106 protein-coding genes, 2 tRNA genes and 1 pseudogene (2 of these 109 running past the window's edge) are annotated in these 113,780 nt (G+C 64.5%); 62 read left to right on the top strand and 47 right to left on the bottom strand.

The features are described from left to right. A protein-coding gene (locus BLP76_RS12115; protein WP_092813273.1) for a bifunctional metallophosphatase/5'-nucleotidase crosses the window boundary here: on the bottom strand, nt 1–98 show its start. Its footprint begins 1,438 nt before the window's first position; the window shows 98 of its 1,536 coding nt (coding positions 1–98); its start codon is at nt 96–98; the stop codon falls past the left edge of the window. 250 nt (nt 99–348) lie between these two features. Here BLP76_RS12115 and hemH point away from each other — a divergent pair, with 250 nt between their 5' ends. The 7 genes from hemH to BLP76_RS12080 all read left to right on the top strand — a co-directional run bounded on the left by hemH (nt 349) and on the right by BLP76_RS12080 (nt 6,289). Then, entirely contained in the window at nt 349–1,368 is a 1,020-nt protein-coding gene (hemH, locus tag BLP76_RS12110) for a ferrochelatase (RefSeq protein ID WP_244514567.1), read from the top strand. Between the two features lie 96 nt (nt 1,369–1,464). Further along, the gene (locus BLP76_RS12105) at nt 1,465–1,737 is read left to right on the top strand and encodes a CopG family ribbon-helix-helix protein (protein WP_092813270.1); all 273 of its coding nucleotides are present in this window, start codon (nt 1,465–1,467) and stop codon (nt 1,735–1,737) included. Next, entirely contained in the window at nt 1,734–2,042 is a 309-nt protein-coding gene (locus BLP76_RS12100) for a type II toxin-antitoxin system RelE/ParE family toxin (protein WP_092813266.1), read from the top strand. The genes BLP76_RS12105 and BLP76_RS12100 overlap by 4 nt, the downstream gene beginning before the upstream one ends. 193 nt (nt 2,043–2,235) lie before the next feature. Continuing rightward, complete coding sequence (locus tag BLP76_RS12095) at nt 2,236–3,264, top strand: SPFH domain-containing protein (protein WP_092813263.1); 1,029 nt, start codon at nt 2,236–2,238, stop codon at nt 3,262–3,264. Continuing rightward, nucleotides 3,261–3,725, top strand: a complete 465-nt coding sequence (locus BLP76_RS12090; protein WP_092813260.1) for an NfeD family protein — start codon at nt 3,261–3,263, stop codon at nt 3,723–3,725. Before BLP76_RS12095 ends, BLP76_RS12090 begins: the two co-directional genes overlap by 4 nt. A gap of 104 nt (nt 3,726–3,829) precedes the next feature. After that, a complete protein-coding gene (locus BLP76_RS12085; protein WP_092813256.1) occupies nt 3,830–5,401 on the top strand; it encodes an outer membrane beta-barrel protein in 1,572 nt (523 codons plus the stop codon). A gap of 372 nt (nt 5,402–5,773) precedes the next feature. Then, the gene (locus tag BLP76_RS12080) at nt 5,774–6,289 is read left to right on the top strand and encodes a phenolic acid decarboxylase (RefSeq protein ID WP_092813755.1); all 516 of its coding nucleotides are present in this window, start codon (nt 5,774–5,776) and stop codon (nt 6,287–6,289) included. Here BLP76_RS12080 and BLP76_RS12075 read toward each other — a convergent pair. Both BLP76_RS12075 and galU read right to left on the bottom strand, forming a co-directional pair. Next, the gene (locus BLP76_RS12075) at nt 6,271–7,167 is read right to left on the bottom strand and encodes a LysR family transcriptional regulator (RefSeq protein WP_092813252.1); all 897 of its coding nucleotides are present in this window, start codon (nt 7,165–7,167) and stop codon (nt 6,271–6,273) included. The genes BLP76_RS12080 and BLP76_RS12075 overlap by 19 nt on opposite strands. Before the next feature lie 211 nt (nt 7,168–7,378). Continuing rightward, nucleotides 7,379–8,275, bottom strand: a complete 897-nt coding sequence (galU, locus tag BLP76_RS12070) for a UTP--glucose-1-phosphate uridylyltransferase GalU (RefSeq protein ID WP_092813249.1) — start codon at nt 8,273–8,275, stop codon at nt 7,379–7,381. Between the two features lie 148 nt (nt 8,276–8,423). Here galU and galE point away from each other — a divergent pair, with 148 nt between their 5' ends. Then, nucleotides 8,424–9,410 (top strand): UDP-glucose 4-epimerase GalE, encoded by a 987-nt coding sequence (gene galE, locus BLP76_RS12065; protein WP_092813246.1) that lies wholly within the window; start codon nt 8,424–8,426, stop codon nt 9,408–9,410. 230 nt (nt 9,411–9,640) lie between these two features. Then, nucleotides 9,641–11,098, top strand: a complete 1,458-nt coding sequence (locus tag BLP76_RS12060) for an SGNH/GDSL hydrolase family protein (RefSeq protein WP_092813243.1) — start codon at nt 9,641–9,643, stop codon at nt 11,096–11,098. A gap of 87 nt (nt 11,099–11,185) precedes the next feature. Here the strand turns inward: BLP76_RS12060 and BLP76_RS12055 are convergent, their stop codons facing one another. Continuing rightward, on the bottom strand, nt 11,186–12,625 hold the full coding sequence (locus BLP76_RS12055; RefSeq protein ID WP_092813240.1) for a glutamate synthase subunit beta: 1,440 nt from the start codon (nt 12,623–12,625) through the stop codon (nt 11,186–11,188). Nucleotides 12,626–12,877: 252 nt separating this feature from the next. After that, nucleotides 12,878–17,605 (bottom strand): glutamate synthase large subunit, encoded by a 4,728-nt coding sequence (gene gltB / locus BLP76_RS12050; RefSeq protein WP_092813237.1) that lies wholly within the window; start codon nt 17,603–17,605, stop codon nt 12,878–12,880. Nucleotides 17,606–18,425: 820 nt separating this feature from the next. Here gltB and BLP76_RS12045 point away from each other — a divergent pair. Further along, nucleotides 18,426–19,484: a threonine aldolase family protein gene (locus tag BLP76_RS12045; RefSeq protein ID WP_092813234.1), complete on the top strand. Its 1,059-nt coding sequence runs from the start codon at nt 18,426–18,428 to the stop codon at nt 19,482–19,484. A gap of 121 nt (nt 19,485–19,605) precedes the next feature. Here the strand turns inward: BLP76_RS12045 and BLP76_RS12040 are convergent, their stop codons facing one another. After that, complete coding sequence (locus BLP76_RS12040) at nt 19,606–20,232, bottom strand: GNAT family N-acetyltransferase (RefSeq protein WP_171904399.1); 627 nt, start codon at nt 20,230–20,232, stop codon at nt 19,606–19,608. 126 nt (nt 20,233–20,358) lie between these two features. Continuing rightward, entirely contained in the window at nt 20,359–20,841 is a 483-nt protein-coding gene (locus BLP76_RS12035) for an Hsp20 family protein (protein ID WP_092813751.1), read from the bottom strand. A 283-nt stretch (nt 20,842–21,124) separates the two neighbouring features. Between BLP76_RS12035 and BLP76_RS12030 the strand changes: the two genes are divergently transcribed. Together BLP76_RS12030 and BLP76_RS12025 are read left to right on the top strand one after the other, a co-directional pair. Then, a complete protein-coding gene (locus tag BLP76_RS12030; RefSeq protein ID WP_092813227.1) occupies nt 21,125–21,544 on the top strand; it encodes a hypothetical protein in 420 nt (139 codons plus the stop codon). A 224-nt stretch (nt 21,545–21,768) separates the two neighbouring features. Further along, a complete protein-coding gene (locus tag BLP76_RS12025) occupies nt 21,769–22,761 on the top strand; it encodes an alpha/beta fold hydrolase (RefSeq protein WP_244514566.1) in 993 nt (330 codons plus the stop codon). On the opposite strand, the gene hisN is transcribed toward BLP76_RS12025, so the two are convergent. After that, on the bottom strand, nt 22,727–23,503 hold the full coding sequence (gene hisN / locus BLP76_RS12020) for a histidinol-phosphatase (RefSeq protein WP_171904398.1): 777 nt from the start codon (nt 23,501–23,503) through the stop codon (nt 22,727–22,729). The two genes, BLP76_RS12025 and hisN, sit on opposite strands and share 35 nt — an antisense overlap. 339 nt (nt 23,504–23,842) lie before the next feature. Beyond that, nucleotides 23,843–24,739, bottom strand: coding sequence for an N-formylglutamate amidohydrolase (locus BLP76_RS12015; RefSeq protein WP_420867619.1), 897 nt, complete (start codon nt 24,737–24,739; stop codon nt 23,843–23,845). 152 nt (nt 24,740–24,891) lie between these two features. Here BLP76_RS12015 and cpdR point away from each other — a divergent pair, with 152 nt between their 5' ends. Together cpdR and BLP76_RS12005 are read left to right on the top strand one after the other, a co-directional pair. Then, the gene (gene cpdR / locus BLP76_RS12010; protein ID WP_092813218.1) at nt 24,892–25,254 is read left to right on the top strand and encodes a cell cycle two-component system response regulator CpdR; all 363 of its coding nucleotides are present in this window, start codon (nt 24,892–24,894) and stop codon (nt 25,252–25,254) included. A gap of 135 nt (nt 25,255–25,389) precedes the next feature. Beyond that, nucleotides 25,390–25,464, top strand: a tRNA-Val gene (locus tag BLP76_RS12005). Between the two features lie 57 nt (nt 25,465–25,521). Here the strand turns inward: BLP76_RS12005 and BLP76_RS12000 are convergent. Continuing rightward, complete coding sequence (locus BLP76_RS12000; protein WP_092813215.1) at nt 25,522–26,820, bottom strand: glycosyltransferase family 87 protein; 1,299 nt, start codon at nt 26,818–26,820, stop codon at nt 25,522–25,524. A 435-nt stretch (nt 26,821–27,255) separates the two neighbouring features. Between BLP76_RS12000 and BLP76_RS11995 the strand changes: the two genes are divergently transcribed. Further along, a complete protein-coding gene (locus BLP76_RS11995) occupies nt 27,256–27,483 on the top strand; it encodes a hypothetical protein (protein WP_092813212.1) in 228 nt (75 codons plus the stop codon). Between the two features lie 101 nt (nt 27,484–27,584). Here BLP76_RS11995 and BLP76_RS11990 read toward each other — a convergent pair whose 3' ends face one another. The 5 genes from BLP76_RS11990 to BLP76_RS11970 all read right to left on the bottom strand — a co-directional run bounded on the left by BLP76_RS11990 (nt 27,585) and on the right by BLP76_RS11970 (nt 33,669). Then, nucleotides 27,585–29,120 carry a putative bifunctional diguanylate cyclase/phosphodiesterase gene (locus BLP76_RS11990; protein WP_170130478.1) on the bottom strand — a complete coding sequence of 512 codons (1,536 nt, stop codon included), beginning with the start codon at nt 29,118–29,120 and terminating at the stop codon, nt 27,585–27,587. Between the two features lie 280 nt (nt 29,121–29,400). Then, on the bottom strand, nt 29,401–30,177 hold the full coding sequence (locus BLP76_RS11985; protein ID WP_092813206.1) for an SDR family NAD(P)-dependent oxidoreductase: 777 nt from the start codon (nt 30,175–30,177) through the stop codon (nt 29,401–29,403). A 27-nt stretch (nt 30,178–30,204) separates the two neighbouring features. Continuing rightward, a complete protein-coding gene (locus BLP76_RS11980) occupies nt 30,205–31,821 on the bottom strand; it encodes a TRAP transporter large permease (protein ID WP_092813203.1) in 1,617 nt (538 codons plus the stop codon). Nucleotides 31,822–31,872: 51 nt separating this feature from the next. Then, complete coding sequence (locus BLP76_RS11975) at nt 31,873–32,415, bottom strand: TRAP transporter small permease subunit (RefSeq protein ID WP_244514565.1); 543 nt, start codon at nt 32,413–32,415, stop codon at nt 31,873–31,875. A gap of 162 nt (nt 32,416–32,577) precedes the next feature. Then, entirely contained in the window at nt 32,578–33,669 is a 1,092-nt protein-coding gene (locus BLP76_RS11970) for a TRAP transporter substrate-binding protein (protein ID WP_092813200.1), read from the bottom strand. A gap of 169 nt (nt 33,670–33,838) precedes the next feature. Here BLP76_RS11970 and BLP76_RS11965 point away from each other — a divergent pair, with 169 nt between their 5' ends. Next, nucleotides 33,839–34,618: a gamma-glutamyl-gamma-aminobutyrate hydrolase family protein gene (locus tag BLP76_RS11965; RefSeq protein ID WP_244514564.1), complete on the top strand. Its 780-nt coding sequence runs from the start codon at nt 33,839–33,841 to the stop codon at nt 34,616–34,618. A gap of 18 nt (nt 34,619–34,636) precedes the next feature. Here BLP76_RS11965 and BLP76_RS11960 read toward each other — a convergent pair whose 3' ends face one another. Both BLP76_RS11960 and BLP76_RS11955 read right to left on the bottom strand, forming a co-directional pair. Next, nucleotides 34,637–35,758, bottom strand: a complete 1,122-nt coding sequence (locus BLP76_RS11960; protein ID WP_092813193.1) for a nickel/cobalt transporter — start codon at nt 35,756–35,758, stop codon at nt 34,637–34,639. Further along, nucleotides 35,749–36,399, bottom strand: a complete 651-nt coding sequence (locus tag BLP76_RS11955) for a DUF1007 family protein (protein ID WP_170130479.1) — start codon at nt 36,397–36,399, stop codon at nt 35,749–35,751. The genes BLP76_RS11960 and BLP76_RS11955 overlap by 10 nt, the downstream gene beginning before the upstream one ends. Nucleotides 36,400–36,630: 231 nt before the next feature. Between BLP76_RS11955 and BLP76_RS11950 the strand changes: the two genes are divergently transcribed. Then, a complete protein-coding gene (locus BLP76_RS11950) occupies nt 36,631–37,710 on the top strand; it encodes a Glu/Leu/Phe/Val family dehydrogenase (RefSeq protein WP_092813191.1) in 1,080 nt (359 codons plus the stop codon). Between the two features lie 46 nt (nt 37,711–37,756). Here BLP76_RS11950 and BLP76_RS11945 read toward each other — a convergent pair whose 3' ends face one another. Both BLP76_RS11945 and BLP76_RS11940 read right to left on the bottom strand, forming a co-directional pair. Further along, the gene (locus BLP76_RS11945; RefSeq protein WP_111328828.1) at nt 37,757–38,710 is read right to left on the bottom strand and encodes an NAD(P)/FAD-dependent oxidoreductase; all 954 of its coding nucleotides are present in this window, start codon (nt 38,708–38,710) and stop codon (nt 37,757–37,759) included. Between the two features lie 117 nt (nt 38,711–38,827). Next, complete coding sequence (locus tag BLP76_RS11940; protein WP_092813186.1) at nt 38,828–39,622, bottom strand: creatininase family protein; 795 nt, start codon at nt 39,620–39,622, stop codon at nt 38,828–38,830. A gap of 170 nt (nt 39,623–39,792) precedes the next feature. Between BLP76_RS11940 and BLP76_RS11935 the strand changes: the two genes are divergently transcribed. After that, nucleotides 39,793–40,713, top strand: coding sequence for a DMT family transporter (locus BLP76_RS11935; protein ID WP_092813183.1), 921 nt, complete (start codon nt 39,793–39,795; stop codon nt 40,711–40,713). Then, entirely contained in the window at nt 40,697–41,605 is a 909-nt protein-coding gene (gluQRS, locus tag BLP76_RS11930; RefSeq protein ID WP_092813180.1) for a tRNA glutamyl-Q(34) synthetase GluQRS, read from the top strand. Before BLP76_RS11935 ends, gluQRS begins: the two co-directional genes overlap by 17 nt. A 34-nt stretch (nt 41,606–41,639) precedes the next feature. Here the strand turns inward: gluQRS and BLP76_RS11925 are convergent, their stop codons facing one another. After that, entirely contained in the window at nt 41,640–42,596 is a 957-nt protein-coding gene (locus BLP76_RS11925; RefSeq protein WP_092813177.1) for an AEC family transporter, read from the bottom strand. Between the two features lie 190 nt (nt 42,597–42,786). On the opposite strand from BLP76_RS11925, the gene BLP76_RS11920 reads away from it, so the two are divergent. The 6 genes from BLP76_RS11920 (at nt 42,787) to BLP76_RS11895 (ending at nt 46,728) form a co-directional block, all read left to right on the top strand. After that, a complete protein-coding gene (locus tag BLP76_RS11920; RefSeq protein ID WP_092813174.1) occupies nt 42,787–43,626 on the top strand; it encodes an SDR family NAD(P)-dependent oxidoreductase in 840 nt (279 codons plus the stop codon). 97 nt (nt 43,627–43,723) lie between these two features. Then, on the top strand, nt 43,724–43,903 hold the full coding sequence (locus BLP76_RS11915) for a twin transmembrane helix small protein (RefSeq protein ID WP_092813172.1): 180 nt from the start codon (nt 43,724–43,726) through the stop codon (nt 43,901–43,903). Between the two features lie 146 nt (nt 43,904–44,049). Further along, the gene (locus BLP76_RS11910) at nt 44,050–44,658 is read left to right on the top strand and encodes an acyloxyacyl hydrolase (protein WP_092813169.1); all 609 of its coding nucleotides are present in this window, start codon (nt 44,050–44,052) and stop codon (nt 44,656–44,658) included. Nucleotides 44,659–44,856: 198 nt separating this feature from the next. Further along, complete coding sequence (locus tag BLP76_RS11905) at nt 44,857–45,450, top strand: cob(I)yrinic acid a,c-diamide adenosyltransferase (protein ID WP_092813166.1); 594 nt, start codon at nt 44,857–44,859, stop codon at nt 45,448–45,450. 35 nt (nt 45,451–45,485) lie between these two features. Further along, nucleotides 45,486–46,184 (top strand): rhomboid family intramembrane serine protease, encoded by a 699-nt coding sequence (locus tag BLP76_RS11900; protein ID WP_092813163.1) that lies wholly within the window; start codon nt 45,486–45,488, stop codon nt 46,182–46,184. 127 nt (nt 46,185–46,311) lie between these two features. Further along, nucleotides 46,312–46,728, top strand: coding sequence for a type II toxin-antitoxin system PemK/MazF family toxin (locus BLP76_RS11895; protein ID WP_092813160.1), 417 nt, complete (start codon nt 46,312–46,314; stop codon nt 46,726–46,728). Nucleotides 46,729–46,870: 142 nt separating this feature from the next. Here BLP76_RS11895 and BLP76_RS11890 read toward each other — a convergent pair whose 3' ends face one another. After that, nucleotides 46,871–47,083, bottom strand: a complete 213-nt coding sequence (locus tag BLP76_RS11890; RefSeq protein WP_092813157.1) for an antitoxin VbhA family protein — start codon at nt 47,081–47,083, stop codon at nt 46,871–46,873. Nucleotides 47,084–47,335: 252 nt separating this feature from the next. Between BLP76_RS11890 and BLP76_RS11885 the strand changes: the two genes are divergently transcribed. Then, a complete protein-coding gene (locus BLP76_RS11885; protein ID WP_244514563.1) occupies nt 47,336–47,662 on the top strand; it encodes a YnfA family protein in 327 nt (108 codons plus the stop codon). A 31-nt stretch (nt 47,663–47,693) separates the two neighbouring features. Here the strand turns inward: BLP76_RS11885 and msrA are convergent, their stop codons facing one another. Then, nucleotides 47,694–48,377: a peptide-methionine (S)-S-oxide reductase MsrA gene (gene msrA, locus BLP76_RS11880; RefSeq protein ID WP_244514562.1), complete on the bottom strand. Its 684-nt coding sequence runs from the start codon at nt 48,375–48,377 to the stop codon at nt 47,694–47,696. A 177-nt stretch (nt 48,378–48,554) separates the two neighbouring features. Between msrA and BLP76_RS11870 the strand changes: the two genes are divergently transcribed. From BLP76_RS11870 to BLP76_RS11825, 10 genes are all read left to right on the top strand, one after another. Next, complete coding sequence (locus tag BLP76_RS11870) at nt 48,555–49,304, top strand: electron transfer flavoprotein subunit beta/FixA family protein (RefSeq protein ID WP_092813148.1); 750 nt, start codon at nt 48,555–48,557, stop codon at nt 49,302–49,304. A gap of 11 nt (nt 49,305–49,315) precedes the next feature. Continuing rightward, complete coding sequence (locus BLP76_RS11865) at nt 49,316–50,260, top strand: electron transfer flavoprotein subunit alpha/FixB family protein (protein ID WP_092813145.1); 945 nt, start codon at nt 49,316–49,318, stop codon at nt 50,258–50,260. 152 nt (nt 50,261–50,412) lie between these two features. Then, on the top strand, nt 50,413–51,294 hold the full coding sequence (locus BLP76_RS11860; protein WP_092813142.1) for a 3-hydroxybutyryl-CoA dehydrogenase: 882 nt from the start codon (nt 50,413–50,415) through the stop codon (nt 51,292–51,294). Between the two features lie 99 nt (nt 51,295–51,393). Next, the gene (locus BLP76_RS11855; RefSeq protein ID WP_092813138.1) at nt 51,394–52,263 is read left to right on the top strand and encodes an HpcH/HpaI aldolase/citrate lyase family protein; all 870 of its coding nucleotides are present in this window, start codon (nt 51,394–51,396) and stop codon (nt 52,261–52,263) included. Next, nucleotides 52,260–52,478 carry a DUF1737 domain-containing protein gene (locus BLP76_RS11850; protein ID WP_092813135.1) on the top strand — a complete coding sequence of 73 codons (219 nt, stop codon included), beginning with the start codon at nt 52,260–52,262 and terminating at the stop codon, nt 52,476–52,478. The genes BLP76_RS11855 and BLP76_RS11850 overlap by 4 nt, the downstream gene beginning before the upstream one ends. Before the next feature lie 163 nt (nt 52,479–52,641). Beyond that, nucleotides 52,642–53,037: a succinate dehydrogenase, cytochrome b556 subunit gene (gene sdhC / locus BLP76_RS11845; protein WP_092813132.1), complete on the top strand. Its 396-nt coding sequence runs from the start codon at nt 52,642–52,644 to the stop codon at nt 53,035–53,037. A gap of 12 nt (nt 53,038–53,049) precedes the next feature. Then, nucleotides 53,050–53,424 carry a succinate dehydrogenase, hydrophobic membrane anchor protein gene (gene sdhD, locus BLP76_RS11840; protein WP_092813129.1) on the top strand — a complete coding sequence of 125 codons (375 nt, stop codon included), beginning with the start codon at nt 53,050–53,052 and terminating at the stop codon, nt 53,422–53,424. A 1-nt stretch (nt 53,425) separates the two neighbouring features. Further along, entirely contained in the window at nt 53,426–55,273 is a 1,848-nt protein-coding gene (gene sdhA, locus BLP76_RS11835) for a succinate dehydrogenase flavoprotein subunit (protein ID WP_092813126.1), read from the top strand. Nucleotides 55,274–55,606: 333 nt separating this feature from the next. Then, nucleotides 55,607–55,861: a hypothetical protein gene (locus BLP76_RS11830; protein WP_128290583.1), complete on the top strand. Its 255-nt coding sequence runs from the start codon at nt 55,607–55,609 to the stop codon at nt 55,859–55,861. Beyond that, nucleotides 55,848–56,315 (top strand): hypothetical protein, encoded by a 468-nt coding sequence (locus BLP76_RS11825; protein ID WP_092813120.1) that lies wholly within the window; start codon nt 55,848–55,850, stop codon nt 56,313–56,315. The genes BLP76_RS11830 and BLP76_RS11825 overlap by 14 nt, the downstream gene beginning before the upstream one ends. A gap of 81 nt (nt 56,316–56,396) precedes the next feature. Here the strand turns inward: BLP76_RS11825 and BLP76_RS11820 are convergent, their stop codons facing one another. Next, nucleotides 56,397–57,182: an SDR family NAD(P)-dependent oxidoreductase gene (locus tag BLP76_RS11820; protein WP_092813117.1), complete on the bottom strand. Its 786-nt coding sequence runs from the start codon at nt 57,180–57,182 to the stop codon at nt 56,397–56,399. 127 nt (nt 57,183–57,309) lie between these two features. On the opposite strand from BLP76_RS11820, the gene BLP76_RS11815 reads away from it, so the two are divergent. From BLP76_RS11815 to BLP76_RS11785, 7 genes and pseudogenes are all read left to right on the top strand, one after another. After that, nucleotides 57,310–57,687 (top strand): YkvA family protein, encoded by a 378-nt coding sequence (locus BLP76_RS11815; protein WP_092813115.1) that lies wholly within the window; start codon nt 57,310–57,312, stop codon nt 57,685–57,687. 212 nt (nt 57,688–57,899) lie between these two features. After that, a complete protein-coding gene (locus tag BLP76_RS11810) occupies nt 57,900–58,397 on the top strand; it encodes an invasion associated locus B family protein (protein ID WP_092813112.1) in 498 nt (165 codons plus the stop codon). Between the two features lie 103 nt (nt 58,398–58,500). Continuing rightward, a complete protein-coding gene (gene rlmN / locus BLP76_RS11805; protein ID WP_092813735.1) occupies nt 58,501–59,748 on the top strand; it encodes a dual-specificity RNA methyltransferase RlmN in 1,248 nt (415 codons plus the stop codon). An 11-nt stretch (nt 59,749–59,759) separates the two neighbouring features. Further along, nucleotides 59,760–60,167: a hypothetical protein gene (locus tag BLP76_RS11800; RefSeq protein ID WP_092813109.1), complete on the top strand. Its 408-nt coding sequence runs from the start codon at nt 59,760–59,762 to the stop codon at nt 60,165–60,167. A gap of 110 nt (nt 60,168–60,277) precedes the next feature. Further along, nucleotides 60,278–60,865 (top strand): annotated as a pseudogene (locus BLP76_RS11795) (LemA family protein); the annotation flags it as partial. A gap of 126 nt (nt 60,866–60,991) precedes the next feature. After that, nucleotides 60,992–61,735: a TPM domain-containing protein gene (locus BLP76_RS11790; RefSeq protein WP_092813103.1), complete on the top strand. Its 744-nt coding sequence runs from the start codon at nt 60,992–60,994 to the stop codon at nt 61,733–61,735. Between the two features lie 9 nt (nt 61,736–61,744). Beyond that, entirely contained in the window at nt 61,745–62,437 is a 693-nt protein-coding gene (locus tag BLP76_RS11785; protein WP_092813100.1) for a TPM domain-containing protein, read from the top strand. Between the two features lie 107 nt (nt 62,438–62,544). Here the strand turns inward: BLP76_RS11785 and BLP76_RS11780 are convergent, their stop codons facing one another. Beyond that, nucleotides 62,545–63,003, bottom strand: coding sequence for a thermonuclease family protein (locus BLP76_RS11780; protein ID WP_092813097.1), 459 nt, complete (start codon nt 63,001–63,003; stop codon nt 62,545–62,547). 156 nt (nt 63,004–63,159) lie between these two features. On the opposite strand from BLP76_RS11780, the gene BLP76_RS11775 reads away from it, so the two are divergent. Both BLP76_RS11775 and BLP76_RS11770 read left to right on the top strand, forming a co-directional pair. Beyond that, nucleotides 63,160–63,393, top strand: coding sequence for a DUF4160 domain-containing protein (locus BLP76_RS11775; RefSeq protein WP_170130541.1), 234 nt, complete (start codon nt 63,160–63,162; stop codon nt 63,391–63,393). A gap of 37 nt (nt 63,394–63,430) precedes the next feature. After that, nucleotides 63,431–63,880, top strand: coding sequence for a hypothetical protein (locus BLP76_RS11770; RefSeq protein WP_092813091.1), 450 nt, complete (start codon nt 63,431–63,433; stop codon nt 63,878–63,880). Nucleotides 63,881–63,901: 21 nt separating this feature from the next. Here the strand turns inward: BLP76_RS11770 and BLP76_RS11765 are convergent, their stop codons facing one another. Further along, on the bottom strand, nt 63,902–64,144 hold the full coding sequence (locus BLP76_RS11765; RefSeq protein ID WP_092813088.1) for a DUF1674 domain-containing protein: 243 nt from the start codon (nt 64,142–64,144) through the stop codon (nt 63,902–63,904). Nucleotides 64,145–64,262: 118 nt separating this feature from the next. Then, nucleotides 64,263–66,326 (bottom strand): methyl-accepting chemotaxis protein, encoded by a 2,064-nt coding sequence (locus tag BLP76_RS11760; protein WP_092813085.1) that lies wholly within the window; start codon nt 66,324–66,326, stop codon nt 64,263–64,265. A 423-nt stretch (nt 66,327–66,749) separates the two neighbouring features. Between BLP76_RS11760 and htpX the strand changes: the two genes are divergently transcribed. The 4 genes from htpX (at nt 66,750) to purH (ending at nt 73,073) form a co-directional block, all read left to right on the top strand. Then, entirely contained in the window at nt 66,750–67,844 is a 1,095-nt protein-coding gene (htpX, locus tag BLP76_RS11755; RefSeq protein ID WP_092813082.1) for a zinc metalloprotease HtpX, read from the top strand. Between the two features lie 452 nt (nt 67,845–68,296). Beyond that, nucleotides 68,297–69,661, top strand: coding sequence for an RsmB/NOP family class I SAM-dependent RNA methyltransferase (locus tag BLP76_RS11750; RefSeq protein ID WP_244514561.1), 1,365 nt, complete (start codon nt 68,297–68,299; stop codon nt 69,659–69,661). Nucleotides 69,662–69,799: 138 nt separating this feature from the next. Further along, complete coding sequence (locus BLP76_RS11745; protein ID WP_170130540.1) at nt 69,800–71,416, top strand: heparinase II/III family protein; 1,617 nt, start codon at nt 69,800–69,802, stop codon at nt 71,414–71,416. Nucleotides 71,417–71,468: 52 nt separating this feature from the next. Then, the gene (purH, locus tag BLP76_RS11740) at nt 71,469–73,073 is read left to right on the top strand and encodes a bifunctional phosphoribosylaminoimidazolecarboxamide formyltransferase/IMP cyclohydrolase (RefSeq protein WP_092813073.1); all 1,605 of its coding nucleotides are present in this window, start codon (nt 71,469–71,471) and stop codon (nt 73,071–73,073) included. On the opposite strand, the gene BLP76_RS11735 is transcribed toward purH, so the two are convergent. From BLP76_RS11735 to tsaD, 8 genes are all read right to left on the bottom strand, one after another. Then, nucleotides 73,045–77,955 carry an NAD-glutamate dehydrogenase gene (locus BLP76_RS11735; protein ID WP_092813070.1) on the bottom strand — a complete coding sequence of 1,637 codons (4,911 nt, stop codon included), beginning with the start codon at nt 77,953–77,955 and terminating at the stop codon, nt 73,045–73,047. The two genes, purH and BLP76_RS11735, sit on opposite strands and share 29 nt — an antisense overlap. A gap of 201 nt (nt 77,956–78,156) precedes the next feature. After that, nucleotides 78,157–78,663, bottom strand: coding sequence for a L,D-transpeptidase (locus tag BLP76_RS11730; protein WP_092813067.1), 507 nt, complete (start codon nt 78,661–78,663; stop codon nt 78,157–78,159). Between the two features lie 159 nt (nt 78,664–78,822). Then, the gene (gene acs, locus BLP76_RS11725; protein WP_092813063.1) at nt 78,823–80,781 is read right to left on the bottom strand and encodes an acetate--CoA ligase; all 1,959 of its coding nucleotides are present in this window, start codon (nt 80,779–80,781) and stop codon (nt 78,823–78,825) included. 147 nt (nt 80,782–80,928) lie between these two features. Next, entirely contained in the window at nt 80,929–81,342 is a 414-nt protein-coding gene (locus BLP76_RS11720) for a DUF1761 domain-containing protein (protein ID WP_092813060.1), read from the bottom strand. 36 nt (nt 81,343–81,378) lie between these two features. After that, nucleotides 81,379–81,795 carry a DUF1761 domain-containing protein gene (locus BLP76_RS11715; RefSeq protein ID WP_092813057.1) on the bottom strand — a complete coding sequence of 139 codons (417 nt, stop codon included), beginning with the start codon at nt 81,793–81,795 and terminating at the stop codon, nt 81,379–81,381. 66 nt (nt 81,796–81,861) lie between these two features. Beyond that, a complete protein-coding gene (locus BLP76_RS11710; protein ID WP_092813054.1) occupies nt 81,862–82,299 on the bottom strand; it encodes an EVE domain-containing protein in 438 nt (145 codons plus the stop codon). 42 nt (nt 82,300–82,341) lie between these two features. Continuing rightward, nucleotides 82,342–83,346 carry an NAD(P)H-dependent glycerol-3-phosphate dehydrogenase gene (locus BLP76_RS11705; protein WP_092813051.1) on the bottom strand — a complete coding sequence of 335 codons (1,005 nt, stop codon included), beginning with the start codon at nt 83,344–83,346 and terminating at the stop codon, nt 82,342–82,344. Further along, on the bottom strand, nt 83,346–84,440 hold the full coding sequence (tsaD, locus tag BLP76_RS11700) for a tRNA (adenosine(37)-N6)-threonylcarbamoyltransferase complex transferase subunit TsaD (RefSeq protein WP_092813048.1): 1,095 nt from the start codon (nt 84,438–84,440) through the stop codon (nt 83,346–83,348). Before tsaD ends, BLP76_RS11705 begins: the two co-directional genes overlap by 1 nt. Before the next feature lie 63 nt (nt 84,441–84,503). Between tsaD and hemC the strand changes: the two genes are divergently transcribed. Beyond that, the gene (hemC, locus tag BLP76_RS11695) at nt 84,504–85,430 is read left to right on the top strand and encodes a hydroxymethylbilane synthase (RefSeq protein WP_092813045.1); all 927 of its coding nucleotides are present in this window, start codon (nt 84,504–84,506) and stop codon (nt 85,428–85,430) included. Then, complete coding sequence (locus BLP76_RS11690) at nt 85,430–86,164, top strand: uroporphyrinogen-III synthase (RefSeq protein ID WP_092813042.1); 735 nt, start codon at nt 85,430–85,432, stop codon at nt 86,162–86,164. The genes hemC and BLP76_RS11690 overlap by 1 nt, the downstream gene beginning before the upstream one ends. An 81-nt stretch (nt 86,165–86,245) precedes the next feature. On the opposite strand, the gene BLP76_RS18615 is transcribed toward BLP76_RS11690, so the two are convergent. After that, nucleotides 86,246–86,959, bottom strand: a complete 714-nt coding sequence (locus BLP76_RS18615) for a hypothetical protein (protein WP_139163740.1) — start codon at nt 86,957–86,959, stop codon at nt 86,246–86,248. A 34-nt stretch (nt 86,960–86,993) separates the two neighbouring features. Here BLP76_RS18615 and BLP76_RS18610 point away from each other — a divergent pair, with 34 nt between their 5' ends. From BLP76_RS18610 to BLP76_RS11670, 4 genes are all read left to right on the top strand, one after another. Then, a complete protein-coding gene (locus BLP76_RS18610) occupies nt 86,994–88,271 on the top strand; it encodes a COG4223 family protein (protein WP_139163739.1) in 1,278 nt (425 codons plus the stop codon). 9 nt (nt 88,272–88,280) lie between these two features. After that, nucleotides 88,281–90,548, top strand: coding sequence for a heme biosynthesis HemY N-terminal domain-containing protein (locus tag BLP76_RS11680; protein ID WP_092813036.1), 2,268 nt, complete (start codon nt 88,281–88,283; stop codon nt 90,546–90,548). 156 nt (nt 90,549–90,704) lie between these two features. Further along, nucleotides 90,705–90,780: transfer RNA gene (locus BLP76_RS11675), tRNA-Thr, on the top strand. A 100-nt stretch (nt 90,781–90,880) separates the two neighbouring features. Next, nucleotides 90,881–91,885 (top strand): PGN_0703 family putative restriction endonuclease, encoded by a 1,005-nt coding sequence (locus BLP76_RS11670; RefSeq protein ID WP_139163738.1) that lies wholly within the window; start codon nt 90,881–90,883, stop codon nt 91,883–91,885. An 18-nt stretch (nt 91,886–91,903) separates the two neighbouring features. Here the strand turns inward: BLP76_RS11670 and BLP76_RS11665 are convergent, their stop codons facing one another. Further along, nucleotides 91,904–92,464 carry a DUF3320 domain-containing protein gene (locus BLP76_RS11665; RefSeq protein WP_092813030.1) on the bottom strand — a complete coding sequence of 187 codons (561 nt, stop codon included), beginning with the start codon at nt 92,462–92,464 and terminating at the stop codon, nt 91,904–91,906. Nucleotides 92,465–92,659: 195 nt separating this feature from the next. Here BLP76_RS11665 and BLP76_RS11660 point away from each other — a divergent pair, with 195 nt between their 5' ends. From BLP76_RS11660 to BLP76_RS11645, 4 genes are all read left to right on the top strand, one after another. Continuing rightward, nucleotides 92,660–93,919, top strand: a complete 1,260-nt coding sequence (locus BLP76_RS11660; protein WP_092813027.1) for a metallophosphoesterase family protein — start codon at nt 92,660–92,662, stop codon at nt 93,917–93,919. Next, nucleotides 93,909–97,379 carry an ATP-binding protein gene (locus BLP76_RS11655; RefSeq protein ID WP_170130539.1) on the top strand — a complete coding sequence of 1,157 codons (3,471 nt, stop codon included), beginning with the start codon at nt 93,909–93,911 and terminating at the stop codon, nt 97,377–97,379. The genes BLP76_RS11660 and BLP76_RS11655 overlap by 11 nt, the downstream gene beginning before the upstream one ends. Before the next feature lie 95 nt (nt 97,380–97,474). Next, nucleotides 97,475–97,954 (top strand): tellurite resistance TerB family protein, encoded by a 480-nt coding sequence (locus BLP76_RS11650; RefSeq protein ID WP_092813020.1) that lies wholly within the window; start codon nt 97,475–97,477, stop codon nt 97,952–97,954. Further along, nucleotides 97,947–98,777 carry a glutamine amidotransferase gene (locus tag BLP76_RS11645; protein ID WP_092813017.1) on the top strand — a complete coding sequence of 277 codons (831 nt, stop codon included), beginning with the start codon at nt 97,947–97,949 and terminating at the stop codon, nt 98,775–98,777. The genes BLP76_RS11650 and BLP76_RS11645 overlap by 8 nt, the downstream gene beginning before the upstream one ends. Here BLP76_RS11645 and BLP76_RS11640 read toward each other — a convergent pair. Further along, complete coding sequence (locus BLP76_RS11640) at nt 98,702–99,469, bottom strand: cobalt-precorrin-6A reductase (RefSeq protein WP_170130538.1); 768 nt, start codon at nt 99,467–99,469, stop codon at nt 98,702–98,704. The two genes, BLP76_RS11645 and BLP76_RS11640, sit on opposite strands and share 76 nt — an antisense overlap. A gap of 141 nt (nt 99,470–99,610) precedes the next feature. On the opposite strand from BLP76_RS11640, the gene cobA reads away from it, so the two are divergent. After that, nucleotides 99,611–100,483 (top strand): uroporphyrinogen-III C-methyltransferase, encoded by an 873-nt coding sequence (gene cobA / locus BLP76_RS11635; RefSeq protein ID WP_092813011.1) that lies wholly within the window; start codon nt 99,611–99,613, stop codon nt 100,481–100,483. After that, the gene (locus BLP76_RS11630) at nt 100,480–101,784 is read left to right on the top strand and encodes a cobyrinic acid a,c-diamide synthase CobB (protein WP_092813008.1); all 1,305 of its coding nucleotides are present in this window, start codon (nt 100,480–100,482) and stop codon (nt 101,782–101,784) included. Before cobA ends, BLP76_RS11630 begins: the two co-directional genes overlap by 4 nt. Before the next feature lie 13 nt (nt 101,785–101,797). Here the strand turns inward: BLP76_RS11630 and cobM are convergent, their stop codons facing one another. The 6 genes from cobM to BLP76_RS11600 are packed head-to-tail and all read right to left on the bottom strand — an operon-like array spanning nt 101,798 to nt 108,093. Next, nucleotides 101,798–102,592, bottom strand: coding sequence for a precorrin-4 C(11)-methyltransferase (cobM, locus tag BLP76_RS11625; protein WP_244514560.1), 795 nt, complete (start codon nt 102,590–102,592; stop codon nt 101,798–101,800). Continuing rightward, nucleotides 102,589–104,412 (bottom strand): precorrin-3B C(17)-methyltransferase, encoded by a 1,824-nt coding sequence (cobJ, locus tag BLP76_RS11620; RefSeq protein ID WP_092813005.1) that lies wholly within the window; start codon nt 104,410–104,412, stop codon nt 102,589–102,591. Before cobJ ends, cobM begins: the two co-directional genes overlap by 4 nt. After that, entirely contained in the window at nt 104,409–105,101 is a 693-nt protein-coding gene (gene cobI, locus BLP76_RS11615; protein WP_092813003.1) for a precorrin-2 C(20)-methyltransferase, read from the bottom strand. Before cobI ends, cobJ begins: the two co-directional genes overlap by 4 nt. Next, nucleotides 105,098–106,342, bottom strand: coding sequence for a precorrin-6y C5,15-methyltransferase (decarboxylating) subunit CbiE (gene cbiE / locus BLP76_RS11610; RefSeq protein ID WP_092813001.1), 1,245 nt, complete (start codon nt 106,340–106,342; stop codon nt 105,098–105,100). The genes cobI and cbiE overlap by 4 nt, the downstream gene beginning before the upstream one ends. After that, complete coding sequence (locus BLP76_RS11605) at nt 106,339–106,968, bottom strand: precorrin-8X methylmutase (RefSeq protein ID WP_092812999.1); 630 nt, start codon at nt 106,966–106,968, stop codon at nt 106,339–106,341. The genes cbiE and BLP76_RS11605 overlap by 4 nt, the downstream gene beginning before the upstream one ends. Nucleotides 106,969–106,974: 6 nt before the next feature. After that, the gene (locus tag BLP76_RS11600) at nt 106,975–108,093 is read right to left on the bottom strand and encodes a sirohydrochlorin chelatase (protein ID WP_092812997.1); all 1,119 of its coding nucleotides are present in this window, start codon (nt 108,091–108,093) and stop codon (nt 106,975–106,977) included. A gap of 349 nt (nt 108,094–108,442) precedes the next feature. Here BLP76_RS11600 and BLP76_RS11595 point away from each other — a divergent pair, with 349 nt between their 5' ends. Beyond that, a complete protein-coding gene (locus tag BLP76_RS11595) occupies nt 108,443–109,225 on the top strand; it encodes a hydroxypyruvate isomerase family protein (protein ID WP_092812994.1) in 783 nt (260 codons plus the stop codon). On the opposite strand, the gene pgi is transcribed toward BLP76_RS11595, so the two are convergent. The 4 genes from pgi to pgl all read right to left on the bottom strand — a co-directional run. Further along, nucleotides 109,204–110,841, bottom strand: coding sequence for a glucose-6-phosphate isomerase (gene pgi, locus BLP76_RS11590; RefSeq protein WP_092812991.1), 1,638 nt, complete (start codon nt 110,839–110,841; stop codon nt 109,204–109,206). The two genes, BLP76_RS11595 and pgi, sit on opposite strands and share 22 nt — an antisense overlap. A 55-nt stretch (nt 110,842–110,896) precedes the next feature. Next, the gene (gene eda / locus BLP76_RS11585; RefSeq protein WP_092812988.1) at nt 110,897–111,538 is read right to left on the bottom strand and encodes a bifunctional 4-hydroxy-2-oxoglutarate aldolase/2-dehydro-3-deoxy-phosphogluconate aldolase; all 642 of its coding nucleotides are present in this window, start codon (nt 111,536–111,538) and stop codon (nt 110,897–110,899) included. 125 nt (nt 111,539–111,663) lie between these two features. Next, nucleotides 111,664–113,505 carry a phosphogluconate dehydratase gene (gene edd, locus BLP76_RS11580; protein ID WP_092812985.1) on the bottom strand — a complete coding sequence of 614 codons (1,842 nt, stop codon included), beginning with the start codon at nt 113,503–113,505 and terminating at the stop codon, nt 111,664–111,666. 15 nt (nt 113,506–113,520) lie between these two features. After that, nucleotides 113,521–113,780, bottom strand: the end of a protein-coding gene (gene pgl / locus BLP76_RS11575; protein WP_092812982.1) for a 6-phosphogluconolactonase. 439 nt of this gene lie beyond the right edge of the window; the window shows 260 of its 699 coding nt (coding positions 440–699); its start codon lies beyond the right edge, outside the window — the gene reads right to left on this strand; its stop codon occupies nt 113,521–113,523.

Below are 113,780 nucleotides of genomic sequence, written 5' to 3'. Positions count from 1 at the left end.
AGAAGAAAGGTGACGGAGACGTCCTTGGCCGCCGCAAAGGACGGTTGAAGCGAGAACGCGATGACGAACGCGGCAAACCACCGCAGCGTTGAAGCCATGGCTTCATTCCCCTGTTCGGACAATCATTATACAGAATTTCAGGATTATGCGTTTTTCGACCCAATGCTCCATTGGCTCCGCCCGTGCCAGGACCTATCTTGCACAATTCGGTGACGCCATGCGCAGACAGGTGGAAGGTGCGCCGTAGAATCTTATCTTGGCCCTGATGCCAGAACGAGGGAAGCCGTAGTGCTGGACCGGCCCGTTTTTTCCAGTTTTTCCGATTCCAGACGCAATGACATGAAGGAAATGGTCCTTCCGTCGGATCACCCGCCCGTGCGGGCCGGGCGCATCGGTGTCCTGCTCGTCAATCTCGGCACGCCCGACGGCACGGATTACTGGCCGATGCGCCGTTATCTGAAGGAATTTTTGTCCGACCGTCGCGTCATCGAAACGCCGCGTCTTTTGTGGTGGCCGATCCTCAACGGCATGGTCCTGTCGACGCGCCCGCAAAAGAGCGGCGAGGCCTATGCCACGATCTGGAACAAGGAGAGGAATGAATCGCCTCTTCGCACCTTCACCCGCAGCCAGGGCGAAAAACTCGCCGCCGATTTCGCCGCCGAAGACCGCATCGAGGTCGATTGGGCGATGCGCTACGGCAATCCGTCGATCGCCGAAAAGCTGACCGGGCTGCAGGAAAAGGGCTGCGAGAAGGTCCTCATCGTTCCCCTCTACCCGCAATACAGCGCCACCACGACCGCGACGGTGAACGACAAGACCTTCGATGCCTTGAAGGAAATGCGCTGGCAGCCGGCGATCCGCACGGCGCCGCCCTGGCACGACGAGCCGGCCTATATCGACGCCCTCGCCCAATCGGTCGAAGAGCACATCGCCGGGCTCGACTTCACGCCGGAGGTCGTCATCACCTCCTATCACGGCCTGCCGAAATCCTATTTCGAGAAGGGCGATCCCTATCACTGCCATTGCCACAAGACGACGCGCCTCCTAGCGGAGCGTCTCGGCTGGCCGAAAGACCGCCTTCTGACCACCTTCCAGTCGCGCTTCGGCCCGGAGGAATGGCTGCAGCCCTACACCGACGAGACGACGGCCAGGCTTGCGAGCGAAGGCGTGAAATCGCTCGCCATCATGAATCCGGGCTTCGTCTCCGACTGCCTGGAGACGCTCGAAGAGATCGCCATCGGCGTCGGCGAGACGTTCGAGGAACATGGCGGCGAAAACTTCAGCCACATCCCCTGCCTCAACGATTCCAAGCACGGCATGCACGTCATCAAGACGGTCGTGATGCGCGAATTGCAGGGCTGGCTTTAGGGAGTTCTCGTCCGACTTGCGCGTCGGCGTCAAAGGCGATGGCGGCGGCCACGGGTGTGTATTAGAGTGTACACATCCTAGCACATAGGCGCATCCATGACCGCCAGCACCACCATGACGATTCGGGTTCGCCCCGATGTGAAAGAAAAGCTCACGCGCATTGCGACCGAGACACAGCGGAGCAGGTCCTTCCTCGCCGGCGAAGCGGTCGCCGCCTATGTCGAGCGTGAGCTTGAAATCATCGACGGCATCAAGCGCGGCCAGGCCGACGCCGCGGCCGGTCGCGTGATCCCCCATGATGAGGCAATGGCGGAAATCCACGCCGTCATCGCGGAGGCCAAAGCCGAAAAGCAAACGGGCAAAGCTTGAAGCGGCCGGTCACATGGTCCCGCGCAGCGCTGGACAACGTCAAGGAGCAGGTCAGGCACATCGCCAAAGACCGCCCGGCAGCCGCGAGGCTGGTTGCCGATCGGATCGAAGAGGCGGGCAAGGTCCTTGGGGAGATGGCGACGGGGCGACCCGGTCGCGTGACAGGAACCTATGAAAAGCCGGTTCCGCGTCTGCCCTTGATCATCGCCTACGAGCTCCGGGAGGCGGCGGGCCTCGAAACCGTCGTGATCTTGCGCATCATCCACAAATCGCGGGACTGGCCGGCGGAGGAGTGGCCCGACTAGCCCGACCAAGTGGAAACACAGCACCCCGCCCGGCCGCATCTCGGCGATGTGATCGTCCCCGTCGTGTTCGATTAACGGAAATCTGCTACCGCCCTTAGCCGGCAAGATTGCCCGCAAAGATTGGCGCTTCAGGCCCGCCATTCCCATGTAGAGGAAGACGGCCTCGCAGCGGCCCCAAGGAGAAGTAACACCCATGCTCGGTGGTTTTGATATCGTCGTCATCGTCCTTGTCGTCTTGATCGCGCTCGTTCTTTTCGCGAGCGTCAAGACCGTGCCGCAAGGCCACAATTACACGATCGAGCGCTTCGGCCGTTACACCAGGACATTGTCGCCCGGCCTCAACGTCATCGTGCCTTTCATCGACCGCGTCGGCGCCAAGATGAACATGATGGAGACGGTGCTCGACGTGCCGAGCCAGGAGGTCATCACCCGCGACAACGCCACGGTGACGGTGAACGGCATCACCTTCTTCCAGGTCATGGATGCGCCGCGCGCCGCCTACGAGGTGAACTTCCTGGAAAACGCCATCGTCAATCTGACGATGACCAACATCCGCTCCGTCATGGGCTCGATGGATCTCGATCAGCTCCTCTCCATGCGCGACGAGATCAACGACAAGCTTCTGAAAGTGGTCGATGCGGCCGCCGGCCCCTGGGGCGTGAAGATCACCCGCATCGAGATCAAGGACATCGATCCGCCGCGCAATCTCATCGATTCCATGAACCGCCAGATGATGGCGGAGCGTGAAAAGCGCGCCTCGATCCTGACGGCACAGGGCCTGCGCGAGGCCGCCATTCTGAAGGCGGAGGGCGAAAAGCAGTCGCTCATTCTCCAGGCCGAGGGCCGGCGCGAGGCCGCCTTCCGCGATTCCGAAGCGCGCGAGCGCGAGGCCGAAGCCGAGGCGAAAGCGACCGCCTATGTCTCGGAAGCCATCTCCAAGGGCGACGTGCAGGCGATCAATTATTTCGTCGCGCAGGAATATGTCGGCGCACTCAAGGCCTTCGCCACCTCGCCCAACCAGAAGACGTTCTTGATGCCGATGGAAGCCTCCGCCGTCATCGGGGCGCTCGGCGGCATCACCGAAATCGCCCGCGAAGCTTTTGCCGACAAGGACGAGCATCCCGTGCGGGGCGGCCGCGCCAGCAGCCCCAGCAGCAGCAGTGGCAGTGGCAGCGTGCCCTTCACCGGCCAGCGGCCCGAAACGTCCGGTGACATCTCATGATCCAAGCCGCGATCGAAAGCCTCGGCGGCTGGAGCTGGTGGATCCTCGGTCTCGTCCTTCTCGGCGTAGAGGTTCTCGCCCCCGGCTTCTTCTTCCTGTGGTTCGGCGTCGCCGCGCTCATCATCGGGGTGAGCGCCGTCACCATCTCCTGGCCGTGGCAGCTGCAGATCCTGGGCTTTGCCGTTCTGTCGGTGGTCGCCGCTCTCGCCGGCCGCCGTTTCTTCGGCTATCGCGACGCGCCGTCGAGCGATCCGCACCTCAACCTGCGCACCGCCCGTCTCCACGGCCGCACCTTCACGCTGACGGAGCCGATTGCGGAAGGCTCCGGCCGCATCCGCATCGACGACAGCGTCTGGCGGGTGAGCGGGCCCGACACGCCGGCAGGTGGACGCATCCGCATCGTCGGTGCCGACGGGGCGCTTTTGCTGGTGGAGCCGGAAGCCCCGCTCAGCCACGATTAACCCCCCGCCGACGAACCGGAAACTCACCGCGCAAAACCTTGCGTTAACTATAAGCGTTTACCGCTTGGCAGGCATGTCCCGCGCGTCGCGGGACGGGAAAGCCTATGCGCGTGCGCCTGCCGGCCATCATTGCTTCCGCCGCATTGATCGGCGTCCTGGGTCCCGCACTTCTCCTCGTGCAGGCGGGTCCCGTTCGCGCGCAGGAAACCTCAGCCCCCACCGACTTCACCTTGCGCGGCAGCGATGCGGCCGACGAGGACACGCTGTTTCAGGATAGCGGCGAAGCGAACAGCGGCGACGCGGGCGACGCGACCGGGCGGGAAGCGAGATCCGCGCCCCCTCCGCCGCCGGGCCAGCCCTATCCCACGCCCGACGCGCCCATCGGCCCGCCGCCCTTCGGACCGAGGCCGGATGAACCGATCGGCCCCCCGCTTGCCGGGCCCCCGCCGCCGCCTCAGCCGGAACCGCGCCAGCGCCGTGCCACGCCCGTGCCGCAGCTCGACGGCCGCCGTCTCATCCGCCGCGTCGTGGAGGAGGAAGAGGCGGAAGATCCCTATGCGCAGGTCGGCGTGCGCCTCAGCACCTTCGTCCTCCGCCCGACGCTCGATCTCGGCGTCATCGCCTCCGACAATCCAGACGGCGACGAACAGCAATCCTGGGAGGCGGGCGGCCTCGTCGCCCCCACCCTCAACCTGCAATCCGATTGGGACCGTCACGCCGTCGAACTCGATCTCCGCGGCACGGCGAGCTTCTACGATGACCACGCCAACGACGACCGCGAGGCGGAGGCGAAATTCACCGGCCGTTACGACATCAGCTCCGACACGGAATTGAATGTCGAGGCGGGCTATCTCTACACGCTGGAATCCTTCACCGATCCCGACACGCCTTCCGCCGCCGTCGAACGGCCGGCCGAACAGAATTACAACGCCGCTCTCGGTGTCACCCAGCGTTTCAACCGTCTCGGCATGTCGTTGCGCGGCTCCTTCGAGCGCGAAACCTATGAGGACGTGACCACGGCCTCCGGCGCCACGATCAGCCAGGAAGACCGCAACAACAACGATTACGCCCTGACCGGGCGCGCGAGCTATCTCATCTCGCCGGCGCTCGAGCCTTTCGTAGAGACGCGTCTCGGCACCACCCGCTACGACGAGAGCACGGATGCCGCCGGCTATCGCCGCGACAGCCGCTGGGGCGAATTGACCGGCGGCGTCATCGTCAATCTCTCGCCGAAACTCGCCGGCGAGATCGGCGTCGGCTATCGCCACGAAAACTACGACGATCCGCGCTTTGAAGATCTCGACGCGCCGCTCGCGACGGCCGCCCTTCTGTGGTCGCCGCGCCGCCTCACCAATGTCCGCCTCGACCTCGCCACGACGACGGAGGGAACGACGATCGAGGGCGCCTCGGGCTCCGTCATCCATTCCGCCGATCTGACGCTTGAACGGCGCATGCGCCACAATCTCTTCGCAGAGGCAGGCCTCGGCCTCGATTACCGCGATTACCACGGCGTCGATCTGACCGAGACGACCTGGACCGCTTTCGGCGGCCTCGTCTACGACCTCAACCGCTACGCCGCCCTCGTCGGCCGCTACACCTATGAGCGCAAGATCCTCGATCCGGGCGACACGGTGGAAACCAACACCGTCTCCGTCCGCCTCCGCCTGAAGCGCTAGCCTCCGAGGCGCACCAGAATCTCATCCCAGAATCTCGGGCCAGAATGTGGGGCCAGACACTGGGGCCAGATTCTCGGGCCAGAATCTAAGGATTGACGGAAGAAGCCCATGCCACGGCCTCTTCCCCTCCCCCTTGCGGGGAGGGGGCAGGGGAGGGGGCAGGGGAGGGGTTTCCCCGATTTCCGCGCCGCCAGAAAATCCCGGCTTGAAACTCACCACCCCTGCATGCCCCGGCGCCCGAACCCATCTCGTCCCACCTCCCGGCAAAGCCAGACCCATCGGATTTTTCGATCATATCGCCGCGAATTTCGAACTTTTTATTCGAATTTCAAGAACTTACCTCAGACCCATACAGCAATGGGATTTCGAGATATGAGCGAAGACTACTCCTCCACCCGACCGGAAGAACTCAAGCCGTTCCTCGGCCGCCATTTCATCTACACCTATGACAATGGCTGGCAGTACGAGATGTACATCAAGAACGCCGACACCATAGACTACCGCATCCATAGCGGCATGGTCGGCGGTCGCTGGGTGCGCGATCAGAAGGTGCATCTGGCGCGTCTCTCCGACGACGTGCTCAAGGTGTCCTGGGATGAGCCGACCGGCACCTCCGTCAGCGTGTCGGTGAACTTTGCCGAGCGCCAGCTCCACGGCGTCATCTTCTTTCCGCAATGGATCGCCCGCGATCCGAAGAAGACCGTGTGCTTCCAGAACGAGCATCTGGACGAGATGCGCGCCTTCCGCGATGCCGGCCCGACCTATCCGAAGCTCGTCATCGACGAATTCGCGAAAGTGACCTTTCTGGAGACCTGCGCCGTCGACGACGAAACCGTCGTCGCGGTGGCGCCCGGGGACTTGCCCGAAGGCTACGCCAGCCGGACCTGATCCGGTCCGTCGAGCAACAGGCGGCCCAGTGCCAGGGCCGCCTTGCCGGTCCGCGTCTCGTCGGCCCAGCTGAGCGCAAGCGGGATGACCCTGCGGCTGCCGCTGACGAGATCGAGCTCGACCAGCCGCCGCGCCGCCAGATGCGCGGCAACGAGATGTTCGGGCAGCCAGCCCCAGCACAAACCGCTGAGAACAGCCTCCACACCGGCCTCCAGGCTGTTCACGTCCCAGGTGCGGCCATCGGAGGGCGACAGCCCCTCGCTCGCCATGACCGCGCCGTCGCCGCTGATGGCCACACGCAGATGGCGCGCCAGCGTCGCCGGCGTGATGGCGCCGCCGGACCTCAGAACCAGCGGATGCCCGGGATCGGCGACGGCCAGCATCGGGATGTCGATGAGCGGATGCTGGTCGGCGCGTCCCGGCTGCCAGAGCGAAATGGCGAGATCGAAATCGTCGGAGGCACGATCGGGCTCGGGCACGCGCACACTTTCGCGCAGTTCCACCTCCACATGCGGATGGTCTTCTGCAAACACCTGCAACGCGCCGAACAACCTCTGACGGGGAAAGATGCTGTCCACGCGAAGGCGCACCTGGCTTTCTTCCGTGCCGAGCGACCGGGCGCGATCCTCCAGCCGGCTGAGATCGTCGATGAGCGGATTGGCCTCCGCCAACAGGCTGCGTCCGGCCGGTGTCAGCCGAGCCTTGCGGCCTTCGATTTGTAGCAGCTGGACGCCGAGCCGCTCCTGCAGGCGGCTGACGGCATAGCTGACCGAGGACTGGCTGCGGTTGAGCCGTTCCGCGGCCTGGGCGAAGCCGCCATTCTCGACGACGGCCTGCAGCACGGCCCATTGTTCCATCGTGGTTCTGGGAATCCGCATCGCGCCCGTCCGACCCCCGCCGCTTATGTCGTCCTCAGGCTTGAAGGAGACCTCCGAGCGCCGCAGACGAGAGGCCGCCCGCCCCGGTGAAGCGAGCAACGAGGGATGCAAGGTCCGAGACGCCAACGCCTCCGACCTTCCCGCATCCCTTAGGCGGCGCCCCCTGATACAGCGGCGCCCGTATAAAGCGGCGCCGCCGTGATCGGCGAAACTAGCTGACGAGGCCCTTCAGCCAATCCTTGCCGAGCTTCTTCAGCTCCGCCTTGAAATCGTCCGCGATATCCTCGCGGTCGAGCGCATAGGCGACATTGGCGGCAAGGAAGCCGGATTTCGCGCCGCAATCGAAGGTCACGCCGCGGAAGCGCACGCCGGTGAAACGCTGCTTCTCGGACAGAGCCTTCATGCCGTCGGTCAACTGGATCTCGCCGCCGGCGCCGGGCTTCGTCGTCTCCAGAAGCTTGAAGATCTCCGGCTGCAGGATGTAGCGGCCGGAAATGTAGAAGGTCGAGGGCGCCTCTTCCTTCTTCGGCTTCTCCACCATGCCGGTGATTTCGACGCCGACATCGTCGTCTTCGCCAAGGGCCACGATGCCGTATTTGTGCACCTGTTCCGGCACCGTCTCTTCAAGCGCGATGACATTGCCGCCGTGCTTTTCGTAGGCCGTCATCATCTGCGCCAGGCAGCCGGGTTCTGAACGCATCAGCATGTCGGGCAGAAGCACGGCAAACGGCTCGTCGCCGACGATCTCGCGCGCGCACCAGATCGCATGGCCGAGACCGAGCGGCGCCTGCTGGCGGGTAAAGCTCGTCCCGCCCGCCGGCGGCAATTCGGCCTTCAACACGTCGAGCTCGGCATTCTTGCCGCGCGCCTTCAGCGTGTCTTCGAGCTCGGGCTGGATATCGAAATGGTCTTCGATGACGCCCTTGCCGCGCCCGGTGACGAAGACGAAATGCTCGATGCCGGCCGCCTTCGCCTCGTCGACCACATATTGCAGAACGGGCCGGTCGACGATCGTCAGCATCTCCTTCGGCACGGCTTTGGTAGCGGGAAGAAATCGTGTGCCGAGGCCTGCGACAGGCAGGACGGCTTTTCTGATCCGGTTAACCACGGGAACCTCTTCGGGTACGGACAAGCGCGACACCCGTTTAGAATAAGCGTCCCGCACTAGTCCAGGCGGGTCGGGGCGGCGCGCGTTGGCTCAAAACCTAGGCGATGCCGCAAAAAGTGAAGGCCAGCAGGAGAGAGGACGGGCGCGCATGAGCGTTCTGGTAACGGGAGGCGCCGGTTATCTGGGTAGCCAGCTCGTGCTCGCGCTGCGCGACGAGGGCGAGAACGTCGTCGTCCTCGACAACCTTTCCACAGGCTATGAATGGGCGGTGCCGAGAGGCGCCGAACTCGTCATCGGCGATGTCGGCGACCGCCTTCTCCTCAACCATCTCATGCGCACGCGCCGCGTCGATGCCGTCCTGCATCTCGCCGGCGCCCTCGTCGTTGCCGATTCCGTCGCCGATCCGCTCGGCTATTATCTGAACCACTCGATCAAGACGCGCGAATTGATCGCCGCCGCAGTCGCCAACGGCGTCGAACACATCGTTCTGTCCTCCTCGACCGCCGTTTACGGCCACCCTGCCGAAAATCCGGTCCCGGAGACCGCGCCGCTCGAGCCGCTGACGCCCTATGCCGTCTTCAAGGCCTCGGCGGAGCGCATGCTCGCTGAGGCCGGCGCCTCCTATGGGCTGAAGAGCGTCAGCCTGCGCACCGGCCATATCGCCGGCGCCGATCCGTCGGGCCGCGTCGGCCATGCGATCGTCGGCGCCACCGATCTCGTCAAGATCGTGCTCGAGGCAGCCCTCGGCCGGCGCGAATACGTGCCCGTCTTCGGCACGGATTACGACACGCCGGACGGCACCGGCATCCGCGATTACGTGCATGTCGCCGACGCCGCCGATGCGCATTTGGCCGCCCTTGCCTATCTCAGAGCCGGCGGCGAAAGCGTGACCGTCAATTGCGGCTATGGCCAGGGCCACTCCGTGCTCGAAGTGATCGACGCGGTGCAAAGGATCGCCGGCAAAGTCCTCGATGTGCGCGCCCGCGCCCGCCGGGCCGACGATATCGTCAGCCTCGTCGCCGATCCGCGCCGCATCCTGCAAACGCTCGCCTGGCAGCCGCGCTTCTCCAATCTCGAAACGATCCTGGAACACGCGCTCGCCTGGGAGGCCCGCGCGGCGATGCGCGCCGCCTGAGGCGGGATCCCCTTCTTTCTCAAGTCGTCTTTCTCGTGTCGGCCTTGCACGGCGGCTTTTGCCGCGCCGGAAGCCACGCTAACATGGGCCTTCAAACGAGCGGCTTGAACGCCGCGCCGGTTCGCGTCATGTGCTGCGCCACGATGAAGCCTCGGCGCAAAGCCGAAAGGCGCCGCCACCGTCGATCCGGGTGATCGACCGGACGAACCGGCCAGGCGCGGGAGCATGAAATGCGCAGGATCTTTGCAGCTGTCGTGATCGGCCTCGCCGCTCTCGCCTTTCTCGGCGCGGAGATGGATGGCGTCACCTCGCGTGCCGCGGCGGCGGAGGCGATCGTCGTCGCCCAGAACGACCGCCAGCCCTCCCTCTTCCGCTTCCTGTTCGGGCCAAAGCGCAACGCCCAGCCGCAGCGCCAGGAGCCGCAGACGCGCCAGCGCGCCCCGCAGCGCTCCACCCCGCGCCGGTCGACGCGCCGCAGCGCGCCGCGCGCGCCCGTGGAGCCGCAGGTCGACATCGTGGAAAAGGCGGAAGACGCCAAGCGCGTCCTCGTCGTCGGCGATTTCTTCGCCCGCAGCCTCGCCAAGGGCCTCGACGAAGCCTTCGCGGAAAACCCGAAAGTCATGATCATCCAGGCCGCCAACGGCTCCTCGGGCCTGGTGCGCGACGATTTCTACGACTGGCCGGCGCGGCTTCCCGAGCTCATCGAAGAGCACAAGCCGGATGCCGTCGTCGTCATGCTGGGCGGCAACGACCGCCAGGAGATCGGCAAGCTCGCCGTGCGCGGCGACGAATGGAACGAGGCCTATGGCGACCGCGTCGCAAAACTCGCCAATGTCATCGCCGAAAGCGGCGAGCCGGGCATCTGGGTCGGCCTCGTGCCGGTCGCCTCCTCCGTCATGTCGCGCGATTACAGCGCCTTCAATTCCATCTATCGCGAGACGCTGGAAGATTCGCCGGTGAAGTTCGTCGATGTGTGGAACGGCTTTGCCGACGACGAAGGCAAATACGTCTCCTCCGGCCCGGACATGAACGGCCAGAACCGCCAGCTGCGCGTCGGCGACGGGCTCAATTTCACCCGCGCCGGCCAGCGCAAGCTCGCCTTCTTCATCGAGCGCGATCTGCAGGAAATCCTGAAGACCGGCTCGCCGTTCCTGGCCTCGCTCGAAGAGGGCGAAGCCGCGGCGGAGAAAGAAGCCCGTCCCGCGATCAGCGCCATGATCCCGATCGATAAGCTGATTTTGGGCAATGCCGGCGGTCTCTCCACCTATACGCCCCGGATCAGCGCCGAAAAGCCGACAGGCGCCGACAAGGAAGGCAGCGACGAGGACGCGTCTGCAGGAGAGGACGAAACGGCCGCTGTGCCGCGCTCCTCGCCCGCCGAGGCGGCACCCCAGACGGCCGAAAAAGCGGCCGGAGAAGGCGATGTCGAGCCGGAGGCCGACGCCCTGCTTGCCAAAATGATCGCCGGCACGCCGCCGCCGGCCGGCCGCATCGACGATTACCGCTGGCCGCCGGAACGGCGCACGCCGCCCGTCAAGCCGACTGACAAGGCACCCGAAACGTCATCTGAAAATCCTGCAGACAAGCCGGCCGAAAGCGATGAAAGTGCTTCGGCCGACACCTCGCCCGAAGCTGAGGCCGAGAATCCGGAAGCGGCGGAACGCGCAGCCGCCGCCGCCGCCGAATAGGCCTCACGCGCCGAAAAGCACCAGAACCCCGGCCACCTTCACCTCTGGCGCCCACCTCTGGCGCCAGATCGTCCCTCGCCTCCGCCGTTACAGCGGCAGCGAGGTCTCGCCCATCAAAAACTGGTCGATCGAGCGTGCCGCCTGCCGGCCCTCGCGGATCGCCCACACCACCAGCGACTGGCCGCGGCGCACATCGCCGGCCGCGAACACCTTGTCGACCGAGGTGCGATAGCTCTTTTCGTCGGCGAGAATGTTGGTGCGCCGGTCCTGCTTCAGCGCGCCGCCGAATTCCTTGACGAAGGTGTCTTCCAGAGGTCCGGCAAAGCCGATGGCGATGAAGGCGAGGTCGGCCTTGAGGATGAATTCCGTGCCTTCGAGCGGCTGACGTTTTTCATCGACGCGGGCGCATTTCACCCCGGTCAGAACGCCGTTCTTGCCGACGAATTCGAGCGTCGCCGCCTGGAATTCGCGCTCCGCCCCTTCCGCCTGGCTGGAGGAGGTCCGAAGCTTCGTCGGCCAATACGGCCAGACGAGCGCCTTGTTCTCCTTCTCCGGCGGGCAGGCGCGGATATCGAGCTGCGTGACGGAAATCGCGCCCTGGCGGAAAGCCGTGCCGACGCAGTCCGACGCCGTGTCGCCGCCCCCGACGACGACGACGTGCCGGCGCCCGGCCCAGATGTCGTCGGGATGGTCGATCTCCGGCACCGGCTCGCCGTTCACGCGCCGGTTCGACTGGATGAGATAGGGCATGGCGTAATGCACGCCGGTCAATTCCATGCCGCCGATGCCCGGATCGCGCGGCCGCTCAGAACCGGTGGCGATCAGCACCGCATCATGCTCGTCGACGAGTTCCTTCATCGGCGTCGTCACGCCGATATTGACGCCGTAATGGAAGATGACGCCCTCGCCTTCCATCTGCGTCACGCGCCGGTCGATATGGTATTTTTCCATCTTGAAGTCGGGAATGCCGTAGCGGCAGAGCCCGCCGGCCTTCGGCTCGCGCTCATAGACATGCACGTCGTGGCCGACGCGCGCCAGCTGCTGGGCGGCCGCCATGCCCGCCGGTCCCGAACCGATGATGGCGATGCGCTTGCCGGTCTTTCGCTCCGCCGGCTGCGGACGGATCCAGCCTTCCTGGAAAGCCTTGTCGGCAACCGCCTGCTCCACCGTCTTGATGGTGACGGGCGCGTCTTCGAGATTGAGCGTGCACGCTTCTTCGCAAGGTGCCGGACAGATCCGGCCGGTCCATTCGGGAAAATTATTGGTGGAATGGAGGTTGCGTGCGGCCTCCTCCCAATCGTCCTGCCAGACGAGATCGTTCCAGTCCGGGATCTGGTTGTGCACCGGGCAGCCCGTCGGCCCGTGGCAATAGGGAATGCCGCAATCCATGCAGCGCGAGGCCTGCCGGCGCACTTCCGGCTCCGGCAAGGGCAGGACGAATTCCTTGAAATGCCGGATGCGGTCGGACGCCGGCTGGTAGCGCTGTTCCTGCCGATCGATCTCCAGAAAGCCTGTGACTTTAGCCATAACTACGCTTCACCCGTCATTCCCGCTGCCGCGCTCGCAATCGTCGTGCCGAAAGCCCGCCGCCGGAGGTCCCGCCTCGATCCGGTCAGGCTTCATGCCGCAGCCTTTTTTGGATTTCCAGTTCCGCCTGGCGGGCAAATGCCCGCAGATCGGCCCCATGCCCTACTCGCGTCGCCCTCGCTCGCGTGTCTCTCGTCGCGCGTTCCGCACCTGTCTTGATGGGCCGGCCTGTCGCCGGCCCCGACCTTTGCCTCACTCCGCCGCGATGCGTCGTCCGCCGCCCATGCGGCGTTCTTCCATCTCGACCAGCGCACGACGATACTCGACCGGCATCACCTTCACGAATTTCGGCCGGAAGTCCGCCCAGTTCTCCAGGATGTGCTTGGCACGCTTGGAGCCCGTGTAATGGTGATGGTTGGTGATGAGCGTCAAAAGCCGCTCTTCGTCATGCGTGTTCATGTTGGAGGAGACGTTGACGCGGCCGTGCCATTCCATGTCGCCGCCATGGTGGTGCAGCTCTTCCAGAAGCGCCTCTTCCTCCGGCACCGGTTCGAGCTCGACCATGGCGAGGTTGCAGCGCCGTTCAAACGAGCCGTCCTCGTCGAGCACATAGGCGATGCCCCCCGACATGCCGGCCGCGAAGTTGCGGCCCGTCTCGCCGATGACGACGACGATGCCGCCCGTCATGTATTCGCAGCCATGGTCGCCGCAGCCTTCCACGACCGCGATCGCCCCGGAATTGCGGACGGCGAAGCGCTCGCCGGCAACGCCGGAGAAGTAGCACTCGCCCTCGATGGCGCCGTAAAGCAACGTATTGCCGACGATGATCGCCTGCTCGGCCGGCAGCTGGAAACCCTCCGCCGGCCGCACCACGATGCGCCCGCCGCAAAGTCCCTTGCCGACATAATCGTTGGCGTCGCCCTCGAGGTCGAAGGTCACGCCGCGGGCCAAAAACGCCCCGAAGGACTGGCCGGCCGTTCCCTTCATCTTCACCACGATCGTGTCGTCGGGCAGGCCCTCATGGCCGTAGCGCTTGGCAATCTCACCCGACAGCATGGCACCGACGGAACGGTCGAGATTGGCGACCGTCACATCGATCTGCACCGGCTCGCCGCGTTCGAGCGCCGGTGCCGCTTCCTTGATCAGCTTGCGGTCGAGCACCGTCTCGATCGGATGCTCCTGGCGCCGTGTCCAGCGGACCTCGTCGTCAGGCGCGTCCTGGCGATAGAAGAGCTTGGAGAAATCGAGCCCCTTCGCCTTCCAGTGCTTGATGAGCGGCATCGTGTCGAGGCGGTCGGAGCGTCCGACGAGCTCTTCGAGCTTGCGCACGCCCATCGCCGCCATGATCTCGCGGACCTCTTCGGCAACGAAGAAGAAGTAGTTGATCACATGCTCCGGCGCACCGCGGAAGCGCTTGCGCAACACCGGGTCCTGGGTGGCGACGCCGACCGGGCAGGTGTTGAGATGGCATTTGCGCATCATGATGCAGCCGGCCGCAATCAGTGGCGCGGTCGAGAAGCCGAATTCGTCGGCACCGAGCAGCGCCCCCACGATCACGTCGCGGCCGGTCCTGAGCCCGCCGTCGACCTGCAGCGCCACGCGCGAACGCAGCCCCTCATGCACCAGCGTCTGATGGGTCTCGGCAAGGCCGATCTCCCAGGGCAAGCCCGCATGCTTGATGGAGGTGAGCGGCGAGGCGCCCGTTCCGCCGTCATAGCCGGAAATGGTGATGTGGTCGGCGCGCGCCTTGGCCACACCGGCCGCAACCGTGCCGACGCCCACTTCCGCGACGAGCTTCACCGACACGTCGGCCGCCGGATTGACGTTCTTCAAATCGAAGATGAGCTGCGCCAGATCCTCGATCGAATAGATGTCGTGATGCGGCGGCGGCGAAATGAGGCCGACGCCCGGCGTCGAATGCCGGACCTTGGCGATTACCGCATCGACCTTGTGGCCGGGCAGCTGGCCGCCTTCGCCGGGCTTTGCGCCCTGCGCCACCTTGATCTGCATCATGTCTGAATTGACGAGATATTCCGTCGTCACGCCGAAGCGGCCGGAGGCGACCTGCTTGATCGCGGAACGCTCCGAATCTCCGTTCGGCTTCGGCACGAAGCGTTCCGGCTCCTCGCCGCCCTCGCCGGTGTTCGACTTGCCGCCGATCCGGTTCATGGCGACGGCGAGCGTCGTATGCGCCTCGCGCGAAATCGACCCGAAGCTCATCGCACCGGTGGCGAAGCGCTTGACGATCTCGGCAGCCGGCTCGACCTCTTCCAGAGGCACCGGCTCCAGATCCATGGCTTCCGCCTCGCGGATTCTGAACAGCGAGCGGATCGTCAGCCGCTTCGCCGCCTCGCCGTTGACCATCTCCGAGAAGGTGCGGAAGCGTTCAAAGCCTTCGCCGCGCACCGCATGCTGCAGATGCGCCACGGCATCGGGCGTCCACACATGGTCTTCGCCGCGCATGCGGAAGCCGTATTCGCCGCCGACTTCGAGCGTGCGCCTCAGAACCGGGTCGTCGCCGAAGGCGAGGCGGTGGCGCCGTGCCGTCTCCTCGGCGATCTCTGCAAGACCGACGCCTTCGATCATCGTCGCCGTGCCGAAGAAGAAGCGGTCGACGAAGGCCGAAGACAGGCCCACAGCATCGAAGATCTGCGCGCCGCAATAGGATTGGTAGGTGGAGATGCCCATCTTGGACATCACCTTCAAAATCCCCTTGCCGACGGATTTGATGAAGCGTTCCACCACTTCGCGCGCATCGACGACGTCCGGGAAGTCGCCGCGCTCATGCATCTGCGCCAGTGTCTCGAAGGCGAGATAGGGGTTGATCGCCTCGGCCCCATAGCCGGCGAGCACCGCGAAATGATGCACTTCGCGCGCCTCGCCCGTCTCCACCACGAGACCGACCGAGGTTCTGAGCCCCTTGCGGATCAGGTGATGGTGGACGGCCGCCGTCGCCAGAAGCGCCGGCATGGCGATGCGCTGCGGCCCGACCAGGCGGTCCGACAGGATGATGATGTTGTAGCCTTCCAGCACCGCCTTTTCCGCACGCTGGCAGAGACGGTCGAGGGCATCTTCCATCCCGTCGGCGCCGAGGCTCGCATTGTAGGTGATGTCGAGCGTCTTCGTCAGGAAATGGTTGTCGGCGATATCGCCGATGCCGCGGATCTTTTCGAGATCGGCATTGGTCAGGATCGGCTGACGCACTTCCAGGCGCTTGCGCTCCGAAAGGCCTTCCAGATCGAAGAGGTTCGGCCGCGGCCCGATGAAGGAGACGAGGCTCATGACGATTTCTTCGCGGATCGGATCGATCGGCGGGTTCGTCACCTGGGCGAAGTTCTGCTTGAAATAGGTGTAGAGCAGCTTCGGCTTGTCGGAGAGCACGGAGACCGGCGTATCGGTGCCCATGGAGCCGATCGCCTCCTGGCCGGTCACCGCCATCGGCGCCATCAGGATCTTCTGGTCTTCCTGCGTATAGCCGAAGGCCTGCTGGCGATCGAGCAGCGAGGCCGCCGTCGTCGGCGCGCGTGAGGCGACCTCCGGCATGTCTTCCAGAACGATCTGCGTGCGGGCGAGCCACTGGCGATAGGGATTGCCTTCCGAAAGGCGCGCCTTCAGTTCGCCGTCGTCGATGATGCGGCCTTCCTTGAGGTCGATGAGCAGCATCCGACCCGGCTGCAGCCGCCATTTGCGCACGATCGAGCTTTCGTCCACCGGCAGAACGCCCGCTTCGGACGCCATGATGACGAAGCCGTCGTCGGTGACGACATAGCGCGCCGGCCGAAGCCCGTTGCGGTCGAGCGTGGCACCGATCTGGCGTCCGTCGGTGAAGGCGATCGCCGCAGGCCCGTCCCACGGCTCCATCAAGGCCGCATGGTACTGGTAGAAAGCCCGCCGCTTCTCGTCCATCAGCGGATTGCCGGCCCAGGCCTCCGGCACCAGCATCATCGCCGCATGGGCGAGCTCGTAGCCGCCGATGGTCAGAAACTCGAGCGCATTGTCGAAGCAGGCCGTGTCCGACTGCCCCTCATAGGAGATCGGCCACAATTTATCGATGTCGGAGCCGAGAAGCGGCGAGGAGATCGACGCCTGCCGCGCCGCCATCCAGTTGACGTTGCCTCTGAGCGTGTTGATCTCGCCGTTATGGGCGACCATCCGGTAGGGATGGGCGAGCTTCCAGGACGGGAACGTGTTCGTCGAAAAGCGCTGATGCACGAGTGCCAGCGCCGAGGCGAAGCGCGGATCCGACAGGTCCTTGTAATATTCGCCGAGCTGATGGGCGAGGAACATGCCCTTGTAGACGGCGGTCCGGCTCGACATCGAGACGATGTAGAAGCCCTTGTCGCGCCCGTCGCTCTCGTGGAAGACCCGGTTGGAGATGATCTTGCGCAGAATGTAGAGACGGCGCTCGAAATCGTCGTCTTCGAGCCCGTCGGCCGCGCCGATGAACACCTGCCGGTGCACGGGCTCCGCCGCACGGATCTTCTGCGCCTTCGACAGGCAGGCATTGTCGACCGGCACGTCGCGCCAGCCGAGAACCGTCTGGCCTTCCTCGGCCACCACCTGTTCCACGACGCCTTCCAGATGCCGGCGCAGCTCCGCGTCCTGCGGCATGAAGATGACGCCGACGGCATAGCGGCCGAGCGGCGGCAGCGAAAAGCCATGCGCCTCCGCCTCGGCGCGGAAGAATTCGTCGGGGAGCTGGATCAGCATGCCCGCCCCGTCGCCGACCTCGGGGTCGGCGCCGACGGCACCGCGATGCGTCAGATTGTTGAGGATCTTGAGGCCGTGCTCGACGATCGTGTGCGAAGGCCGCGCCTTCAGATCGGCGATAAAGCCGACGCCGCAGGCGTCGCGCTCGCCGCGCGGATCGAGAAGACCTTTGCCGGCGGCCGGCGTTTTTCGCGCCCCGCGCACGCGCTCCGCGCGCTCAAACGCCTCGGCTGCTGCGCGCATCCGCTCGCTCTTGAGGTGAGGTTCCATCGTCACGGCCTGCCTCCGCCATCTCGCCCCGCACCGAAACCCTTCGTCTCGGGGCACCTCTTCCGTTCGGGTCGCACGCCTCGTTCAGGACATGCGGCTCGAGCAATCGGCTCAACGCCGTAGCTCATACTTAACTGGTTGGGCACATTCGGGTTGAGCGGAATGCCCTTCGCTCTGCCCTTGGGTGCCCCGTCGTCGTTGTCGGCGATCCCGGGACCGGCGCCCTCCACCAACTAGGACAGAAGGCCTGTCCTATCCATTCACCATCTCAAATTTTGCAAGAGACGACAAGTCGACTCTCCGAACCGCTCGAAGGCCGAACGGAGCTGTTGCGTCGTCGCCGGCACCGCAGGGTGAAATCCGTGGCAAGCTTCTCCGTCGTGGAGAGAAGCTTCACGGCGGCGGCTGGGCAGCTTTCGCCAACCGTCTATGCCAGAATTTCCCGCCCCGTCAAAGGAGAGATGGGACTTCGCCAAAATTCCCCGATCCTGAATGACTTCTCCTGCCGGGTTCCTCGCGGGCTCGTCTGTCAAAGCCCGAGGCGGAGACTTGGCCGGTCGCGCGGGAGCCTGCGGCCGCGGCCGGGCTTTCGCACATCACCTTGAGGAAGGCGCCGGCAACGCCGCCCGAAGCAACAGAGAAACAGCCAAGAGACAGCCGAGAAACATCGAGAAAAACCGCTCGCGATCGACAGAACTCTCCAAGCCCCCCGTTTTCTGCCGCGAAGACCTCGAAACGGCCGCCCCCCGAGCGCCCGTCCCGGCGTCGCAGGCTGCCGCACCCCCTTGCGCAAGACGCGCGCCGGCCCTAAGCCGCCAAGATGCAATTTGCCAGCGACAATTGGTCCGGCGCCGCGCCGGAAATCGTGGAAGCGATCGCCCATCAGGCGGCCGGCCATGCCGACGCCTATGGCGTGAGCGCCCTCGACCGCGCCGTCGAAGACCGCTTCAACGCGCTTTTCGAGCGTGAGGTGGCCGTCTTCTTCGTCGGCACCGGCACCTCGTCGAACGCGCTCGCGCTCGCCGCCGTCAACAAGCCCGGCGGCGCCGTCTTCTGCCACCGCGAAAGCCATATCGTCGTCGACGAATGCGGTGCGGTGGAATTCCAGACGGGCGGCGCCCGGCTGATGCAGCTCGACGGCCCGCTCGGCAAGATCGATCCGGGCGAGTTCAAGGATGCCGTGTCGCGCTTTGCGCCCAATTTCGTCCATGCCGGCCAGCCGATGGCGCTGTCGCTGACGCAGGCGAGCGAGGTCGGCACCATCTATACGCGCCAGGAGGTCGAGGCGCTGACCGCCATCGCCCATGAGCGCGGCCTTCCCGTGCACATGGACGGGGCGCGCTTTGCCAATGCGCTCGTCAATCTCGGCGAGAACCCGGCCGACATCACCTGGCGCCAGGGCGTCGACATCCTCTCCTTCGGCGGCACCAAGAACGGCTGCGTCTCCGCTGAAGCCCTCGTCTTCTTCGACCCGAAGATGGCGGCCGAGCTTCCCTATCTCAGAAAGCGCGCCGGCCATCTCTTCTCCAAGACCCGCTTCATCGCCGCCCAGTTTCAGGCTTATCTCGCCGACGATCTGTGGCTGCGGCTCGCCGCCCATTCCAATGCCATGGCCGAGCGGCTGCGTGCCGGCATCGAAAGCTCCGACAAGGCCCGCCTCGCCTGGCCGAGCGAGACCAATGAGAGCTTTGCCTTGTTGGGCCGCGAACAGGCAGCCTTCCTGCGCAAGGCCGGCGCCGTCTTCCTGGAATGGCCGCGTCCCCACGGCCTGAAGATCGAGGAAGGCGACGACGAAATCCTCGTGCGCCTCATCACCAATTTCCAGACCAGCGAAGACGAGGTCGACCGTTTCGTCGAACTCCTCGGCGCCAGACTTTAAGAGCGGGATACTTCGGCAGCCGCCGAAGAAGCCACATCGGACGGTCGATTAAATGCGCGCCCCGTCTCCGGGCACGCAAACCTGTCTCGTTGCACGTTGTCTGTTTCTGAGGCGAGACAAACTACGTCAGCGCGATGCGAAACCTCAGCGCCTCGGCATCCTCATAGCCCTCCGGCAGATGAAAACGTTCGACCAGCTCTCCGCCGGCTTTCTCGATCACGCGAATTGACGGCGCATTGGTCGGATCGGTGACGAGGTCGATATGATGAAGGCCCAGCGTCGGCAGCTCGGGCAAGAGCTTTAAAAGAGCCGCGCTCGCCAGACCCTGGTTCCGTCTCCAGGGCACGATCGAATATCCGATATGACCGAGGACATGGGGCGGAAGCTCGCTCGTCCCGGGCTGCCAGCGAACGCTTATGCGGCCGCAAAACCCCTCTTCCCAGATCCAGTAATGAAAGCTCGGAAGCCGGGCGCGCGTCGAGCCGTCCGGCAGGCGAACCGGCCGGTCCGGCACGCTCCGCTCATTCAGACGCGCCAGGAATTGCGCGGGATTTTCATCGATTTCTTTCAATTGCCGCGTCGCGCCGTCGGCCCTGCGATCGTCAGGCTGCCACCCTTCTTCCAGCGCGCGCCGGTAGGCGGGGAGCGCACTCATCTTCGGCTCGATAAAGTCCATCGACATGCCATGACAATCGGATCTGGAGAAATCCAGCACGACCCTCTCCGCACCGACAAGAGCCGATTTCATCATCCCGCCCCGCGTTGAAGTCGCAGGATGCCGGCCGCTTTGGCCCGTCGCATAAAATCCCGCCCAACAAAAAAGGCGCCCCTTCCGGGGCACCTTCGACCGATGACTGGAGGTCGGGTCGGGGTGTCAGGCGGCCTTGCTGGTCGCAACCGACGCATCGATCTGCTTTTCGGACTTGTCCGAACCGCTGATCGCGATCTTGCGCGGCTTCATGGCCTCCGGGATCTCGCGCACGAGATCGATGTGCAGAAGGCCGTTCTCCAGGGTGGCGCCGGTCACTTCGACATGGTCGGCGAGCTGGAAGCGGCGCTCGAAGGAGCGTGCAGCGATCCCGCGATAGAGAATTTCGCGGTCGCGCTCGCTTTCGTCCTCGTTGCGCTGCGCCTTGATCGTGAGAATGTTCTCTTTCGATTCAATATCGATATCGCGCTCGCCGAAGCCGGCCACGGCCATCGTAATGCGGTAGGCGGTCTCGCCGGTGCGCTCGATGTTGTAGGGCGGATAGCTTTGGCCGCCGTTTTCCGAGCCTGCCATGGAATCGAGCATGTTGAACAACCGGTCGAAGCCGACGGTCGAACGGTAAAGCGGGCTCAAATCATACTGACGCATCTGAAGTCCTCCATTGAAGCGACATTCTGGGAAGGAAAAGACGGCCTCTTCGAAAAGCCGATCCGCCCTTTCCGCGGGACCCTTTCGGCGTCCCAATCGAGAAATGGGAACTCCCAAAATCCCTTTCAAGCCTTTTCGTGCATCTCCTGAAAATCGCGGTTTTCCGGGTTTTCGTCGCTGAACGCCAGATGAACGGCCGGTTCTGAACGAGTTCAGTGAGCTCCGCCTAGTCTCCAAACATCGATGGAGGGCAGCCCCTCCGCATCACTGAGGAGACGAAGCCATGAAACTCAACATTCTCGCCGCCGCCGGTCTTGCGACGCTCTCGTTCCTGCCGCTCGCAGCGGGCGCCAGTGCCGCGCCGATCGCCGCCGCCGGCCAGGCCGGCATTACAGTCGAGCGCAGCGAAGCCGTCACCAAGGTCGATTATCGCGGCCGCGGCTGGCGCCATCACGAGCGGCGCTGGAACCATAAGCTCAGCACGCACCGCATCTCGCGCAAGCTGCGCCGCCAGGGCTTCACCCCGGTCCGCTATTTCGACACCCGCGGTCGCGTCTATTCGCTCGCCGCCCGCGGCCGTCGCGGCGCCCCGGTCATGCTCCGGGTCAACGCCTATAACGGTCAGGTCATCAGCGTGAGCCGCATGGGTCCGAAGCACCGCGGTCACACTGGCGGTCACCACGGCGGCTGGCGCCACCGCTAAGCCTCAAACCGCTCCGGCACCCTCGACGGAGCTTCAGGGATCGGGCGCTGCACCCTGCCCCCTCCAGCGTCCGATGACGGAGCCGGCGGCCTTCGGGTCGTCGGCTCCCCTCGTTTGGGCTCGCTCGCATGGGACTCCATCACGTCGGGCACCCCATCGGGGACGAACGCCGCTGCTTGCCGCCCGACCCACTTCCCAGTATCAGCGCTGCGGGAGGCGCAGCCTTGGCCATTCTGTTTGAAACCGAGCAAAATCCGATCCCGGAAGGCGCGAACGCCGAATTCGTGCTGACGCCCGATGGCCGCAAGCTGCGCACCGCCTGGTGGCATCCGGCCGCATCCGCGACGCGTGGCACGATCCTCGTCCTGCATGGGCGGGCGGAATGCATCGAGAAATATTTCGAGACCGTCTCCGAATTGCGCCGTCGCGGCTATTCGGTCGTCACCTTCGACTGGCGCGGCCAGGGCGGGTCCACGCGCAGCCTGCGGGACCCGCGAAAGGGCCATGTCGACGATTTCTCCGAATATCTCGTCGATCTCGAAACGGTGATGCGCGAGGTGGCCCTCCCCCGCTGCCATCCGCCCTACAACATCCTCGCCCATTCGACGGGTGCCGCCATCGCGCTCCTTTATGCCGCGCGCGCCCGCACCCAGGTGGAGCGCATGGTGCTGACGGCGCCGCTTCTGGCGCTTTCAGGCGGGCGCACGCATTTTCTGCGGGTCGTGACGGGCATCCTGAATTATCTCGGCCTCGGCGAGATGTATGCCGGCCCCTTCCGCGGCGACCTCGTTCAGCTCCGCCCCTTCGAGGGCAACCGCGTCACCTCCGACAAGCGACGCTATGAGCGCGTCCGCGAACTGATCGAGGCGCATCCCGAGCTCGGCCTCTCCGGCCCGACCCTGGCCTGGGTGCATTCGGCGCTTCGTGCGGCGGAATTTCTCGCTCTGCCGGAATTTGCCGAACGCGTGCCGCTTCCGGTCCTCATCGCCATGGCCGGCCAGGAGAGCATCGTCTCCAACCGGGCGATCGAAGAGTTCACCCTGCGCATCAAGACCGTCGGCAATGTCCGCATCGCCGGCGCCATGCACGAGATCCTCCAGGAGGACGACCGTTACCGCGAGATCTTCTGGGCCGCCTTCGACGCCTTCATCGGCGAACCCGACGAGGCCTGGCGCACCCCGTTCACGTCGCCAGGAGCGCCTCCACCTCAGGCGTGAGGCGCTTGTCGCCGAGCGCCAGGATGCGTCCGCCGCCCGCCGCCGGCCCGCCGTCCCACCCCGTCACCGCGCCACCCGCACCTTCGATGATCGGGATGAGCGCGGCGATGTCGTAGGGCTTCAACCCCGATTCGACGACGCAATCCATGCCGCCCATCGCCACCATCGCATAGGCGTAGCAATCATAGCCGTAGCGCGTCAGCCGCGCGCGGGCCGAGAGCCTCTCGAATGCCGGCCTCTCCGCTGCGGTGAAGATGTTGGGGTCGGTCGTGGAAATATGCGCGTGGTCGAGCGCCGCGCAGGCGCGCACCTTGATCGGCCCCGTCTCACCGCCGTGCGCCAGAAAGCTGCCGGTCTCGGCTGAGCCGAAAAAACGCTCGCCGACATAAGGCTGCGACATCATCCCGGCCGCGGGCTTACCGTCGATCAAAAGCCCCGTGAGGCAACCCCACAGTGGCAGGCCGCAGATGAAGGCGCGCGTACCGTCGACGGGATCGAGGATCCACACATGCGAGCGGTCCTCGCCTTCGGCGCCGTATTCCTCGCCGATGATGCCGTGCTCGGGATAGGTCTTGCGGATGAGGTCGCGCATGGCGCGCTCGGCGCCGCGATCGGCCTCCGTCACCGGGTCGAAGCCCGCCTCGAGCTTGTTGTCGACGGCGATCGCGGCGCGGAAACGCGGCAGGATCGCTTCGGCCGCCACATCGGCGAGACGGTGCAGGAAGGGGAAAAAGCTTTCCATGGAATGCATAGCAGAGTTGCCGTTTTGCCACTGCGGGAGAAAAGTTATTTTAAATCAGAGGCTTGATCAATTACCCAAAACGTTTGCATTGCCGCTCAGGGTGACTATATCGGGACCCGACGGACAATCTGTGCCGTAAGCCTCTTGCATCTTGTGCAAAGCAGCATAGATTGTGCGTTGCGATACGTTGTATCGCAGCCCTCATTGGGCGTTTCCTCCCTAGACTTGGCCGCACCTCGGTGCGGCCATTTTTCTTTCTAGCCATGCCGTTTTCGAAGGCATGGCGCGTTGGGAGGCAGACCGTGTCGAAGCCGCATCCGCACGAGAACCCGTCACGATTTATTCCGCCGCCTCGTCGAAGGCGACCGGCGGGGCGATCGCGACACCCATCAGGGCCTCGGCCAGATCTTCGACGAGGGCTTGCACGCTCTCGAACCCGTCATGGAGGCGAATCGCCTCTTCGTCCATGTAGAGCCCCCGGTTCACTTCCACCTGCACCACATGCAGTCCGGCCTGCGGACGCCCGTAATGCTCGGTGATGAAGCCCCCGGCATAAGGCTTGTTGCGCGTCACGCAATAGCCGCGCCGCCGCAGCATCTCCACGGCCTGATCGGTGAGTTCCGGGGCGCAGCTCGCGCCGAAACGATCGCCGATGACGAAATCCGGTCGGATGCCTGGCGCGGCGTTGCGTGCCGATGACGGCATCGAATGGCAATCGACGAGAACTGCATAGCCGAACTGTGCGTGAATGGCCGCAAGCCGCTGCCTGAGCGCTTCGTGATAGGGCTGATAGACCCTCTCGATACGCTGCAGCGCTTCGGCGAGCGCGATCGGCCCGGAATAGATCGTCCGGCCTTCGGAGACGATGCGCGGCACCGTCCCGAGCCCGCCCACCGCACGAATCGATCGGCTGTTGGCGTAGCCCGGAAGCGGCTCGCGAAACATCTTGGCCTCGAGCTCGTAGGGCTCGCGGTTCACATCCACATAGGCGCGCGGATAGATGGCGGAGAGAAGCGGCGCCCCGCGTTCCACGACGCCGCCAAACAACATGTCGATCATGAAATCTTCCGACCGCCTGATCGCGATCGCATCGAGCTGCGACTGGGCGAGAAAGCTCTTCGGATAGAAGCGGCCGCTATGCGGGGAATTGAACAGGAAGGGCGAGACCGGGTCAGAGGGCCCCATCAGGCTGAAAGGCCGCAGGGGCGGCAGCTCGTCTCCCACGCGCTCGTCCATCAAAATCCTCTTTTCATATGCGGATATGTTGCCGATCTGCCGCGCCCCTGTCCATAACGAACCGGCCCCGTCATTGTCTCCCGGGCGCTTACCCGATATTTACCGAGCGGGCTCACAACGGACGGGTTCAAGACGGAAGGCGCTGGAGAAGCATGCGAGGTCGAATCCTGCTCGCCGAAGACGACGAAGACATGCGTCGTTTTTTGACCAAAGCTCTCGAACATGCGGGTTATGACGTTCTCGCGTTCGACAATGGTCTGTCGGCTTACAATCGATTGCTCGACGAGCCTTTCAATCTGCTCTTGACCGACATTGTCATGCCGGAGATGGACGGCATCGAGCTGGCACGCAAGGCGTCCGCGCTCGATCCCGATCTGCGAATCATGTTCATCACGGGCTTTGCAGCGGTCGCTCTCAATCCCGATATGGCCGCGCCCCAGGATGCGAAAATCCTGTCGAAGCCGTTCCATCTACGCGACCTCGTCAACGAGGTCGATCGCCTGATCGCGGCCTGAGAGAGGGGCCTCCGGCGCCGGCGCCGCAAACAATATCTTGAAGCGGGGTCAAGAACTCTGCCCGCAGGGCCTTGCACGGCCGAAACGCAGAGGATATATCCCCGCGAGTCGCCTTCGGGCGGCACCCCTTTGGAAGGGCGCGTAGCTCAGCGGGAGAGCACTACGTTGACATCGTAGGGGTCACAGGTTCAATCCCTGTCGCGCCCACCATTCCATCGAAAACTCAAGCCGAAAATTCAGGCCGCCGAAAAGTCAGGCCGCCGAAATTCAGGCCTTTGCCCCCGCCGCCGAATTCTCCGCGGCGGCCGCAGCCCGGCTTGCTGCCCCCCTTGCAGCCATACCTGCAGAGCGCTCCGTCAGCCACCAGATCAGCGCAAAGAGCGCCAAGAGCGTCAGGCCGGCCAAGGCCGGAAGCGTGTCGGGTTTCGTCACCTCGCCCGCCACGTCCCGCGCCCCCTCCGGCGCCAGCAATTGCGGAACCGCCTCGACCAGCCAATAGCCGCAGGTGATGAAGCAGAGCGAAAACAGCGCCCCGATGGCGCCCTTCCCCGCCTTGCCCATGAGATCGGGCAGAAGCAGCGCCAGGCCGACCCCGAGCAGGCTGAGATCGTAATCATAGGCGTATGGGCTGAGGAGGAGCGAGGCGATCGCCGTCACACCGAGGCTCTGGCGCAAGGTAAACGCCCCGAAGGTGACCCGGACGATCGCCGCAAGCGCCACGAGGGCGACCAGCCCTTGCGCCGCGAAGGACGGCGCGACACCGAGCCCGAAACTGCGCGCCGTCGCATAGATCGACACCATGCGGTGGAGCGGAAAGAACCCCTCTTTGAGAAAGATCCCGGTTTCGCGCGTCGCCTCCAGAAACACCGCCCAGATGCCCGCTCCGAAACACACCGTGGCGGCGAGACAGGCGGCAACAACGGTGAGTGCGGCAGCCACCGCCGCGGCGAACCGACGGGCAAGAAGCGTCCTGACGGCAAGGCCCGCCGCAAGATGCGGCTTGATGATCATCAGCCCGAGCGGCACGCCCGCCTGCCATCGCCGCCTCTCAAAACCGAGACAGGCGAGCGCGATCAGCGCCCCCGTCAGAAAGCCGTTCTGCCCGCCGCTGATGCCGATCGCAAAGGCCGGAAAGATCAAGATCGCCACCAGAGCGAAGTCTTCGCCGGCGAGCCGCTTGAGCGCGAAGAGATAGAGCGCGAGCGTGCCGCCGACGAAGACGAGATAGGCGGCGCCGGCCGGCAGAAGTCCGAGCGGCGCCACGACGAGGTCGAAGGGCGGCGGATAGGCCCAGGTCATGAAATCGAGGCCGCCGCGCGCGTGAAGGAGCGGCCAGAGGCTGTCGAAGCGGTAAGCCTCTTCGAGCCGCCCCGCCCAGACGAGGCGTGCGACCAAGTGGAACATGTCGAAATCGACGAGACGCGCCGGCCCGTCCGCCTGCGCGGCAACCGAAAACCGGTAGGCCCGGCCGAGCGTCGCCACCGCGAGAAGCCCCAGGATGAGAGGCTGATAGCGCCGGAAGCGGGCACCGATCTCCTGGCCTGCCGGCATCTCACCGCCGTTCATCGCCTGCCTCCCAGCCCCAGCATCCCCTGTATATCCGCGCCTGCATCTCCACCCGTCCCCGAGACACGCCTCTCCTCACTTCTGGTGGCTCTTATGCGGACCCCGCCGTTAAAATCGGCCTATCGGCACGCGGCCCAAAGACGAAAGGACGGGACGAAGGAAAAAGCCGCAGGAAGGCAGAGACAAACTGTCCGCTGCCACCGTCTGACGAGTCAGGCTAGGTTGACACTCCGGCCATGGGGCTGTCGCATGGCCATGAGGGGGCTCGCCGATACGGCGTCGCTGCGCTTGCAGAGCGAGAGATCGTCTCTGCAGCAACCGATGCCTAAGGGATGCGCCCCCTTTCTGCTGCCGGTCGCGAGCCCTGCTTGCGGCCCGGAGCCTCGGTTGGCAATCCAGCGACACCGCGGGTCGCCTGGAACATGGGAGATTGAGATGGTCCTCACCTTTTTCGGGGTGATCTTCAACCTGGTCGGTATTCTTCTCGTCATGCGATACGGCATCGGCTTTCAGGCGCAAAAGCCCGGCATGCCGGAACCTCGCCCGCCGCAAAACGACGAAGAGCAGGCGATCCTCGAGAACATTCGCCGGGCCGGCCAGTTCGGCATCGTCATCCTCGTCCTCGGCGCCTTCCTCCAGATCCTGGGCATCTTCTACAGTTGAGCCGCACGCGCGCGGCTTCGAGCATCTGCCCCGAGCGGTTGCCCCTGAGCATCTGCCCGCCGCGCACGTGAGCCCTCAGGCGCTCGCGCGCAGGTGAGCCTTCAGGCGCTCGCGCGCACCAGCCGGTTGCGGCCGATGAGGTCGTCGACAGCCTCCAACGGCAGCGGCTCGCTGTAATAGAACCCCTGACCGAGTTGGCATCCGAGCTCGGCGAGCTTCTCGCCGAGCGCCAGCTCCTCTATGCCCTCGGCCGTGGTGTCGATGCCGAGCGCCTGGCTGAGATGCAGGACCGCCTCCACGATCGCCTGCCGGTCTTCGCTCTCCAGCATGCCGGCGATGAAGGAGCGGTCGATCTTGAGCGTGTCGAGATGCAGTTCGCGCAGATGGTAGAGGCCGGAATAGCCGGTGCCGAAATCGTCGAGCGCGACGCGGATCCCGGCTTTGCGCAGCGCCTCAAGCACGGCCTTCACCTCGTCCATGCGCTCCACCAGCGCCGTCTCCGTCAGCTCCACCTCCAGCCGGTGCGGCGCGAATCCGGCGCGCGCCAGAATATCGAGAAGCTGGCTCGGCAGGGCCGGATCGAGAAGCTGCACCGGTGCGAGATTGATCGATAGCGTGAAGCTCGACGGCCATCCGACCGAGGCTTCCATCGCCTGCTCCAGAAGCGTCAGCGTCATCGGGGTCAGCTTGCCGCTGTCCTCCGCCATGGCGATGAACCGGTCCGGCAACAACACCCCCTTCTGCGGGTGCAGCCAGCGCGCCAGCATCTCGAAGCCGACGATGCCGCCCGTCTTGAGGTCGACGACGGGCTGCAGGTAGGGGACGATCTCACGTTTCCCCAGCGCCTCGTCCATTTGCTGCTCGAGCTCGATACGCTCCAGAAGCGCCGAATCCATCCCCGCCTTGAAGAAGTGGAAGCTGCCGCGCTCTTCCGCCTTCACATGGTACATGGCGATATCGGCATTGCGCAGAAGCACGTTCGCCTCGGTGCCGTCGTCGGGATAGACCGCCACGCCGACGCTCGCCCCGATGCGCATGCTGATGCCCTGGGCACGAATCGGCAGCGCCATTTCGTGGACGATCTTGTGAACGAGCCGCAGAAGCTCGTCTGTTCCGTCCTGATACTCGAGGAGCGCGGCGAATTCATCGCCGCCGAAACGCGCCACCACACCCCGTCCTTCCGCAAGCCGCGTCAGACGCTCGGCGACGACGCACAGAACCTCGTCACCCATCTGGTGCCCGTGCAGGTCGTTGACCGGTTTGAAACGGTCGAGATCGATGACCAGCACGGCCACGCGCCGCCCCGCTTCCTGCGCGGTGATCACGTGGCTGTCGAAGATCTCGAAAAGCCGCCGGCGGTTGGGAAGCCCGGTCAAGACGTCGTGCCGAGCAAGACGCTGCGCCTCGCGCTGGGCCATCTCCTTGGCCGCGATCTCCCGGCGCAGCTGCACGACCCGCCAGATCGCGACGACGAGCAGGACGACCGTCATGATGACGGCTGTCCCGAAGATCTCGTCGAGCTCCCAGGATTCGTGGTGGCGGCTGAAATCGTGCAGCGCCTCGAAGAAATCGTAGCTGTGGCTGAAGGCATAGCCCACAGCGGCAGCCGCAGCGATGATCAGAAGGGTTCGGATCACGACCCTGCTCCGGTCGGGCTCCTGAACGTTGGCGGGGGATGGCCTCGGCTCGGAGCGAAACTTGATACGCTGCATAAGACCTCAAAGTTGCGCGTTTCAAACAACAGTCAAGCCTCGCCTCCGTTTCTCAATCTAAACGTGTATATCGCAGAAAAAGGTTTGCCGCTTCTGAATCTTACGCGTCCGCGGGTGCACGACGCGGCTCCAGCGTTGCGTCTCCCGAATAGGGAGCCGGAGAAACGCGCATACGGGCTTGATGGTTCACCCAGCCGAAGCGGGATTATCCGCCGCCCGCAAGCACTTGCCCGCCATCGACCGTCACCGTCGTGCCGCTCACATAGGCGCTGGCCTTGGAGGCGAGATAAAGGAGCGCCCCGTCGAGATCGCCCTCCTCGCCGAAGCGGCGCATCGGATTTTGTTGGATGATCGCCTCGCCTGCCGGGCTTTCCAGGAACTCGCGGTTGATCTCCGTCAGAAACCAGCCCGGCGCGATCGCATTGACGCGAATGCCGTACCGCGCCCATTCGAGCGCCAGCGCCTTGGTGAGATGGACGAGTGCAGCTTTCGAGGTCGCATAAGGCGCCGTCCCCTTGGAAACGGCAAAGCCGAGGACGGAGGCGATGTTGACGATGGCGCCGCCCGTCTTTGCCTTCGCCATGCGCTCTGCGGCCGCCTGCGCCACGAAGAACGCCGCGTCGAGATTGGTCGCCATCACCTGCCGCCAATGCTCGCGTTGAAGCGAGATGGCGGGCCCTGCCGGTGCAATCCCGGCATTGTTGACGAGGATCGTGACGGTGCCGAAACGCGCCTCGGCGACCTCGAAGGCGGCCGTGAGGCTCGCCTCATCGGTGACGTCGCAAGCGACCGCGAGCGCCGCGCCGCCTGCCCCCACGATCTCATCTGCAAGCTCTTCGAGCTTGTCCTGGCGCCGCGCCGTCAGCACCACCTTGGCGCCATTCGCCGCAAGCACCCGCGCAAAACGCCGTCCGAGCCCCGATGAAGCGCCGGTGACGAGCGCCACCTGTCCCGTAAGATCGAAAAGCTCGTCCGCGCGCATGTGATCCCCCTGGAGCTATGGGCCGCTCTAATGCCCGTAGAGCTTGAGCGGCAGCCAGGTTGCCACATCCGGCAGGAACCACAACAGGACGAGCGCAAAGACCTGGATGATCACGAAGGGCACGATCCCGCGATAAATGTCGGTGGTGCGGATATCGGGCGGCGCCACGCCCCGAAGATAGAAGAGAGCGAAACCGAAGGGCGGCGTCAGGAACGAGGTCTGCAGGTTCACCGCCATCATGATGCCGAGCCAGACCGGGCTCATCGTGCCGCCGCCCGGCATCTCCATCTGCAACAGGATCGGCGCTACGATCGGCACGACGATGAAGACGATTTCCAGGAAATCGAGAAAGAAGCCCATCACGAACATGACGAGCATGACGAGAAGGATCGCCGCGAGCGTGCCGCCCGGCAGCGCGGTCAAAAACTCCTCGATGAAATCGGCGCCGCCGAGACCGATGAAGACGATCGAGAACATGCGCGCGCCGATGATGATGGTGAAGACCATCGCCGAAATCGCCATCGTCGACTGACAGACGGCCCCAAGCACCCGCTCGCGGTTTTCATCGCGCCAGGTGAAGGTGCGCCAGAGCGCCATCACCACGCCCCAGGCAAGACCGAGGGTGAGCACCACCGCCGCCCCGATCGCCACCCATTCCTCGACTGAGACGACGCTCCTTTGCGAGCGCAGATCGTAGAACGAGGTGAGGAGGAGAAGGCCGGCCATGCACAGAACGCCGATCAGGATCGGCCCGGCGCGCCGCTCGTCGCGCTTGTAGCCGGCGAGCATCGTGGCGCCGATCGCGCCGACGCCCGCCGCCTCCGTCGGAGAGGCGAGCCCGATCAAAATCGAGCCGAGCACGGCGACGATCAACAGAACCGGCGGGGCGAGCGCATGGATCACCTGACCCCAGAAAGCGAAGCCGGAAAGCTCGCCGAGCTCCTCATGCGGGATCGCCGGCGCTTCGGCCGGATGGAGAAAGACGTAGATGATCTGATAGACGATATAGAGGCCGACGAGCATGAACCCCGGCAGCAGCGCCCCGGCGAAGAGATCGTTCACCGACACCGTGTCGGGCGCGAAGATCCCCATGGAAAACTGTGCGTTCTGATAGGCGACGGAGAGCTGGTCACCCAGAAGCACGAGCACGATCGAGGGCGGGATGATCTGCCCGAGCGTGCCCGACGCCGCGATCGTGCCGCAGGCGAGGCGCTTGTTGTAGCCGCGCTTCACCATCGTCGGCAGCGACATCAGCCCCATCGTGACGACGGTGGCGCCGACGATGCCGGTGGAGGCGGCGAGAAGCGCGCCGACGATGCACACCGAAAACGCCAGACCGCCCGGCACCGAGCCGAAGAGCCGCCCCATATTGTCGAGGAGTTCTTCCGCGACCCGCGATCGCTCCAGCATCACCCCCATGAAGACGAAGAGCGGCACGGCCACGAGCGTCTCGTTGGTCATCGTGCCGAAGATCGACTGCGGGAAGGCCGTCAGAAGCGACAGCGAGAAGACGTCGAAGGCGGAGCCGATGAGAGCAAAGCCGAGCGCCGTGCCGGCGAGCGTGAAGGCGACGGGAAAACCGGCCGTCAACAGCCCGCAGGCCGCCACGAACATCAAGAGACAAAGATGGAGCGGGTCGATCATGAACTTCGCCGATCGCCCGTTCTGCGGACGAGGCCCGTTTGGTTGTGTGAATTAATGGACGCTGTCGCGCGCAATTCCGGCTGCCGAATAAGTCTCGTCATGCTCCTTGAGCGCCACGACGGCGCGCAGCGCCATCGCCACCCCCTGCAGCCCGACGAGAACCGCGAAGACCCAGATGAAGGTCTTCAAGGCGAAGATGAGCGGCAGGCCGCTCACTTCCGTCGAACGCTCCAGGATGCGCCAGGAATTGCTCACATAGCCGAGCGACAGCCAGAAGGCCGCCACACAGACCGGCAGGAGCAGAAACAGCGCGCCGAAGAGATCGACGAGCGCCTTCTTGCGCGGCGAGGCCTCGCGGTAGAGGACGTCGACGCGCACATGCCCGTCCTGCAGGAGCGTAAAGCCCGCCCCGGTCATGAACAGGATCGCATGCATGTACCAGATCGATTCCTGCATCGGGATGAAGCCGATGGAGAAGACGTAGCGCAGGATGACGGTCGCAAATTGCACGAGCGCCGTCAGAACGGCGAGCCACATGACGGCGCGGCCGATGCGGTAATTGAGACCGTCGATCACGGCGATGATGGCTTTCACGCTCTCTCCCCTTCAGGCGTCGCAGGCGCGCACCGCCGCATCCCTCTAAGCCCTGCGCATAAAACCGAAAAGGGGCGGGTGACCCCGCCCCAGAAATCACGCCTTCGAACGCGCCCCTCAAACGCGTTTCGGCGTCAGGTCGCATCACCGGCGACCGAAGCCTCACGCAAACGGCGTCAGCGCCCGCTTGTTGGCGTAGCTCTGATCGGAAATCGCCGTCCAGTCGACCGCCTTGGCGCGGAAATCCAGGAACGCCTCGTAGACCTTCTTGGTCAGCGGGTCGGAATTGCCGGCCTTGTCGAGAACGTCCTTCGCCGCCTTGCCGAATTCGCGGTAGATCTCATCGGAGAACTCGACGAGTTCGACGCCGTGATCGTTGACGAGCGTCTTCAGCGCCTGGCCGTTATGGGTGTTGTAGGAGGACAAGGTCTCGTTGTTGACGGCATAGGCGATCGCCGTCATCAGCGTCTGGTCGCTTTCCGAAAGCCCGTCCCAGAACGGACGCGAAATCCCGAAGCTCAAAAGCGAGCCCGGCTCGTGGAAGCCCGGGTAATGGTAGTTCTTGGCGACCTTGTAGAGACCGAAGGCGAGGTCGTTCCACGGCCCCACCCATTCCGTCGCGTCGATCGTGCCCGATTGCAGCGCCGGCAGGATTTCCGAGCCCGCAAGCGTCACCGAGGTGCCGCCGAGCGCCGTGATGACGTCGCCGCCGAAGCCCGGAATGCGCATCTTCAAGCCTTTGAAATCGTCGACGGTCTGCATCTTTTTGTTGAACCAGCCGCCCATCTGGGAGCCGGAATTGCCGCCGGGCAGATGCTTGATGCCGAACTGGCCACCGACCTCGTCCCACAATTCCTGGCCGCCGCCCTTCTGGATCCAGGCGTCGATCTCCGCCGGCATGAAGCCGAACGGCACGGCACAGAAGAAGGAATAGCCGGTGAGCTTGCCCTGATAATAATAATCGGCCGAATGGTACATCTGCGCCGTACCTTCCTGCACGGCGTCATTGCACTTGAGCGGCGGGACGAGCTCGCCGCCGCCATAGACCTTCATGGTGATGCGCCCGTCCGTCGCCCCGTCGATCAGGGTAGCGAACCGTTCCGGCGCCTCGCCGATGCCCGGAAAATTCTTCGGCCAGGAGGTGACGCATGTGATCTGAATGCGGTTTTGCGACAACGCCGGCGTGGCGAGGCTCGAAGCTGCGGCTGCACCTGTGCCGAGCCCGGCCGTCTTCAAAAACGAGCGACGATCCATGCTCTGTTTCCTCCCTTGGGGTCGTCTTCTTAAGCGGGCGGGAAAACTTGCATTTTCGCCAAAGACTGTCCAGCGCGGCCCGCTGCGGCGAAGCGGCAAGCGGTCGATAAGAAGAAGCGACAAGACGGGCTGACTTTTGCCTGCCGACCGCATTAGGATGCCTGCCACGATGCGCAGCAGAAACACCCCCATCATTCTCGTCACCGCCGATGTCCGTCCCGCCGACGGTTATGTCTGGCATTCCGTGGCCGAAACCTATCTGAGGGCCATCACCAGCATCGGTGCGGTGCCGCTCGTCCTGCCCTCCATGGCCGATCGCATCGATCTCGATGCCGCCGTGGAAATGGCCGATGGCGTCCTCGTCACCGGCTCCCGCTCCAACGTGCATCCCGACCGCTACGGCGTGACGCCGGAGGAAAAGCACGGGCCGTTCGATCCTTCGCGCGATGCGACGACCCTCCCCCTGATCCGCCTCGTCCTGCAGCGCGGCCTGCCGCTTCTCGCCGTCTGCCGCGGGTTCCAGGAGCTCAACGTCGCGCTCGGCGGCGCCCTCTTGTCGGAAATCCAGGAGATCGAGGGCCGCTTCGACCACCGCTCGCAGGCCGACGAACCCGATCAGCGTTTCGCGCTCGCCCACGACGTCACATTCCAGCCGGACAGCCGTCTTGCGAAGATCGTCGGCAATCAGCGTATCCAGGTGAATTCCGTCCACCGCCAGGGCGTCGACCGGCTCGGCCGCGGCCTCGTCGTGGAGGCGACCGCCGATGACGGCACCATCGAGGCCGTGCGCGTCTCCGATGCCGCGAGCTTCGCCTTCGGCGTGCAATGGCATCCGGAATACTGGGCGGAGACCGATCCCCCCTCGCGGGCGATTTTTGCCGCGTTTTCAGAGGCGATCCGCCAGCATCAGGACGCCAAGGCGAAAATCGCCGCCGAACAGGACAACTGACCTGACGGCGGCAAAGGCCTAGGCGAGAGCGCCGGCCAGCAAAAGCCCGCCGAGCGCGGTGATCGCGAACGCCCCGCCCCATTCGAGCAGCGAGACGAAGGCCGCGCCGGCGCCGGGCCGCGTCTGAAGAAGCTTTGCCGCCACGCCCTTGGCGCCGACGGCGAGTGCGGCGAGCGCCGCAACCGTGAGCCCGGTCCCGAGCGCCATCAAGAACGTCGCCGCGACCCCGGCCCAGAAAATCTTCTGCGACAGCGCGAAGACGAGGACGATGAGGGCGCCCGAACACGGCCTCAGACCGACGGAGACGACAGCCGCGACAGCACCTGCAAGCCCGCGGCTCTTCTCCACCAGCGCCGCATCCGGCACATGCCCGCAACACGCGCCGTGCTCATGGTCATGCCCGTGCCCATGGTCATGCGCATGTCCGTGATCATCATGGTGGTGCTCATGCCCATGCTCATGCCCGTGGCCGTCATGAAGATGCGCCTCGCTCAGATGCACGTCATGCCCATGCGCCCCGGCCGCAGCCGGCGTGAGGCCGGCCGTCGCGGGACGAAGGCGTGATCCGAGGGAAAGCCGTCTCAAAAGCCGCCGCGATTTGCGCAACAGCAGGAAAAGACCGAGCGCCAGGACGAGCCCGTAGCTGCCGATCTCGAAGGCCTCCGCCGTATCGGTGATGGCAAAGCTCGTGAGCCCCAGAACGGCCGCAAGCGCGCCGATGAGCGCGACCGCGACGATCGCCTGCAGGAACGCCGCCAGGAAGGCGATCAGAACCCCGCGCCGCGCCGTCTTCTCGTTGGCGAGGATATAGGACGAGATCACCACCTTGCCGTGGCCAGGTCCGGCCGCATGCACGATGCCGTAGATGAAGGAGACGCCGCCGAGCCACCAGAAGGCCGACCCGTCGGTGGCGAGCCGCGACAGGGTCGCCGTCAGCTCGTGGTAGAACTCCTTCTGCAAGGCGGCGATCATCGGCACGAGCCCCGCCCCGCCGCCCTCGCCCGGCAGACCGACACCGAACGGCGACGTCGCGGCCTCGGCGTTGGATACGAGGCAGACAAAGACCGCCAGGACGGCAAGCGGCGCGAACATAGCGAGCGCATCCGCCCGCACACCTTTCTCCCGCCGCATCAGGGACATGTGATCATCGCGGCATTCTCCGTGCCGGCCGTCAAACTCTTGAATTCCGCGGGCAGCTCGCGCTGCTCCGCGCCGATCGTCGCGAGCATCGCGGCAGCCGTCGCATCCGGCTCCTCGCCGAGCGTAACGGCGAGCTTGCACGAGGCCGGCGCATCGACGAGCCGCACCGCCTCCTTCGACGGCAGCGAAAAGGCGACGAAATATTCCGGATCGGCGACTTGGAGCTCGACCGGCGCATGCGCCGCGATCGGCTTCTTCAGCGGCAGGGTGAAATGCAAAATCAGTTGCTTGCCGCTCGGCTGCAGCCAGTAATCGACGGGATCGCCGAGCTTCACCGGCTCGCCGCCGGCGGTAAGCTCTGTGAAGAAGCCATAATCGGCAAGCGACGTGACGTTGACCTCCGCCAAGGGCTTCAGCTCTTCGGCCGACAATTTGCCATCGCCATCGGCATCGAGCCCCTGCGTCGCATAGGCGGAAAACGCCTCGTCAAAGCGCCAATGATGGCGGATGCCGACGATACGCCCGCTTTTGTCGAAAGAAACTTCGGAGGCGACATCCACCCACACATGCGGATGCGCCAGCGCCGCACCCGGCAAAAGCGCGAGAGCGAGAACGAAAAGCGAGAGCAATCGACGTGCCATCGGGCAGTCTCCGGTCGTGGCATCCGGCCCATTCGGCGGACACGAACGCGCTTTCTCGCACAAGTGCGGCGACAGCGCGGCGGAATAATCTTTCGCAAGACGTCGCGGCAGAAAGTCATTTGCCCCTCCGCCCGCGGCTTTTTGGCGCTCCTCCAGCCAGAAGCTTTCGCGCCGGGCGCTTATCTCTGCGCCAAGAGGAAACGCCCAAAAAAAACGAGAAGGATCTGAGCCATGCCCGTCACCGCCCTGTCGGAAGCCGAGCTCGCACGCCATCCCGCATTCGATGGACACGAAGAGGTGGTGCGCATCGAAGACGAGGCGACGGGCCTCGCCGGCTACATCGCCATTCACGACACCACGCTCGGCCCCTCCCTCGGCGGCTGCCGCGTCTGGCGCTATGCCGATGAACATGCCGCTCTTGAGGACGTCCTGCGCCTGTCGCGCGGCATGACCTACAAGACCGCGCTCGCAGGCCTCAATCTCGGCGGCGGCAAGGCCGTCATCATTCTCGCCCCCGGCGTGCCCAAGACCCCGGCGCTTTTCGAGGCCTTCGGAGCCGCGATCGAAAACCTCTCCGGCCGCTACATCACCGCGGAAGATGTCGGCACCGCCCCCGCCGATATGGCGGACGTCGCGCGTGCGACGAAGCATGTGCGCGGCACACCGGCTTCGGGCGTCGCCGATCCCTCCCCCCATACGGCGCTCGGCGTCTTCCACGGCATCCTCGCCGCCGTCGAGTACCGGTTCGCCTCGAGCTCGCTTGAAGGCATCCGCGTCGCGATCCAGGGGCTCGGCCATGTCGGCTGGCGCCTTGCGGAAAAGCTGCACGAGGCCGGCGCCGACCTTCTCGTCTCCGACATCGATGAAAAAGCACTGGCGCGCGCCGAAGAGGCCTGGGGCGCGCTCGCCGTCCCGCCGGCGGAAATCCATGCCGCCCCGGTCGATCTCTTCGCCCCCTGCGCCCTCGGTGCCGGGCTCAACCGCACCACCATCCCGCAGATCCGCGCCGCGATCGTGGCGGGTGCCGCCAACAACCAGCTCGCCGAGGCCGACGACGCCGGGCGTCTGCTTCAGCGCGGCATTCTCTATGCGCCGGATTACGCCATCAATGCCGGCGGCGTCGTGGCGCTCGCTTTGGCCGGGGCCGGCCATTCGCAGACGGAAACCCGCGACAAGGTGGAAGCGATCGGCGCAACGCTTGCGTCCATCTTCGCACGCGCCGCGGAAGAGAGGACGACGACGGCCGCGATCGCCGATCGGCTCGCCGAAGAACGGCTGACCGCCGTCAAGCGGCGCTCGCAGGCCGCCTGACGCGCCGACACACCGACACAGAAACGTGGCGGGAGAGTTCGGGCCCCTAATCCGAGAAGGAGGCAAGCACCGCGTCGGCCGCCGCGGTGCCGGAAACAAACGCCGCCTCCGAACGCGCGGCGATGCACCAGTCGCCGCAGGCGACGAGCCGCCCTTTCGCCCCGACGAGACAGGGTTCACCCGCGGGCTCCGCGACGAGCGCCTGGCGCCAGCGCCGGATCTTGCGGGCCATCAAAGGCGGCAGCGGCCCGTCCGCCTCGGCAGCGAGAAGGTCGAGCAGCTGCTCCGACAGCTCGTCTTCGCGTGCGCCGAAATGCGCTTCGGAAAAACCCGCCGCCGCATGCACGACAAAACTCTCCGTATCGCCGCGGCCGGCCTTCGAGCTGTTGCGGATGGCGACGCTCAAATCGCCGCGCCTCGAAATCCAGTCTTCCGTGATCGGCACGGCGCCGTCGAAGACGAAGAGCCCGGCGATCGTCGGACGCATCACCACCTCCGACAGGCGGTCGAAGGGCTTGCCATGGGCATGCAGCAGCGGTTCGGCGGCGGACGCAGGAAGCGCCACGATCACCGCATCGAACGGCCCGACCGGCGCGGAATTGCTTTGCAGGAGATAACCTTCGCTCGCCCGGCCGATCCGTTCGACCGCCGTATGCGTGCGGATATCGAGGCCCTTTCCGGCGAAATCGGTAAGGCCGTCCATGCTCGGCAGGCCGATGAGCCAGGGCTCGTCGCTGTCGCGTCCGGAGGGCGCCCAGCCGGTCGCCTTGCCGGCGAAGACCGCCTCTTGCATGAAGGATTTGAAGGGCTCTTCGCGGGCCGTGACATAGACCGCGCCCGCATCGACCGGCACCCCGGCGACCTCTTCTGAGGAGAGCCGGCCTCCGGATTTCCCCGCGGCTTCGAAAAGGATCGGGTCGAGCCCCGCCGCACGCAGACGCCTGGCGGCGGCAAGACCGGCGAGACCGGCCCCGATGATGGCGATCGATGCGTCCTTCAAATGTCCTCCTCGTCGCCTTTCACAAAGCGCCTCTGAGCACGGTGCCGAGGCCAGGTTCTGGCGCGCCCGGCGCTCGTTGAATCAAAGCTGCGGGCCGCCGTAAAGCCCTGTCGCGCCTCATTCTTCGGCGAGACACTCCGGCATGTCGGCAACTGCCACCTCATGAACGAGTTCCGCCATGCCCCGCACCTGATGCCGGGCGATCGCAGCCCCGGCTTCGGCACTCGCCGCGGCGGCGTTGCCGACGACCCCTTCGGCGTTCAAATCCTCGGCAAGCCAGCCATAGCCGACATCGCCATAGGCGCGAAGACGGCGATAGCGCTCGGACAGCATGCTTTGCCGCGACGGGAAATCGGCGAGCGAAAGATGCCGGACGAGATCGGGCTTGAAATGCAGCATCAGCGCGGTTTCCACGAAGCCGCCGTGGATGCCGACGGCACGCTCGCAATCGTCGGCAAGCTCCGCCGGCAGGCCGAAGCGCCGCCAGCTCGTCGCCACGGCGAGAAGCTCGTGGCGCGCCCGAAGCTCGAGTATGGCGGCCGCCGCCGAAGGGCTGTTGCCGCCATGCGAGCTGATCAAAATGAGCTTCTTGAGGCCCGACGCCGCCACCCCTTCGCCGATCGCGACGATGGTCTGCGTCATCTGTGCCGCCGAAAGCGAAAGCGTGCCGGCAAAGGACATGTGTTCCAGCGAGGCGCCGACGCCGACCGTCGGAAGAAGCAGCGCCTCGACATCGGGGTCGAGCGCCGTCGCGAGCTCTCCCGCAAGCCCTTCGGCGATGTGGCAATCGGTGCCGAGAGGCAGATGCGGCCCGTGTTGCTCGGTGGCCGCGATCGGCAGGATCGCCACGGTGCGTGTGGGATCGCATCGGGCGAGTTCGGGGCTCGTCAGATCCTGCCAAAGGCGCAGCATGGGAAGCCTCTCCAAAGCATCTCACGCCCATGTGAAAAGCAAATGCGCCGGCTCTGCAACGGCTTTTGCGCAGGGGAGCGCTGCCGCCCGGCATGAGAGGGCGAGAGGGCCCGGAGATGACAGAGAGATGAGAGCTTGCTTTCCGGCCAGGAAGGCCCTTTGCATGTGAAATGGTCTCCCTTTCCGAAGACGCGGGCGCTGGCGCCGCCGCTGCGCGCCTGCGTGCGCTTCTTCTCATCATGCTCGCCTTTCTCTGCTTCGCCTGTCTCGACACGACGGCGAAATATCTCGGCCAATGGCTGCCGGCGATGCAGATCGTCTGGGTGCGCTTTCTCACGCATTTCATTCTGACGCTCGTCATCTTCCGGCCGTGGCGCGACATGGCGCTCTGTCTGCCGCGCAACAAGAAGCTGCAGGTGGCGCGCGCCTGCTGCCTCGTCGGCTCGACTTTGTTCAACTTTCTGGCCGTCCGCCATCTTCAGCTCGCCCAGACCGTCAGCATCTTCTTCATCGGCCCCTTCATCGTCACGGCGCTTGCCGGGCCGATGCTCGGCGAATGGGCGGGGCCGCAGCGTTGGGCTGCGGTCGTCGTCGGCTTCCTCGGCGCGCTCATCATCATCCAGCCGGTACCGGGAGCCTTCGAGCCGGCGATGCTTCTCTCGGTCGGGGCCGCGACCTCGAACGCGCTCTACGTCATCCTGACGCGCCAGATGGCCGGGCGCGAAACCGCGCAGAGTATGATCGTCATGCCGGCGATCCTCGCAAGCTTCGCCATCGCACCGCTCGGCATCGCCCAATGGGAAACCGTGCCCAGCGCCTTTCTCTGGGGCCTCCTCATCTCCACCGGCTTTTTCGGCGGCCTCGGCCATTGGCTGTTGATCAAGGCGCACGAGCTCGCGCCCGCCACCCTGCTTGCGCCTTTCGTCTACAGCGAGATTCTCTGGATCACCGCCCTCGGCTTCGTCATATTCGGCGATGTTCCGCCGCGTTCGACGGTTCTGGGAGGTGCGATTATCATCTTGAGCGGCCTTTTCATTCTCTATCGCGAACGGCGCACCAGGACGCCTCCCTCGATTGAACCGCGCGCCTGAAAAACCCGTCTTCCGGTTCGCGCCGAGCCCGAACGGCTATCTGCATCTCGGCCATGCCTATAGCGCGCTCCTCAACGAGCGCGCCGCCAGGGCCGCGGGCGGCCGACTTCTCCTTCGTATGGAAGACATCGACTACACCCGCGCCCGGCCGGAATTCACCGACGCGATCTTCGATGATCTCGCCTGGCTCGGCATCGCCTTCGAACAGCCGATCCTGTGCCAAAGCCATCGCTTCCCGGCCTATGCCGGCGCGCTCGCCGCCTTGGACCGCCTCGGCCTTCTCTACCCCGCATTCTTGAGCCGCTCGGAAATCCGTGGCGCCATCTCTGAAAAGGAAAAGACCGGCCACACCTGGCCGCGCGATCCCGATGGCGCCCCGCATTATCCGGGCCTCGAACGCGACTGGTCGAGCCAAATGCGCGCCGACAGGATCGCGACCGGCGCCCCCTATGCGCTCCGCCTCGATATGCGCCGGGCTCTCGCGGGCCTTGAGCCGCTCGCCTGGCAGGAGCTCGATCTTGAGACCGGAGAGACGACACGCGTGAGCGCCCATCCGAGCACTTGGGGCGACGTCATTCTGGCGCGCAAGGACGTGCCGGCGAGCTATCATCTCGCCGTCACCCTCGACGACGCCTATCAGGGCGTCACCCATGTCGTGCGCGGGGCCGATCTCGAAGCGGCGACCTCGGTCCACCGCCTCCTGCAGGTGCTGCTCGGCCTGCCCGCACCCCTCTACCATCATCACCGGCTGATCCTCGACAAGGAGGGACGCAAGCTTGCGAAATCCGCCGGCTCGACCGCTCTGGCCGACCTGCGCGAGACGGGCGCCACCCCCGACGACATTCGCCGCAGTCTCGGCTTTGCGCCACCGGCGGCCGCGTCCGTCGCCTGAGGCTCAAGGGCCTGGAAGTTCAAGGGCCTGAGGTTCACGTAAAAGCGCGCAACACCATGAGCCAGAAGGCGACGCCGCCGACGCCGAAGGCCGTCGAGATCAGTGTCGTATTGGAGGCGAGCGCCTCGCCCGTGCCGAAGCGGGTGGCGATGAGGAAAGCGTTGACGCCGGTCGGACAGGCCGCCACCAGCACCAGAGCGGCCGTCGGCACCGGGCCGAGCCCGATGAGGAGCGCCACCGGCAGAACGACGAGCGGCATGAAGAAGAGCTTCATGCCCGCAAGGACCGCACCCGCCGGGATGTTGCGGGCGATGCCGTAGCGGGCAAGCCCCATGCCGCAGGCAAAAAGCGCCACCGGTCCCGCCACATCGGCAAGGCTGTCGATCAGCTTTTCGGCAAGCCCCGGGATCGGCAGATGGAAAACGTGCCAGATGCCGCCCAGGATGATGCCGATGATGAGCGGATGGCGGATGAGTTCGAGCGCAAACGCCCCCCACATGGCACGGCTGCTCTCCACCTCGGCCGCGAGCCCGTCGCGCCGTCGCGCCCAGGTGTTGAGGGCGAGGCTTGCCGCCATCATCACCGGCAGATGCACCGAGACGAGAATGAGGACGACCACCGTGCCGGGGTCGCCATAGGTGGCACGTGCCAGCGGAATGCCGATCAGAACCGTATTGGCGAAGGCGGCCGAGACGCCGGCGACGACGCCTGAGCGCGTATCGCGCTTGAACAGCCGCCGAACGAGAACATGCGCCACCGTCCAGGTGACGAGCACGCCGACAAAATACGCAATCCAGATCCGCCACGGCGACAGCCCGTGGAAATCGGCATGCGCCAGCGTGCGAAAGAGAAGGAGTGGAATGGCGATGGTGAAGACGAAATCGGCGAGCGCCCCGCCGGTCTCCATCTTCAGGAGCTTGAAGCGCGCCGCGAGATAGCCGATCCCGATGAGGCCGAAAATGGTGAGGACGATGTTGGCGGTGTCGGACATCAGAGTTTGCGGCGGTTGCGGCGGCTTGGGGCGGCCATGGGCGGCTTGGGGCGGCTGTGTGCGGCGAAATTCGGATCTCCTCCCGCCTTAAGCCGCCGCCACTTGATTGCCTAGGAGGAAGCGGGGACAAGGGCTGAAGAAAAGCCCGATTTCACGCGCCCCGCACAAGGGGACCAAAGGACAAGCCCGCATGGCCCGCAGCATTTTGATCACCGGCTGCTCTTCCGGCATCGGCCGCCATTGCGCCCTCGCCATGGCGCGGCGCGGCTGGCGCGTCTTTGCCACGGCCCGCAACGAGGCGGATCTCGCGGCCCTGCACGAAGCCGGCGGCAAACATGGCCTTGAAGCGCTCTATCTCGACTATGCCGACGAGGCCTCGATCGCGGCCGCTCTTCAATCTGTGCTCGCCGCCACGGACGGCCGTCTCGACGCCCTCTTCAACAACGGCGCCTATTCGCAGCCCGGCGCCCTTGAAGACATCTCTTCTGCCGTCCTGCGCGCCCAGTTCGATGCCAATTTCTTCGGCTGGCACGAGCTCACCCGAAAGGTGATCCCGGTGATGCGCCGCCAGAATGCCGGCCGCATCGTCATGAACTCCTCCGTCCTCGGCCTCGTCGCGCTCGGCTTCCGCGGCGCCTACAATTCCTCGAAATTTGCGCTCGAAGGCTACACCGACACTTTGCGAATCGAGCTTGCCGACACCGGCATCAAGGTCGTGGCGATCGAGCCCGGCCCGATTGAAAGCCGCATGACGGAAAACGCCGTCGCCGCCTTCCATCGCAACGTCGACATCGACGCCTCCGTCCATGCCGCCTATTACCGCCGCCGCCTCGCCTCCATGGAAAAGGGCGGCAACACCTTTGGGCAGCTCGGCCCCGAAGCGGTCCTCGATGTTCTCATCGAAGCCTGCGAGGCGCCCAGTCCGGCGACCCATTATCCCGTCACCCGCCAGACCAGGATCGCCGCCTTCGGCCGCCGTCTTCTGCCGCGCCGGTTGCTGCATAAGATGGCGACGCGCGCCACCAATTAGGAAAAACAAGAGCCCGCTTTCCCCGCCGCTCAGATTTGCGTCTCGTCTGTGCCTGGCTTAATGCGGTTTTCTGGTCCTCAGCCAAGGCAGGAAAACCATGGAATATCTTGGTCCGGTCGCCGTCCTTGCCGTTCTCGTCGTGCTTGTACTCGGATTGTGGAACATGCTGCGCGGCGGCAGCCCCAATCGCTCGCAAAGTCTGATGCGCTGGCGCGTCGGTCTGCAGTTTCTCGCCGTCGTCGTTTTGATGGCGGGCCTCTGGCTCAGCACCCGCTGACATCTCGCCCGGCAGCATCTGAGACGCGTGCCTTTGGGGCAACAATCGACGAAGCTCTGGCCGCGTTTTGCCACCTTTCCGGCAAAGACCGTTGCCGCGCCCGGCCGGCAAAGCTAAAGCCGAAGCAACAATTTCACGGGGCTGTGATGCGGTTATTGAGCTTTGGCGCGGGATTGATTGCGCTTTTCGGGACATCTGCGGCGCTGGCAGCCGATCTGCCGGCCGATCCTGCCGACCCTGTCTATTATGCGGCCGAGCCGGTCAGCACCTATCATTTCTTTGACGAAGTGCGCATCGGCGCCACAGGTTTCCTCGACGATCGCCATCGCCTCACCGACGAGGAAGAAGGCGTCTTCCTCAACGGCGAAGTGCTCTTCGGCAATCCGATGACGCCCTTCGACAACCGCTTCGTCGATTTCCTGTTGCGCCCGCGCCCGCATATCGGCGGCACCGTCACCACCTCGGGCGGCACCAATCAGGTCTATGCCGGCCTCACCTGGGACTACAATCTGACCAAGCGGATTTTCCTGGAAGGCACCTTCGGCGGCACCATCCACGACGGCAACACCGATCACGCGGAAACCGGCGCCCGTCTCGGCTGCTCGACGCTGTTTCGTGAAAGCGCCGGCCTCGGCGTCAACGTCACGCAGCATCTGCGCGTCATGGCCCGCATCGACCATTCCTCCAATGCCGGCCTGTGCGACGACAATGACGGTCTCACCCATGCCGGCGTGATGGTCGGCTACAAGTTCTAAGCTCTTTTGAGGCCCGTTCGGGCCTCAGCCTTCCCAGGCGGCGGCACCCTCTTGCCGGCCGCCGGGTGCCGCTCCCGCAGGCCGCCAGGCGGAAACAGATTTCGCGGCACGCAACGCTGCGACACTCTTCCCTCGCAAGCGCTTCAATCTTTCCCGAATTGCCCTAGTTTCGGCTCCGCCTTGAAAACGGAGAAGCCGATGGTCGTCCTCAACAAGATCTACACGCGCCGCGGCGACGACGGCACCACCGCGCTCGGCACCGGCGAGCGCCGTGCGAAATACGATCCGCGCGTCGAAGCCTATGGCACCGTCGATGAAACCAATGCGCTTTTGGGCGTCGTTCGGGCCGGCCTCAATCTGTCGATCGGCGCACCGACGAAAGAGATCGACGAGATGCTCGCCCGCATCCAGAACGACCTCTTCGATCTCGGCGCAGATCTCGCCACGCCCGATGACGGCAAGCCGCGGGAATACGAGCGCCTGCGCATCGTTCCCTCCCAGGTGGAGCGCCTGGAGCGCGACATCGACCGCCTCAACAAGGAGCTCTCCCCGCTGCGCTCCTTCATCCTGCCGGGAGGCACCTGGGCGGCCGCGCAGCTGCATCTTGCCCGCACCGTCGCGCGCCGCGCCGAACGCCTTGTCGTCGCCCTGGCGGACCAAGAGCCGGAAAAGGTCGCCGCTCCGGCAATCCAGTATCTGAACCGGCTGTCCGATTTCCTCTTCGTCGCCGCCCGCTGGGTGAACGACAAGGGCGAAACCGATGTCCTCTGGGTGCCGGGCCAGAACCGCTGATGCTGCGGCGCGGCGGCTCGAACCCAGGTTGAGCGATGTTCCTGCCGTTTCACGACGCGAACCCGCTCGCCTATGTCAGCCGACCCTATGTCAATTGGTCGATCATCGCGATCACGGCAGCATGCTTCTTCCTAACAGGCGGCTTTGATGCGGCGCGCGTAGAGATGGCGGCGATCTCGCTCGGCCTCATCCCCTCCGTCGTCAACGACATCGCCGAATTGCCGCCGAGCTTCGTGCTGATCCCGGAAGAGCTGAGCTTCCTCACCTATGCCTTCCTGCACGGCAACATCATCCATCTCGGCGGCAACATGCTGTTCTTGTGGATCTTCGGCGACAACATCGAAGATGCGCTCGGCCACCTGCGCTATCTCCTCTTCTATGTCTTGGGCGCGGCGGGCTCAGGCTACATCTACACGCTCGCCAACCCCTCCTCCGAGGCACCCCTCATCGGCGCTTCGGGTGCGGTCGCGGCCATCGTCGGCGGCTATCTGATCCTGCATCCGCGGGTCAAACTCTGGGTGCTGGCCTTCGGCCGCATCCCCCTGCGCCTTCCCGCTTTCATCTTGCTCGGCGCCTGGCTCGTCTTTCAGATCGCCAACCTTGCGATGTCGACGCCGCAATCGAGCAATATCGGCTGGTGGGCGCATATCGGCGGCTTCGCCCTCGGCGCCGCTCTCGTCGTGCCGCTCCGCCGCCGCGGCGTCCCCCTCTTCGACCGCGCTTTGCCGCGCTGAGCCAGATCACAGCGCCCAGGCGTCGAGATCTGGATCATAATGCTCAGATCGAACGTTAAACGACAGAATCTGCAGGAATTATATTGCGGCCATAAAGCCTACTTTCTTCATCCCAGAATTATGACAAATGATGTTCTTTATGGGCATCCTGCGTCATCCGCAAATCGGGACTATTCTTCGCGTTGATCTCAACGAAGGCTTCCGTGTCCCTGAGATGCGGAAGCGACGTCCCGCGATCGTGGTATCTCCGCCCCTTCCTGGAAGAGAACAATTGTGCACGATCGTGCCTTTGAGCACGACAAGGCCCAGAACCCTGCAGCCATACAATTGTATTCTGGAATTGGATCCACCGCTGCCGTTTCCCTACGCCCAACCAACCATGTGGGTGAAGGCAGACATGATCATATGCGTTGCATTTCACCGCCTGAAGCTGCTCGACCGCGGCAAAAACAACCAAGGTGAACGAGACTACGATATTCGCGTATTACCCGCAGAAAAGATGGAAGAAATTCGCGAGTGCATTCGCCGATCTCTTGGCATGTAAGATTTGACAAAACGGGCAGAGAAGCCCATTTCTCGGGTGGCCCCGGAGAAATCCGGGATTTAAGTCCCGTAAGGGCCGCTGTGATGGGCGATGACAAGCTGGTCACGGTGTCAGCAAAAAGCCCCGTTTCGACGGGGCTTTTTCATGTCCGGCCGACCGACGTGGACCGCACACCGATGGCGTGCAGCTCGTCCATGGTGATCTCGCCAGACACGAATTGCTCCATGGCGGCGGCGTAAGCGGGGCTCGGCGACAGACCCTGACGATAGTTTGCGGCCGCCGCCTCTTCGACGGCGCGCCGACGGCGCTCGACGGCTTCGGGCGATCGGTCCCGGCGCTTTTGCTCGACGTTCATAGTTGAAACTCCTCGCATCGAAAGAATAGCACAAGCCGGGCGAAAAAGGGAAAGGCGATAAGCCTTCCAAGGGCGGGTTTTGGCGCCCGGATAACCCGCTACGAAGAGGGATGAGAGCCGCACAACTAATTGCAGGCCTCTTGTTCGGGAAGATTTGAGAAGCCCCCGATCGCGCCTCTGCCTTTCCGCGGTTTGGCCTGCCTGCGCCGATCGGCTATGGCACGGCGAAAGCCATTCGCCATGGAGCCCGCGTTGCAGACTGCCCTCGCCTATGTCGTCGCGGCGATTGCCGAGATCGCCGGCTGCTTCGCCTTCTGGGCCTGGCTGCGGCTCGACCGATCGGTCTGGTGGCTGGCGCCGGGCCTCGTCTCTTTGCTCGTCTTCGCCTCGGCGCTGACCTTCGTTGGGACGGATGCGGCCGGGCGCGCTTATGCCGCCTATGGCGGCGTTTATATCGCCGCCTCGCTTCTCTGGCTGTGGAGCGTCGAAGGGCTCAGGCCGGACCGCTGGGATCTGATGGGGGCGGGCGTTTGCCTTCTCGGCACCGCGATCATCCTCTTCGCCCCGCGCACGCCCTGAACCTGCCTTCTGAAGAAACCGGCTGCGACCCTCAGCTCTGCTTGATCCCGCGCAGAGACTCTGAGCCCCACAATTGCTTCAGCCGCTGATCGCGGCCGCAGCCTTCACGGTAGCCCTTATAGGCATAGGCCTTGGTGACGTAGCCGAAGCGCGACAGGATGCGCTCGTCGCTCTTGTAATAGTTCTGGTGATAGGCCTCCGCCGGCCAGAATTCTCCGGCCCCCTCGATCTCCGTCACGATTTTCTGGCCGAGCTCTTTTTCGGTCGCCGTCTTGGAGGCTTTGGCGGCCTTAAGCTGCTCATCGTCGAGCGCAAAGATCGCCGTCGTGTAGCTGTCGCCGCGGTCGCAGAACTGCCCGCCCGCATCGGTCGGATCGACGGAATGCCAGAAGACGTCGAGAAGCTTTTCGTAGCTGACGACACTTGGATCGTAGGTGATCTTCACCGCCTCTTTGTGGCCCGTCCCGCCGGCCGAGACTTGATGATAGGTCGGATTGCGCACCTCCCCGCCGGTGAAGCCGGAGATCGTCTCCTTGACGCCCGGCACCTTGTCAAAATCGGCTTCCACGCACCAGAAACAGCCGCCGGCGAAGATGGCGGTTTCTTGGCCCCCCGGCGCCTGGCCCGCCTTCTCTTGCGCCCCCTCCTGCGCCCCGGCGGCGGTTGCGAGGGCAAGCATGGCGAAAGCTGCGACGGCAGCAAAAATGGCTTTCATGACAAAACCTCACGAGCGTCCTTACGCCGATATGGTGCAGCTCGCCGCCTGCGACGAGGCGCCTCACGCGGCTTTGACGCACGAACGGAGGCTGACGTTAACGGAAACTTTGGGGTGCGCTCTCTTGCCACCGTCGGTGAGCAACGCTAACCGGGGGCAAACAAGGGAGATTGCCTGATGAAAGTTCTCGTCCCGGTCAAGCGAGTGCTCGACTACAACGTGAAGGCGCGCGTCAAGGCCGATGGCACCGGCGTCGACCTCGCCAATGTGAAGATGTCGATGAATCCCTTCGACGAGATCGCGGTCGAAGAAGCCATTCGCCTCAAGGAGGCAGGCAGCGCCGAGGAGATCGTCATCGTCTCCGTCGGTCCCTCGCAATCGCAGGAGACGATCCGCACGGCGCTCGCCATGGGGGCCGATCGCGGCATTCTCGTCCAGGCGGACGGCACCGTGGAGCCGCTCGCCGTCGCCAAGATCCTGAAAGCGATCGTCGAGGCCGAAGCGCCCGGCCTCGTCATCATGGGCAAGCAGGCGATCGACGACGATTGCAATCAGACGGGCCAGATGCTTGCGGCCCTTCTCGGCTGGTCGCAGGGCACCTTCCTGAAGGAACTACAGATCAAGGGCGAGGAAGCGGAAGTCACCCGCGAGATCGACGGCGGTCTTGAAACCCTCTCGATCGCTCTGCCGGCGGTGGTCACGGCCGATCTGCGCCTCAACCAGCCGCGTTACGCCTCGCTTCCCAACATCATGAAGGCGAAGAAGAAGCCGATCGAGACGAAGACGGCCGACGATTACGGCGTCGATCTCACGCCGCGCCTCGAAGTCGTGGAGACGCGCGAGCCGGCGAAGCGCCAGGCCGGCGTCATGGTGGGTTCCCCAGCCGAACTCGTCGAAAAACTCAAAAACGAAGCGGGCGTACTCTGAGGGATCGCGAAATGACCATTCTACTCGTCGCAGAACACGACAATCAGAGCCTCAACGAGGCGACCGCCAAGGCGCTCACCGCCGCCAAGGAGATGGGCGGAGACGTTCACATTCTCGTGGCCGGCAAGGATGTGCGCCCGGCGGCCGAAGAGGCGGCGAAGCTTGCGGGCGTCGCCAAGGTGCTTATCGCCGAAGACGAGGCGCTCGCCCATCATCTGGCAGAGCCGATGGCGGATCTGGTTGCGGGCCTCGCCGGCGATTATGACGCCGTTCTCGCCCCCGCCACCACCGGCGGCAAGAACGTCATGCCGCGCGTTGCTGCCCTCCTCGACGTGATGCAGGTCTCCGACATCGTCGAGGTCGTGGCGCCCGACACGTTCAAGCGCCCGATCTATGCCGGCAACGCCATCCAGACGGTGAAGGCGAAAGACGCCAAGAAAGTGGTGACGGTGCGCACATCCGCCTTCCAGGCGGCCGAAGCCGGCGGCGAAGCGCTGATCGAGACGGTGTCGGCCCCGGCCGATCTCGGAAAATCGCGCTATCTCAGTGCCAAGATCCAGGAAAGCGAACGCCCGGAACTCGCCGCCGCCAAGATCATCGTCTCCGGCGGGCGTGCGCTCGGCTCCAAGGAGAAGTTCGAAGAGGTCATGCTGCCCTTCGCCGACAAGCTCGGCGCGGCGGTCGGCGCCAGCCGGGCCGCGGTCGATGCGGGCTACGCCCCCAACGACTGGCAGGTGGGCCAGACCGGCAAGATCGTGGCGCCCGATCTTTACATCGCCTGCGGCATCTCCGGTGCTATCCAGCATCTGGCGGGGATGAAGGATTCCAAAGTCATCGTGGCGATCAACAAAGACGAGGAGGCGCCGATTTTCCAGGTCGCCGATTACGGTCTCGTCGCAGATCTGTTCACGGCGCTGCCGGAGCTCACCGCAGAGCTCGACAAGAGCGCTGCATGATATAAATCGTAGCCGCCGCAAACCAGAGCAACGGCCCCTCCTTCCTGCGTCAAGAGGGGCCCGTTGCAACGCGGAAAATGTTGCGACGCACACTTCCCCTTTTCCGAAGCTTGCTCGATATTCGAGGCAAGCACCAGCAACAGAGATGATCCATGGCAGATGAGATCAAGACGGTCGCCATAGTGGGTGCAGGCCAGATGGGCGCAGGCATTGCCCATGTCTGCGCTTTGGCCGGTTACGATGTGATTCTGCACGATATTTCACCCGACCGGCTGCAGGCGGGGCTCGCCACCCTGGAAGGCACGCTCGCCCGTCAGCGCTCCTCCGGCCGCATCAGCGAAGAAGAGCGTCAGGCGGCGCTCGCCCGTGTGCGTCCCGCCAAGGGCGTCGAAGGATTGGCGCCGGCCGACCTTCTCATCGAGGCGGCGACGGAAGACGAGGCGGTCAAGCGCAAGGTGTTCGCCGAGGTCTGTCCGATCCTCGATCCCGAGGCGATGATCGCCACCAACACCTCGTCGATTTCGATCACCCGGCTTGCCGCCGCGACCGACCGCGCCGAGCGCTTCATCGGCATGCATTTCATGAATCCGGTGCCGGTGATGGAGCTCGCCGAGCTCGTACGCGGCATCGCGACGGAAGATACGACCTTCGAAGAGGCGAAGCGCTTCGTCACCTCGCTCGGCAAGAAGATCGCGGTGGCGGAAGATTTTCCCGCCTTCATGGTCAACCGCATCCTGATGCCGATGATCAACGAGGCGATCTACACGCTCTATGAAGGCGTCGGCAATGTGGAGGCGATCGACACGGCGATGCGGCTTGGCGCGCACCACCCGATGGGCCCCTTGCAGCTTGCCGATTTCATCGGTCTCGATACCTGCCTGTCGATCATGCAGATGCTCTACGAGGGGCTGGCCGATTCCAAATACCGCCCCTGCCCGCTCCTGGTGAAATATGTCGAGGCCGGCTGGCTCGGCCGCAAGGCGGGCCGCGGCTTTTACGATTACCGCAGCGACGAGCCGGTCCCGACCCGCTGAGCCCCGCCATCTCGCGCGCGCCGCAAGACTGATCGCGGGCCGCGCCAGGCCGGGACTGCGGCCTCCACCCGAACCGGACACGATTCTCGGAGACGACCCATGCCGCCTGTCTTCCGCTCGCTCATTTACGTCCCGGCCGACAAGCCCCGCGCTCTCGCCAAGGCGCGCGGCCTTGCCGCCGACGCCATCATCGTCGATCTCGAAGACGCCGTCGCCCCCGACGCCAAGAACGACGCCCGCGAGGCGCTGCGCGATGCTCTCGCCGAGCCTTTCTCTGCACCCGTCATCTTGCGCATCAACGGTCTTTCGAGCCAATGGGCGACGGAGGATCTTCTCGCCGCCCTCGCCGCGCGCCCGCAGGGCATTCTCGTCCCGAAGGTAGAAAGCGCGGCGGATCTCAAAATCCTCGCCGACGCGCTCGACCAGGCCGACGCGCTGGAGCGCACCGCGCTCTGGGCGATGATCGAGACGCCGAAGGCGCTTCTCAACCTCGCCGAAATCGCCGCCTCGTCGCAAAGACTGCCGCTCAAAGGCTTCGTCCTCGGCCTCAACGATCTCGCCAAGGAGACGGGCGTCAGGCCGGACCCGGATCGCGGCGCCTTCCTGCCCTGGATGATGAGCGTCATCGCCGCCGCCCGCGCCTATGGGCTTGTCGCCATCGACGGCGTCTTGAACGATTTCGGCGACAACGCCCGTCTCGAGGCCGAATGCGCTCAGGCGCGCGCCCTCGGCTTCGACGGCAAGAGCCTCATCCATCCCCGCCAGATCGAGACCGCGAACCGCATCTTTGCGCCGAGCGCCGAAGAGATCGCCGAAGCCGAGACGATCGTTGCCGCCTTCGCCCGGCCGGAACATGCCGGCAAGGGCGCGATCGGCATCGACGGACGCATGGTCGAAAGGCTGCATTTACATGTCACCGAAAGCCTGCTTGCCAGAGCGCGTGCAATCGCCGACAGAGATCAAGCATGAAGCTCTACCGTCTTCTCACCGGCCCCGACGACGCCGCCTTCTGCAAGCGCGTCTCCGCCGCCCTCAATGGCGGCTGGCAATTGCACGGCGCCCCCTCCATGACCTTCGACACGGAGGCGAAGCGCACGATCTGCGCCCAGGCGATCGTCAAGGACGTCGACGGCGACTGGCAGGCCGAAAGTGCAGGAGACGATTTTCGCTTAAGCGACTATTGATGAACGGTCGCACAAAGAGCACAGCATGTCTTCGCGCCGGCGACTTTGCTTGCGCGCGCCGGAGCAAAGCCAATCGTCGCATGCCTGGCATGTATGAGCATTATCCCACCGGCGCGTTTGCAACACCCGACCGGCACGTTATGAAGGGGCCAAGGAGCGCTCGATGAAAGATTTGACTGAACGACAGCGACCACTGTCGCCCTTCACGCAGATCTACCGCTGGCCGATCACCATGGTCACCTCGATCTTGCACCGCATCACCGGCATCGGCCTTTATATCGGCTCGCTTTTCTTCATTGGCTGGATCGTCGCCCTCGCTTTGGGGCCGGAAGCCTATGGCTGGGCGACTTGGTTCTTCGGCTCGCCCTTCGGCTGGCTGGTCCTCTTCGGCTACACCTGGGTGCTCATGCAGCATCTGATGGGCGCCATCCGCCACTTCATCTGGGACACGGGCGCAGGCTACGACAAGCCCGTGACGCAGAAGCTCGCCTGGGCGTCGCTCGCCGGCTCCGTCGGCCTCACCCTGCTTTTGTGGATCGTCATCCTCCTCGCCCTCTAGAAAGGCCCCGTCATGCGCACACCGCTTGCAAAAGCCCGCGGCCGCGGCTCCGCCAAGGAGGGCACCGGCCATTTCATCCAGCAGCGGATCACGGCCTTCGCCAACATCCCGCTGGTTCTCGCCTTCCTCTTGATCCTCGCCTCCCTCGTCGGGGCGGATTACCAGACGGCCCATGACCGCATCGCCAACCCCTTCATCGCGGCGATCCTCATCGGCCTCACCTTCAATCTCTCTTTGCACATGCGCATCGGCATGGAATCGGTGATCGAGGATTACATCCACCACGAAGGTGTGAAGGTGTTGAGCTATCTCGCCAACACCCTCTTCACCTACGCGATGGCCATCCTCGGCATCCTTTCCATCCTGATCATCGCCCTTGGAGGCTGACTTGGCGACCAACGGCCAGAACGGACAATCGAACGGCGCGACAAGCGCCCCCAAACAAAACGGCAAAGCCTATCCGATCATCGACCATGCCTTCGACGTGGTTGTCATCGGTGCGGGCGGCGCGGGCCTTCGGGCAGCACTCGGCGCCTCGCAGGCCGGCCTCAAGACCGCCTGCATCAGCAAGGTCTTCCCGACCCGCTCCCACACGGTCGCCGCCCAGGGCGGCATCTCGGCGGCCCTCGGCAATATGGGCGAGGACGACTGGCGCTGGCACATGTACGACACCGTCAAAGGGTCGGACTGGCTCGGCGACCAGGACGCCATCGAATATCTCTGCCGCAACGCGCCGAAAGCCGTCTACGAGCTCGAGCATTGGGGCGTGCCCTTCTCGCGCACCGAAGAGGGCAAGATCTATCAGCGTCCCTTCGGCGGCATGACCACCCGCTTCGGCGAAGGCACGGCACAGCGCACCTGCGCCGCCGCCGACCGCACCGGCCACGCCATGCTGCACACCATGTACGGCCAGGCGCTGAAGCATTCGGCGGAATTCTACATCGAATATTTCGCCATCGATCTGATCATGGACGAAGGCCAGTGCCGCGGCGTCATCGCGCTCTGCCTGGAAGACGGCTCTCTCCACCGCTTCCGCGCCCATAAGACGATTCTGGCGACCGGCGGTTACGGCCGCGCCTATTTCTCCTGCACCTCGGCGCATATCTGCACCGGCGACGGCAACGGCATGGTCTTGCGCGCCGGCCTGCCGCTGCAGGACATGGAATTCGTGCAGTTCCACCCGACCGGCATCTATGGCGCCGGCTGCCTCATCACCGAGGGCTCGCGCGGCGAGGGCGGCTATCTGACGAACTCCGAAGGCGAGCGCTTCATGGAGCGTTACGCGCCGTCCGCGAAGGATCTCGCCTCCCGCGACGTCGTTTCGCGCGCCATGACCATCGAAATCCGCGAAGGCCGCGGCGTCGGCAAGGAGAAGGACCATATCGAGCTGCACCTTGAGCATCTCGATCCGGCCGTCCTGCACGAGCGCCTGCCGGGCATCTCTGAAACCGCAAAAATCTTCGCTGGCGTCGACGTCACCAAGGAGCCGATCCCGGTCCTCCCGACCGTCCACTACAATATGGGCGGCGTGCCGACGAACTATCACGGCGAAGTGCTGACCAAGGTCGGCGGCGATCCCGATACCGTCGTGCCGGGCCTGATGGCCGTCGGCGAGGCCGCCTGCGTCTCCGTCCACGGCGCCAACCGCCTCGGCTCCAACTCGCTCATCGACCTCGTCGTCTTCGGCCGGGCCGTCGGCGATCGCTGCGCCGAAACGGTGACCCCCGGCGAGCGCCATCCGGATCTTCCCGCGGGCTCCGACGATTTCGCGCTCTCCCGTCTCGACCGCGCCCGCTACGCCAAGGGCGGCACGCCGACGGCGGCGCTGCGCGACCGCATGCAGAAGGTGATGCAGTCGAACTGCGCCGTCTTCCGCGACGGCCCGGTGCTCGAGGAAGGCCGCAAGCTGATCGACGAAGTCTGGCGCGGCGCCGAAGACATCGGCGTCACCGACCGCTCCCTCATCTGGAACAGCGATCTCGTCGAGACGATGGAATTCCAGAACCTCATCACCCAGGCGGTGGTGACGATGGAAGCGGCCGCCAACCGGCACGAAAGCCGCGGCGCCCACGCGCGCGAGGATTTCCCGGAGCGCGACGACCAGAACTGGATGAAGCACAGCCTCGCCTTCATCGACGATGCCGCCCACACGGTGCGCCTCGAAGACCGGCCGGTGCACACCTACACCATGTCGAACGACGTGCCCTATATCGAGCCGAAGAAGCGCGTCTACTGACGCCGCCCGACATCAGAGTTCGCGAAAGGGGCGCTCCGGCGCCCCTTTTTTGTGGCCAGAGCAAAGCTTACCTGCGGCAGGAAGGCCTTCGGCACCATCCGAGCGTGACCGCGATCATCCGTCAGCGGAGGCCCAAGCAAAGCGGAGTTATTCGGCGCAGAGCGAGCCAAATATCGACCAGCCGCCCTTCGCCAGCCTGTTTCGTCGCGCGGGTTTCTCATTGTCGGCGCCTAGAGAACGGCGTAACGTACACATATAGATATTTGTCAGTGCAGGTTACTTGCCATGCCGCATAAGTTCAGGGGCAGCGACATACGCAACCTTGTGAAGGACGTGTTCGCGACTGAACTCGCCGACATGCGGATCGTGCAGATCAATGTGCGGGAGGAAAGCGGTCGCGACGGCGACGATCTCATCCGGATCGATGTGATCTTCGACGGACACGCCAAGGACGTCGACGCAGGCAAGCTATCGATGTTGACACGTCATATCCTTCCGAAGCTGCGCGACCTTGGCGAGTTCGGGTTTCCGTTGTTTTCGTTCATCGCACGCAACGAGGCGAAGGGTCTGATGGGTGAAGCCGCGTGACCTGCTCGAAACTGCGCGAGATCTCACCCGATCTGGCCATGGCAAGCCGCGCCAGGCGAATCTGAGACGCGCCACCAGCTCGGTCTATTACGCGCTCTTTCACACCCTGGCGAAGACAACTGCGGATCTGTTTATCGGTGGAACCGGGTCGGCCCGCAGCGATGCCGCTTGGCTTCAGGCCTATCGCGCACTCGATCACGGAACGGCGAAAAGCCGATGCAACAACACATCTGCGTTAGTTGGCTTTCCGCAAGAATTGCAGGACTTTGCACTGCGCTTCGTCGCAATGCAGGAGAAACGGCAAATTGCCGATTACGATCCGAGCGAAACTTTCTACAAATCTGACGTTTTGCTTGATATCGAGCAGACAGAAGCTGTGCTGGACAGGTTCGATAGGGTCCCCGCTCAAGCAAAGCGGGCGTTTGCAGCATTCCTCGTCTTGCGGACGCGGTAAGCTGACCTGCCCATCCACCGCGCAAATCACACCGGACAACCGCACCGGCTTTCGCCGGTGCAGGCGTCTGCACCCGCCCCCTCACCGCGGCGCGAGGCGGATCGCTCCATCGAGGCGGATCGATTCGCCGTTCATATAATCGTTCTCGCAGATGAACTTCACGACATGCGCATATTCGTGCGCCTGACCGAGACGTTTCGGAAACGGCACGCCGGCGGCGAGGCTCTCGCGCACTTTCTCCGGCATGCCGGAGACCATCGGCGTCTCGAACACGCCGGGCTGAATGGCGCAGACGCGAATGCCGTATTCGGTGAGGTCGCGCGCGACCGGCAGCGTCATGCCGAGAACGCCGCCCTTGGAGGCGGCATAGGCCGCCTGGCCGATCTGCCCGTCCGTCGCCGCCACCGAAGAGGTCATGACGATGACGCCCCGGCAGCCGTCCGCCGTGATCGGCTGCAACTGCGACATCTCCGGAACCGATTGCGCGATCATCTGGTAGGTGCCGATGAGGTTGACCTCCACCACCTTGCGGAACGAGGCCATGTCGTGCGCCTTGAGCTCGCCCGTCTTGCGGTCGGTGCCAAGCGTCTTGCGCCCGAGCGCGATGCCGGCGCAATTCACCAGGATGCGCTCCACGCCATGCGCCTTGCGCGCTGCCTCGAAGCCCGCCGCGACGCTTGCGGCATCGGTCACGTCGACCGGCACGAACGTTCCGGCGATGTCGCCCGCCGTCATCCGGCCGCGCTCCTCGTTCATGTCGAAGATCGTCACCCGCACGCCCTGATGGGCGAGCATGCGCGCCGTCGCCTCGCCGAGGCCCGAAGCCCCGCCGGTCACGATCGCTGCGATATCGGAATTGAGCTGCATTCTGTCCTCCCCTTTAAACCCGCCGGGCGGGCTCTTCTCCCTCGCTCAGCCTCCTCTTAGCCAAGCCCCGCGTCTTGCGAAAGGACCACTCGCGCCCCAATTGAACACGATCAGATGGGAGCGCCAGATGGCACGTACGGTACCTGATATCGAGATTCTCGGCCCGGAGGATGCGGCCGACAAGGAAGCGGAAATCAAGCGCCGGTTCTGGCCGACGGTCAGGAAGGCGCTGCGCACAATTCCCTTCATGCACGAAGTTGTGTCGGCCTATTACGCCATGCTCGATCCGCGCACGCCGACACGCGCCAAGCTGACGGTGGTCGCAGCCCTCGCTTATTTCGTCTCCCCCTTCGACCTCGTGCCGGATTTCATCGTCGGCCTTGGTTTTCTCGACGACGCCTCGGTTCTGGCTGCAGCGCTGGCCGCCGTCTCCTCCTCCATTCGCGAGGAGCATCGCACCGCCGCAACGACGGCACTTGAGGAAGAAGTGGGCGCCGAAGCCTGAGGAAACGCCCCCTCCGTCAAAATCTGGCCGTTTTTTCCCAAACAACACTCCCGGCATCGAGCCGGTCAAACGGATGCCGGCAGGCTTCGCCTGTGGCCTACGCTCGGTTCATGATTTAGTAACCACGATGACGCATCTCTAGAGCGACCATCACGACCGACGCCTCGCCGATGCGGCGCGGCTTCGTAGAAACCATCGATTGCGGGACAGGCATGCTAAGGACATTTCTGACGAGCCTCTTTTTGATCGTCGCGACCGCAGCCTTCGCTCAGACGCCGAATTCGCTGGGTCAGTTCAACGATTGGACGGCCTGGAGCTATCCGGGCGACAAGGGCACCGTCTGCTTCATCCACTCAACTCCGAAGAAGGAGATGCCGTCGAATCTCAATCACGGCAAAGTCGCCTTCTTCGTGCGCACAAGTCCGGCTGAGAACATTGGCCATGAGGCGAATTTCGTCGTCGGCTACGCCTTTGAGGACAAGTCGACGGTGACCGTCGACATCGACGGCAAGAAGTTCACGATGTTCACCAAGGGCGACAGCGCCTGGCTTCTGAACGAGGCCGAGGAGCCGCAGCTCTATGCGGCGATGAAGAGCGGGCGCCAGATGACGGTGACCGGGACATCGCGCCGCGGCAACGAGACGAGCTATCAATTCTCCCTTTCCGGGGTGACGGCGGCGAGCAACAAGGTCGCTTCCGAATGTAAATAACGGCCACAAGCCGAGATTTTCGAAGCGGACCGTCCTGCGGGCGGTCCGTTTTCGTTTGCATGAGCCTGTGCTAAGACCCACCTTCGACACCGCCATGAACGATATGAGCCTTGCCACACCCGCGGCTGCGCCGCGCTTCGACGCGTCTGCACAGCCGCTTTCCACGGATGTTTCCGCCGTCCGCCGCTCCCTCGTCGGCCTGAGCCGCGAGGAGCTCGCCGATGCGCTGGGCGAAATTGGCGTGCCGGAACGGCAGCGCCGCATGCGCGTCAACCAGCTCTGGCACTGGCTCTATCTGCGCGGCGCCACCTCCTTCGACGCCATGACCAATATGGGCAAGGAGCTGCGCGCCGCTCTCGGCGACACCTTTGCCATTGCCCGCCCGGAAATCGTCTCCGAGCAGATTTCCGTCGACGGCACGCGCAAATGGCTGATGCGGTTTCCGGCGCAAGGCGCCGATCGTCCCGGCCCGACGGCGGGCCGCCCGGTCGATGTGGAAACCGTCTATATCCCCGAAGAGGGCCGCGGCACGCTCTGCGTGTCGAGCCAGGTCGGCTGCACCTTGAACTGCACCTTCTGCCACACCGGCACGCAGAAGCTCGTGCGCAACCTGACGCCCGGCGAGATCGTCTCGCAGATCCTGGTGGCACGCGAGCGCATCGGCGATTTTCCCGATCTCGCCACGCCGCAGGGAGCGATCGTCCCGACGGAAGGCCGCCTCGTCTCCAACATCGTCATGATGGGCATGGGCGAGCCGCTTTATAATTTCGAGAATGTGCGCGACGCGCTTCTGATCGCCTCCGATGGCGAGGGCCTGTCCCTGTCGAAGCGGCGCATCACGCTGTCGACTTCGGGCGTGGTGCCCGGCATTTTCCGCACCGGTGAGGAGATCGGCTGCATGCTGGCGATTTCGCTCCATGCCGTGCGCGACGATCTTCGCGACGAGATCGTGCCGATCAACCGCAAATGGCCGATCGCCGAGCTTCTCGACGCCTGCCGCGCCTATCCGGGCCTGTCGAACGCCCGGCGCATCACCTTCGAATATGTGATGCTGGAGGGCATCAACGATTCGCTCGCCGAGGCGAAGGAGCTCGTGCGGCTCCTCAAAGGCATCCCGGCGAAAATCAATCTCATCCCGTTCAATCCCTGGCCCGGTAGCCCCTATCAATGCTCCGACTGGGATCAGATCGAGCGTTTCGCCGAGGTGGTGAACCGCGCCGGCTACGCCTCGCCGATCCGCACCCCGCGCGGGCGTGACATCTTCGCCGCCTGCGGCCAGTTGAAGAGCGCTAGCGAGCGCCTCAAAAAGCGCGAGCGCGAAACAGCGCCGGCGCTTGCGGCGGAAGGCTGAGCGCCTCCGGCATGGCCCGGATCTGGCGGATCATCCTCCTCATACCGATCGCTTTCATCGCCGCCTGCTGGGCGGCGGCGACGGTTCTGTATTTCTCCGTCCCGCCGGAGCTTCATCCCGGTGAGCCGCTTCAGGATTACGCCTTCAAGGCGGCCCTCGTCTCCTTCTTCGCGGCCTTTGTCGTCGGCGCCGTCGCAGGCATCCCCTCCTTCCTGATGATCTTGTTTGCCGAAAGCTTCGGCTGGCGCTCGCTCATCCTGCATCTCGTCTTCGGCGCGGTGGTCGGCTCGGCCGCGACCATCCTCGGTATTGCCGGGCCGCCGGCGTCCGAATTCTCCGACATTGCCATCTTCGCCGCCGCGGGCACGGTCGGCGCCTTCGTCTATTGGCTTCTCGCAGGACGCCGTGCCGGCGCTTAGGCGGGTGCAATCCGCGGCAAATTCCCACCTTTTGGCCAAATCACCCACGATTGTCGCTTGCGCCCCAAACATGCGGCACTACCTTTCGCCCGCACTCACCGGAGGTTTTCATGCGCCCGCTCACCGGCCTTCGCATCGCTTTCATCGGCTTCGTGGCCATCTTTCTCGCCTCTTGCGGCGTCAACACCATTCCGACCTACGAGGAACAGGCGAAGGCCGCCTGGAGCCAGGTCGAGAACCAGTATCAGCGCCGTGCCGATCTCGTCCCGAACCTCGTTGAGACGGTGAAGGGCTTTGCCCGGCAGGAAAAAGACGTCCTGACCTCCGTCGTGGAGGCCCGCTCCAAGGCGACGCAGACCAATCTCAACGTCGATCCGACGGATCCGGAAGCCATGCGCCGCTATCAGGAGGCGCAGGGCGAGCTCGGCGCCGCCCTCGGCCGGCTTCTCGCCATCACCGAGAATTATCCCGATCTCAAATCCAACCAGAACTTCCTGGCGCTGCAATCGCAGCTCGAAGGCACGGAAAACCGCATCGCGGTGGCGCGCCGCGACTACATCGAGGCCGTGCGCAAATACAACACCGAGCTCAAGACCTTCCCGGGCCGGCTCTGGGCGGCGACGCTTTATTCCGGCTACGAGCCCATGGCGAATTTCGAGACCGCACCTGAAAACGCCAACGCCCCGCAGGTCGATTTCGGCGGCAGCAATGCGCCGGGGGTGAATTTCAATGCCCCGGCCAACGAGACCGCTCCCGCCAACGAGAACCAGCCGGCCAACGAGCCCGCGACCGGCACCGGCAATTGATCTGAGACGAGAGACGTTTTGCGCGCCCTTATTGCTGCTTTTCTGATCCTCGCTGCGCCGGCCTTTGTCGCGCCGGCCGCCGCCCAGGATTTCCCGAAACTCACCGGCCGCGTCGTCGATGCGGCCGATCTCCTCTCGCCGACGCAGGAGGCGGAGCTCGTCGCCCTTTCCGACGATCTCGAAAAGAAAACCTCCGACCAGCTCGTGATCGCCACCGTCCCCTCTCTCGACGGCCGCTCCATCGAGCAATATGGCGTCGATCTCGGCCGCGCCTGGCAAATCGGGCAGAAGGACAAGGACAACGGCGTCCTTCTCCTCGTCGCGCCCAACGAGCGCCAGGTGAGGATCGAGGTCGGCTACGGCCTTGAGCCCACCCTCACCGATGCGATCTCCAAACTCATCATCGAAGGCTCCATCATCCCCCGCTTCAAGGCGGGCGATTTTCCAGGCGGCATCAAGCGCGGCGTCGAAGACATCGTCACCGTCCTCGCCGGCGACCGCGCAGCCTGGGTGGAGCGCGCCAAGGAGCGTGAGCCGCAAGGCGATATGGGCCCCGCCATCGTCACCATGATCTTCATGGCGGTCTTCTTCATCATCATGTTCTCCGGCCTCTTCGGGCCGCGCGGGCGCGGCCGGCGCCGCACCGGCGGCTTTATCGGGGGCCTCAACAATTACGGCGGCGGCTTTGGCGGCGGCGGCGGCGGCGGATTTTCCGGCGGCGGCGGCTCCTTCGGCGGCGGCGGCTCGTCGGGCAGCTGGTAGGAGACGGACATGGCCATTCTCGATCCCACCGAACACACCCGCGTCGCCGAAGCGATCCGCGCGGCCGAAAGCGGCACCTCCGGCGAGATCTTCGCCGTGGCGGCAGAGACGAGCGACAGCTATCGCTTCATCCCGCTTCTCTGGGCGGCCCTTGCCAGCCTCTTTGCCGGCATTGCCGTCGCCTTTCTCTACCCGCTCGCCGAAGCCTGGCTCACGGCGCCTGCGCCCGGCAATGAATGGCTCGCTCAATCGGCGGACCTCTGGGGCGACGGCCTCGATGCGCGCGTCGTCGCGGCCGGCCAGATCGTGCTCGTGATCCTTCTCGGGCTCCTCGCCTCGCTGCCCTCGCTCCGGCCCCTCCTGGTGCCGGAATTCGTCCGCCGCCAGCGCGCCGAACGCCACGCCATGCAGCAATTCATGGCCCACAATCTCCACGAAACCGCCGGCCGCACCGGCATCCTGATCTTCGTGTCCGTGGCGGAACGCTATGCGGCGATCATCGCCGATCAGGGCATCGACGCCCATGTCGACCAGAGCATCTGGGACGAGATCGTGGCCGAGCTCATCGAGGACAGCCGCAAGGGTGCCCTTGCCGACGGCCTGGTAAAGGCGATCTCAGCCTGCGGAAAAATCCTCGCCGAGCATATTCCCGCGGGCGCGGAAAATCCCAACGAACTGCCCGACAAGCTCGTCGAAGTCTGAAGCCAACCGGCATCAGAAATCGGGGCGCGTCAGAAAACGAGGCATGTCAGAGATCGGGGCGGCCGGCCAAGCCGCCGCCCCGCCGCCGCCTCGTCGAACATCGGGGCTCACTCGCCCTTGAGTGAAAGCTGTCCGCACCAGCTATCGCGATGGCCGCCGGCATAGGCCCGCACCAGCCCCTCCTGCAGCAGCAGCGCGCCGAGATCGCGGCCCTTCGCATCGCGCACATCCGCAACCACCCGCCCGCCATATTTGTCGCCCTCCACCTCGCTCAAGGTGACGGCCGGATCGGTGACGAGCGCGGCGAGCGCATCCGTCGCCGCCAGAGCCTGCAACTTTTCCGCCAGGCAACGCGCGCGAAGCTCCGGCGCGTCGATGCCGCGAAGCCGCACCAGAACCCGCACCTCCTGGTCGAGCCAGATCGTCGCCCGCACCGCCAGCGTATCGCCATCGACGACACGCTCCACCACCGCCCGGTAGAGCCCCGGCAGCTCGGAACCCGCTGCAGCCGGAAAGGCCGTCGAGAAAAGAACCGAAACCGACAGGGCGAATCGCAATAGGAACATGTTCCTATAATAGCGGATGCCGGTTAATTGACAATATGCGATTGCCTGCGGGGAGCGCAGTCGATTGAAATCGGTCGGACCGCGCGATCATAAAGGCGCTGGACGTCGTTCCCCATCTGGAAAACTATGCAATCATTGCATAGATTGGGTTCACACATGCCGACCGTTCAGTCCTTCGCGGCGTGCAAGCTGGTGATTTACGCTGACGACCATCTTCCTCCCCATTTTCACTTGAAGAGTCATGGATGGTCATGCGTCGTCGATATCCGCTCATTGCAGATCACCCGCGGCTCGTCCCCAGTGGGCGGAACGAAAGAGGCACTGGAATGGGCGGGGAAGAACAAGGCACTGCTGATGCAAAAATGGGGTGAGTACAATGAGCGCGATTGAGTCCTTGCCTCAAGCTTCGGGCCGGGATCCGAGGCCAATGCCACGCCTTGCGGCGGCTCGTCCCCTTGCCGGTCTCAGTGTTGCGGTGGACTGGGCAGAAGGGCCGCGCCGGGGCCGTTCTGAAATCATCGACCTCTCGCCGCTGATCGGCCAGTTCAGGATTTACGCGCCGCTTCGCGACGATCCTGCCCTTTTCGCCGACCTCGTTCTTGCCGATGAGGGTGAGACGCTCGAATGGGATGGCGGCCGGATCGATATGGCTGCCACGAGCGTGGAACGTCTCGCGGAAGAACAGATGACCGGGGCCGATTTCGAGGCGTTCTTGAGGCGCAATAATCTCACCCGTCACGCCGCAGCAGCCGAGCTCGGCCGCAGCCTGAGAGCGATCCAAGGCTATGTCGCATCGCAAAGCCCGATCCCCCGCGTCGTGGCCCTCGCCTGTCGCGGCTTTGAAGCCGGCAAACACGCCGGCTCGTCTTCCCCCTGATCAATTTGCCCTGATCAGGATTCAAAAATCGATCGCGCGGCCTTTGCGCTCCCAGTCGCCGAAGCGCACCGGCTCGGGGCCTTCTGCCCCGTTCAATTCTTTGGCCCGGGCCGCCTCTGCGGCGGCACGCGCCTCGGCCTCTTGTCTGCGGCGCTCTTCGGCTTCGGCGAGAGCTCGTTTGGCGGCCTCCGGAAGCTCACGGCGCGGCGCCGCCGTTTCGGCCTGAATTCCCTCTTCGGAGGATTTGTTCGAAGCCTCGTTCATCCTCGTCTCCCTGGCTGATCGCCTCGTCACGCATCGATATCTAGCAATCCCGGCCGGTCATTTCGACCGACCGGGAGAGAGCTTCGGATATCTTTTCGGTGAGGCGACCTGCCGCCCCTTACGCGGCGCGCACATCCTCCAGGAATTCGCGCACCATGGCCCGCAGCGAGCCGGCATGCTGGTTGAGCTCCTCGGCGGCCGACAGCACCTGGCCCGAAGCGGAGCCCGTCTCGCCCGCCGCCTGCGTCACGCCGACGATGGTGCTCGACACCTCCTGGGTGCCGGACGCCGCCTCATGGACGTTGCGGGCGATCTCCTGGGTGGCCACGTTCTGCTCTTCCACCGATCCGGCGATCGCGACAGTGACCTCGCTCACCTCCTGAATGGCGGCGACGATATTCTCGATCGCCTCCACGGCGCTGCCCGTTCCGGTCTGCACATCGCCGATCTGCCGGCTGATGTCTTCGGTGGCCTTCGCCGTCTGCGTGGCGAGGCTTTTCACCTCGGCGGCAACGACCGCAAAGCCCTTGCCGGATTCGCCGGCTCTCGCCGCCTCGATCGTCGCATTGAGCGCAAGCAGGTTCGTCTGGTTGGCGATATCGGCGATCAGGTGCACGACCTCGTCGATCTTCTTCACAGAGGCGGCAAGCCCCTGCACCACGCCGCGGCTCTGCTCGGCACTGTCGCTCACGGTCTTCGCCATGTCGGTCGATTGCTGCACCTGACGGGCAATTTCCTGGACGGAGGACGACAATTCTTCGGCCGCGGCCGAGACGGTCTGCACATTCGTCGAGGCCTGTTCGGAAGCGGCGGCAACCGTGGTCGCCTGGCTGCTCGTTTCCTCCGCGATCGCCGACATGTTCTGAGCGGTGAGCTTGAGTGTCGTGGCGGACGCCCCGACCGTTTCGAGAATTTCCGAAACCGCCTCGTCGAAGCGGGCGTTGAGCGCCTCGATCCGGCTTGCCCGCTTTTCCCTCAGCTCCCGCTCGCGGGTCTGCTCGGCGGCAAGTTCTTCCGCCTTGATCATGCTCACCTTGAAATCGGAAAGGGCGCTGTTGATGTCGCCGATCTCGTCGTTACGGTCGGTATCGACGATCGGCGTATCGAGATGCCCGCCCTGGAGCGCGCGGATCGTGCCGACGCTGCGTGCCAGCGGCCGGCGGATCATGCGGTGCGTCAGGAGCGCAAGCACCGCCCCAAGCAGCACCACCAGCGCCAATCCTCCGATCACGAGCCATTGCGACAGCTGGTGCGCCGGGCGCAGGATAACCGCCTCCGGCACCGAGACGATGACCGCCCAATTGCGCCCGAAATCCTGGATCGGCGTCGGTACGATAATGTGAAGGATACCAGCCTCGTCACGCACGAGCTGCCGGGTTCCCTCACTCAGCGCCTTGTCGATCCCGGTCGCCAGCTCCGGCGCCGTCTCGCGGACGGACTTGCCGAGATTTTCCGCTTCGTCCGTCGCCGTCCACAACCCGCCATGCGACACGAGGCGCACATGGCCGACATCATAAGGATGGATCGCGCCAAATTCCTTCGAAAGACCCGAAAGCTCGATATCGACGCCCGCTACGCCGACCGTCTTCCCATCGACCTCGAGCGGAAACGCGGCCGAAGCCAGCATGATGTCCTTGCCGTCGATCGTGTAGATCGTCGGGTCCGTCATGAAGGCGCGGCCGCTCTGGAAAGGCTCCTGATACCACGGCAGATCGGTGTTTCCCGCGCTCGTCGCCTGCAGGCCGGAACCGTAATTGTAGTAATAGGGTGCAAAGCGGCCGGTTGCGGTCTGCGTCTTGACGCCGGCCTGGCCTGCCAGCTCTGCGTCGCGTCCGTCGAAGAGGTTCGGCTCGAACACGAGCCAGGCTCCCGCGAGAGCGGCATCCCGCTCCATCATCTGCTCCAGGAGCCGCGTTGCGCCGGCGCGTTCACGATACCCCGTCTCCATCAACGCCTCGACCGAACTGTCGAGGGTCTTGGCGGTCTGCATCATTCCGCCGAGCCGGCTGCGCACATTCTGCGCTTGCGCCTGCCCGGTCTCTTCCAGCCGCTGCGTCGCCAGCTCGTTGACCGAATTCGTGACGAAAGTGGAGATCGTGGCGATCCCGATGATTAAAAGAAAAGCGATAAGGCCGACGCTCGCCAGGGCGAGACGTAACCCGATCGACCGAAACTTCGACATGTAACCCCCTCGAGGTGACGTTGCAGAACTTCGTGGGACGGTTCGTGAGAATTCGCGGCGAGCCCGCTTCCAGCGTTTTTACCGAAAGCCTGCTCCGCCCTGCCAATTCGCCCAAAACCGACCGTGCAACGGCGGCAAGGTTCACAAGATAACTGGTGCCGGGCTTGCGTGACGTTGCGTCAGAGATCTTGCCGAGGTGAATCCAAAGTGCGTTCGGCGCCTTCCGGGTGCGCCCCGAATGCTGGAAAATTGTGCAGAAGAACCGACGAACGCGTCCTCCGGAGACTGGGATGACTGTTCGATGACGGCTGAAGAACCTGATTTGACGTGGCTTTCTCCGCCTCGTTCGAGTTGCGGATTGAAGCCGGCTCCTCGACACCCAAAATATGCAGACACGCCATTTGTGGGTCGGAGCAAAAGACGATGAACATGATGAAGACGGCCATGTTGCTGGCCGCCCTGACCGCCCTTTTCATGGGCGTCGGCTATCTCGTCGGCGGTTCCGGAGGTGCCTTCATCGCCTTTCTCGTCGCCGCCGGCATGAACCTCTTTTCCTATTGGAACGCCGACAAGCTCGTCCTCAAAATGCACAATGCGCATGAGGTCGACGAACGTTCGGCGCCCGACTTCGTCGGCATGATCCGCCAGCTTGCAGAGCGCGCGGATCTGCCCATGCCGAAAGTCTATCTCATCGACAGCGACCAGCCGAACGCCTTCGCCACCGGCCGCAATCCGGAAAACGCAGCGGTCGCGGCGACGACCGGGCTGTTGCAGCAGCTCAGCCACGAAGAGGTGGCGGGCGTCATGGCGCATGAGCTCGCCCATGTGAAAAACCGCGACACCTTGACGATGACGATCACGGCGACGCTCGCCGGTGCGATTTCCATGCTCGGCAATTTCGCCCTCTTCTTCGGTGGCTCGCGCGACAACAATTCGCCTTTCGGTTTCGCGGGCGTGCTCCTCGCCGCGCTGACGGCGCCCTTCGCCGCGATGCTGGTGCAGATGGCGATCTCGCGCACGCGCGAATATTCCGCCGACCGCGACGGGGCGGCGATCGCCGGCAATCCGCTCTGGCTCGCCTCCGCGCTCGGCAAGATCGCGGGTTCCGCAAAGCGCCGTCCGATGATGAGTGCGGAGCAAAATCCCGCTTCCGCGCATCTCTTCATCATCAATCCCCTGTCGGGTGCGCGCATGGACAACCTCTTCTCCACGCACCCCTCGACGGAAAACCGCATCGCCGCCTTGCAGGAGATGGCCTCAGGCGGCGGCGGGCCAGAAATTCCGCGCCAATCCTCCCGCCCCGCAATGGAGCCGGCGGCGGCCCCGTGGGCATCGTCGGGCCCGGGTGCATCGTCGGGCCCGGGTGCATCGTCCGGCCCTTGGGGATCGAGCGGAGAAGGGACGCCCGCGCGCGGATCGACGGCCCAGGGATCCATCAGGAGTGAGCCGGCACGCGGCGGCGCAACCACGGGCACGGTGCCGCAGACCGGCCGCAAGCGCCGCGGCCCCTGGGGCTGAGCGCGCTGGGTTGCTGAGTAGCTGAGTGGTCGAGTGGGGTGAGTGGCCGAATGGGGTGAGCGCGCCGGCCGGAAAGACCGGCATCGCCCACCATAGGGCAGACGCGACCATCTTTTGACCATTCCTGCATGCGACACGCAGAAGGAAGCTTTGAACGGCGCCATCCCTGGGGTGGCGCCGTCGCTTTGCGGCGTGGCTGCCGCAGGGCTGCGATGCGACGATGGCCAAGAGCAGGTCGCGCGGTTAGGAAGACAGGATGACGACAGAGAATCGGCGAGCCGCTCATGAGCGCTGACGAGAGCGCGCGTCGCGATGTCCGCGAACCGCACGACACGCAGGAAAGCCGCGCCGCATCCCGGCCGCAGCCGCAACGCCCTGGCGCAGGCCAGAGCGCAGGCAATGGCCGCGGCAACAGCGCAGGCAGCAGCATAGGCAACAGCGGAGGCAAGGGCTTGAGAAAGACGGGCGCCAAGACGAGCGCCAAGACGAGTGGAAGAGGCACGGCCCAGCCTGGCCCTCCAGGCCTTGCCGCACGCGATGCCGCGACCGCCATCCTGCTCAAAGTGGTGCGCGACGGCTCTCCTCTCGGCCCCCTTCTGGAGGCCGGCGGCGCGCCGGGCTTTCGTGCCCTGTCGGCGCAGGACAAGGGGCTCGTGCGCGCGATCCTCGATGCGGCGCTGCGCCACCGCGGCGCCATCGAGGATGCGATCCGCAAGCGCCTGGAACGCCCGCTCGATGAGAAAGCCCACCGCCTGTCCGCACTCCTGCATCTTGGTGCCACGCAAATCCTATATCTCGACGTCCCCGACCACGCGGCGATCAATCTCGCCGTGACGGCGGCCGGCCGCGACCGGCGCACCGCCAAGACCAAGGGGCTCGTCAATTCCGTGCTGCGCCGCATCGCCCGCGAGCGCAGCGAGATCCTGGCCTCCGCGGCTTCCGTGAAGGGCGCGCCCGACTGGCTGATCGCGCGATGGGAGAAAAACTGGGGTCCGGAGCGCACCGCCGCGATCCTTGCCGCCCATGCCGACGCACCGCCGCTCGATCTGACGCCGAAATCCGATCCGGCCGAACTTGCCGAACGTCTGTCGGGCGATCTTCTGCCGAATGGCAGCATCCGTCTCGATCGCCTCCACACCGTTTCCAAACTCCCCGGCTACGACAGCGGGGATTGGTGGGTGCAGGATGCGGCCGCCGCAATCCCCGCCCGTCTCCTCGGGGATATCTCGGGCAAGCGCGTTGCCGATCTCTGTGCCGCACCCGGCGGCAAGACAGCGCAGCTTGCAGCCGCCGGTGCCATCGTCACCGCGGTGGAGAAATCCGCCTCGCGCATGCGCCGGCTCAAGGGCAATCTTGAAAGATTGCGTCTCTCGGCGGAATTCGCCGAGGCTGACGTTTTTTCCTTCCAGCCCGCGGAATCCTTCGATTTTATCCTTCTCGACGCGCCTTGCTCGGCGACGGGCACCATTCGCAGGCATCCGGATCTGCCGTGGACGAAGCGCGAAGACGACATCGTGACGCTGCGCGAGCTCCAGCAAAAGATGCTGGCGCAGGCCGCTAACTGGCTGAAACCAGGCGGGATTCTCGTTTATGCCACCTGTTCTCTTGAGCTCGAGGAGGGCGAGGAGCAGGCCCACATTTTTACCAAGAGCCACGACATGTTCGAGCCGATGCCGCTCAAGACCGCGGAATTCCCCGAGCTTCAGGACTTTTGCACGCCTGAGGGTTTCTTCCGCTCGCTGCCTGGAATGGCGTTTGGTGGCGACGCGCGCGGCGTCGACGGCTTCTTCGCCGCCCGCTGGCGGCGGCTCAATTGAGCGAAAAAGCAGTGGGCGCGCGGTTTCCGGGCCTCCCGCCTCGCTTGCCAAGAATCGCAAACCCCGTTACGCGCCAATAATATGGCACCCCTGGCCTCGAGCGACCGATGGAGGCTGACGCTCTCACGCGCCGAACGCGTGAGCCGCCGTCTCCGCTTGGGCACGCTCATCGGAACACCCGCTTTCATCGGTGGCGGCGGCAGATCACAGCTTTTGATTGCCCCGCCCGACCTCAGAACCGCCGATCCGACGATCGCGGAAGAGGTCTATTCGGGCCGATTTTCCTTTGCAGGACAATGGGTTGAAACGAAGGGAAAGTCGCCCTTCGAAATGATCCCGCCAAGCTCGGACTGGGCTGAAGAGCTGCACGGCTTCGGCTGGCTGCGGCACCTGAAGGCGGCCGCCACACCGGTTGCCCGCTCCAATGCGCAGGTCATCGTGCACGATTGGATGAGTGCCGAAAGGCGCCATCATGCCGTCGCCTGGGAACCACCGGTGGTGGCCCGGCGCACCATGTCGCTTCTGTCGCAATCGGCGCTGGTGCTCGAAGGCGCCGACCACGATTTCTACCGCCTTTACGTGCGCTCCATGCTGCGCCACGCGCATTTCCTGCGCAAATCCTTCTATGCCGCCGAGCCGGGCCTCCCGCGCCTGCAGGTCGCGATTGCACTTGCCATGGCCGGGCTTTGCCTGTCGCGTCAGGAACGCCACGCCAAGCGTGGGCTGGAGCGTGTAAGTCACGAGATTGGCGTGCAATTCCTGCCCGATGGCGGCCATATCTCCCGCTCTCCCGCGGCGATCCTGGAAGCGCTTCTCGACCTTCTGCCCCTGCGCCAGACGGTGGTGGCGCGCGGCCAGCACCCCCCGGAAGCGATCCTGGGTGCGATCGACCGCGCCATGCCGATGCTGCGTTTCTTCCGCCATGCCGACGGCGCCTTTGCCCAGTTCAACGGTGCGTCCGCGGGCGGCCGCGATCAGCTCTCCACCGTGCTGGCCTATGACGAGGCACTCGGCAAACCCGTCGCCTCCGCCCCCTACTCGGCCTTCGAACGCCTCGAAGCCGGGGACGCGGCCTTGATCGTCGATGCCGGCACGCCGCCGCCGCTCGCCTTCAGTGCCGAAGCGCATGCCGGCACCCTCGCCTTCGAATTCTCCCACAACGGTCAGCGCCTTATCATCAATTGTGGAGCACCCCGCGCCCGCTATGAAGCCCTGAGGCGCGCCGCGCGCCTGACAGCGGCGCATTCCACAGCCACGCTCGCCGATACGTCCTCGAGCCGATTGGAAGCCGAAGGGGAACGCGTCCTCCTTGTCAGCGGACCGAAGCGTGTCGAGAGAAACCGCCGCCAGGAGAAAGACGGCACGATTTTGCTCGAACTATCCCATGACGGCTACGCAAAGACTCTGGGTTTCGTGCACAGGCGCCAGCTTGTCCTCTCAGGCGACGGTCTCACGCTGGAAGGGCGTGACCTCTTTGAGGGAAATGGTTCAGAGCGAACCCCCTTCGACATCCGCTTTCATCTGGAGCCGAGCGTCGGGGTCGAAGTGCCCGAAGACACGGACCTGCCGCCGCATATCGATCTCGTTCTGTCCGACGGCGCAGTCTGGCGCTTCACCGCCGATCAACCTCTGGCTCTTGAGGAAAGCACGATTTTTTCTCTGTCCAGAGGGTCCGGCCGCAGCCTGCAGATTGTGGTGAGCGGCGAGGTCGGCGATGCACACGCTGTCGCCTGGAGACTTGCGCGCCTCGCCTGAGGGATTAAGACCGGACGCTCTTCCATTCTTCGCGACGTCCCCGAGGCTCACCATGTCGGTTTCTTCCAAAAAGGGCTCTTCCGGTCCTGAACGCGTTGTCGTCAAACGCGCCCTTATATCTCTTTCCGATAAGACCGGAGCGGTCGAGTTCGCCAAGGCGCTCGTTACCGCCGGCGCCGAAATCCTGTCGACCGGTGGCACGGCCCGGGCGCTCAAAGAGGTCGGACTGCCGGTCAAGGACGTGAGCGAAGTGACCGGGTTTCCTGAGATCATGGACGGGCGCGTGAAGACGCTGCATCCGGCGGTCCATGGCGGCATCCTTGCGATCCGCGACGACGCCGAGCACCAGGCTGCAATGCAGGAGCACGGGATCGGGCCGATCGATCTTGTCGCGATCAACCTTTATCCCTTCGAAGAGACGGCCGCCAAAAGCAGTGACGCACTCGAGATCATCGAAAATATCGACATCGGCGGACCGGCGATGATCCGCGCCGCGGCCAAGAATGCCGCCTTTGTTGCCGTTGTGACCGATCCGGCTGATTATGGCCGTGTCGCCGAGGCCGTCGCCGCGGGCGGTGTCGACAAGGCGTTGCGCCGCGAGCTTGCGGCAAAAGCCTTTGCGCGCACCGGCGCCTACGATGCGGCGATCTCCACCTGGTTCGCCGAGCAGTCGGAGACGGAGTTCCCCGAGCGTATGGTGTTCGCCGCAACGCGCGCATCGGAGCTCCGCTATGGCGAGAATCCGCATCAGAAGGCGGCGCTTTATTCGACCGACAAGAGCAAACCCGGCGCGGCCAATGCCCGCCTCGTCAACGGCAAGCCGCTTTCCTACAACAATTTGAGCGATGCCGACGCAGCCTTCCAGCTTGCCGCCGATCTCGACCCGGAAAGGCCGGCGATCGCCATTATCAAGCACGCCAATCCCTGCGGCGTCGCTGTCGCGGACACGTTGGCAGAGGCACATGCCAAAGCGCTGATCTGCGATCCCGTATCCGCCTACGGCGGCGTCGTCGCCGCGAACCGGAAGCTCGACGAGGCTGCGGCCAAGGCCATCACCGCTCTCTTCACTGAGGTCGTCATCGCGCCCGACGCCGATGAGGAGGCACTCCAGATCCTCAAGGCGAAGGCCAACCTCCGTGTGCTTCTGACGGGCTCCGCCATGCCGGCGACAGGCATGATGGTGAAGTCGATTGCCGGAGGCCTTCTGGTCCAAGAGATCGATGCCGCTCAGGTCAAGATGGCGGATCTCAAAGTGGTCACGAAGCGCGAACCGACCGAGCAGGAGCTCGCCGATCTCATCTTTGCCTTCCGTATCTGCAAACATGTGAAATCGAATGCGATCGTCTATGCGAAAGACGGAGCCGCTGTCGGCATCGGCGCTGGCCAGATGAGCCGCGTCGATTCCGCCCGCATTGCCGCCTGGAAGGCGCAGGAAGCGACCCGGGCCGCAGGGCTGGAAGACGCTCTGACCCGTGGCTCTGTCGTCGCCTCGGATGCCTTCTTCCCCTTCGCCGACGGGCTTCTGGCCGCCGCCGAAGCGGGCGCCACGGCAGTTATTCAGCCAGGCGGATCGCTGCGCGATCAGGAAGTGATCGACGCCGCCGACGAGGCAGGTCTTGCGATGGTATTCACAGGCCTTCGCCACTTCCGGCATTGATCTTCGACGACGGCAGGCGGCCTGCAAGGTCCGCCTGCTGTTCCGCAAGCTCAGCGAGAAGGCTCGCCGCGACGGTGGCCTTGGCCGTCGTCGCACGGCCATCGGCGAGGATCACGGCAACCCGGCTCGCGGTCGCGCTGACATTGCGGCCATATTCCGCTTCCCAGGCGGAGACGTCCGGGAACCCTCCGTTGGCATAGGAGAGAACGTCGAGAGCGAGCACGCGGTGCGCGGAGGCGAGCTGATCACGCGCTTTCTCAGTCGCCAGATTCTCGTAATAATCGGGACTTTCGACAGCGAGGATCATCGCCTCCAGCCTGGAAAAGCAGAAGCGATCGGCGACTTCGAAATAGGCAGCTGCAGCTGCTTCGATCGGTCGGTCGCAGCGTTCCGCGATGAGTGCCACATCGATCGCGTTGGCAAGTTCGGGCAGGATGGCGAGCTCCTCGGCAAGCTCATCCGGAACGCCTGCCTCGACGAGCCAGGCTTTCCGCGACTTGACCGCATTTGCGGCGAATTCCGGCAGGAGGTCGGGCAGCAATTGTCGCAACGCCTCCAGCGTCTCCTGAAAACGCTCAACCACAGCACCAATGCCCGACCGGAGATCGACATTGCGCAGGAACCAGCCGATGCGGTCGAGAAGCACATCCTGCACCCTCAGATAGAGCTCAAGCTGCAGCTGGCCGCCAATCTTGTTGTCGAGGGCTTCGAGTTCCGCATGCAGGCGCTGCATGGAGAAAGCATCGCGTACGGCCGTGTAAGCCCGGGTGATGTCGGCCGGCGTCGCGCCTGTGCGGTCTCGCAGCCGAACGATCGCGGTGGGCCCGCCGCGGTTGATGAGCGAATTGGCGAGCTGCGTGGCGATGATCTCCCGCCTCAGACGATGTCCTGAAATCTCATCGCCAAACCGCTCCTGCATATTCTCCGGGAAATAGCGGAAGAGTTCGCGCGCGAGATATTCATCGTCGGGGATGTCGCTTGCCACGAGTTCATCAAAGAGAACGATCTTGGCGTAGGAGAGAAGAACGCCAATCTCCGCCCGGGTCAGTGGCCGGCGCTGAGCTTGGCGCTCCGACAGCGTGGAATTGTCCGGCAAGACTTCCACCGCCCGATCGAGTCGGCCCGCCGCTTCAAGTTCGTTCATGAAACGCGCCTGATTGGCGAGGGCGTCGAGGCCGCGCATCTGTTCCAGACTGATGGCGAGTGTCTGTTGGATATTGTTGCGTAAAACGAGGTCGGCGACCTGGTCGGTCATCGCGGCCAGACAACGGTTGCGCTCCTCCAGCTCCAGCTTGCCCGACCTTAGCGAGGGCGCCAGAGCAATCTTGATATTGACCTCAAGATCGGAGGAGTTGACGCCACCGGAATTGTCGATCGCATCGGAATTGCAGCGCCCGCCGCGCAGGCCGTAATCGACACGCGCCTGGGGCGTCATGCCGAGATTGGCACCTTCCCCGACCACCCTCGCACCGACCTCTGCAGAGGTGACGCGGATCTGGTCGTTCGTCTTGTCGCCCACTTCGGCATCGCTCTCGTGCGGCGCCCGCACATAGGTGCCGATGCCGCCGAACCACAAAAGATCGACCTGCGCCTTCAAAATGGCGCGGATGACCTCATTGGGGCGCGCCGATGTACCGGAAAGGCCCAGAAGCGCACAGATCTCGGGCGAAAGCGGCACAGTCTTGTCATGGCGCGAGAAGACACCACCGCCCTTGGAGACGAGGCTCGTGTCGTAATCCTTCCACGACGAGCGCGGGAGTTCGAACAGCCGCTGACGCTCCTTGAAGCTCGCCTCGAGGTCTGGATCGGGATCGATGAAGATGTCACGGTGGTCGAAGGCGGCGACGAGCCGGATCGAACGCGACAGCAGCATACCATTGCCAAAGACATCGCCCGACATGTCGCCGACGCCGGCGACCGTAAAGGGCTCGCTCTGGATATCGTGGTCGACCTCGCGGAAATGTCGCTTCACCGCCTCCCACGCGCCGCGGGCAGTAATACCCATTTCCTTGTGGTCATAGCCGGCCGAGCCGCCGGAGGCGAAAGCATCGCCGAGCCAGAACCCATGAGCCTCTGAGACGGCGTTGGCTGTATCGGAGAAGGTTGCCGTGCCCTTGTCGGCTGCAACGACAAGGTATGGATCGTCCTCGTCGTGACGTACGACGTCTTCAGGCGGAATGACCTCGTCACCCTCAAGATCGTCGGTGAGTGCAAGCAACCGATCGACGAAGGCGACATAAGCGTCGCGTCCCGCTTCGAAGATTTCCTCGCGGCTGCCTTCCGCCGGCAGGAGCCGTGGGAAGAATCCGCCCTTCGCTCCGACCGGCACGATAACGGCGTTCTTCACCTGCTGTGCCTTGACGAGACCGAGAACCTCAACGCGAAAATCTTGCGGCCGATCCGACCACCTGAGACCCCCACGGGCGACGGGTCCGAACCGCATATGCACACCTTCGACTTGTGGTGAATGCACAAAAATCTCGCGGAACGGACGAGGCGGCGTGAGGAAAGCGAGGTCACGCGGCTTGAGTTTGATGGTGATGGCGAGCGGCGGCGCGCCTGCGGCATCCCTCTGGAAATAATCGGTCCGCTTGGTCGCGAGAATGACGGCGCGATAGGCGCGCAGAATCGTATCCTCGTCGAGACTGTCCACGCGGTCGAGCGGACCATCTAGCGCTTTTTCCGCATCAGCCTCGGCGGCCTCACGATCCTCGATCGTGGGATCGAAACGCGCCCGGAAGCGGTCCACGAGAAGGCGTGCCAAAAGCGCGTTGCGGCCGAGCGTGTGCCAGATGTAGTCGAGCGAATAAGGAAGCTGGGTCTGCCGCAGATACCGCCCGATGGTGCGCAGCAGCGCAGCCTCGCGCCAGGTGATGCCGGCGGAGAGGACAAGCGCGTTGAAGCCGTCATTGTCGGCGCGTCCAGCCCAAACGGCACTGATCGCCTCCTGGAGCCGTGAAGCGGCATCGCCGACAGGGTCGACCTCGCCGGAACCCGCTTCATCCTTGGCGGCAAGCGTCATGTCATGGATATAAACGGCCGAGCCGGTCGCCGGACGAACCAGATAGGTGCGCTCGTTGACGACCGCGAAACCGAGATTTTCCAGAAGCGGCACGCGTCGCGACAACGGGATCGGCGCCTCGAGATGATGGAAGCGCAAAGCCGTGCGCCTCAATCCGCCGGCAATGCGCCGGTGAAAATGCGCTGCAATCACCGACCGGTCGGAAAGCTCACGACCGATGCGGATGTCTTCAACGGCATCTTGCGGGGTGAAGGCCGCCTGATATTCGCGCCCGAAGGCTTCCCGATACTCTCCGAAGAGCTCGGTTCGCTGCGGAAAGGCGTTGGCGAGCGCCTCGCGCAGCCCGTCTTCGAAGGTGCGGGTGATGGCTCGAATGCGCGCCTCGACCTCACCCTGATCCGGATCCACGGGAGCCGTTTCTGGGTCGCGGGCCTCACGCGCCACGATGAAATGCACGCGGGCGAGATGGCCCTCTGGGAAAGCCGGATAGGCGGCGGAGATCCGCCCGTCATACATCTCCGCCAGCGCCTCGCCGATTTTGGCACGGATGTCGGAGGAATAATGGTCTCTCGGCACATAGACGAGGACGGAGACGAAGCGGCCGAACTTGTCGGCCCGGCTGAGTGCACGCACGCGCGGACGCTCCTGCAGATGCAGGACAGCCATCGCCTGATCGTAGAGCGTGGAAAGATCGGCCTGGAAAAGCTCGGTGCGCGGAAAACTCTCCAGAATGTTTAGGAGCGTGCGGCCGGAATGGCTGAAGGGGTCGAAGCCCGCGCGCTTCAGGATCTGATCGACCTTGCGGCGGATATAGGGAATCGATTGGACGGAGCGGGTGAACGCGCTTGAGGTGAACAGGCCAACGACGCGCAATTCCCCCGTCACGCGGTTGTGGTCGTCGAAAATCTTGACGCCGATATAGTCCATATGGTCGCGGCGATGCACGCGCGCACGGACATTGGCCTTCATGATGATGAGCGGCTCCGGGCTCATCAGGAATTCCTGGATCTGCGGCGTCATGGTGACGAGTTCGGTGCCACGGCGCAGTACTTTTACCTCGGGGTCGCGCAGCAAGCCGAGCCCCTCACCATGGGCGTGGTCGAGTGCGCCGCCCGAATCCTGCTCGTAGGTGAACTCGCGCGTACCCAGGAAAGTGAAATTGTCGTCCTCGAGCCATTCCAAAAGGGCGATCGCCTCTTCCAGTTCATCCTCGTCGAGCTCTGGCGGGTCGACGCGGTAATCTCGGATTGCCATGCGCAAGCGGTCGCGCATGGCGCGCCAGTCTTCGGTCGCAACCCGCACTTCCTGCAGAAGGCGTTTCAAAGACGCCGCGAGCTCGCTTTTCGCCGCCTCGTCGGGGAGGCGTGCAATCTCGATATGCAGAAAGCTCTCCCGGTTTGGCCGGCCCTTTGATTCCGCGCCCGCGGCTGCGAACTCAATCAGGCGGCCTGCCTCGTCGCGCGACACTTCAAAGATCGGATGCAGGACGAGATGGATCGGCTGGCCGGCCGCCTGGATCTCACCGAGGACTGAATCGAAGATAAACGGCCGGTTCTTGCCGACGATATCGATCGCGGTAACGGGGCGGCCGCGCTCGTCGGCCGCATCGATGTCTCTCAGGCTAACCTTCGGCACATTGGCGTCGCGCTGAGCGATGAAAGCGAAAGCGGCCTTGGCAATGCCCGCCAGGCTTTCGGCCGGATAAACGGTGATATCCTCGCCCGCGGCATGTGCAAAAAAGATCTCAGCGAAGCGTTTGAGTGGCGCGGCGTCGATTCCCGCCTCTTCGGCCTCTGCCTCAAGCCTCGCTGTGGCATCTTCGATGCGTTTTTTCTTTTCTGGCTCGTAGCGGTCGGGCATTGGGTCTCCTCGCCTCTTCTTTCAGCCGCCTGACGCGCGAAAGGGACGCAATAGCGCCCGTCCGCCCGGGGCCGGCCTATCTCTGAGGCAAGACATGCACCCCGGCCGCCATCCGGCAAGAGCCAAATGCTGCATGCCGCGATCGTTATTGGACGACGCCCCGCATAGGTCCCGAAAAGCGATGAAAACGAGCGACTGGCGTTAGGGCAGGACGACGACCGGCGTCCCGACGCGCACGCGCTCGAAGAGATCGACCACGTCCCGGTTGTACATGCGGATGCAGCCATAAGAGACGAAGCCACCAACCGATTTCGGCCGGTTGGTGCCGTGGATGGCGTATTCGCCGCCGGCAAGCGTCATGGCGCGCGGTCCGAGCGGGTTTTTCGGGCCGGGCGGGATCAGATCCGGCAGCGAGGGAATGTCGTGTTTGACTTCCTTGGGCGGAGAGAAGGTGGGATCGACCACCTTGCGCGAAATGCGCGTGCGCCCCTCCCATTGCTTGCCACGCCGACCGACGCCAACGGTGTAGCGCAAAGCCTGGCCGCCGCGCATGACGAGGTAAAGCCGGCGCTCCTTGGTTTTGACGACGATCGTTCCGGGACGATAACTGTCCTTGAACGGCACCGGCTCCCGCGCCTCAGCCACACCGGCAAGCGCAACGGCTGCGACGACGGCAAGAGCCACCGCCCACTTCTGCACAATCCGCATTCAAAGCCCCCAGAGCCCTGATTTTGCAGTGATTATGCTGCCGTCGCCGGAGATCAGACGAAAAACTCTCTGGTTTGGTTGAGAATTTAAGAAAATTCGTCGGCGACGATGCCGGCGCGAGGCGCCGGCACCAGGCGTGTCAGACCGAAAGCCTCTTCCTCAGCCGGCGCGGTTCTGCCGATGCTCAACGAGATCGTCGACGACAGCGGGTTCAGCGAGGGTGGACGTGTCTCCGAGATTGGAGAAATCATCCTCGGCGATTTTTCTAAGAATGCGTCGCATGATCTTGCCGGAGCGCGTCTTCGGCAGACCCGGCGCGAACTGGATGAGGTCCGGAGAAGCGATCGGGCCGATCTCGGAGCGCACCCAATTTCTGAGCTCCTTTTTCAACTCGTCCGTCGGCTCCTCTCCAGCCATCAGGGTGACATAGCAATAGATGCCCTGACCCTTGATGTTGTGCGGATAGCCGACGACGGCCGCTTCCGACACTTTCGGATGGGCGACCAGCGCAGATTCCACCTCCGCCGTGCCCATGCGGTGGCCGGAGACGTTGAGCACGTCGTCGACGCGACCCGTGATCCAGTAGTCACCGTCGGCGTCGCGCCGGCACCCGTCACCGGTGAAGTAATTGCCCTTATAGGTGGCGAAATAGGTCTGCACGAAACGATCGTGATCGCCATAGACCGTGCGCATCTGGCCGGGCCAGGAATCGAGAATGACGAGATTGCCTTCCGTCGCGCCCTCGAGAAGGTTGCCCTCATTGTCGACGACCGCCGGCTGTACCCCAAAGAAGGGCTTCGTGGCCGAACCGGGTTTTTGCGCAATGGCGCCCGGCAGCGGCGTAATCAAAATGCCGCCCGTCTCCGTCTGCCACCAGGTATCGACCACCGGGCAGCGCTCCTCGCCGACGACGCGATAATACCACTCCCAGGCTTCCGGATTGATCGGCTCGCCAACGGAGCCGAGAAGCCGCAGGGATTTGCGCGAGGTCTTCGTCACCGCCTCGTCGCCGGCACCCATCAGGGCACGGATGGCGGTCGGCGCGGTATAGAAGATATTGACGCCGTGCTTGTCGCAGACTTCCCAGAAGCGCGAGCCCGAAGGATAGTTCGGTACGCCTTCGAACATGAGCGTCGTCGCGCCGTTCGCGAGCGGCCCATAGACAATGTAGGAATGGCCCGTCACCCAGCCGACATCGGCCGTGCACCAGTAGATGTCGCCGTCGTGATAATCGAAGACGTATTGGTGGGTGATGGAGGTATAGACCATATAGCCGCCGGTCGTGTGCATCACGCCCTTCGGCTTTCCGGTCGAGCCTGAGGTATAGAGGATGAAGAGCGGATCTTCGGCGCCCATCTCCTCGGGCGGACAATCTGCTTCGACCTTTTCGATCTCCTCATGATACCAGAGATCGCGGCCTTCTTTCATAGCGACATCACCGCCAGTGCGCTTCACGACGAGAACGTTGCGCACTGAAGCGCCATCCTTTTCGGCGCGTTCGATGGCCTTGTCGGTGTTCGCCTTTAGCGGGATTTTGCGACCACCGCGCACGCCCTCATCGGACGTGATGACGAAATCGGAGCGGCAATCCTCGATACGATTCGCCAAGGAATCCGGCGAAAAGCCTCCGAAGACGACGGAATGAATGGCGCCAATGCGGGCGCAGGCGAGCATCGCATAGGCCGCCTCGGGGATCATCGGCATATAGATCGTTACCCGGTCGCCCTTCTTCACGCCATGCGCCTTCATCACATTGGCGAGGCGGCAGACATATTCGTGAAGCTGGCGATAGGTGATGTGCTTGTCGTCGGAAGGCTCGTCGCCCTCCCAGATGATGGCAACCTGATCGGCGCGATCGGCAAGATGGCGGTCGATGCAATTGACCGAGGCGTTGAGCGTGCCGTCCTCGAACCATTTGATCGACACGTTGTGGTAGTCGTAGGACGTGTTCTTCACCTTGGTGAAGGGCTTGATCCAGTCGATGCGCTGCGCCTGCTCACCCCAGAAACCGTTCGGGTCTTCAACGGACCGGGCGTACATTTCCTGGTACTTGTCCCAATCGATGAAGGCACGCTCGGCCCATTCGGGCGTCACGGAATGTACTTTCGCGTCAGACATGGATGAGCCTCCCCAAGGTTGTGTCGGACCTTACAGTCCGGTTTATACCGCGGCATTATGCCGAGGCGGCCGCGGCTGTCCATGCCACGGCCCTCGCACTTTCGTACATAATATCGAGCACTTCGAATTGGTGACCAGGGCAGGCCTTCATGCCCCGAAAACGCCGAGACAAAAGCCTTCGACGACGAGGACGGAAAGCCAGCGGCCGATCGTCATAAAAATCTGTCGCGCAGGTTGCCCGGCGAGAACGCCGTTGACCCCGGACGTCGTGGCGACAAAGCCCACCCAGAGAATTGCTGCGGAAATGACGCCGTTGCCGATCGTCGTCTGACCGGGTCCGAGATGTCCAATCGCCCCGGCGAGGACGTAGGCCATCATCAAGATAAGGACGAAAACCAGGATCTGCCGCAGAACCGCGGGGGCGCCAGCTGCAGGTGAGCCCTTGGCATCGCCCACAAAGCCCTGGAAGCCTGAGAACATCCGCAGAAACAGGAGGTGGGCGAGGAAGCCGAAAACCGTGGCAAGCGGGATCGCCCAGTAATTCATGCTGCCGAATTGCAAAAGTGTTCTCCGTGGCCGTCTTTGGTCGCTCGGACGTTACGTCCCGAACGCGCCGATGATGAGGCCCTGGAGCATGACGACACCAAGCCAGTGGCCGGAATCGATAAAGGTGAGCGTCCACGGCATGATCTGGTAGCGGTGGTTGACGACAAGCGGCACCAGGATGAACCCTGACCACACGAAGAAGCCTGAAGCGAGGCCGGTGACAATCGAGACCTCACCGATATGACCGATGAGGCCTGCGAGCATCCAAGCCATAAAGATCTCGCCGGTGAGCGAAACGAGAAGCGGCGTGCGATCGACGTTTTCATCGCCATCGTCCACCTTCACCTGGATGAGGCCGGTCGCGGCGGTAAACGGCTTCGCCAGCACCGCGTAATAAATGGCGCCGAAGCCGAATGCGGCGAACCCGGCCACAATGACGGCGAAATAATTGATTCCGGCAAAGGCCATTCCGTCTCCCCCACGCAAGGCGGATCGGTACCGCCCCGCAACCCCATAAAATCGTCGCGCCAGCTCTTAACCGGCTTTAACGTCCTCGACCACCAGCCCGCCGAGCCGGCAGATCATCGCGAATTCATCGTCGCTGACCGGCTGCACGGACAGGCGTGAGTTTTTGACGAGCACCATCTCGGCGAGGCGTTCGTCGGCCTTGATTGTCTCGAGCGACACGGGCTCCTTCAACGGCGCCACGGCCTTGATGTCCACGCACTCCCATTTCCCGCTTTCGTCGGTTGAATCGGGATGCGCCTCGGCCACGATCTCGACCACGCCGACGACCGCTTTGCCTTCGTTCGAATGATAGAAGAATCCGCGCTCGCCGGTTTTCATCTGGCGCATGAAATTGCGCGCCTGGTAATTGCGCACGCCATCCCATTCCTGTCCGCTCGCACCTTTTTTGACCTGGTCGTCCCATGACCATTTGTGCGGCTCCGACTTAAACAGCCAATAGGCCATACCCACCCCTTTCAAGGATTTGCAGCGGTCCGTCTTCGTGCCTCAAGCAATCTCCTGCTTCAAGGGTCGCGAGACCAGGGCTGCGATCGCCTCGTCGAGGGCAAGCCTGCCGGAGAGCACCGCCGCGACGGCACTCGTGATCGGCATGTCGATGCCGTGCTCGCGGGCGAGACGCGCGGCGATGGCGGCCGTGAAGGCGCCTTCCGCGAGCGGCTTGTCCGGCGCGGTCAACTCAGCAACGGATCGGCCCTCGGCCAGGGCAATGCCGAAGCTCGTATTGCGAGATTGGCGGCTCATCGCCGTCAGCATGAGATCGCCCAAACCGGAAAGTCCCATGAACGTCTCGGGGCGGGCGCCCATCCGAGCGCCGAGACGGCTCATTTCGGCAAGACCGCGAGTAACGAGGGCGGCGCGGGCGCTCTCGCCGAGCCGGCGGCCCTCGACGATGCCGGCGGCGATGGCGATGACGTTCTTGAGCGAACCGCCAAGCTCCGCGCCGATGATGTCATCGCTCGCATAGGCTCTGAAACTATCGGAGGAGAGCGTCGCCGCGACGCGCTCGGCAACGGCAATTTCGCTTGCTGCAACCGTGACGGCGGTCGGAAGACCTCTGGCGATCTCCGCGGCATAGCCCGGACCCGACAATGCCCCGATCTGGTGTTCCGGCAGCGCCGCCCGCACGATCTCACCCTGAAGCGCGCCGGTCTCCTGCTCGATGCCCTTGGCACAGGCGACAACCACGGCATCCTCAGAAAGCGTTGCGCCGATTCCAGTCAGCAGCGACCGGGTGGCTTGCGACGGGACGACGAGAAGCACGCAATCGGCGTCGCCGAGGCGCGCCATATCGCTGGTGACGGCGATCGTCTCCGGCAGCCGCGGCCCGGGCAGAAAATCGCTATTTTCCCGGCTTTCCGCCATTCGCTCAGCGGCTGCTGCGTCGATCGTCCAGAGCGTCACCGAAGCACCGGCACGCTCTGCAACAAGAGCGAGTGCGGTGCCGAAAGCGCCGGCTCCCGCGACAGCGACTTTACGAAAAGGCCTGCTCATTAAACTCTTGCTCCGTGACGGCCGGATCCGAGAAGCGGTTCCGCAGCCTGATCGAGCGGCCAGCGCGGACGCGCCACAATGTCTTCGAGCGCCTCGCCTGCACCGAGGCGCATGAGCCCCGCCCAGGCGATCATCGCCGCATTGTCGGTGCAAAGGTCCGATCTCGGCGCGACGAAAGCGATGCCAGCCTTGTCGGCAAGCTCGGACAGTGCGGAACGGACGGCCTGATTGGCGGCAACGCCGCCGGCGACGACGAGGGCGTTCCACGGCTGCACTCTGAGCGCATGGGCTGTGCGTTCGGAAACGATTGCTGCCACTGCCGCCTGGAAGCCGGCGCAAAGATCATCGACATCTTTCTCCGACAGCGGAACCAGTGCCTCCGCCTTGATCCGAAGGGCCGTCTTCAGCCCGGAAAAGGAAAAGTCGCAGCCTTTCGTACCGAAAAGGGGGCGCGGCAAGTTGAAGCGGTTCGGATCTCCTCTGAGGGCGCGCTTCTCCACTTCCGGGCCGCCCGGATAGCCAAGACCAAGAAGCTTTGCCGTCTTGTCGAAAGCTTCACCGAGCGCATCGTCGATTGTGGAACCGAGGCGCCGGTAGCGGCCATAGCCTTCGACGGCGACGAGCTGCGTATGTCCTCCGGAGACGAGGAGAAGCAGATAGGGAAAGGCAACGTCATCGGTGAGGACGGGGGTGAGCGCATGGCCCTCCAAATGATTGATTCCGAGAAGCGGAAGGCCGGCCGCGGCGGCAAGCGCCCGCGCCGTGGTCACCCCGACGAGCAGACAACCGATGAGGCCCGGCCCGGACGTCACGGCAATCGCATCGACATCGCAAAGGCGTTTGTCCGCATCCGCAAGGGCTGCGGCAATGATGCCATCGAGCGCTTCCACATGCGCGCGCGCTGCGATTTCCGGCACCACCCCGCCAAAGGCGGAATGCTCCGCGATCTGGCTGAACACCGCATTTGAAAGGATTTTTCCCTTCCCGTCCGGGCCCCGAGCAACGACGGATGCGGCGGTTTCGTCGCAGCTCGTTTCGATGCCGAGCACGCTCGATGCGGCGCCTGGGGGGACGCCGGGGAGGACCGGGTCCATTGCACTTATCCCCTTGGCTGATTAGACCCTAGGCGTGTAGCACCGGCTAAGCTGAAGGGGCAAATGGAACGGCTCAGAATTGGGACACGCGGCAGCGGCCTGGCTCTATGGCAGGCGCATGCGACGCGTGACGCGCTGGTCGCGACTGGGATCGACGAAGCCGACATCGAGATCGTCGTCATCAAGACCTCAGGCGACCGCATTCAAAATCGTGCACTGCTGGAAGCGGGTGGCAAAGGCCTCTTCACCAAAGAGATCGAAGAGGCGCTGATCGATAAATCCATCGATATTGCCGTGCATTCCGCCAAGGATATGCCGACGCGCCTGCCGGAAGGGCTGACGCTTGCTGCCTATCTGCCCCGCGCAGACGTTCGCGACGCAGTCATTTCGCATCATGGCGGCGGCCTTGAAAATCTGCCCGAGGGCGCTCGCTTCGGGACTGCCTCCTTGCGCCGCGAAGCGCTGTTGCGGCGGGCCAGACCCGACCTCGAGATCACGCTTCTGCGCGGCAATTTGCCGACCCGCATCCAGAAGGTCGAGGACGGCGAACTCGACGCGACGCTGCTTGCCTATGCCGGCATGTGCCGCCTCGGTGTCGACAGCCATGCGACGGCGCTTCTCGATCCGTTGGAATTCCCGCCGGCTTGTGGTCAGGGCGCAGTGGTCATCGAGTGCCGCGACGACGATGCCAAGATGCGCGATCTCCTAGACAAGATCGGCCATGCCGAGACAGCGTCTGCCGTCACCTGCGAGCGCGCCTTCCTCGACACCTTGGATGGATCCTGCCGCACACCGATCGCCGGTTGGGCACAAGTGAACGGCGATAAGCTCTCCTTCCGAGGCCTTCTGCTTTCACCCGACGGCACGGAAGTTCTGGAAGGCTCCGCCGAAGGCTCGGCCACAGACGCAGAAAAGATCGGTCGCGAGACGGGTGCCGAGGTGCGCGGCCGCGCCTCTGCCGAACTGTTGGCCAAGATCGGGATCGCCTGATGCGTCTCGTCGTCACCCGCCCCGAACCTGATGGCAGCCGCACGGCCCATACGCTGATTGCTCTCGGCCATGAGGTGGTGCGTTCGCCGGCCCTTGCAGTGGTGCCCCTTCAGGCACCCCTGCCGGAGGACGAGTTCCAAGCGGTGCTGGTGACGAGCGCGAATGCAGTGCGGGCGCTTGCCGCCCATGCGGAACTCGCCCGCCTGCAGCATCTGCCATTGCTTGCGGTAGGCGACCGCACGGCCGCCGAAGGTCATCACCTCGGCTTCCCAGACGTGCGCAGCGCCGGCGGCGACGTGAACGCACTTGCCGTGCTGGCTCGCGAAACACTGAAGCCCGAAGACGGGCCCGTCCTCTACCTCGCCGCCAACAGCCGCGCCGGCGCACTTGAAGACAAGCTGGCGGCCGCAGGCTTCGATGTGGTTTTGCGAGAAATCTATCGTTCGGAGCCGGTCACCGAGCTGAAAAGCCGGGCCCGCGACATGCTGGCCTCAGGCGAAGAGGCCGGTATTCTCATCTATTCACAGCAAAGTGCCGCCACCTTCGCACGCACTCTGGAAGCTGCCGGGCTGACGCCGCTTGGCGCGAACATCGTCTGCTTCTGCCTCTCCGACCAGGCCGCCGCGCCGCTCAGACCCATTGCCCGCGGTCCGGTCATTGTGTCAGATCGCCCCGATCAGGCTTCGCTCTTTGACATGATCGCCCACTATCAAGGGTCATCTTGCGACGGATAGGTCGGCGGAATTGGGCGAGGCGTTCCACCAACGCCCGCATTAGGGCATAACAATTGAGGAACCGATCGCCGCGATCGGCTTTCAGCTGCAGGAGGGGCAGGTGGCCAGGCAACCTGAGGACAAGCGTATGTCCGCCTCGGGCGACAAGCGTAAACCCGTGACAATCGATCTGAAGGCCGAAGAAGTGAAGCAGAGCTCCGCGGGCGGCCCCGCCGACCCCAAAAAGAACGAAGCGCCGAAGATGGCGGTTGACCGCGAGGGACGCCAGGAAGAGCCCGGGAAGACCGGCGCACCGGCCGGCCCCGTAAAGCCATCGGAAGACAAGAACGCACAGCGCGAGGATGCCGTAAAGACCGGCGCCGCAAGCCGGGGCGCCGACAGCGCGAGTGCAACAAACGCAAGCGGCACGGACGCAGCGGCGAAAGGCAGTGCCGCGGCAGCATCAAGTGCAGCGACCGCGAAGGCCGGCGAGAAACCCTCGACATCGGCCAACACCGCGGAGAAGGCCACCCCAGACAAAACTTCTGCGACCTCGGACAAGACATCCGATAAGGAACCGGCCAGGCCGGACAGCAGGACCACCGCCCCGGGAGCTGCAGGCAAAAACGCTTCCAGCACGAGCGCTGCCGGAACGGCTGGCGCGACCGCAACTGGCACTGCCGCAACTGGCACGGCGACGGGCAAGCCGGGGGCTATCCCGAGCACGGGCACGGAAACGGGCGCCGCCAGCAGCGCAGACAAAGACGTCAACAAGGGCACCCCGAAGCCGGGGCCCGAGAAATCCGCGTCCGGCAAGACGCCACCCCCGCCCAAGCCGCCGAAGCGGGGAGTGGGATTCGGCGGGCTCCTCCTCGCCGGCATCGTCGGCGGCGGTGTTGCGCTTGGCGGCGCCTGGGCGCTGCAGACCTATGGTCCCCAATACGGCGTCACGCTTCCGGGCACCAATGGCGGCGGAGGAACGGGCGCAACGGCGGGAACAGGCAGCAACGATGCGGCAATTGCCCGCCTGCAGGACGAGCAAGCGCAGCTTCAGGAACAACTTGAAGCTCTGCAGAACCAGCCCGCTGTGGCAGAGGGCGGTGGATCGGACGATCTCCGCGCGGAAGTCTCAGAATTGCAGCGTTCCGTGGCAAACCTCACGGATCAAAACGGCGCTGCGTCGGCAGAACCGACTGCGCTCAATGATCTTCGCAACCGTATCAATTCGCTCGAAGAGCAAATGAGCGCTGCAGCAGGCGGCGGCGAGAGCGCGCCCGCCCAGGCTGGCGCCGGTGCCAGCCAAGGAGAGCTTCAGGCTCTCTCCGGCCGTCTCGACGACCTTTCAGGGCGGCTTGGGGATCTGGAAAACGCAGCACCCGTCGATCTTGGCCCGCTGCAACAGGCGGTGACGACCAACCAGCAGATGCTCACCACACTGCAGCAGAGCGTCTCCGGCGCGGCCGCCAGCAGCGACCTGTCGAATGTGCGCGATTCCGTTGCGGATCTGCAAAATGCGCTTCAGCATACGCAAAGCACGGACGAGGAGACGCGAGCCCAACTCGAAGAGCTTTCTCAGCGCATGACGAAGCTTGAAGAAAGCATGGAAAACGCGACGGCGATTGCGCCGGCCGTTGCCGCCGAAGCCTTCGCCGACGCTGTCGCAAGCGGCCAGTCATACGAAACCGAGCTCGAGGCAGTTTTTGGCTTTGCTGGGGAAGGCGCGGTGAGCGAGACGCTGTCGGCGCACGCAGCGGAGGGTCTGCCGACGCGCGAAGCCCTCGCAGCGGAATTCCGTACCTACGTTCCGAAGATCCTGCGCGCCGCGGACGCCCCCGAGGAGGATGTCGGCGTGATGGATCGGCTCATCGCAAGTGCGCGAGGCCTCGTGGAGGTGCGTCCCGCCGGGCCGCGCCAGGGCGACGAACCGGATGCCATTGTCTCCCGTATCGAGGCCGATCTCGCTGCCGGTCGCCTCAACGAGGCTTACACCGAATGGCAGAGCCTGCCTGAAGGCGTTCGCCAACCCTCCGCCGATTGGGCCGAAAAACTCAAGGCTCGAGCCGACGCGGAAGCGCTCGCGGAAGATCTGCGGGCGAAATCTCTCTCCCGCCTCAACGCCGCCGGCTGAGGACCTGACATGATTCGCTTCCTCATTCTCATCGCCGTCGTCTTCGCCTTCGTGCTGGGTTTCTCCTGGCTGAAGGAAGCCCCCGGCGAAGTGACCCTCACCTTCGCCGACACGGCCTATACGATCGGGCTTGCCCGCGCCGCTCTCGCGGCGCTCTTGGCAATCGCCGCCGGCTTCATCGTCGTCGGGCTGATCGTTCTCATCCTGCGTTTCCCGCTGAAAGCCCGCCAATCCTGGCGTCGCCGCCGCGAACGCCGCCAGCGCGAGGCGCTGTCGACGGGCCTTCTCGCCGTCGCCGCCGGAGATCTGCGCACCGCCGAGCGTGCATCTCACGACCTGACACGCCGCGACGACGAGCCTCTGGCTCTGCTGCTTCGGGCACAGACGGCGCAGCTGCGCGGCGACCACGCCAAGGCGCGCGAAGCCTTCAAGGGCATGCTCGGCCATGAACGGACGCGCATTGTGGGCCTGAGAGGCCTGTTCATCGAGGCAGCGCGCGAGGGCGACCACGACACGGCTCGCGCATTCGCCGAACAGGCGCGCGAGACCTCGCCTTCGGCCGCCTGGGCCTCGCGCGCCCTGATGCGCTATCAGACGGCGGAAGGCTCCTGGGAAGAGGCACTGAAGACGCTTTCGCGTTATGCCGAGACCGGCGACATCGATCGCAAGGAAGCGCGCCGCCTGCGCGCGGTGATCCTGACCGCTCAGGCAATCGACTGGGAAGACGGCCAGCCAGACAAGGCCAAGGAAGCAGCGCTCGAGGCCCATGGTCTGCAGCCGAGTCTGGTTCCGGCTGCAGTTCTTGCCGGCCGCCTCTCCTCACGTCTCGGCGACATTCGTCGCGCCACGCGCGTTCTGGAGACCACCTGGAAGGCCAATCCGCATCCCGACATTGCTGACGCCTACGCCAATGTGCGCCCCGGCGATTCCGCCCGGGACCGCTTCCAGCGTCTCGAAACCTTGATGAAGCTGCGTCCGCAGGAGGATGCAGCGCGCATGGTGATGGCGCGCGCGGCAATCGGCTCGCGCGACTGGGAGCGCGCCCGCGAGACACTTCTACCGATGATCCGCACCCGGCCGACACAGAACGCGCTTCTGATGATGGCCGAAATCGAGGAAGGCGAGCATGGCGATCGCGGCCGCGCCCGCGAATGGCTGTCACGCGCCGTGCATGCGCCGCGCGATCCGGCCTGGACCGCCGATGGCGTCATCCTCGACGAATGGGCGCCGGTTTCACCGGTGACCGGCCGCATCGACACGGTGGAATGGAAGGTGCCGATCGAGGAACCGGAGAGCCGCCGCACCATCGACATCGATGAGGCGAGCTTCCGTCCGCGCGAGATCAGCCCCCTGCGCGACGAGGGCCCGGCCCCGACATTGACCGCAACCCCGGTCTCCGCGGCATCTGCGTCCAGCGGACCGGCGACAGCGCGGTTCAAGCCGACAGGTGGAAAGCCCGAGACCACCACCACACCTGCGGCGGGTTCAACGACGGCACCCACCGCGGCGGCGAAACCCGCTGACGCCGAAAAGCCGGCAGCACCATCTACCGACAAGCCCAAAGCCAGTGCGGACGCAGGCACGCCACCAACGGCAGCAAAGCCGCAACCTCCCAAGACCACCGCCATCCTTAGCGGGGCCGGAGCGGCAGCCGGGGTGGGGGCCATCCAGCCGCCGAAACCGCGTGAGCCTGCACCCGCAGCAACCGACAAGCCGACGACGACCGCGGCCCCAGAGAGCGCCAAAACCTCCGCAGCAACGGATGCCACGAAACCGAAAGAGAGCAGTGCGGGCTCACAGGCTACGACATCTTTTGCGGCGCCAGTCGCGCCCGACAGCAAGGCTGTCGAGAACACGGCCGGCCGGTCCGCAGGCGCAAAACCGGCGGATGAAAAACCGTCGATCGCCTCGCCTGCGGCGAGCCCGACACCGGCCACTCCGACACCGGCCACTCCCACACCGGCCACTCCCACACCGGCCAGTCCCACTCCGGCCAGTCCCACTCCGGCCAGTCCAACGCCGGCCAGTCCAACGCCGGCCGCATCGGCGAATACGGCTCCCAAGCGGCCTGACCCCTTGGCAGAGGGCAAGGGCGAGGCACCGAAGGCACCGCCCGTTCCGGTCGATGCGCCAAAGGACGCCCATTCCGAGGATGAGGACGCTTCGCAGCGCGCCAACGGCAGCCAGGGCAATCGGCCGCGCCTGCCGGATGATCCAGGACCAGAGGAAAAGAAGCCCGAAGAAGAGGCAGGGCGCAGCCGCTTCAGGCTTTTCTGAAACTGTCGTCGATAACGAACGCGCATGGCAAACGGGTGTCTTCCCCGCTTGCCCGCGCGCCCACATTTCGCTAAGAGGTGGCGCGCTAAGGGGCACCGCCCCTCAATGCCCGGTGTCGATCGACGACATCCTGTCGCCGAGCCATGGCTCGGCCGGGCCGCATTAGCTCAGTTGGTAGAGCACCTCATTCGTAATGAGGGGGTCGCTGGTTCGAGTCCGGCATGCGGCACCATCGCCTCCCTATGTCCAACCCGGGAGGCATCCATAAAAGCCCAGCCAAGTGCAGCGCCGACCCCTCCGGCAGTCCGGTGACGGAAAAGGCGCCGAAGTTTGTGCGCGCCCGTTCGTTTGCGGCGTCCGAAAAGCAGAGCCAGTCGGCTTACTTTCGTGAGAGATTCCCAGACAGGATCGGCTATCGCGGCTATGATTTCTGGCTGACGCCGGGTGGTGAGCGCCTCAACCTCGCCCCGATGATTCGCACCAAAGCCGCCGCCTATTTCTCTGAGCGCCGCATCACCTGGCATCTCGCCGCAGACCATGCGCTTTCATCGCAGGCGTGCTGTCTCAACTTTTTGATGCCTCTCGCCGAACGACCCGAAGTCCTGTCACGGCTCGTCTCGCTGGCGCTCGACATTCCCCAACCCCACATGCTGCCGGTCGAAGCCGGGCCTGAAGGACGTCCCTGGTATGTCGCTTTCGAGTGGATCGACGGCGATTATCTCAATGAGAGCCGGTCAGTCGCAAAGGGATCGGGAACCGGAGGGCGCACACGCGGAGCGAATTGCACCAGCGCCGACGCCTGCCTCGCCTTCCAGCATCAGGGCCGACGCGAGACGCTGCTGATCGAATGGAAGTACACCGAACGATACGGCGCGCCGCTCGATCCGACCGGCCATGACGTCCGCACCATGCGTTACGGAGCTCTCGCCTTCGCTCCCCAGGGGCCGATCCGCTCAGATCTCGGTCTGTCGCTTGACGATTTCTTCTACGAGCCGTTTTACCAGCTCCTGCGCCAGCAAATGCTCGCCTTTCAAATGCAGAAAGCGCGAGAAGAAGGGGCGGAGCGGGTCCGCGTCCTGCATATCGCGCCGTCCGCTAACCTGGCACTTCGCAAAGTGACCTCGCCGGCACTTAGACCATTCGGCAAGGACGCCTTTGCCGTCTTCAGCGGCCTTCTCCAAACGCCGAGCGACTTCGTCAGCTGTTCGACCGAGGCGCTCTTTCGGCCTCTGATCGACGAGCTCGGTCCGGACGATCCGTGGGCATCCTATCTCGATCAGCGCTATCGCTTTCTGACTGCCGACAGCGAAATGACCTCTGCAAAGCTCCACCCTTAGGAGACTGACACTCCCAAGCTACGGCCTTGTGCGTTCGATCGCCTCTTCGAGCCGAGAGCGGGCGCTCGCCGACAGACGCTCCACATCGATGAGACGGGCAAGCACCAGCGGCGGATCATCCTCGTCGAGCAGCGCCAGATTGGCCTCCACCACATCGCTCAGTTCGGCAATGGCGATTTCGCCGACGGCCCGGCGATGCGCAGGCCCTGCCGGCGGCCGGTAGGCGACGCGGCTCGCAACTGTTCCCTTCTTCCACAGGAAGTCGCCGGACGATTCGTCCGTACGATCGACCTCGCGCAGATGTTTGGCGATCTGGTCGCGAATGCGCCGGCCGGTGCGCTGCCAGCCATGGGCGCGGGCGATACGCTGCGCCAGGATATCTTCCCGCACCGGCGCTTCGGCCTCGATCACCGCCTGAACCATATCGTGCAGGGTCTGCCGGTAGGAAAAGTCGAAGAACTTGTCCGGATCCGCGTGAAAGCTCGAAAGATCGGCGATACGGAAGCGGCCGTCACCGTTCTGCGCGGATTCCGAGGTTTGTTTGTCGACCGCGTCTGGATCCGGTTGTGTCTGAGCCATGGGGAACCTCTCCGTTGTGATCGATCTGCGCCCCGCCTGGGGGCAATCTGCATAGAGGGGATAAGGTCCTCAAGAGGCAGGAGCGCGACCGACGGTGTCGCGCGACGACCCGTCCCGGCAAAAGGCCGGCTTGCGATCATCGCCCGCGCATCCCATAGCTGAGCCTATCCGCCCTTTGTCTGCGACGAGGATTTCTTGGCATCCTTCACTTTCCTGCACGCCGCCGATCTGCATCTGGGTAGCCCGCTGCAGGGTCTGAGCGTCAAGGATCCAGAAATCGCTGCGCGCTTTGCGGAGGCGATCCGCCGCGCATTCCAAAACCTTGTCGCCCAGGCGATCGAACGCAAGGTCGCCTTTCTCGTCATTGCGGGCGATATCTATGACGGCGAATGGCCCGACAACAATGTCGGCCTCTTCTTCAACCGCGAGGTGGCGCGTCTCGACCGCGCCGGCATCCCGGTCTTTCTCCTCAAAGGCAATCACGATGCCGACAGTGTCGTGACAAAGAGCATCGCGCTTCCAGGCTCTGTGCGCGCCTTCGACACGGCAAAGCCGGAGAGCTTCCGCATCGACCACCTCAAAGTGGCTCTGCACGGCCAGGGGTTTCGTGAACGTGCGGAGCGCAACAATCTCGCGCTCGCCTATCCACCGCCCGTCCCCGGCCAGTTCAACATTGGCGTCCTTCACACGGCGCTGACCGGGCGCCCTCCCCATGCGAGCTACGCCCCCTGCTCCGCCGAAGAACTCGCCGCGCGCGGCTATGATTATTGGGCGCTCGGGCACGTCCACGATTTCGAGATCGTGGCCGAGGATCCGCCGATCGTCTTCCCCGGCAATCTTCAGGCCCGCTCCATCCGTGAGACAGGTGAAAAAGGCGCCGTCCTCGTCACCGTCGAGGACGGGCAGGTAACAAACAAAGAGCGGCTTCTGGTCGACGAGGCTCGTTTTGCCGAGATCGCACTCGATATCGGCGGCATCGAGACCATGGCGCAGCTTCTAACCGCCGTGGAAGAACGTATCTCGACCCATGCCGAGACAGCGAAAGACCGGCTCCTGGCCCTGCGTCTCCGCCTCACCGGCACCTCGCCGCTGCGACGGCGATTGATCGCCGATCGCGCCAATCTCGTCGACGACGTGCAGGCCGCCTGCCATCGCTGCCACCCCGACATCTGGCTGGAAAAGCTCGATCTGCGCGTGAGCGAGTCGGCAACACCGGCACAAACGGTCAATCCAGATCAGAAGCTCGATATCGAACCGCTCCTGCAAGCGCTTGTGCGCGATCCGGAGATCCTCGATCAGGCCCAGGGGATCGTCGCCGAAATCGCGGCCAAGCTGCCCGGTGGGCTGGGTGCGGAGGCGGCACCGCTCGGCGCAGATATGCCGGCCCTTCTTGCCGAAGCCGCCGATCTTCTCCGCGTCCGCCTTGCCACGGAGGAGGATGCCGATGCGCTTTGAGCGCCTCACTCTGCTGCGCTACGGCGCATTTTCCGAGCGGGAGATCAACTTTCGCGACGAGGCAAAGCTGCATCTCGTCTATGGGCGCAACGAAGCCGGCAAATCCTCCGCTCTAGCCGCCATCTCCGACCTCCTCTTCGGCTTTCCCGAGCGAACCAACGGCTTTGAATTCCTGCACGGGACAAAAGCGCTCCGGGTCGCAGCGAGCCTCCGTACGGGGGACGGAACGAGCCTCACATTCAGGCGCAAGCGCGGACGCAAACTCACGCTGCTCTCCGACGACGACAGCGAAACGCCGTTGCGCGACGACACACTCCTGCCTTTCACAGGCGGTCTGTCGCGCGATGTCTTCGAGCGGGCATTCGGCCTTGATTCAGCGCGACTTCGCGCTGGCGCCGATGCCATGCTCGCCGCCGAGGGCGAACTCGGCAGCCTCTTGTTTGCCGCCGCTTCGGGGCTTTTGCATCTGCGCGCCACCAAAGCCAAGCTGGAGGAAGACGCCACCCGCATCTTCGCGCCGCGTGCCTCCAAAGACCGCCTCTTCTACCAGATCCGCGACCGCCATGAGGAGGCGCGTAAGGAGGAACGCGCGAGCCAGCTGCGCGCCGGCGACTGGCGCGATCTCAACCGCGCCATCGACGAGCTTCAGGAAGAACACGAGGCTCTGGCCTCTGCGCGCGCGAAAATTCGTCAGAAACTGCATACGCTGCAGCGGCTGCGCCAGATCGAACCGACCGTCGCGGAGATCGATCGAGAGACGGCACGGCTCGCCGACTTCTCAGATCTTGCGCCCTATCCGTCCGGCACGGCCGAACGTCTGGAAGCCCGGCTGCACGAGGCCGCCCGCGCCGAAGAGGCTCTGAGCGCGGCCCAGGACCGCGTGAAGGTGGCGGAAGCAAAACTCGCCGGCATCGCTGTCGATCAGGCGCTCATCGACAAGGCCGAGACGATCAGCGCGCTTTACGGAAACTCGGGGGACTATGCCAAGAGCCAGCGCGACCTTCCCCGCGTCATCGCCGAGCGCGACGATTACACCGCGCAGATGGCAGAGCTTGGCGGCCGCCTCGGGATCGCCGCCACCGATCTTGAACGCCTGCAGCCGCCGGATGCCGCCCTTGCCGCGCTCGAAGCTGCCGTCAGCGAGGGACAGCGCCTCAAAGCCGCTCGGGAAACGGCCGAAAAGCGCCTTGCGGAAGAGCGCGATGCTCTCACGGAGCTTGCCCGTGAAGCGCCGGTAACGCCATTGATCGATCCAAGGCGCTGGGAAGACCAGCTCCTGGCGCTGCGCCCGGATCTGAAAAAGCTGGAAAAGCGCGAAGAGCTTGAGCGCGGCTGCCTCGTGCAGCGGCAAAAACTCGTCGAAAACGCCGCAGCTCTCGTCCCGCCGGTCGACGATCTCGGTCGCATCGCTGCGGTCGCACTGCCGTCCGTCGAGACGCTTGCCGATCATCGCAACCGGCTGAAGGCAGCTTCAGACGAGTTGCACCAGGTCGAAGAGGCCCTCACGCGCAATCGCAAGGAGCAGGAAGCGCTCCGCCCCGAAAGCGCGGTCGCCGGCAAGCCCGCACCGCCCAGCACCGCGGAGATCGAAGAAGCACGCGGATTGCGTGACCGGGCTTTTGCCGGGCTTCGTGGCCCCCTCCTCGGCGAGACGGCTCCCCTTTCCGAAGAGACCGCCACACACGCGGTCGCCACCTTCGAAGTTTTGACGAAAGAAGCCGACCGGCTGGCTGATCATGCTTTGGCGGGTGCTGAGACCCTCGCTCGGCTGGCGCTCGAAGAGGCAGAGCATGAGACGCAGCTCTGTGAGGCAGAAGCGCTTGAGCGGCAAAAGGCGAAGGTGCGCGAAGCCTTCACGCATACCGAACGGGCCTATCATGAACTCTTTGCCCATTGCGGCGTAACGCCTCTCGGCGCGGACGACATGATGGCATGGCGTGGTGAGATTTCCCGCCTTCTCGACGAACGGCGCCTCCTCCTTGAGCGAGAGAGCGAACTTTCCGCTCTTCAGCGCCTGTCCGATGAGCTTGGGCCGGCACTTGCCGCGATCGCCGAAGGCATCGGCCTTGAAGAGGCGAAAGCCCTGCCGCAGCCGGCCTTGCTACGCGCCATCGAGGAGCGGCTGCGGACGCTCGCCACCATTTGGAGCGAGAGCCGCGCGCTCGCTGGGCGCCGCGAGGACGCCGAGTTGCGCATCAAGCGCCTTGAGGACGAGACGGCGAAGCTGAACGAGCAAGACCGCCTCTGGCAGGAACACTTTCGCACGGCTGCAGGCGCGGTCGGGCTGTCGCCGAAGACGACGATCGCAGAGGCCGCCGCCAATATCCGCCTGTGGGAGCGCCTGCCCGATTTGAGGCGCGAGCGCGATGCCCGCGAGCGTCGGGTTGCCGGGATGCGCCGCGACATCGGCGAGTTCGAAACAAAGGTGGGAGCCCTCGTCGCCGAGGTCGCGACAGAGCTCGCAGGACTTCCGGCCGGGCACGCTATCAAGCTGCTCGAGGAGCGGGTCCAGGAAGCCCGCACCGACGCGGCGCAACGGCGCGCGGCCCATACAGCACTCGCAGAAGCAAAGGCGGCCCTCCTTGCGAGCGAGGAGAGCAGCGCGCGCGCCCGCAAGGCGCTCGAGGATGCGCTGACCGCCACCCCCGAGGCCGATCCGAGCGAGCTCATCGCGCGGCTACGGGAACGCGATCGGCTGGCGGCGGATCTTGCCCGCTGCCGGGAGCGCCTTGCAGAGATATCCGATGGCGCAGGCGAAGACGCCGTGCGGACCGAACTCGCCACATTCGATCGCGGCCGCGCCGAGATCGACATGGAAACGCTGGGCCGGGACGAAGAGCAGCTCGACCAGGAGATGGCGGAACTCTATGCCCGTCTCGCCGAAAAGCGCGGCGAGCGCGAACGCCTGGAACGCGCGCCCGGTTCGGAGGCCGCCGCCTTCGCAAAACACGCCGCAGAGGTCGAGATCGTCGAGGCAGCACGCCAATGGGCGGTCCTGAAACTCTCGGCGACGCTTCTGACGGCCGCGATGGAGCATCACCGGGCAAAAGAGAGCGACCCGATGATGGAGCGCGCCGGCGCGCTCTTTTTCATGCTGACCGACGGCGCATTCGCAACACTCGCGCAGGAGCTCAACGAGGCGGATGAGCCAGAACTCAAAGCGGTGCGCAAGAACGGCGAGAAGATCACGATTTCAGGGCTGAGCGACGGGACGCGCGATCAGCTCTATCTCGCCCTTCGCCTCGCCTTTCTGGAGGATTATTGTCGCCACAACGAGCCGGCACCGTTTATCGGCGACGATCTCTTCCAGACCTTCGACGATGAACGCACGGCAGCCGGCATCAAAACGCTTGCAGCCTCGAGCGCCCATTTCCAGCCGATCCTCTTCACCCATCACAGAAGCGTGGTGGCAACGGCCGAGCAGGCTCTCGGCCAAGACCTCGATCTGATCGAGATTTAGAACGGGTCATACCCGAAGGTTCGCGCTGTCTTACCAAGCCGTCACTGGCAACGGCACGTCTCTTGCACTAGCTTCAGCGCCAAAGGGACCTGACCATGCTCGATGCACTGCGCAACTTCCTGACTTTCAAGGGTGAAGAACAACAACGCCCTTTCACTGACGACGATCAGCGACTCGCCTTTGCCGCATTGCTCGTCCATTGCGTCGCCGTCGATGGCGCTGCCGGCGAAGATGAGCGCGCGCGTATGCGCGAAATTCTCAAGGCGGATTACGGTCTGAGCGGCGACGATCTGGAGCGTCTGATCACCGAGGCCGAGCGCGTCGACGCCGAAGCGATCGACCTTTACCGCTTCACCAGTGTGCTGAAGCGGCAGATGACCATCGAAGAGCGCATCCGCGCGGTGGAAAGGCTCTGGGAAGTCATCTATGTTGACGGCGAAGTGCATGAATTCGAAGACAATCTCGTCTGGCGCGTCGCCGAGCTTTTGGGTGTCGATCGCAATGCGCGTATCGGCCTGAAGCTCGCCGTGGCCGAGCGCCATGCTCAGAGCGAGCGCGAATCACACAATGAGTGATGCAACGATCCATTATCTGACGCGTCAGGCCCCGAACGATGACGCGAGACGGCCCGTGCTCGTCGTCCTGCACCAGGAGACATCGAGCCCTGGAAAGCTCGGCCAGATGCTGCAGGCGAAGGGCTACCGGCTCGATATCCGTCGGCCGCGCTTCGGCGATCCGCTGCCTGAGACGATGGCGGACCACAGCGGCGCTGTGATCTTCGGCGGTCCGATGAGCGCCAACGATACCGACGATTTCGTCAAGCGCGAGATCGACTGGATCAATATCCCTTTGAAGGAAGAAGCCCCCTTCCTCGGCATCTGCCTTGGCGCGCAGATGCTGGTGAAGACATTGGGCGGCGAGGTCAAAAGCCACTGCGAAGGTTGCGCGGAGATCGGCTTCTACCGGCTCGACGCGACGCCTGAAGGGGCCGCGATGATGGACTGGCCGAGCCATGTCTATCAATGGCACCGCGAAGGCTTCGACCTTCCGACAGACGCGACGCTGCTCGCCCGTGGAGAGCTCTTTCAAAACCAGGCGTTCTCAATCGGTCCGGCCGCTTTCGGCGTGCAATTCCACTCCGAGCTCACATATGCGATGGCCTGCCGCTGGACGGTGCGAGGCGCGGAGCGCATGAACCTGCCAGGGGCGCGGCCAAGGCCCGACCACATGGCCAAATGGTTCCGCTACGATCCGCCCGTGCGCCAGTGGCTCGACGGCTTTTTAGACAGCTGGATCGCGCGTGACGGCCGTTCACCGAAGGCTCAGCTGAGCGACGCCGGCGCGTCGGCCGCGGCAAAGAGCGTCGTCTCCAGCCATTCGAGGATCGCTTCGAGCTGAGCCGCCTTCGGCCCTTCCGGCGGTTTCGGTCGGCGGACCAGCACGACGGGCAGGCCCAAAAGGCGCGCCGCCTCGATCTTGGCGCTTGCGCGGCCGCCTGAATCTTTCGACACGATCCATTCGATTCCGTGTTCCTTGAAGAGCGCGATCTCGGCCTGTGGATCGTTGGGCGGGCGACCCAAAATGACCTCGCCGCGCGGAAACTCCTCCCCGGCGACCGGCGGTTCGATCATGCGCATCAGGCACCACAGATCCTGACGCTCCGCGAAGGCGCGGATTTCGCGACGCCCCGCGGCGAGAAAGACACGCGCGCCCTGCGGAATCGAGGCTGCGGCCCCTGCCATATCGGCAACCTCGATGAAATGATCGTCCGGACGGCGTTCGAACCCCGGGCGCACGAGCTTGATGCGCGGCACCTGCGCCATCTCGGCCGCCTCTTTGGCGTGCTGCGCGATGCGTGCGGCAAAAGGATGCGTCGCGTCGACGAGTGCGTCATAACCGCCCTCCCGCAGAGCCTGGGCAAGCCCGTCGGGGCCGCCGAACCCGCCACGGCGCACGTTGCCTGCCACCGCCTGGGGCAGACGCGTCAGCCCGGCGAGCGAGGTGACGGTGTCGAGACGGGTATCTCCCGCAAGCCGCGCCGCCAGTTCTCCGGCCTCCGCCGTACCGCCGAGGATCATCACCTTGGCCATGAGCTCTCCATTCATTCCCGCGTGTACCGATAGACCGAAACGCGCCGCCAGATTGTGCTTTGATCAAAACGCCTTGAATGCAGCGCAGGCAAGCCCGCGAAGGCACTTGTCTTGCCGTTTTCCTCCTGCAAAAAGAGTGACATGGACGCTCTGCCCCCCTCCCCCCTCTTTGCGGACCTGCCCCAGTTCGAACCCGGCCATGTCTGGCTCGTCGGCGCTGGTCCTGGCGACCCCGGTCTGATGACGTTGCACGCTGCCAATGCCCTCGCTCAGACCGATCATGTCATCTACGACGCGCTCGTCGATTCCTCCGTGCTGAAATATGCGCGCCAGGGTGCCGTCATCGAATATGCTGGCAAACGCGGCGGCAAACCCTCGGCCAAGCAGCGCGATATCTCGCTGCACCTCGTCGAGCTCGCCCGTGCGGGCAAGCGCGTCTGTCGTCTCAAAGGCGGTGACCCCTTGATCTTCGGGCGCGGCGGCGAGGAAGCCCTGACGCTCGTTGCCCACAACATCCCCTTTCGTATCGTGCCGGGCGTGACGGCCGGTGTCGGCGGCCTCGCTTATGCGGGCTTTCCTTCGACGCACCGCGACATCAACCATGTCGTGACCTTCCTCACCGGCCATGACCAGACAGGGCTGACCCCCTCCTCGATCGACTGGCAGGCGCTTGCCAAAGCCTCACCGGTGATCGTCATGTATATGGCGATCAAGCATCTGGCCGGCATCGCCGACGCGCTGATGGCGGCAGGGCGCGGGCCCGACGAAGCTGTGGCGATCGTCTCCGAAGCGACGACGTCACGCCAGCGCGTCCTGGAAACCGTGCTTGGCCGCGCGGCCGAGGATTGCGCTGCGGCCAAGATGGAGCCGCCCGCCCTCGTCGTTCTCGGCGAAGTGGTGAAGCTGCGCAAAGGCCTCGACTGGCTCGGGGCTCTGCAAGGCCGTAAGCTCGATCCGGACCCTCTCGGCACGGGCCTCGATCTCTACGCCAAGGAGGCCGGTGGCGCCGCATGAAGGGCGGGTCGAAGGCATTTCTCATCGCCGGAGGCTCCAGCCATTCCGGCAAGACGGTTCTGACGGCAGGCCTCATCCGCGCCCTGATCCGACGCGGGCAGAAGGTGAAGGCCGCCAAATGCGGGCCCGATTACATCGACCCGCGCTTTCTGGAAGCGGCTTCAGGCGCGCCGGCGATCAATCTCGATCCCTTCGCCATGCGACCGGAACGGCTTCGCGCACTCGCCGCCCGCCAGGCGGACGGCGCGGACGTGCTCGTCGTGGAAGGGGTGATGGGGCTTTACGACGGCGGAGCGAACGGTCTCGGCTCGACCGCGAGCCTCGCCGCAACCCTTGCGTTTCCGACCTTCCTCGTCGTCGCAGCCAACGGCATGTCGCAATCGACGGCCGCCGTGGCCGAAGGTTTCGCGCGCATGGCCCAAGGCTTTTCGCTCGCCGGCGCGATCGTCAACCGCGCCGGCTCTGAACGCCACCAAGGTCTGATCCAGGAAGGCTTTGCACGCACATCGGTGCCGCTGATCGGTATCGTGCCGCGCGATGAGCGATTGGCATTGCCGTCACGGCATCTGGGGCTGGTCCAGGCGGAGGAGCATCAGACACTTGATGCGGTCATCGAGGCATCGGCGGAACTGATCGAGAAACATGTCGATCTCGACACCCTTCTCCAGGCGGCAGCACCGCTCGGCGACAGCCGCGCGAACGCCGCCGACCTTCCTCCGCTCGCCCAAAAAATCGCCATCGCGGACGACGTCGCCTTCCGCTTCGCCTATCCGCATTGGCTCGCGGACTGGCGCGCCTCCGGTGCGGAGATCTCCACCTTTTCACCCCTCGCCGACGACGCGCCGGCCGAGGATGCGGGCGCGATCTTTCTGCCCGGCGGATATCCGGAGCTTTATGCAGGAAAGCTCGCCGCGGCCACGACCTTCAAACGGGCCATGCGCAACGCGGCGTCGAAAGGCCAGCTCATCTATGGGGAGTGCGGGGGGTTTATGACCCTCGGCGACGCGTTGATCGACGCCGAAGGGGAACGGCACGAGATGCTCGGGCTTCTGCCGCTCGTGACGAGTTTTGCCGCGCGACGCCTCCATCTCGGCTACCGTCGGCTGACGCCGCTTGCCGACAGGCCCTTCGCAGGCCCCCTCGGCGGACATGAGTTCCACTACGCCAGCATCGTGAGCGAAGGGCCGGCGGAGCGCCTCTTCGACAGCCGGGATGCTGCCGATACGCCGCTTGGCGAGGTTGGCCTCTGCCGCGGCAGCGTATCGGGCTCCTTCCTGCACGTGATCGACCGCGCCTCGTAAGACGCGGAGAGCTTCAGGCTTCGCGCGTCGCGGCGCGAAGAATGTGCGAATGCGACGCGTCGTAAAGCGCACTGTCGCGGAATTCGTCCGCATCGAGCGCCCGGCCGATGAAAATGAGTGCGGTCCGAGTGAGCTTCTTTTCGCGCACCTTCTCGCGCACATTGGCGAGATCGGTTCGGATGAAATCCTCATCCGGCCAGCCGACGCGGTAGGCGACGATGACGGGGCAATCACCACCGACGACCGGCGTCAGATCACGCTCGATCGCGAGAAGATTGCGCACCGAAAGATGCACGGCCAAAGTCGCGCCGGTCTTGGCGAAGGCGACGAGGTTCTCCCCCTCTGGCATCTTCGACGATTGCATGGCGGTGCGCGTGATGATGACCGACTGGCTCACCTCGGGAATGGTGAGCTCCTGGCCGAGAGCTGCCGCGGCCGCCGCAAAGGCGGGAACCCCCGGCGTCACGTCATAGGCGATGCCGAGTTCTTTCAGCCTGCGGATCTGTTCGGCGATCGCGCCATAAAGCGAGGGATCGCCGGAATGGACGCGGGCGACGTCCTGGCCCTTGCGGCAAGCCTCTTCCATCACGGCGAGGATCTCATCGAGCGCCATCGGCGCCGTATCGCGTACGAGCGCATCCTTCGGGGCGGCGGCGACGATCGCCTCCGGGACGAGGGAACCGGCATAAAGACAGACCGGGCAGCTTTCGATGAGCTTTAGCCCGCGCACGGTGATGAGGTCCGGCGCGCCCGGCCCCGCACCGATGAAATGCACCTTGCCGGTGGGATTGTTGTCGAGACTGGTCACGCTGTCGTCTCCTTTTCGGGGGCCTGAACTTTGCGGTGGTAGTCGCGCGGCGTGAAAAGGAATTCGCGTCCGCCTGCTGTGAAGGTCCGGCTCGTCGACGATCCGACGACGACGAGGCTCATCATGTCGACGTCGTCGACGGACAATTCGCCGAGGGTGGTGAAATGCAAGTGCTCGCCCTCCCGCCCGAGAAGCCGGGCAATCACCACCGGCGTCTCCGCCGGGCGATGGGCGAGAAAGATCTCGCGGGAATCGGCAAGCTGATGCCGCCGGCGTTGCGACACCGGATTGTAGAAGGCAACGACGAAATCGCCCTGCGCCGCCGCCTCGACGCGCGAGCGGATGGTCTCCCACGGCGTCAGAAGGTCCGACAGCGAGATGAGGCAGAAATCGTGGCCCATCGGCGCACCGAGGCGCGAGGCCGCGGCCTGGAAGGCTGAAATACCCGGCGCCACGATGAGCTCGACACGCTTCACCGCAGACGCGGGATCTGCGCCTTCCAAGACCTCGCAAACGAGCGTGGCCATCGCATAAATGCCCGGATCGCCGGAGCAGATGAGCGCCACCGAGCGACCTTCGGCTGCGAGTTCGAGCGCCTTCTGGCAGCGGTCGCGCTCTTCACCGAGCGGCGAATCGATGCGGACCTTATCGGTGATATGGGGAGCGATCAGGTCCAGATAGTAGGAATAGCCGATGACCGTATCGGCGCCCGCGATGAGCGCGTCGGCCTGTGGCGTCCGCCACTCCGCATCACCCGGCCCAATGCCGACCACGGCAAGCTTGCCGCGGGCGCGGCCGACGGACGCCGTCTCGATCGGCGCCGGCGCCTCGGCGATGGCGCAGGTGGCACGTGCACTTTTCTTCTTGGCGACGACGAGAAGCCCTTCGGGCCCGACGGCGGCGAGGGCTGCCGCTTCGGCGACCCCATGCGTGCCAACTTCGCGGAAGACGGCCTCGGAAGGATTGTCGAGCCGCGGCGTCTCTTCCTCAAGGCGCGAGGCGGTGAAGAAGCGTGCAGGCACGCCGAGCGTCTTGGCGGTTTCCAAGATCGCCGTCTCGTCCGCCTTCAGATCGAGAGAGACGAGGCAGGCGACCGAATGCAAAGAGAGCCCAGCTTCTGAGAGCGTTTCCTGGACGAGGTTCATCACCTCTTCCGTCTCAGCGCCACGCTCGCAGCCGACACCGATCGCGAGCGCCTTCGGGTGATAGACGAGGGTCTGAGCGTCGCCCTTTCTGTCTTCGGTCGTGGCGACGAGCTTCACGGAGCTGTCGGCCCCGCGCGGCAGGGCGCTTTCCTCGATCCAAGGCAAATCGCCTTCAAGCTCCACCGTGGCGCCGGCAAGAAATGCCGACATCACGTCCTTGGCATCTTCCGGATTGGCGAGGGCAAAACCGTGCGGGGGCTCGTCGAGGGCGATGCCGAAGCGGGTATCGCCGGCCGTGGTGATGGCCGCAAAGCCGGAGAGCCTTGCCGCAATCTGCCGCGCCAGACCGTTCGCGCCGTGATGGCCGCCGAGAAGCGGCACCACGGTGCGACCATCCTCGGAAAGAGCGAGGACGGCAGGCTCACTGCGCTTATCGGAGAGAAGCGGAGAAAGGACGCGCACCAGAATACCGGCCGCACAGATACCGACGATCGGCCGACCGGCCTGAAACAGCATCCGGCAATGCGCGCCCGTATCCTCGAAGACGCAATTGGCGGGAGCAGCACCGCTTTCCACGGCCTTTTTCAGGGCATGGACGTCGCCCCCGATCGCTTCCCGCAACCTGTTCGCGGTCACAAGGCCCCGTTCGGTCAAAGCGAGAAAGACGGGCGTCATCGTTCAACCTTCGCAATCAGGATCATCGAGAAATAAGGCGCCTCGTCGGCTTCAAGCTCGGCAAGCGGCACGACCTTTTGCTGCGGCAGGCTCGCATGCGAGACGTAGACAGCTTCGTCGAGCCGCCCGAGATCGGCGATGAGCTCTTTGAGCTGCGGCAGATGACGGCCAACCTTCAAGATCGCCGCCGCTTCGCTTTCACCGAGGCGCGCCTTGAGGATGGCCGGATCGAGCGTTGCCGGAAAGACGTTGAGCGTGCCCGTGCGCCGTGTCAGGGGCCGGCTCGCAGCCGCCGCAACGGCGGTGAGGGAAGAAACCCCCGGCACGATCTCGCAGCCGAAGCGCGGGCACAGCCGGTCGTGCAGATACATGAAGGTGCCGTAGAAGAACGGATCGCCTTCACACAGCACGACCACGTCGCGGCCTTCTTCAAGCTCAGCGGCGATCGCCTCCGCGGCGAGGTCATAGGGCTCGCTCGGGACATGTCCGGCGCGCATCGCGATGCGGATGACGATCTCGCGTGTGTCGGCTGCAATGTGCTTTGCCGCGATCGCTCGCGCAAAACTCTCGCCGGGATCGGGGGCGGGATAGGCGATCACCTCGGCGCTTTCGATCATACGCGCCGCCTTCAAGGTGATGAGCTCCGGATCTCCGGGCCCGACACCAATGCCATAAAGTTTGCCACTCATACCGGGAGCAGACCTCCGTCATCCATTCTGGTTTCGCCAATGCTCCCCTTAACCCAGGCCCATTGCGTGACGGGCATCGCAGGTCGCCAGCCGTGATACGGACCGATCGCCTCCGCATGCGAGACCGCAAGGCGCGTAAGCTCACCCCCTGAGCTTTGATGCTCGGCGAGAAGGACGGCTTCGCTTTCAAGCGTCACCGCATGCACGACGAGCCGGCCGCCGGGCTTCAAGGCCCGACGCGCCAGTGCAAGTGTTTCCGGCCGCACGCCACCGCCCACGAAGACGGCATCGGGCGCGGGCCAGTCCGCAAGCGCCTCCGGCGCCTCGCCCTCGCGAATGTCGAGTTCGGGCACCCCGAGGTCCAAGGCATTCTTCGCCGCCATGGCCCGCCGCTCCAGGCGCGGCTCGAGCGCGATCGCGCGCGCATGATGCGCCGCCCGCATGAACTCGATGGCGACCGATCCGGCACCGGCGCCGATATCCCAGAGAAGAGCTCCGGGGAACGGGGCGAGCCGCGCGATCGCGGCCGCACGCACTTCCCGCTTCGTCATCTTGCCGTCGTGCGTAAAGGCATCGTCCGGCAATCCCCCAGAGCGCGGCAGGAAGCGGGCGTCGGGTCCCACGACGCATTCGACCGCGAGCGTATGGAAATCGGCGGTCTCCGCCGACCAGTCACGCGCCCGACCTTTGATGCCGGTTTCCTTCGGCCCGCCCATATGGGCGAGCGCCACCATGCGGCTGTCGCCGAAACCGCGCGCCGTCAGATAGGCGGCAACGGCCGCCGGCGTCGTCCCGTCATGCGAGAGGATCAGGATCTTCGCGCCGGGATAGACGGACAGTGCGAGCCGGCCGATCGGCCGGCCATGCAGCGTCACCATCTCGACGCGCTCCAAGGGCCAGGCGAGCCGTGAAGCCGCGAGCGCGAAGGCCGACAGGCCCGGAACGATCAGCATCTCTTCGGGCGGAATGGAGCGGGCAAGCGTCGCGCCGATCCCGAAATGCATCGGATCGCCGCTGGCAAGCACCACCACCCGCTGTCCGCGATACTCAGTCAGACGACTCACAAGTTCGCTTAAAGGGCTGGGCCAGGAGAGTTTTTCCCGGTCGTCCTCGGGCAGCATGGCGAGATGGCGTTCCCCGCCGATGAGGATTTCGGCATCATCGATGAGCCGCTGAGCCGCGGCCGAAAGACCGGCGAGACCATCCTCACCGATGCCGATGACAAAAAGCCAGGGTTTCATGCCGCCTCCTCACCGATCATGAGCGCGTTGAGCGCCGCAGCCGCCATCGCCGATCCGCCACGCCGGCCTCGGAGCGCCACGAAAGGCAAGCCGAGACGATTGGCGATGAGGGCCTCCTTGGATTCCGCCGCGCCGACGAAACCGACCGGGAAGCCGATGACGTAGGCCGGCCGCAACGCGGGGTCTTCGGCAAGTTCGAGAAGATGGAAGAGAGCCGTCGGCGCGTTTCCGATGACGGCAATGGCACCGGAAAGCCGATCGGCGAGAGCCGAAAAGCCTGCGGCTGTCCGCGTCGTCTGCAGCTCGCCGGCGAGCCGCGCCACATCGGGCTGAGCAACCGCCGCCTCGATCGGATTGCCGGCGGAAAGATGCCGCCGCGCAATCCCGGCCGCGACCATAGCGACATCGCAAAGGATCGGCGCGCCGGCTTCAAGAGCCGCACGCCCCGCAGCACCCGCCCCCTCCGACCATGCGAGGTCGGCGACAAGATCGGGCATCCCACCGGAATGTACCACACGTTTGGCGAGCGGCCTGAGGTCGGCAGGGACCCCAGACAACTCGCATTCCGCTTCGATGATCGCAAAAGAGCGGCGCGTGATTTCGGCGCCGTCGCGCAGATAGTCCATGTTCTGTCAGTGCCGCTTCATCGAACGCGGGCCGAGCGGGTGATCGGCATGCGGATAAGGGTGATGATGGTGGTCATGGCCATGGTCGTGATCATGGCTGTGGCCGTGATCATGCCCAGAATGCTGATGATCGTGATCGTGAGAATGTCCGTGATCATGATCATGGCTGTGCCCATGATGGTGATCCCCGTGGTCGTGGTCATGCCCGTGCGTGTGCGGCTCGTCCTGACAGCGGCCGTTGCAGCTGCCGTCGTCGTTGCACAGATCGCAGGCGGCGCCGACCCCTTCCACATGATGGTGGTGGCTTTCCTGCGGCAGGCCGATCTCCGCCTCGAAGCCCAGGATCTGCTCCCGGTATTTGCACATCTGGCAGTTCATCAGATTGGCGCCGTTCAGGATCTCGTTGACCCGGTCGGCCATGGTCGCGATCACCTGCGGGTGATCGTTGAGATAGCCCGCCTTGAGGAACTCGATCTCCGGATGACGTGCCGCCACGGCATCCGTCGCCATATAGATGCGGCTGACGAGGACGCCGGTGAAGAGGAAGTACGGGAAGACGATGATGCGCCGGTAGCCGAGCTTGGCCGCATGTTCGAGGCCCGGCTCGACGAGCGGGAACGTAACGCCGGAATAAGCGGTCTCCGCCCAGCCGAAACCGAAGCCTTCCCACAGCATGCGGGTGATCTTGGAGACATTGGAATTGGCGTCGGGATCGGAGGCGCCCCGTCCGACGACGACGAGAAGCGTCTCATGCAACGGCACGTCGGAGGGCGCCGCGGCGAGAGCTTCCGAGATGCGGTCGGAGGCGGCACGGATCATACGCGGATCGATGCCGAGATCGCGGCCATAATCGATCGGAACGCCGCGCTCGGCCTGATAGGTGTTGAGGACGGAGGGGATGTCGTTCTTGGCGTGACCCGCGGCAAACAGCATGCCTGGAACGGCGAGAATGCGCGTGCAACCGAGATCCACCAGCTTGTCGAGGCCGGTGCGCAGAACCGGTTCGGCGAACTCCAGATAGCCGTATTCGACCGGCCATTGCGGGAAGAGCTTGCGCGCTTCCGTTGCAAGACGGGCAAATTCGTCGACCGCCGCTTTGTTGCGGCTGCCATGGCCGCAAATCATCAATCCGAGTTTTTCCGACACGCGTTCAATCCTCCGATTTTCGGGTGGCGAGGCGACCGCGCATGGGCGCAAAAGCAGGGAGGAAGCAGGGCTGCGTCACGGCGGGCCTTCACAAAAACGAACGGATGACCCGCCCACAGCGGAACTGTGGCGCTGGACGGCCCCGGTTTTGGCTCCCGGTAGGGGTCAGCCGCGCCCGAGATCGTTTTCAGCCCTTCGACGGGCGACCATCCCTGAACCGGCTCTAGAGAGCGAAGGAAGGCGCGTCAATCACGGAAGCCTTTTGGCCACTTGCCAGCCGAAAAGTGGACTGCTCTTTTCGACGGAAATAGCTGAAGATAAAAGTGAAATGCTCAAGCTCTCTGCCAATCTCGGATTTTTATGGACAGACCGGCCACTGGAGGAGCGAATCGTCGCAGCGAAAAAGTCAGGTTTCGACGCGGTTGAGTTTCAGTTCCCTTATGACGCGTCACGCGAAACGCTGAGACAGGCGCTTCGCGAAACCGGCCTGCCGCTTCTCGGCCTCAATACGCGAACCGGTAAGGACGGCGAATTTGGGCTTTCCGCACTCCCCGGGCGAGAGAAGGAAGCCCTCGCCGCGATCGATGAGGCGATCGAATGGGCCGTCGATCTCGGCGGCACCGCCGTGCATGTGATGGCCGGCATTGCCGACGACGAAACGCCTGTCCGCCGCTGCAAGGAAGCTTTTGTGAACGCCCTCTCCTATGCCGCGGGTCGGGCGGCGCGGCACGGCCTCACGGTCCTGATCGAACCGATCAATGCACGCGACGTACCGGGCTACTTTCTGTCATCGAGCGCGGAAGCGGCACGCATCATCGACATGGTGGCGGCCGACAATATGAAGCTTCAGTTCGACTGCTATCACGCCCAGATCATGGAAGGCGATGTCACCCGCCGCGTCGCGACGCTGATGCCGAAGCTCGGCCACATCCAGATCGCCGGCGTGCCGGGACGCAACGAGCCCGACGAAGGCGAAGTCGCCTATTCCTGGCTTTTGCCGGAGATCGAGCGTCTCGGCTATCAGGGCGCGATCGGCGCCGAATACCGCCCCCGCACGACGGTGGAGGCGGGCCTTTCCTGGATGAAGACCTACCGCGACAGCGCCCGGTAGCGCTCCACGAGGCCGGCGGTGGAGGAATCGAGACCGTCCGTTGTCGCTCCGTCGCGGATGACCGGCAGGAGGTTGGAGGCGAGCGCCTTGCCGAGCTCCACGCCCCACTGATCGAAGGAATTGATGTCCCAGATCGCGCCCATCACGAAGACCCGGTGCTCGTAAAGCGCAATCAGCATGCCGAGCGTGTGCGGATCGAGACGCTTGTAGATGAGCGTGTTCGACGGCCGGTTGCCCGGAAACACCTTGTGCGGGGAGAGCCGGTCGATTTCCGCCGGCGCCATCTTCTGGGATGAAAGCTCCGCGCGCACCTCGTCCTCGGTGCGGCCGAAGGCCAGCGCCTGCGCCTGCGCCAGGCAATTGGCGAGGAGCTTGGCATGATGGTCGCCCATCGCTTCGTTGGGTTCCGCCGCAATCAGGAAATCGACGGGCACGACCTCCGTGCCCTGGTGGATGAGCTGGAAGAAGGCGTGCTGACCGTTGGTGCCCGGCTCGCCCCAGACGACCGGCCCGGTCTGGTAATCAACCGCCTTGCCTCCGCGCGTCACCCGCTTGCCGTTCGATTCCATATCGAGCTGCTGCAGATGCGCGGCGAAACGGCTGAGCCGCTGATCGTAGGGGATCACCGCCTGGGTCGGATAGGCACAGACATTGCGGTGGTAGATCCCGATAAGCCCCATGATGACGGGGAGGTTCTCAGCGAGCGGCGCCGTGCGGAAATGCTCGTCCATCTGCCGCGCGCCGGCGAGAAAGCGTTTGAAGTTCTTGAAGCCGATCGAGATCGCCAGCGGCAGGCCGATCGCCGACCATACGGAATATCGCCCGCCGACCCAGTCCCAGAAACCGAAGACGCGCTCTTCGTCGATGCCGAATTCGCCGACCTTCTTGAGATTGGTGGAAAGGGCGGCGAAATGCGCCGAAACCGCCTCCTCGCCGAGCCGCTCCACGATCCACTCGCGCGCCGAGGCGGCGTTGGTCATCGTCTCGAGCGTCGTGAACGTCTTCGAGGCGATCAGAAAGAGCGTACGCTCCGGATCGAGTTCGGCGAGCGTGTCGTGGATATGCGCCCCGTCGACATTGGAGACGAAATGCACGCGCGGCCCGCCATCGCGGAAGGGCGTAAGAGCCGCCACCGCCATCGCGGGACCGAGATCGGAACCGCCGATGCCGATATTGACGACATCGGTGAAGGCCTTGCCGTTCGCGCCCGTAATCTTGCCCGAGCGCACCCCCTCGGCGAATTCGCCCACGCGCTCCAGAACGTCATGCACGCCGAGCATGACATCGACGCCATTGACCTCGACGGAGGCCGATTCCGGCGCCCGCAGGGCGGTGTGCAGCACGGCTCGCTTCTCGGTGAGATTGATGGCCTCGCCGGTGAACATGGCATGCCGCAGCGCCTCCACTTCCGCAGCCTGGGCAAGCGCGATCAGAAGATCGAAGGTCTCCGCGGTGATTCGGTTCTTGGAATAATCGAGCGTGAGATCGCCGAGGCTCGCCGAAAAGCGCTCAAACCGGCCCGGATCCTCCTGGAAAAGCTCGCGCAGATGGCGCGCGGCAAGGCGGCTTTCATGCACCTTCAGGGCTTCAAGCGCTGTCCGGGCGGCAGGCTTCATCGTGTCATTCCTCCGTGAGGGATCTTTCGTGGGGATCTTCAAAAGCGGCGAGAATTTACGCCTTGCGCAGATTGACCGCCTCTCGGGCGAGGCTTTCGATCTTCGACCAATCGCCGGCGGCAATCGCCTCCTTCGGCGCAAGCCAGGAACCGCCCACGCAGGCGACATTGGGAAGCGCGAGATAATCCCCGGCATTGCCGGGATTGATGCCGCCCGTCGGGCAGAAACGGATCTCTCCGAGCGGTGAGACGAGAGATTTGAGGTAGGCGGCGCCGCCGGCCGCCTCGGCGGGGAAAAATTTCTGGTGATGATAGCCGGCTTCCACCAGCGCCATCGCCTCCGACGGCGTGGCGGAACCCGGCAGGCCCGGCAGCACGCAATGACGCGCCGCTTCCAGAAGCTGCGGGCTCATGCCCGGCGACACCCAGAAGCGCGCGCCGGAACGTTCCGCACGCTTCAGATGGTCGGGGGCGAGAACGGTGCCGACACCGACCGCGACCTCTTCGACCTCCTCCACGATACGCCGCACGGCCTCGAAAGCGGCTTCAGTCCTGAGCGTAATCTCGATCGTGGAAATACCGCCGGCGTGAAGAGCGCGCGCGAGCGGCACAGCAACCTCCGCATCGTCCAGAATGAGAACGGGAACGACGGGCTGTGCGCCGAGAAGGCTTTCGAGTTCTTCGGTCTTGTGATGCATCGTTTCTGGTCTTCTTTCCTGAATTCGCTCAGCCCCCCGCGGGCGTGATACCCACGATCTTCGCCTATCTAGGACTTCCTCCAAGAAGGCGAGCGCGACCTCTGCGCACGCCCCCTCTCTATGCCTCAAGCGGCCTCGGTGAGCGCGGCGGGACGGATGACCCCTGCCCCCTCTTCGGCATCGCCCGCCATGGAGCGGAAGGCGGCGAATAGCTCGCGTCCCATGCCGAACTGATTGCCGGAGAGATCGCCCGTCTCGGCCTTCCGCGCCGCCCATTCCGCCTCGTCGACAAGGGCGGAGAGTGTGCCGGCCGTCGCATCGACACGAACGACATCACCGGTTCTGAGCTTTGCGATCGGACCGCCAGAGACGGCCTCCGGTGTGACATGGATGGCGGCAGGCACCTTGCCGGAAGCGCCGGACATGCGCCCATCGGTGACGAGGGCCACTTTGAAACCCCGGTCCTGCAGCACACCGAGTTGCGGCGTAAGCTTATGCAGCTCCGGCATGCCATTCGCCTTCGGCCCCTGGAAGCGCACGACAGCCACGAAATCGCGATCGAGCTCACCCGCCTTGAAGGCCGCAAGGAGATCCTCCTGCGAATGAAACACAATCGCAGGCGCCTCGACGATATGCCGTTCCGGCTTGACGGCGGAAACCTTGATCACGGCGCGGCCGAGATTGCCGGTGAGAAGCTTCAAGCCGCCCGTCGCCTGGAAGGGATTGGCAGCGGAGCGCAAAACATTCTCGTCGTGACTTTTCTCCGGCGCGTCGCGCCAGGTCGCTTCTCCATCGGCGTCGAGCGCCGCCTCGCGGCGATATTGCGAAAGACCACCGCCGGCGACCGTGCGCACATCCTCGTGCAGAAAGCCTTCATCGAGGAGCGTGCCGATCAGATAGCCCATGCCTCCGGCCGCATGGAAATGGTTCACGTCGGCAAGACCGTTCGGATAGATGCGCGTGACGAGCGGAACGACCTCCGAAAGGGCGGCGAAATCCTCCCAATTGACGACGATTCCGGCGGCCTGTGCCATCGCCACGAGATGCAGCGTGTGATTGGTCGATCCGCCGGTCGCGTGCAGACCGACGATGCCGTTGACGATCGCCTTCTCGTCGATGATCTCGCCGACCGGTGTGTAGTCGTTGCCGAGAGCGGTGATGGCGAGCGCCCGCTTCGCTGCCGCGCGCGTCAGCGCGTCCCGCAGCGGCGTGTTCGGATTGACGAAGGAGGCTCCGGGCAGGTGCAGGCCCATGATCTCCATCAGCATCTGGTTGGAATTGGCCGTGCCGTAGAAGGTGCAGGTGCCGGGTCCATGGTAGGATTTTGATTCCGACTCCAGAAGCTCCGCGCGCCCGATCTTGCCTTCGGCGTAGAGCTGGCGGATGCGTGCCTTTTCGTCGTTGGGAAGACCCGACGGCATCGGCCCTGCCGGCACGAAAACCGCAGGCAGATGCCCGAAGGACAGCGCCGCGATCGTCAAGCCGGGAACGATCTTGTCGCAAATGCCGAGAAAGACGGCGGCATCGAACATGTTGTGCGACAGCGCGATCCCGGCCGCCATGGCGATGACGTCGCGCGAGAAGAGCGACAGATCCATGCCCGTCTGTCCCTGAGTGACGCCATCGCACATCGCCGGCACGCCGCCCGCGACCTGTGCCACACCGCCCGCCTCGTGCGCCGCCCTGCGGATCACGTCGGGAAAACGCTCGTAAGGCTGATGCGCCGAGAGCATGTCGTTGTAGGCCGTGACGATCGCGAGATTGGGCGTCGTATCGCCGGCGAGCGCCGCCTTGTCGGATGCAGCGCAGGCGGCGAAGCCATGGGCGAGGTTGCCGCACGACAGGGTCTGACGGCGCGGACCCGCATCGCGGGCTTTGTGGATGCGATCGAGATACGCCTGACGCGTTGAGGCCGAGCGCGCCGCGACGCGTTCCGTCACGGCTGCGATTTCGGAGCGAACTGACATAAGAACTCCTTCGCCTTACGGCGCATAGAAGATTTCGGTGGGGACCCGGTCCTGTCTCAAGATAGCGCGGATCGGCATCTCTTCGATGTCGCCGTCAAGGCGCGCTTTGTCGAGGACGGCGCGTTTCTCCTCGCCTTCGATATGCAGGATCAGCGCCTTGGCGGTAAGAAGCCGGGGTAGAGTGAAGGTGATGCGTGGCTCGCCCGCTGCCTCCGCGCGCATCGGCAGGAGCGGCAGCTCCTGCGCCGGATCGATGGCCGCGGCGAGATTGTCTC

It is taken from the genome of Afifella marina DSM 2698 (genome assembly GCF_900102695.1).
Lineage (GTDB): Bacteria > Pseudomonadota > Alphaproteobacteria > Rhizobiales > Afifellaceae > Afifella > Afifella marina.
This window is presented reverse-complemented; position numbering and strand designations above follow the sequence as displayed.

Bases quoted from the DNA above. Each gene is read 5' to 3' on its own strand.
- BLP76_RS11800 (WP_092813109.1), top strand. From the start codon at position 59,760: ATGGCCCGGATCTGGCGGATCATCCTCCTCATACCGATCGCTTTCATC.
- BLP76_RS11905 (WP_092813166.1), top strand. From the start codon at position 44,857: ATGGTCGTCCTCAACAAGATCTACACGCGCCGCGGCGACGACGGCACC.
- BLP76_RS11925 (WP_092813177.1), bottom strand. From the start codon at position 42,596: ATGTCCGACACCGCCAACATCGTCCTCACCATTTTCGGCCTCATCGGG.
- BLP76_RS11950 (WP_092813191.1), top strand. From the start codon at position 36,631: ATGCCCGTCACCGCCCTGTCGGAAGCCGAGCTCGCACGCCATCCCGCA.
- BLP76_RS11680 (WP_092813036.1), top strand. From the start codon at position 88,281: ATGATTCGCTTCCTCATTCTCATCGCCGTCGTCTTCGCCTTCGTGCTG.
- cbiE (WP_092813001.1), bottom strand. From the start codon at position 106,342: ATGAAACCCTGGCTTTTTGTCATCGGCATCGGTGAGGATGGTCTCGCC.
- BLP76_RS12015 (WP_420867619.1), bottom strand. From the start codon at position 24,739: ATGGACGAGCGCGTGGGAGACGAGCTGCCGCCCCTGCGGCCTTTCAGC.
- BLP76_RS11595 (WP_092812994.1), top strand. From the start codon at position 108,443: ATGCTCAAGCTCTCTGCCAATCTCGGATTTTTATGGACAGACCGGCCA.
- BLP76_RS11785 (WP_092813100.1), top strand. From the start codon at position 61,745: ATGGCCATTCTCGATCCCACCGAACACACCCGCGTCGCCGAAGCGATC.
- BLP76_RS12055 (WP_092813240.1), bottom strand. From the start codon at position 12,625: ATGGCTAAAGTCACAGGCTTTCTGGAGATCGATCGGCAGGAACAGCGC.
- BLP76_RS12085 (WP_092813256.1), top strand. From the start codon at position 3,830: ATGCGCGTGCGCCTGCCGGCCATCATTGCTTCCGCCGCATTGATCGGC.
- pgi (WP_092812991.1), bottom strand. From the start codon at position 110,841: ATGAAGCCTGCCGCCCGGACAGCGCTTGAAGCCCTGAAGGTGCATGAA.
- BLP76_RS11760 (WP_092813085.1), bottom strand. From the start codon at position 66,326: ATGTCGAAGTTTCGGTCGATCGGGTTACGTCTCGCCCTGGCGAGCGTC.
- cpdR (WP_092813218.1), top strand. From the start codon at position 24,892: ATGCGAGGTCGAATCCTGCTCGCCGAAGACGACGAAGACATGCGTCGT.
- BLP76_RS11965 (WP_244514564.1), top strand. From the start codon at position 33,839: ATGCGCAGCAGAAACACCCCCATCATTCTCGTCACCGCCGATGTCCGT.
- BLP76_RS11765 (WP_092813088.1), bottom strand. From the start codon at position 64,144: ATGAACGAGGCTTCGAACAAATCCTCCGAAGAGGGAATTCAGGCCGAA.
- BLP76_RS11820 (WP_092813117.1), bottom strand. From the start codon at position 57,182: ATGCAGCTCAATTCCGATATCGCAGCGATCGTGACCGGCGGGGCTTCG.
- BLP76_RS11995 (WP_092813212.1), top strand. From the start codon at position 27,256: ATGGTCCTCACCTTTTTCGGGGTGATCTTCAACCTGGTCGGTATTCTT.
- gltB (WP_092813237.1), bottom strand. From the start codon at position 17,605: ATGGAACCTCACCTCAAGAGCGAGCGGATGCGCGCAGCAGCCGAGGCG.
- BLP76_RS12090 (WP_092813260.1), top strand. From the start codon at position 3,261: ATGATCCAAGCCGCGATCGAAAGCCTCGGCGGCTGGAGCTGGTGGATC.
- BLP76_RS11665 (WP_092813030.1), bottom strand. From the start codon at position 92,464: ATGGCTCAGACACAACCGGATCCAGACGCGGTCGACAAACAAACCTCG.
- hemH (WP_244514567.1), top strand. From the start codon at position 349: ATGGTCCTTCCGTCGGATCACCCGCCCGTGCGGGCCGGGCGCATCGGT.
- BLP76_RS11900 (WP_092813163.1), top strand. From the start codon at position 45,486: ATGTTCCTGCCGTTTCACGACGCGAACCCGCTCGCCTATGTCAGCCGA.
- purH (WP_092813073.1), top strand. From the start codon at position 71,469: ATGTCGGTTTCTTCCAAAAAGGGCTCTTCCGGTCCTGAACGCGTTGTC.
- hisN (WP_171904398.1), bottom strand. From the start codon at position 23,503: ATGGAAAGCTTTTTCCCCTTCCTGCACCGTCTCGCCGATGTGGCGGCC.
- BLP76_RS12040 (WP_171904399.1), bottom strand. From the start codon at position 20,232: ATGAAATCGGCTCTTGTCGGTGCGGAGAGGGTCGTGCTGGATTTCTCC.
- BLP76_RS11715 (WP_092813057.1), bottom strand. From the start codon at position 81,795: ATGGCCTTTGCCGGAATCAATTATTTCGCCGTCATTGTGGCCGGGTTC.
- BLP76_RS11865 (WP_092813145.1), top strand. From the start codon at position 49,316: ATGACCATTCTACTCGTCGCAGAACACGACAATCAGAGCCTCAACGAG.
- BLP76_RS11985 (WP_092813206.1), bottom strand. From the start codon at position 30,177: ATGCGCGCGGACGAGCTTTTCGATCTTACGGGACAGGTGGCGCTCGTC.
- cobI (WP_092813003.1), bottom strand. From the start codon at position 105,101: ATGAGTGGCAAACTTTATGGCATTGGTGTCGGGCCCGGAGATCCGGAG.
- BLP76_RS11870 (WP_092813148.1), top strand. From the start codon at position 48,555: ATGAAAGTTCTCGTCCCGGTCAAGCGAGTGCTCGACTACAACGTGAAG.
- BLP76_RS11810 (WP_092813112.1), top strand. From the start codon at position 57,900: ATGCTAAGGACATTTCTGACGAGCCTCTTTTTGATCGTCGCGACCGCA.
- BLP76_RS11920 (WP_092813174.1), top strand. From the start codon at position 42,787: ATGGCCCGCAGCATTTTGATCACCGGCTGCTCTTCCGGCATCGGCCGC.
- galE (WP_092813246.1), top strand. From the start codon at position 8,424: ATGAGCGTTCTGGTAACGGGAGGCGCCGGTTATCTGGGTAGCCAGCTC.
- BLP76_RS11955 (WP_170130479.1), bottom strand. From the start codon at position 36,399: ATGGCACGTCGATTGCTCTCGCTTTTCGTTCTCGCTCTCGCGCTTTTG.
- BLP76_RS11705 (WP_092813051.1), bottom strand. From the start codon at position 83,346: ATGAGCAGGCCTTTTCGTAAAGTCGCTGTCGCGGGAGCCGGCGCTTTC.
- BLP76_RS11655 (WP_170130539.1), top strand. From the start codon at position 93,909: ATGCGCTTTGAGCGCCTCACTCTGCTGCGCTACGGCGCATTTTCCGAG.
- sdhD (WP_092813129.1), top strand. From the start codon at position 53,050: ATGCGCACACCGCTTGCAAAAGCCCGCGGCCGCGGCTCCGCCAAGGAG.
- BLP76_RS11915 (WP_092813172.1), top strand. From the start codon at position 43,724: ATGGAATATCTTGGTCCGGTCGCCGTCCTTGCCGTTCTCGTCGTGCTT.
- eda (WP_092812988.1), bottom strand. From the start codon at position 111,538: ATGCATCACAAGACCGAAGAACTCGAAAGCCTTCTCGGCGCACAGCCC.
- BLP76_RS12045 (WP_092813234.1), top strand. From the start codon at position 18,426: ATGCAATTTGCCAGCGACAATTGGTCCGGCGCCGCGCCGGAAATCGTG.
- BLP76_RS11770 (WP_092813091.1), top strand. From the start codon at position 63,431: ATGCCACGCCTTGCGGCGGCTCGTCCCCTTGCCGGTCTCAGTGTTGCG.
- BLP76_RS11935 (WP_092813183.1), top strand. From the start codon at position 39,793: ATGGTCTCCCTTTCCGAAGACGCGGGCGCTGGCGCCGCCGCTGCGCGC.
- tsaD (WP_092813048.1), bottom strand. From the start codon at position 84,440: ATGGACCCGGTCCTCCCCGGCGTCCCCCCAGGCGCCGCATCGAGCGTG.
- msrA (WP_244514562.1), bottom strand. From the start codon at position 48,377: ATGAAAGCCATTTTTGCTGCCGTCGCAGCTTTCGCCATGCTTGCCCTC.
- BLP76_RS11640 (WP_170130538.1), bottom strand. From the start codon at position 99,469: ATGGCCAAGGTGATGATCCTCGGCGGTACGGCGGAGGCCGGAGAACTG.
- BLP76_RS11600 (WP_092812997.1), bottom strand. From the start codon at position 108,093: ATGATTTGCGGCCATGGCAGCCGCAACAAAGCGGCGGTCGACGAATTT.
- BLP76_RS11650 (WP_092813020.1), top strand. From the start codon at position 97,475: ATGCTCGATGCACTGCGCAACTTCCTGACTTTCAAGGGTGAAGAACAA.
- BLP76_RS12000 (WP_092813215.1), bottom strand. From the start codon at position 26,820: ATGAACGGCGGTGAGATGCCGGCAGGCCAGGAGATCGGTGCCCGCTTC.
- BLP76_RS11735 (WP_092813070.1), bottom strand. From the start codon at position 77,955: ATGCCCGACCGCTACGAGCCAGAAAAGAAAAAACGCATCGAAGATGCC.
- htpX (WP_092813082.1), top strand. From the start codon at position 66,750: ATGAACATGATGAAGACGGCCATGTTGCTGGCCGCCCTGACCGCCCTT.
- BLP76_RS11940 (WP_092813186.1), bottom strand. From the start codon at position 39,622: ATGCTGCGCCTTTGGCAGGATCTGACGAGCCCCGAACTCGCCCGATGC.
- BLP76_RS12095 (WP_092813263.1), top strand. From the start codon at position 2,236: ATGCTCGGTGGTTTTGATATCGTCGTCATCGTCCTTGTCGTCTTGATC.
- BLP76_RS12035 (WP_092813751.1), bottom strand. From the start codon at position 20,841: ATGCGTCAGTATGATTTGAGCCCGCTTTACCGTTCGACCGTCGGCTTC.
- BLP76_RS12060 (WP_092813243.1), top strand. From the start codon at position 9,641: ATGCGCAGGATCTTTGCAGCTGTCGTGATCGGCCTCGCCGCTCTCGCC.
- BLP76_RS11855 (WP_092813138.1), top strand. From the start codon at position 51,394: ATGCCGCCTGTCTTCCGCTCGCTCATTTACGTCCCGGCCGACAAGCCC.
- BLP76_RS11630 (WP_092813008.1), top strand. From the start codon at position 100,480: ATGAAGGGCGGGTCGAAGGCATTTCTCATCGCCGGAGGCTCCAGCCAT.
- BLP76_RS11910 (WP_092813169.1), top strand. From the start codon at position 44,050: ATGCGGTTATTGAGCTTTGGCGCGGGATTGATTGCGCTTTTCGGGACA.
- BLP76_RS11730 (WP_092813067.1), bottom strand. From the start codon at position 78,663: ATGCGGATTGTGCAGAAGTGGGCGGTGGCTCTTGCCGTCGTCGCAGCC.
- rlmN (WP_092813735.1), top strand. From the start codon at position 58,501: ATGAGCCTTGCCACACCCGCGGCTGCGCCGCGCTTCGACGCGTCTGCA.
- BLP76_RS11980 (WP_092813203.1), bottom strand. From the start codon at position 31,821: ATGATCGACCCGCTCCATCTTTGTCTCTTGATGTTCGTGGCGGCCTGC.
- BLP76_RS11780 (WP_092813097.1), bottom strand. From the start codon at position 63,003: ATGTTCCTATTGCGATTCGCCCTGTCGGTTTCGGTTCTTTTCTCGACG.
- acs (WP_092813063.1), bottom strand. From the start codon at position 80,781: ATGTCTGACGCGAAAGTACATTCCGTGACGCCCGAATGGGCCGAGCGT.
- BLP76_RS12030 (WP_092813227.1), top strand. From the start codon at position 21,125: ATGAAACTCAACATTCTCGCCGCCGCCGGTCTTGCGACGCTCTCGTTC.
- BLP76_RS11860 (WP_092813142.1), top strand. From the start codon at position 50,413: ATGGCAGATGAGATCAAGACGGTCGCCATAGTGGGTGCAGGCCAGATG.
- cobJ (WP_092813005.1), bottom strand. From the start codon at position 104,412: ATGACGCCCGTCTTTCTCGCTTTGACCGAACGGGGCCTTGTGACCGCG.
- hemC (WP_092813045.1), top strand. From the start codon at position 84,504: ATGGAACGGCTCAGAATTGGGACACGCGGCAGCGGCCTGGCTCTATGG.
- BLP76_RS11645 (WP_092813017.1), top strand. From the start codon at position 97,947: ATGAGTGATGCAACGATCCATTATCTGACGCGTCAGGCCCCGAACGAT.
- BLP76_RS11895 (WP_092813160.1), top strand. From the start codon at position 46,312: ATGATGTTCTTTATGGGCATCCTGCGTCATCCGCAAATCGGGACTATT.
- BLP76_RS11850 (WP_092813135.1), top strand. From the start codon at position 52,260: ATGAAGCTCTACCGTCTTCTCACCGGCCCCGACGACGCCGCCTTCTGC.
- edd (WP_092812985.1), bottom strand. From the start codon at position 113,505: ATGTCAGTTCGCTCCGAAATCGCAGCCGTGACGGAACGCGTCGCGGCG.
- BLP76_RS12075 (WP_092813252.1), bottom strand. From the start codon at position 7,167: ATGCGGATTCCCAGAACCACGATGGAACAATGGGCCGTGCTGCAGGCC.
- BLP76_RS11960 (WP_092813193.1), bottom strand. From the start codon at position 35,758: ATGTCCCTGATGCGGCGGGAGAAAGGTGTGCGGGCGGATGCGCTCGCT.
- cobA (WP_092813011.1), top strand. From the start codon at position 99,611: ATGGACGCTCTGCCCCCCTCCCCCCTCTTTGCGGACCTGCCCCAGTTC.
- BLP76_RS11970 (WP_092813200.1), bottom strand. From the start codon at position 33,669: ATGGATCGTCGCTCGTTTTTGAAGACGGCCGGGCTCGGCACAGGTGCA.
- BLP76_RS11890 (WP_092813157.1), bottom strand. From the start codon at position 47,083: ATGAACGTCGAGCAAAAGCGCCGGGACCGATCGCCCGAAGCCGTCGAG.
- BLP76_RS12080 (WP_092813755.1), top strand. From the start codon at position 5,774: ATGAGCGAAGACTACTCCTCCACCCGACCGGAAGAACTCAAGCCGTTC.
- BLP76_RS12105 (WP_092813270.1), top strand. From the start codon at position 1,465: ATGACCGCCAGCACCACCATGACGATTCGGGTTCGCCCCGATGTGAAA.
- BLP76_RS11710 (WP_092813054.1), bottom strand. From the start codon at position 82,299: ATGGCCTATTGGCTGTTTAAGTCGGAGCCGCACAAATGGTCATGGGAC.
- BLP76_RS11775 (WP_170130541.1), top strand. From the start codon at position 63,160: ATGCCGACCGTTCAGTCCTTCGCGGCGTGCAAGCTGGTGATTTACGCT.
- BLP76_RS11605 (WP_092812999.1), bottom strand. From the start codon at position 106,968: ATGGACTATCTGCGCGACGGCGCCGAAATCACGCGCCGCTCTTTTGCG.
- BLP76_RS11815 (WP_092813115.1), top strand. From the start codon at position 57,310: ATGGCACGTACGGTACCTGATATCGAGATTCTCGGCCCGGAGGATGCG.
- sdhC (WP_092813132.1), top strand. From the start codon at position 52,642: ATGAAAGATTTGACTGAACGACAGCGACCACTGTCGCCCTTCACGCAG.
- BLP76_RS11690 (WP_092813042.1), top strand. From the start codon at position 85,430: ATGCGTCTCGTCGTCACCCGCCCCGAACCTGATGGCAGCCGCACGGCC.